This window comes from Enterobacter cloacae, from assembly GCF_011078175.1.
Taxonomy (GTDB): Bacteria; Pseudomonadota; Gammaproteobacteria; order Enterobacterales; family Enterobacteriaceae; genus Enterobacter; species Enterobacter cloacae_Q.
Genome location: NZ_JAALCJ010000001.1, coordinates 169,444 through 284,225, shown reverse-complemented (window position 1 = coordinate 284,225; position 114,782 = coordinate 169,444). Strand labels below are relative to the sequence as shown.

Below are 114,782 nucleotides of genomic sequence, written 5' to 3'. Positions count from 1 at the left end.
GTCTGGTGCAGCAGGCGCTGACGCTGTGGCCTGAAGAGGCCAAACCCCTGGCGCAACAGTGGTACAAGCAGATTAGCGTTGCCGGACTTGCAGAGTCAGAACTGAATGGCTGGCATCAGGGGATGACGCAGTTACAGCAGTTGACGAACAGGCTAAATGCGCTGGATGAACAGAAGGGGAAGTACATGACGGTAAGTGAACTGAAATCAGCCGTGTTTGCCATGTCGCAGTCCTTCAGCCATACCGTTCCGCTTGAGGAGCAGCTTCGTCTGCTTTCCATTTTACCTCCCGGGCAACCCCTGTCAGCAGCGCAGCTAAACCAGACCGAACAGCATCTTCAGCAGTTGATTGCCAGCTATGTCCTGCTGAAGCACCAAAAAGAATAATGAGACTGGCGAAAAATACGGAGTTGACATGTCAGCAAGAGAGCGTTTTTTTAAGAAAGTGCAGCAAAGTATCGGGGACAAACCGATCTATGTTAATACGGCTGAGGCCGAAGTCAGGGCGTTTTGTGAGCGGATGGAGGATCTTGCACAGCAAATCATCTCATGGTTTGAAGGTTCTGGTATTGAAATAATTTTATCTAAAAAAAATATCACCGATTTAAGTACGGTTGGCTACAGCCTCAGTAGCGGTATATGTCGCTATGCTATTACGACGATAATTTTGCAAAATGGGGATCGCAGCGTCACCATTATGCCAGAACAGGTGATTAGGGGGCCGGAGAAGGGGTGTGTGACGATGAGTGTTACTGTCCCCGATAGTCTATCGGGGGCGAGGATATTCCATTTAAGCATGGCGCCTGAAACAGGTTGGTATATTCGTCGCGGGCATCAAAGTGCAAAAGACAATATTATCCTGACTGAGGACTGTTTTTTCCAGGCTATCGACTGTCTGGCCTGAACGTAAGCCATCCTAACGGGAGGGACGCGCATTAACGTAGTTAATATATATTAACTACGTTAACTTATTAAGCATTACTAAACAATGATGCTCTAGAGTATCCCGCCTAAAATATGTAATTACCGTTGATGAAGGGGTATGGGTCACCAAACGACGAGTCAGATATTTCCCATAAAACATGATATTCATCCACCTTAAGTGAAACTGTAAAAATCAAACTGCAAAAAAACAAACCAGCGTCGAACGTGAGGACAAATTTCTATGGCAATGCTATAACCCTTAATGCCAACCAAAATATAATGCCCCAGGAAAACGTATGCTAAGAAATATTAGTGTCAGAACGTTCATTGTCTATTTCCTTTTATGTGTATTTTTGGTAAGTGATGGAGTTATAGCGCTATTTTCACGGAATTCTTCGCTTTTTATTGCAGTCATAATTGTACAGTTCATCGCCTTATTTTTACTCTGGGCGTACATGACAAAATATCTTGTGACGCCGATCAACACTGTGAAAAAAAGTATTGAAGAAGTGACGTCAGGAAAACTTGGCGTGTCGATTCCGGAATTTGGCAACAACTGTGCGGGACGACTGATCCCGGGTATTAATAGTCTTTCAAACAATATAGCAACGCTGGTTCGTGAAATCCGCGCCTCGTCGCAGACCGCAATGAGCCTTTCAGATCAGCTGTCTTCACGTAGCGCACAGCTTTCCGTCAAAACTGAACAGCAGTCCGCCTCACTAGTGCAGACGGCAGCCAGCATGGAACAGATGGCGGCAAGTACAAAAAATAATGCTGACAATACCCGTTTAGCCAGCGAGCAGGCGAATATCGCGACGTTGCAGGCGCGTAAAGGCGGAGAATTAATGGGGCAGGTCGCAAACAATATGCAGTCGATTACCGACTGCGCACAGCAAATGACAGAGATTATCTCGCTGATTGACGGTATCGCTTTTCAGACCAATATTCTGGCGCTTAACGCCGCCGTTGAAGCGGCAAGAGCGGGCGACCATGGTAAAGGGTTTTCTGTGGTCGCGGGTGAGGTGAGAAGCCTGGCGCATCGTAGCGCCGAAGCGGCAAAAAATATTAAGTCATTGATCGAAGTTACCAGCCATAACGTGACGCAGGGCGTTAACGTGGTCTCTGAAGCCGAAAAAAACATGCATGACATTGTTACCGGTTCGGGCAATGTAAGCAGACTGATGGATGAAATATCTGCCTCAACATCAGAACAGGAAAAAGGTATTTCACAAATTACGCAGGCATTGTCAGAGCTTGAACGCGTAACGCAGAGCAACGTGTCGATGGTTGAAGAACTTAATGGATCGTCAGATGTGCTGCGCAATCAGGTGATTGAGCTCCAGACACGAACACGTAATTTCCGTCTGGAAAATGAGTTCCAGGCTGACAATGCGTTAAGAAGCCGCGAATGGGCGGTGAATTCCTGAGCGTATTCAGGACGATGCCTTACATAATTATTGCTTAACCCTCGGCGAAAGCTAGACTGACACCGAAAGAGATTAAACGGTGGAGGCGCTGTGGAGAGCATTAAAGGGTCTGAGGTTAACGTACCTGACGCAGTTTTTGCATGGGTGTTTAATGGACGTGGCGGTGCAAGGCCGCTTGAAGATCAGGATCACATCGACAGCGAACATCCATGCTGGCTGCACCTCAACTACACGCACCCGGACAGCGCCGAGTGGCTCGCGTCCACGCCGCTGTTGCCCAACAACGTTCGGGATGCGCTGGCGGGAGAAAGTCTCAGACCCCGCGTGAGCCGGATGGGTGAGGGGACGTTAATTACGCTGCGTTGTATAAACGGCAGTACGGATGAGCGTCCGGATCAGCTGGTGGCCATGCGTGTTTATATGGACGAACGGCTGATTGTTTCCACCCGCCAGCGAAAAGTGCTGGCGCTGGATGACGTCATTAACGATCTGAAAGAGGGCACCGGACCTACGGATTGCGGCAGCTGGCTGGTGGATGTGTGTGATGCGCTGACCGATCATGCCAGCGAGTTTATAGAAGAGCTTCACGATAAAATCATCGATCTGGAAGATAACCTGCTCGATCAGCAAATCCCCCCGCGTGGTTTTCTGGCGCTGCTGCGTAAGCAGCTCATTGTGATGCGCCGCTATATGACCCCCCAGCGCGACGTTTATGCGCGACTGGCCAGCGAACGCATGAGCTGGATGAACGACGATCAGCGCCGCAGAATGCAGGATATCGCTGACCGGCTCGGACGTGGTCTGGACGAGATTGACTCATGTATTGCCAGAACGGCAGTCATGGCGGATGAGATAGCCCAGGTGATGCAGGAGTCGTTAGCCAGGAGAACGTACACCATGTCGCTGATGGCGATGGTCTTTTTACCGAGTACCTTCCTGACGGGGTTGTTTGGCGTAAACCTCGGAGGGATCCCCGGCGGTGAATATCACTATGGCTTCACCACCTTTTGCGTCATGTTAGTGGTTTTGATTGGGGGTGTTGCATGGTGGTTGCATCGCAGTAAATGGCTGTAAATTTACACTTTTCTGAGGCAGATCCGACTTCAAAACGACATTTTAATTGAGCAAAGTCAATAAACTCCGACCATGTTAGGTGCAATATTACTCCCGCAGGTGAATGCAACGTCAAGCGATGGGCGTTGCGCTCCATATTGTCTTACTTCCTTTTTTTGAATTACTGCATAGCACAATTGATTCGTACGACGCCGACTTCATAGTCGGCTTTTTTTTGCCTCCTGTTTATCTGCGTCTACCCTTTATGGGTCAGCACCCTAATCTGGAGGAAAAGATGAGTATGCTACTTGCCCTGCAACGCCTGACCACCTGGCAGTCCGATCCGGTGCCCACCGATCCGACGCCGATACCCGACCCTGTCCCTCGTCCGCAGCCGATGCCGGATCCGCCGCCGGATGAAGAACCGATTAAATTGTCGCATCGTTAGCGCAGATCTGCGAGGATACGCGCCATCTGACTGCAATCATTACCACGAGAGTATATTGTGACCGCTTTTTCCACGCTGAACGTTCTGCCTGAAGCCCAACTATCCAACCTGAATGAGTTGGGCTACCACACTATGACCCCTGTCCAGGCCGCCGCGCTGCCGGCTATCCTTGAAGGCCGTGACGTGCGCGTGCAGGCAAAAACCGGCACTGGAAAAACGGCTGCATTCGGGCTAGGTCTGTTACAACACATTGATGCAACCCTGTTTCAGACCCAGTCCCTTATACTCTGCCCGACGCGCGAGCTGGCCGACCAGGTCGCGGGTGAGCTGCGTCGTCTGGCGCGTTTTTTGCCAAACACTAAAATTTTAACGCTCTGTGGCGGGCAACCGTTCGGTGCGCAGCGCGATTCCCTTCAGCACGCGCCGCATATCATTGTGGCAACGCCGGGCCGTCTGCTCGATCACCTGCAAAAAGGCACTGTTTCACTTGATGCATTGCAGACGCTGGTGATGGATGAAGCTGACCGCATGCTGGATATGGGCTTCAGCGATGCGATTGACGAAGTGATCCGCTTTGCGCCAGCCACACGTCAGACGCTGCTCTTTTCTGCCACCTGGCCTGAGGCGATTGCGGCGATAAGCGGGCGCGTGCAGAAGAACCCGCTGACCATTGAAATCGATACCGTCGATGCGTTGCCGGCAATTGAGCAGCAGTTCTTCGAGACATCGCAGCAGGGCAAAATTCCACTGCTGCAAAAGTTGCTGAGCCAACACCAGCCAGCGTCCTGCGTGGTGTTCTGTAATACTAAAAAAGACTGTCAGGCGGTGTGCGATGCCCTGAATGATGCCGGACAGAGCGCATTATCGCTGCATGGCGATCTGGAACAGCGCGATCGCGATCAGACGCTGGTACGTTTCGCTAACGGCAGCGCTCGCGTGCTGGTTGCAACGGATGTCGCAGCCCGTGGCCTGGATATTAAATCGCTTGAACTGGTGGTGAATTTTGAACTGGCATGGGATCCGGAAGTGCATGTCCACCGCATCGGGCGTACCGCACGTGCGGGTAACAGTGGCCTCGCCATCAGCTTCTGTGCGCCTGAAGAGGCGCAGCGCGCCAATATTCTTGCGGAAATGCTGCAACTGAAACTCAACTGGGTGAATGCACCGGGTAATATCAGCATTGCTCCGCTGGCGGCGGAAATGGCCACCCTGTGCATCGACGGCGGTAAAAAGGCCAAAATGCGTCCCGGTGACGTTCTGGGGGCGTTAACAGGAGATATAGGTCTCGACGGGGCAGATATTGGCAAGATTACGGTTCATCCTGCGCATGTCTACGTAGCGGTTCGCCAGTCGGTTGCGCATAAGGCGTGGAAACAGTTGCAGGGCGGAAAGATTAAAGGGAAAACCTGCCGCGTTCGGCTGCTTAAGTAAGCCTGAAAGCGTCTCAGAAACGATATCTGAGACGCTGCCAGGTTATTTGACTTCTACCACGTTCAGGCGCAGTTCATCGAATTGTGCATCCTCTTCCTCTGGCTGCCAGCCAGCAGGCTGCATCGGGATCTCTTCGCGGTCAAACGCCAGATCCCCGCCGTTCACCACTTCTGAACCGTGGTTAATTCCTTTGAAATCGAACAGTTCAACGTCGGCGAGGTGCGAAGGCACCACGTTCTGCATGGCGCTGAACATGGTTTCGATGCGGCCCGGATAGCGTTTATCCCAGTCACGCAGCATGTCGCCAATGACCTGACGTTGCAGGTTCGGCTGTGAGCCGCAAAGATTGCACGGAATGATAGGGAACGCTTTGGCCTGAGAGAAACGCTCAATGTCTTTCTCACGGCAGTAGGCGAGTGGGCGGATCACGATGTGTTTCCCGTCGTCGCTCATCAGCTTCGGTGGCATTCCCTTCATTTTGCCGCCGTAGAACATATTCAGAAACAGCGTTTGCAGAATGTCGTCCCGGTGATGACCAAGCGCAATTTTGGTCGCTCCCAGTTCAGTTGCGGTGCGGTACAGAATGCCGCGACGCAAACGTGAGCAGAGTGAGCAGGTTGTTTTGCCCTCTGGGATCTTCTCTTTAACAATGCCGTAGGTATTCTCTTCTACGATTTTGTATTCAACGCCCAGGTTCTCAAGGTACTCCGGCAGGATATGCTCCGGGAAGCCCGGCTGTTTCTGATCGAGGTTAACCGCGACCAGGGAAAAGTTCACAGGTGCGCTTTGCTGTAGATTGCGCAGGATCTCCAGCATGGTGTAGCTGTCTTTACCACCCGACAGGCAGACCATGATGCGATCGCCTTCTTCAATCATGTTGAAGTCTGCAATGGCTTCGCCCACGTTACGGCGCAGACGCTTTTGCAGTTTATTCAGATTGTACTGTTCTTTCTTTGTATTTGATTGATTTTCTTGCATTTATTACTACCTTCGGAGCCAATAGGGGCATAATAGGGGCAAAAATTTTTCAGCGTGTCAGCTTATCGTTAAGCATCAGCACCTGTTCGCCATTCATTTCTTCAATCCACGCACCGTAGACTTCATAGACCATTTGCGCGTTTTCATGCCCCATCTGGCTGGCTATGAAAGACGGGTTAGCGCCAGCAGATAAAAGCCAGCAGGCAAAAGTATGCCGCGTATGGTACGGATTCCGGCGGCGAATACCAGCACGTTTTACAGCTGCGTTGAATCTCGCACCGATGCTCGATAAAGAGTAGTAGGCTTTCTGTTCCCCTTTGCGTATCCGGGGTATGAAAACGAATCGCAGGCTTTGATTCTCCACTGCGCCATACTCACGATGATTAAAGACAATTTCGGTTTTAGGCTGTAGTGCTGTCAGCTTGCGCTGTGCTTTCAAGGCTTCAAGTGCCGGCTCTAATAGTGTGATAACCCGTTTACCTGCTTCGGTTTTTGGTGGGCCGAACATGCCCAACGCATTAAGATTGCGCTTTATATGGGCTGTACCTTTTTCCCAGTCAATATCTTCCCAGGCAAGAGCTGCGAGCTCTCCATGACGGACGCCAGTATATACTGCGAATGTCCACATATTCAGGCTTTGGCCACGCTCGGATTCCGCAAGCAAGCTAAACTCCTGCTTCGTTAAAGGATCCGGTTTTACTTTCCCTTTGTGTAATTTCTTGATCCCTTCAAAGGCTTGCCACTGATAAAGTCTGGTTTGTGTGCAAACCGAAGAAGGAAGCAAAGTAGCGATATATAGTTATTCACGATATCAGCGGGGCGATGGGCTCCGTTGCACTGACGTACTTCTGGGAACGCCTGACGGGGATGAAGAATGCAAACCAGTGATAAAGGCATTGCCCTTATCAAGCAGTTCGAAGGCTGCAAGCTTACCGCCTACCAGGACAGCGTCGGCGTCTGGACGATCGGCTATGGCTGGACTCAGCCTGTCGACGGCAAACCAATCCGTGCCGGGATGACGATTAAGCAGGAAACGGCAGAACGCCTGCTGAAAACTGGACTGGTCAGCTACGAAAGTGACGTGTCCCGCCTGGTTAAAGTGGGGCTGAATCAGGGGCAATTCGACGCCCTGGTGTCTTTCACGTACAACCTCGGCGCACGGTCTTTATCGACATCGACTCTCCTGAGAAAGCTTAACGCCGGTGATTATGCTGGCGCCGCCGAAGAGTTCCTGCGCTGGAATAAAGCGGGCGGCAAGGTTCTGAATGGGCTCACCCGTCGTCGTGGGGCGGAGCGCGCTCTGTTCCTGTCGTGATTGGCGCACTGGTTAAGCGTTACTGGTTGCAGTTTGTGGTGATTGCGTTAATCGGCGGACTGGCGTTTTTCGTGAACCACTACCGCGACAACGCCATCACCTACAAAGACCAGCGCGACAAGGCAACTGAGAAGTTCAGCCTTGCGAACAATACCATCGATGACATGAAGGTGCGCCAGCGTGATGTGGCCGCACTGGATGCCAAATACACGAAGGAATTAGCAGATGCGAAAGCTGAAAATGATGCTCTGCAGCGCAAGCTTGATAATGGTGGTCGGGTGCTCGTCAAAGGCCGCTGTCCAGTGCCAGCCTCAACCGAAGCCGCCAGCGCCTCCAGCATGGGCCATGATGCAACCATCGAACTCTCTGATGCTGCTGGACGAAACGTTCTCGGTATCCGATCCGGAATCAGGCAAGACCAGTCAGCCCTGAGAGTGCTGCAGCAATACATCACCAGTCAATGTCAGTAACTACTTAAAGTATTTATCCATTGGGTCGTAGTGCTGGTATTTTCTGTAAAAAAAGAGCCAGTAGATAAATCCTATGGCAGCACCTAGCCCTGCCATCATGAGATAAAGATCCTCGCGATGGTTAAGCAATTCAGAGAAGGAATAAGCACCTTTCCATATATCAATAAGACTACCGCCAATCACCACATCAAATATAAATGACATCAATGGCAGAGCAATAGCATATGCCGCCATGAGGTAGAGCAGAGCTCCAAGTCTGTACTTGGTATTTATGTGCATAGCCGCCTCCTTACAAGTTGCTTTGAATCATAACATATCCAATCAAGAGCCAGACTTCGGTCGGGCTTTTTTATTGTCATGATCGTTGGCAGACCCATCGTAATGACAATACCCCTACAGCGGATAATCAACCAAATATCCCTTTAAGCGGATAAATAGGCTCTCAATATCCGACATCTATAAAATCACGCTAACCCCCCAAACAGGCGAAACCTTCACAGGTGAAGTGGTCAACTAAAACTGGCCATCGTTTTAGAGTTTTTCCAGTATCGGTTTTCCGATTCGTTTGGTGATAATCCACCGTTATATTCATGCGGCCTGAGTGAGCTGTAATGTCCGGGAGCTGCGCGGCGAGCCTTGTCTCGATCTTGAAGAGTTTGCACCGGCAAAGCAGGAAATCGTCTGCAGCCGGTCGTTCGGCGAACGCGTTACCGAGTACGAACAGATGCGCCAGGCTATCTGCAGCTATGCCGCCCGTGGTGCTGAAAAACTACGAGGCGAGCACCAATACTGCCGGTTTATCTCGGCCTTCGTTAAGACCTCTTCCTTTGCACTTAACGAGCCGTACTACGGCAGCAGCGCCTCAATGAAGTTGCTCACGCCAACGCAGGATAGCCGTGACATCCTCAACGCTGCGGTTAAGTGCCTGGACAAAATCTGGAAGAATGGGCACCGATACCAGAAGGCAGGAATAATGCTTGGGGACTTCTTCAGCCAGGGCGTGAGGGCGTGGCCCAACTCAATTTATTTGACGAGAATGCGCCACGGGCCGGTAGTGAAAGGTTAATGGAGGTGCTCGATCACTTGAACGCCAAAGATGGGAAAGGTACGCTTTACTTTGCTGGACAGGGCATTCAGCAGCAATGGCAGATGAAGCGAGAAATGCTTTCACCGCGGTATACTACAAGATACAGTGATCTACTAAAAGTAAGGTAAGTTAACATTAAAAAACATGTTCAAATGATTGTGAGTGTCTAAATTTGAATGTGTAGTTAATAAGAATCATTTTTTCAGTTTAAATGAGGGTTATTTGTTTGAGTAAAGTGACTCCTTGTGTCAGGGTTTAATTATGGGTTGATAAGGATGGGATGGTTTGTGACCTTTGTGTTTGCTTTTTAAATTTATCGAAAATGAAGGGTTGAAAACCCTTCTTGTTAATGAGGGTAAGATTGTGCTTACCTGTAATCGTTAAACTTGTTATTTCTCTTGGAAAAGCGATTAAATATGTTATGAATGATGTTTTTATATCTGGCGGTTAATTTTCTTTCACTAGGATCTTTGAATCTCTTAAGCATTTGTGACTTTGCTGCAGTATTTAAATGAGCACAAATGCAGCTGGATAATTGCCATAAAAAAAGTTTCTCCATAAATTTTTTTTTACCTTCAGTGATTGAGGCTTCTGCATCTATGTTTGGTAGCTTATACTCTCTTATAAATGTGAACTCACCAAAGCCAACTCCAAGATTTCTATCACCATATGTATTAACCTCAAATTCAGGGAACAACTCTTTAAGCGAATTAAAAGATATATTGGATGGGTATGAATTGCCTTTGTTGATATTTGTCTTAAGTACAAACTCCATTTTTAAAGTTTTAGATTTTAGATCTACAACATTTTTTGAAAAGATGTCGTCTTGTTGAGCAAGTAAATATTTTGATAAAACCACTGCAAGTTGGTTTGGATATTTTAATTGTTTATGCTCAGGAACTTCCATATGTTATCTCCAATTGGACTTAATGAGGGGGCGCTGAGTAATGCTAAAAGTTAATTTTTACCATATACTGGCTACATGTAAAATTTCGTCAGTGATAAGCTAGATTAGATAGTCTCACACTAAAGTCCATAGCTCTAGTCACTTCAAAGTTAACAGGTGGCCAAACGTACATCATAAAAAATAATTGCATAAATTAAAACCATAACGTAGGGGGTGTTGTCACATAGATTTCGTTTCTGGCTGGCCTACGAAATGAATTTTTATCTCACTCGAGCTTTTCGATCAACTTCGGTCCATGATTCCTAACATTCCCCACCGCACGCTTCACAGCGTGCCAGGTAAACTTGACGGCTGGCACTGCTCCGCCTATGGCTATCTCTTCAGCTTCATCGCCAGGTTCGAACGGTGTACTGCCTATCACCGCCATGAATATTGGCTGGCCATCTGCCCGGTGAATGAAGTAGGGCTGTTTCTTGTCGCCTTCCTTTTTCCATTCAAACCATCCATCAGCGAAGCAGATCGCCCGGCCATGCTGCCACAAAGGTTTAAACATTCGACTGGTAGCCGCAGTCTCGACGCGTGCGTTAATCAGTGGCGGCTTATCCCACCACCCGGGCGCGTAACCCCAAAGCACCGGATTGAGATGTAGTTGCTCGTCGCGTTCGCTCAGCAGCAACACCTTTGTGCCGGGTGCCACGTTGTAACGTCCGATTGGTTCAGGGTCGTATGCGATGTCGCGATCGGTTTCATCGGACAGGTAAGCCAGGTATTCTTCACGCGTTTGAGCTTGTGCAAAACGCCCACACATAGAAATCTCCAGCCAGATGTCAGACTTAAAGTATATGGCAGGGAGAAAAAGGAGGGCACACTGGCTAAAGTTAGGGGCAAATTTAGGGGCAAAACTGAGGAATAGGGGCAAAAAAAGGGCATTAAAAATGTATTACTGGGTAGCGTTAGGGAGAAACTGCTATGCTTTAACTAATTGAATAAATTGACAAAACGAAAGCAATCAATGAGTTAACAAAATCAGCGTAGCTTATTCAGATTGTACTGTTCTTTCTTGTTAATCTCTTGATTTTGTTGCATCTATTCGTTACTCAGATCTCAAATGGAGCACAGGGTAAGGAAAACGATTTCAAAGCGTCAGCTTCGTGTTCATCTCTTCTATCCATGTAGCATAGATTTCATACACCATCTGCGCATTTACGTGCCCCATCTGGTTAGCGATAAAAGACGGGTTTGCGGCTACCGGTAAAAACCAGCATGCGAAAGTGTGCCGTGTATGGTACGGATTGCAGCGACGAATACCAGCACGATTTACACATGATCCCCACAGGAGAAGTTTGGTTAAGCCGGATGGGTTGTCTACACTTACAAATTACGCAGTAAAAAAACGGAGGTGAAAATGACTGACCGTCCCGTTAATGGTGACCATCCTGATTATAACCCCAGCCCGGATGACCCGGAAAAGGATGGAAGAAAACCGAAAGACGATCCTGGCTCAGCGCCTGAATCAGGCGATAAAGATCCTGAGTGATGACCAGCCGCCTTTACGAAGGCGGTTTTCACGCCCATTACGGCCTCTCTCAGCGCAATGCTATTCACGTTACCCTCCTCAACGTTATCTGTAAGCCGCTCAGAACCCCTCCTGTTTCGCCTGGTGAACAGGTGAGATAAAGCACGGATCTCATTCCCGCGTACCAGTTCGTTTTACAGTTCTCCTGCTACGCTTTAGAGGGCGACAAGGGAGCGCTTTAATGAAGAATAAAGACGAACAAACAGGATTAGTTGGGCTGGCGATTGGCGCTGCCGTCATTGGGCTGGTTTCATCGCAGAAGCTCATTAACCGTGAAAGTATTGTCGATGAGCTGGTGAGGCTCGGCAGACAGAAGGGCGATGGCGTTGAAGATGAGGTCTTTTTAAAAGCGGCTGAGTTAGTGAGAAAAGGGGTATAAACGATGGCTGACATTCGTCTGGCACAGTGTCATTGTGGAGCGGTGAAATTTACCGTTGAGCTAACGGACGGCCTGAATACTGCACGTCGATGTAGCTGTTCATTTTGCAGGATGCGTGGGGCGGTAGTGGTATCCGCGCCCTTAACGGGCATTAAGGTGTCGCAGGGCGCGGACGCGCTCACGGAGTACCGTTTTAACACTGGCACCGCGCGCCATTTTTTCTGCTCTATCTGCGGTATTTATACGTTCCATCAACGGCGTTCCAATCCTAATGAATATGGTGTGAATGTCGCCTGTCTGGAAAATGTCACGCCTTTCGACTTCCCGGAGGTGGTGGTCATGGATGGGGTAAATCATCCTATGGATGGTGACAGCGGGGTTATTGGCTATCTCTCTTTCCGCAAAGAAGAGGCGAAACAGAGATGAAAAAATTAGCCCGCAGATCGCTGCGGGCTAACGGGATTAGAACTGGTAAACCAGACCTAACGCTACGATGTCATCGGTTCCGATGCCATTGTTTTTGTAGAAGGAGTCATCTTCATCCAGCAGGTTGATTTTATAATCAACATAGGTGGACATGTTTTTGTTGAAATAGTAAGTAGCACCTACATCAGCATATTTCACCAGGTCTTTATCATCCTGACCATTGCCCAACTCTTTACCTTTGGACTGTAAATACGAAATAGCCGGACGCAGGCCAAAGTCAAACTGATATTGTGCGGTCACTTCAAAGTTCTGGGTTTTATTTGCCACGGTATTCTCGTCACGAGCATCACCGTATGGCGTCATATTACGGGTTTCGGAGTACATTGCCGCCAGATAAATATTGTTAGCATCGTATTTCAAACCAGCAGTCCAGGCATCCGCTTTATCACCGCCCGCGGTGGTATGCATTTCCTGATCGTTGGTACGGTCAGATGACGCATATGCCGCGCCCGCGCTGATGCCCATTCCTAAGTCATAGGTCGCGGAGAGACCGTAACCGTCCCCATTCTCATGACGTACATCGCGGCCATTGTTGGTGCCTTCCTGATTGTTGCTGGCATCTTCGTTATTACCCTGATACTGCACCGCGAAGTTCAGACCCTGTACCAGACCAAAGAAGTCGGTATTACGATACGTCGCCACACCATTCGCACGACCGGTCATAAAGTTATCGGCGGAAGTATAAGAGTCGCCGCCAAATTCTGGCAGCATGTCTGTCCAGCCTTCCACGTCGTACAGCACGCCATAGTTACGGCCGTAATCGAATGAGCCGTAATCTCCAGCTTTCACACCCGCGAAGGCAAGACGCGTCCAGGACTGATTGTCAGCACCTTCGGTGTTGTTTGCCTGAACGTTGTATTCCCACTGTGCGTAGCCGGTCATCATGTCGTTGATTTGGGTTTCACCTTTGAAGCCCAGACGCACATAGGTTTGGTCACCATCTTTAGAAGCGTCGTCAGAGAAATAATGCAGACCGTCTACTTTGCCATACAGGTCCAGTTTATTGCCGTCTTTATTATAAATTTCAGCTGCGTGAGAGGCTCCAGCCATTAACAAAGCGGGGATCATCAGTGCCAGTACTTTTCTTTGCATTTTGATTATTCCTTTGCAGTTATTTTTTATTGCTTAGTGAACTTTCCGGGCAGGAAAGATGTCCCATGCTAAATCACTCTGGCGGCGGATGAATAAAATATAATTGTTACGGGTTAAGTAAAATCTAAACTAAATGATGCGGCTGAAATAATAATTTATGTGGTGAATGAATTGCTGAAAATAATACAAAACAAACATTATTAATTACGATGAAAATAAGGTAGGCTTCACAATGTTATATGCCTTTAAGATTCTTTCATCCATAATTCACGTGAATATTACTCAGAGTGCTGAAGCAATATTCACCGATCTTCTGGATTTGCCCGGTGCACGTGCATCGGGCTTTTTTTTGGCAAAAAAATGCCCGGACAAGCCGGGCATACAGGTTATTAACTGGTCGATTTTTCGGCTTTCCCTGCCAGTTGCGCCAGAAAGTCATAACGCTTCTGAAGATCCGCAGCCGCATCCTTCCATAGCTGATCCGCTACTTCTGGCTGTTGGGCATTCAGCCTGCGGAAACGCTGTTCCTGAAGTAAGGTTTCGGCAAGGGCGTCTGACGGCGGACGCGAATCCAGCGCCAGCGGTAATTTTCCTTCATCGGAACGGCGCGGATCAAAGCGGTACAGCGGCCAGAAGCCGGTTGCGGTGAGCTGACGCATCTGGTCGTGGCTAAGCGCCAGATCGTAGCCATGCTCCTCACACGGGCTGTAGGCGATGATCAGCGACGGGCCAGGATAGGCTTCCGCTTCCTGAATGGCTTTCACCGTCTGGTTGAGCTGCGCGCCCAGCGAAATCTGCGCGACGTAGACATGGCCATACATCATCATGCTGACGCCAAGATCTTTACGCGCCTTGCGCTTGCCGTGCTCACCAAACTTCGTGACCGCCCCCAATGGCGTTGCTTTTGAGGCCTGTCCGCCAGTGTTGGAATAGCACTGAGTGTCGAGCACCAGAATATTGACGTTTTCGGTCAGGCTCAGGACATGATCAAGACCACCGAATCCAATATCGTAGGCCCACCCGTCGCCGCCGATCAGCCAGACAGATTTTTCTACCAGCGCGTCCGCATCGGTTAGCAGTTGTTCAGCCCCATCAACACCCTGAAGCGCGTTGCGCAGTTCAGCAACCTGCGCGCGACGAACGTCAGGCGTGGCCTCCGCATGCAGGGCATCGTTCAGTTCTGTCGGGATCTTCTCGGCAAACTGTGCCAGCAGACGCATTACGCGGGCACGGTGCTGATCGACCGTCAGACGGAATCCCAGACCAAATTCTGCGTTGTCCTCGAATAGCGAGTTTGCCCACGCCGGGCCCCGACCGTTCGCGTCAGTGGTATACGGCGTGGACGGCAGGTTACCCCCGTAGATCGACGAGCAGCCTGTCGCGTTGGCAATCAGCATCCGGTCGCCGTAAAGCTGGGTAAGCAGTTTGATATACGGTGTTTCGCCGCAGCCGGAACATGCCCCGGAGTACTCGAAGAGCGGGGTGATAAGCTGCGAGGTACGAATGTCAATGCGTTCCAGCTTATTGCGATCGATTTCGGGCAGGTCGAGGAAGAAATCATAATTCACTTTCTCTTCTTCAACATGGTCAAGACGCGACATCATGTTGATGGCTTTGATTGACGGGTCCTGACGATCTTTCGCCGGGCACACCTCAACGCACAGGTTACAGCCGGTGCAGTCTTCTGGTGCCACCTGAAGAACATATTTCTGGCCACGCATATCGCGGGATTTTACATCCAGCGAGTGCAGACTTTCCGGTGCGTCAGCTAATGCTTCTGGCGACACCACTTTGGCGCGAATGGCCGAGTGCGGGCAGGCTGCCACGCAGTGATTGCACTGCGTGCATAGCTCTTCCTTCCAGATGGGAATTGCTTCGGCAATATTGCGTTTTTCCCAGCGGGTCGTGCCCATCGGCCAGGTGCCGTCAGGCGGAAGCGCAGAGACGGGAAGGGTGTCCCCTAAACCTGCGAGCATCGCGGCCGTGACGGTTTTGACGAAATCCGGGGCGGCGTCAGAGACCACTGGCGGCCGGTTCGGACTGCTGGCATTGACAGGCTGCAACGACACCTCGAACACCGACTCACGGGCCAGCGCCAGCGCCTGCCAGTTGCGCTCAACAAGCTCCTGACCTTTGCTGCTGTAGCTTTTGGCGATCGCCCCCTGGAGTTCCATCAGCGCGCTGTCGCCCGGCAGAATATTGGTCAGGTGGAAGAACGCCATCTGCATGACCGTATTGATACGCGCGGCCAGACCGCATTCGCGGGCGATCTTCGCGGCGTTAATGACGTACAGGCGCGCCTGTTTCTGGTTAAGCACTGCCTGCACTTCCTGGGGCAGGCGCGCCCAGACCTCATCGGCGCTATAGGGAGTGTTGATCAGAAAAATACCGCCGGGCTTCAGGCGCTCGGCCATCTGGTATTTATCAATGAACTGGAGCTGGTGACAGCCAACAAAATCCGCCTGAGAAATCAGGTATGCAGAGCGGATGGGGTGTTCGCTAACGCGCAGGTGGGAGACGGTCAGCCCGCCTGCTTTTTTGGAATCATAGACGAAATACCCTTGCGCATACCACGGCGTGGAGTTACCGATAATTTTGATGTTGTTCTTGGTCGCCGAGACGCTGCCGTCGCTGCCCAGACCGTAGAAAAGCGCCTCCAGTTTTGCATTCGAGGGCAGAGTGTTTTCCGGCAAAGGGAGAGAAAGGTTAGTCACGTCATCATAAATGCCGACCGTAAAGCGCGGCTTCGGTTTTGCCTCGCGCAGTTCAGCAAATACCGCCAGGACGCACTCCGGCCCGAACTCTTTGGAAGACAATCCATAACGCCCGCCAATGACGCGCGGCAGCGTTTCGCGCTCACCGCGGTTAAACGCCTCAGCCAGAGCGGTCATCACATCCAGATAAAGTGGCTCAGCCTGTGCGCCAGGCTCTTTGGTGCGGTCCAGAACCGCCACGGCACGCGCGCTGTCCGGCAGGGCTGCGAGCAGGTGTTTCGCTGAGAAGGGACGGTAGAGGCGAACTTTGAGGACGCCAACTTTTTCGCCCCGCGTCAATAGCTCATCGACTACCTCTTCACAGGTGCCGATGGCTGAGCCCATCAGGACAATTACGCGCTCGGCCTGCGGATGACCGTAATATTCAAACGGCTTATATTCGCGGCCCGTCGCAGCGGCAAAATCGTCCATCGCCTGTTCAACGTGCTCATATACCGCGTTGTACCACGGGTTTGTCGCCTCACGGGACTGGAAATAGGTATCCGGGTTCGCAGAGGTACCCCGGATCACCGGATGTTCCGGATTGAGGGCGCGAGCGCGATGCGCATCGATGTCAGCCTGCGGCAGCAGATTCAGAATGGTGTCGTCCGGCAGCGGAACGATTTTATTGATCTCGTGGGACGTGCGAAAACCATCAAAGAAATGAATAAATGGCACACGGCTTTTCAGCGTGGCGATATGCGAAATCAGCGCGAAGTCCTGCGCTTCCTGCACGCTGCTGGCGCAAAGCATAGCGCAGCCGGTCTGACGCACGGCCATCACGTCTGAGTGATCGCCAAAAATAGAGAGCGCGTGAGTGGCTACGGTGCGTGCGGCAACGTGCAACACAAACGGCGTTAATTGCCCTGCCAGCTTGTAAAGCGTGGGGATCATCAACAGCAGCCCTTGAGACGACGTGAACGAGGTCGACAGGGCACCGGTCTGCAACGCACCATGCACGGTGGCAATGGCACCGGCTTCGGACTGCATCTCTACAACCCGCGGGACATCGCCCCAGACGTTTTTTATCCCGTTACCAGCCCAGGCGTCAGCCTGTTCAGCCATCGTGGAGCTGGGCGTGATGGGATAAATGGCGATCACTTCGCTGGTACGAAACGCAACAGACGCGACTGCACCATTGCCGTCAATAGTTTGCATAGGACAAAACCCTTACATTGCGCAAAAAAGGAGGGTCTGTAATAGGGCGACAGACCCTGAATATTATCTGTGTATTTTAGCAAAGCTCAGGTTTTACGATTTTCGCTTTTGTGTCCTTGGTATGCGCTGTATCAATGACTGGATGGCATATTGCGTTAAAAATTGCGATAAATTGTTACCAGAGCGCATAAATACGCACATCCGCTCTCGACGATGCGGCGCGTGATGCCTATTATGCATAGGTTTCGCTATAACTACGGGGAGGAAGGTATGCGTTCAGCATTTTGGGTAGGATGTGCCGCGTTACTGTTGTCGGCATGCAGCAATGAACCTGTACAGCAGGCGACAGCGGCACACGTGACGCCGGGTATGCGCGCGGCTATGTCCAGTTCAGGTCAGGCTAACTGCGCAATGATCGGAGGTTCACTTTCCGTTGCCCGACAGCTTGACGGCTCCGCCATCGGCATGTGCGCATTGCCAAATGGCAAACGCTGTAGTGAGCAGTCGCTTGCCGTAGGTTCGTGCGGAAGTTACTGAATTATTCAACTCGCTTAAACATCAATGTCTTATTGGCTGTCGCCAGGGTTAACTGGTCTTCGGTCAGGTCTACCTGTGCGCCTGTGCGTAGCATATCGGCGATGGTCTGATCCAGTTCATTTAGCTGCGGCTCGGTGCAGAGTTTCCGCGTCATTGCCAGCGTTTTGACCGTCAACTCGCCTTCGGACAGTTTCCCCTGGCCGTTGAAGCCGTTGCACATTGTGCCGGAGACGACAATGTTGTTAATCAGGCTGATATTGGGCTGCGCACTGAATCGCAGTTCGGGCTGCGTTTTACCGCCTTTAACTGCTTTTCCATCCACGTTTTCCAGAACGAAACGGTGATTCTCTAACCGATCTGTCTGAACGGAGGCTTTACCAGGATTAACGCATCCAGCCAATGCGAGGCTGATTAAACTTACTGCCGCGAGCTTTTTCATTTTTCTTCTCAAACTATTAATGCTGTAAATATTTTTCAGTGTAACCATACCCTCCAGAGTGTTAATGGGGTTTATCTGAAAGTGCGGGAAGAGACCGGGCGGCGGCGTACCCGGTCAGTGAGTTAGTGAGATTTAAATCCGGCTGCGGCCATCAGCATTTTAAAGATCATACTTACGCAGGCCAGCGCCAGGACGCTGCCGCCCCAAATGATGGCAAGCCACATCAAGCGTTTCCATACAGGTTGTTGCATCAGTGATAACCCTCCCCATGCTGTACTTTTCCGCGAAAAACGTAATAACTCCAGAAGGTGTAGACCAGAATGACGGGAATGATCAACAGTGCACCCACTAACATAAAGCCCTGGCTTTGGGCTGGCGCGGCTGCCTGCCAGAGAGTGATGTCCGGCGGGATGATATGCGGCCAGATACTGATCCCAAGCCCGCTAAACCCAAGGAAAATCAGCCCTAACGTCATGATAAACGGCAGGGTATGGCTCGCAGGATCGTTCAGGCCGCGCCACTGGCACAGACTAAGGATGACAACCAGCGCAGGAACGGGCAGCAGGTAAAACAGATTCGGCAGCGTAAACCAGCGCGTAGCAATAGCTGGTTGGGCGAGAGGGGTCCAAATACTGATTACTGCAATGAATACCAGAAGCAGGAGCAGAAGCACTTTCGATACCTGACGCATCCGCTGTTGCAGGGCATTTTCGCTTTTCATTACCAGCCACGTTGATCCTAACAGAGCGTAAGCGACCACAAGACCCACGCCGCAGAAAAGGTTAAACGCGGTAAACCAGTCAAACGGACCACCACTGAATGTACGACCGGTGACGCTGAACCCATGGATGACTGCGCCGACGGTCATACCCTGGCTGAAAGTCGCCACAATCGACCCGCTAATAAACGCCTTATCCCAGAACGGGCGGTGTGCAGGCGTCGCTTTGAAGCGAAATTCAAAGGCGACGCCGCGAAATATAAGCCCGATCAGCATTATTGTCAGTGGAATGGTTAGCGCGTCGATGATGACCGCATAGGCGAGAGGAAAGGCGCCAAACAGGGCCGCACCGCCAAGCACCAGCCAGGTTTCGTTGCCGTCCCAGACGGGAGCCACGCTGTTGACCATCACGTCGCGATCGTCGGCATTTGGCGTTGCCGGAAACAGAATCCCTATGCCCAGGTCAAAACCATCCATCACGATATACATCAACGTGGCGAAAATGATAATTACGAACCAGATAATGGAAAGATCGATACCCATTACGGTTACTCCTTAAATTCAGTGGTAACGGCGGAAAGCGGACGAGCAGGGCGTCCATCGGATTCGCTCGCAAAGGACTCGTGGCGCTGTGGCCCCTTTTTAATCAGACGCACCATATAGCTGTAACCCACGCCGAACACCGCGGTATAAACCACGAAGAAGGCCAGCAAACTGACGCTCATGTGCAAATCGCCATGCGCGGAAACCGCATCCTTCGTACGCTGTAACCCATAGACGACCCAGGGCTGGCGGCCGACCTCCGTTGTTACCCATCCGGCAAGGATCGCGATCAGCCCGGAGGGCCCCATCAGCAGGGCAAACCACAGGAAGGAACGTGAGGTATAGAGGCGCTGTTTGTAACGCAGCCAGAGTGCCGTCACGCCCAAGAGCAGCATCAACATCCCCAGGCCAGCCATGATGCGGAAAGACCAGAAGACAATGGTGGCGTTCGGGCGATCTTCTTTCGGGAACTCTTTCAATGCCGGAACCTGTTTATCGAGACTGTGGGTCAGGATCAGGCTCCCGAGAGCGGGAATTTCAAGGCCAAAACGGGTCCGTTCCTGCTCCATATCCGGCCAGCCAAACAGCAGCAGCGGTGTAGGCTCACCCGGCGGATTCTCCCAGTGACCTTCAATGGCGGCTATTTTCGCTGGCTGGTGTTTTAAGGTATTAAGCCCATGCATATCTCCCACCAGTGCCTGGACTGGCGCCACGATCAACGTCATCCACAACGCCATGGAGAACATGGTGCGAATGGCGGGCGAGTTGTTTCCGCGCAGCAAATGCCAGGCCGCGGAAGCACCGACAAACAGCGCGCTGCTGAGGAAAGCCGCTATAGACATGTGCAGAAGGCGATAAGGGAAGGAGGGGTTAAACACCACGGCAAACCAGTCCACAGGAACCACCTGACCGTTGACGATTTCATACCCTTGCGGTGTCTGCATCCAGCTGTTTGACGAGAGGATCCAGAACGTAGAAATGATGGTTCCCAGTGCGACCATGCAGGTTGAAAAGAAGTGCAGCCCCGGCCCGACCTTATTCCAGCCAAATAACATCACCCCGAGGAAACCTGCCTCGAGGAAGAACGCGGTAAGCACTTCATAGGTCAGCAGGGGGCCGGTAATACTGCCCGCGAACTGCGAAAACCCGCTCCAGTTGGTGCCAAACTGATAGGCCATCACCAGGCCGGAGACCACGCCCATCCCAAAGTTGACGGCGAAGATCTTTGACCAGAAATGGTACAGCGAACGCCAGACGGGATTTTTGGTTTTTAGCCACAGCCCTTCCAGCACGGCGAGATAGCTCGCCAGGCCGATGGTGATCGCTGGAAAAATAATATGAAAGGATACGGTAAAGGCGAACTGTATTCGCGCAAGATGAAACGCATCTAGACCAAACATGCACTGCCTCAATGTTAAACGGTGTACTGTTATGATAGAGAGGCGGCAAGTGAGATATCAGAAGCAGAAAACGATAATTTATCTATAACAGTTGTGGGAAAAGCTGAACTTTATCCGGCTGATATAGGTAACAGGGAAGAATAAAAAATTTCTTTTTATGATTTTTACGCATTAAACAGCTTGCTTTGTCGCCAGCAACATGCGTTAATGAATTTCTGGTTTTGAATCCAAATAAATATCTGACGTAGTTTTATAAAGCAGTTCTCATCACGTTGTGCCTCTCCGCAGCCTCTCTTGGGTCTTTATCTACATTCCGATTCGTTTTGTATCGAACCAACTTTTGCCTGATCGGCTCATGAGTAATTTACGTTTTTACGTTTACAGGAGAATCCTATGACTTCTTATATCCATTTCCGCTGCCCATGCTGTCATGGCTCGCAGTACCGCACCTCAGCGTTTGATGTCTCTGACAAAAATCCGTTCGGCGCGAAATGCATTTTCTGCAAATCGCCGATGATCACGCTTGACTACCTGGCCGCAGCGCGTTCTGCTCAGAATCACATTACTGAATACCGCAAGTAATCTGCCGCGTTTCCTATAACAGTTAGCAAAATCTTCTCTTTTTCTCCTGCTGATATACACTGTCAGCAATAAGGAGAATCTGATGAAAAAATACCAGCGTCTGGCGCAACAAATTATCTCGCAGATTGAGCTTGGCGTATGGTTGCCGGGCGATAAGCTGCCTTCTCTGCGAGAGCAGGTGGCAAGCAGCGGCATGAGCTTCATGACCGTGGGCCACGCGTATCAGATGCTGGAAAGTCAGGGGCGCATTGTTGCCAGACCGCAGTCCGGCTATTACGTTGCCGCGCGCCCGACCACACACCAGCCTGCACCGCCCGCGCAGGTGATGCGCGATGAAGTGGTGGACATCAATACCTATATCTTCGACGTGCTACAGGCCAGCCGCGACCCCTTCGTTGTCCCTTTTGCCTCGGCGTTTCCCGATCCGCGCCTTTTCCCGCTTCAGCAACTCAACCGATCGCTGGCTAACGTCAGCAAAACGGCTACCGCCATGAGCGTGATCGAAAACCTGCCGCCGGGTAACGTTGACCTACGTCATGCCATAGCCCGTCGCTACGCTCAGCAGGGAATGAATATCTCTCCGGATGAAATTGTGATCACCGCGGGCGCGCTTGAGGCGCTCAACCTCAGTTTGCAGGCTGTGACTGAACCAGGTGACTGGGTTATCGTTGAAAACCCCTGTTTTTATGGCGCACTCCAGGCGCTTGAACGTCTGAAACTGAAAGCGCTGTCGGTTGCTACTGACGTGCGTGATGGCATCGATCTCAGTGCCCTTGAGCAGGCGTTAAATGATTATCCGGTGAAAGCCTGCTGGCTGATGACCAACAGTCAGAATCCGCTCGGCTTCACCCTGAGTGCAGAGAAGAAAGCTCAGCTGGTGGCCTTATTAACCCGGCATAACGTCACGCTAATTGAAGACGATGTTTACAGCGAACTCTATTTTGGCCGCGAAAAGCCGCTTCCGGCAAAGGCCTGGGATAAGCAGGATATGACATTGCACTGCTCTTCATTCTCCAAGTGTCTTGTGGCCGGTTTCCGTATTGGCTGGGTGGCGGCGGGAAAACATGCGCGCCGTATTCAACAGTTGCAGCTGATGAGTACGTTATCTACCAGCTCTCCCATGCAGCTGGCGCTGGTGGATTACCTGGCGACCAAACGTTACGACGCTCATCTTCGTCGCCTGCGGCGCACGCTTGCGGAACGCAAACAGCAGGCCTGGCAATCGCTTTTGCGCCATATGCCTGCCGGCGTCAAAATCCATCATAACGACAGCGGCTACTTTTTGTGGCTGGAACTGCCTGAACAGCTGGATGCGGGGCGGTTGAGTGAGAAGGCGTTAACCCATCAAATCAGCATTGCGCCCGGCAAGATGTTTTCCACCTCCAATATCTGGACACCGTTTTTTCGTTTCAATACCTCATGGGGCTGGGGCGAGCGAGAGGAGCAGGCGGTCGTCCAGCTGGCGGGGTTAATCCGCGAAATGATGCTGCACCCAGTCACACCTTGATGAAAATTCCTGAAGCGACATGACGCGCGGTCTACCTTTAAAAAGGGAGTGCGGATTGGAAACGTGACGTTGTCACGTTTATGTCCGCCAGAACGTGTGCTGACAGCGAAAACAATGTCGATTTCAACAGGACGATGCTATGCAAAATCAATTGCTGATTAATGGTGAACTGGTGGCTGGCGAAGGTGAGAAGCAGGCGGTTTACAATCCTGCCACGGGTGAAGTGCTACTGGAGATTGCTGAAGCGTCGGCAGCACAGGTGGACGCTGCCGTCCAGGCGGCCGATCGCGCGTTTAACGAGTGGGGGCAAACGACGCCGAAAACACGCGCCGAATGTCTGTTGAAACTGGCTGATGTAATAGAAGCCAACGCTGACGCGTTCGCAAAACTGGAATCCCTGAACTGCGGGAAACCGCTGCATTGTGTCCAGGGGGATGAGATCCCAGCCGTGATCGATGTGTTTCGCTTCTTTGCCGGGGCCGCTCGCTGCCTGAACGGGCTGGCTGCCGGAGAATATCTCGAAGGACATACCTCGATGATCCGCCGCGACCCGGTTGGCGTTGTCGCCTCTATTGCCCCCTGGAACTATCCTCTGATGATGGCGGCGTGGAAGCTTGCGCCCGCGCTGGCGGCGGGAAACTGTGTCGTCATCAAGCCGTCTGAAATCACCCCGTTGACGGCGCTGAAGCTGGCGGAACTGGCGAAAGATATCTTCCCGCCAGGCGTGCTGAACGTGCTGTTTGGTCGCGGCAAAACCGTAGGAGATCCGCTGACCGGTCACGAAAAAGTCCGTATGGTTTCTCTTACCGGCTCTATTGCTACCGGAGAACATATTATCGGGCATACCGCATCTTCAGTTAAACGTACCCATATGGAATTGGGCGGAAAAGCCCCGGTCATTGTCTTTGATGATGCAGATTTAGATGCCGTGGTTGAAGGGGTGCGTACGTTTGGCTTCTATAATGCCGGTCAGGATTGTACCGCAGCCTGTCGAATCTATGCCCAGGAAGGAATTTATCCCGCCCTGGTTGAAAAGCTGGGCGCAGCCGTTGCCAGCCTGAAAATGGGCTCACCGGACGATGCATCAACGGAGCTGGGTCCGCTCAGCTCCGCAGCGCATCTTTCCCGCGTAAGTGCTGCCGTGGATGAAGCCAAAGCCCTGGGACATATCCGTGTCGTCACCGGTGGCAGTAAAAGAGAAGGGGCGGGATATTACTTCCAGCCAACGCTGCTGGCCGGGGCGAAGCAGGACGATGCGATCGTCCAGCGCGAAGTGTTTGGCCCGGTAGTCAGCGTGACCGCGTTTGAAGATGAAGCGCAGGTATTGGCCTGGGCTAACGATTCGCAATACGGCCTGGCCTCGTCTGTCTGGACCAAAGACGTCGGACGCGCCCATCGACTCAGCGCGCGGTTGCAGTATGGCTGCACCTGGGTCAATACCCATTTTATGCTGGTGAGCGAAATGCCGCACGGTGGGATGAAGTTATCCGGTTATGGAAAAGATATGTCGATCTATGGACTTGAGGACTACACGGTTGTGCGGCATGTCATGTTTAAACACTAAAATCTCATGCCCGGCGCAGTGCCGGGCGATTCTGTTTACCAGCCGCACACCTCGTGTTCATTTTCCGTATCGTAGGCGCGAACGGTATTCACCAGGTCCTTCACGACGTCTGCCGCGACGTCCGGGATCAACAGCTCCATGGGTGCCTCTGTCTCGTAATCCACCGATACGCCGTTGCTGTTGTTGGTGACGGTCACGGTATAGGTAGCCTTACCCATGATTTACTCCTTATGCGTGTTAACCACTTTTCCGATACCCGCACCGCTGAGCGTGATGGCAGGATCCGCGAAAAAGTCGATATTAAAATAAGTGTCGTCGGTCAGTAGCTCAATGCGGTGCCATTTTTGAGGTGGGGAGATGCCAAAAGAACCGGCCTCAATGACCACTTCCAGATCGGGTTCAGTAGCATCGCCATCGGCAAAGCCAAAGTAACGTACCGCACCCTGCATGACGGACAAGCGCCCGTACACGCCAGCTTTGGTATTGTGATGGGTAAAAAGCGCTTTTGGAGCGGTCTCTTTATTCCAGAACGGGGTAGAGCGGGTATGAACAAAGTTTTCAGGAATACGTAACATAACAGTTTCCTTCATGTTGTCGGGGGCTTAAAGAGACTTAAGCACCTCAGGTTCAACAAAGAATTCAATATTGAACACGGTGTCATCGGTCATCAGCTCAATGTGATGCCACCTTTCTGGCGGGAAAACGCCAAAACGACCCGCTTCAATGACAAGCTCGCTGTCGGGCTCAGGCGTAAATTCATCAGCATAACCCAGATAACGCACTGCGCCACGCATCACCGAAAGGCGAGGGTAGACGCCCGGACGCGTGCCCGTATCCAGGTGACGTTTAAAAATGCCGGCAGGGGCCGTTTCTTTGTTCCAGAAAGGCGTGGAACGGGTGTGAATGCAACTCTGCGGAATGCGTAGCATGTTTCCTCCCTTGAAAGCCTGCTCTTATTAGACTGCTTTCTGCGGGAATGAATTTATCAAAAAGTGCATTTAATTTGCATCTTATCAATAATAACCGTTTTGCTTTATCCTGCGTTGTTACACAAGATACTCAGTTGTTATTATCCTTATTATTTAAGTGGTTATGATGTAACGAAAAAACTTGATCTGTGTCAACATATGACGCATATTGCGTGCGGTTATTTTTCGGCTCAGGTAAACAGAATGACGTTGTATCAGAAGATGTTGGTGTTCTACGCAATCATGGCCTCCATCTGCGCATTGATCACCTGGTTCCTGTCTAAAGACCGTAAACGTATTCGCCTGTTGAGCGCATTCCTGGTGGGATCTACCTGGCCGATGAGCTTCCCTGTTGCCCTGTTGATCTCTCTTTTCTGAAGCACGCTTCCAGAATCGTCATCCAGACATAGCATTCCATACATTGAATCTGTATAAATATACAGTCTTTCATGCATGGAGTGCTTATGAACAGTTTCTATTCGCAGCAAGCAGGCTGCACTGTGCGCTGGCAGGATCTTCCCGGTTCCGGTGACCCGGTTGTGTTTATTCACGGGTTGGGCTGCGCATCATCGTATGAATATCCTCGTATCGTCTGTGATATCCGTTTTGGGGGCCGCAGAGCCATTCTGATCGATCTTCCCGGTAGTGGTTACAGTGATAAACCTGACAACTATCGTTATCGCACGAGCGAACAGGCGCAGGTGGTAGTTGAACTGTTAAACCATCTCGGCCTGGAGAGTGTCTGGCTCTATGGTCATAGCATGGGGGGGAGTATCGCGATCGAAACGGCAACGCTGTTAACGTCGCGCGTTAAGGGCCTGATAGTGTCTGAACCCAATTTTCATTCGGGTGGCGGGATGTTCAGCCGAGGAATTGCGGCCCAAACGGAACAACATTTTCTGGAACAGGGCTATGATGACATGCTTCGGGCGGAAACGTCGCCGTGGGCTGGAAGCCTTCAAAGCAATGCCCCCTGGGCCGTCTGGCGCGGCGCAACAAGCCTGGTCGAGGGCGTTAAACCTGAATGGGAACATCTGTTCTTGTCATTGCGATGCCCGGTAATGCTCGTCTTTGGTGAGCGATCTCTGCCTGATGACGATTTTAATCGCCTGAAACAAAAAGGCGTTGCTGTAAAAATTATCCCTGATGCCGGCCATTCACTGTCCTGGGAAAACCCGTCAGCGTTGGCTCAGGCTTTGTCTGGCTTCGTAAACGGATCATGAATAGGCAGCCCGCATTCCTGCGGGCTGTTATGATTAAGGCAGCAAAGCAGACAAGGCCTTCCGCGCCGCAGGCTGAACGTCATACGGGCACTGATAGTCCACGTTCTCAATCGCGTGGGTGTAGAGCGCAACCAGCCAGTCATACACGTAGGCTGTCGCCGCATGAACAGGCTGCTCGCCAAGCTGGGTAAGGCGGGGTGAAGCGCTGCTCACAACCGGCGTCACAAAAATAGGCTGACCTTTGCGGATCCGGCTTGCAGGCCGTTCAGAAACGGGCGTCAGTTCATAGCCAAGCCAGCTGATGAAATTGCCTGTCGCGGCATGCAGCTGCGCGGCACTGCATTTATCTGTTTCTGCAATGCGTTGCAGTTGCAGCGGCAGATCCAGCCGGTAGCTGGTAACGATCAGCACATCCGCAATCTGCTGTAATACCTCTGCGTCCAGGCCCAGACGGGCAGCTGCTGCGTCGTTACGACTCCACTGACGTAGATGGTTAACCCACACGTTATGGGCCAGCCGCGCCTTGTCTTTGGTCTGCAACGCGCCTGAATTTTCCTGCGTATCTTCCGCAAACAGATCGATAACATCGTTAAACAGACCGTTGACCTGTTCCTCACGAGGCTGGTGAACGGTCAGCAGCGTCTCAAACGCCTTTAACGGCGGCAGAAGTCCCTCAAGCAGTTCACCATGACGAGCAGCGTTGCCTTGCAGCGTTCGGACCATTTTTTCGGCCTGTGCCCGCCCTGCGCCTGGCTCCTGACTGTGAGGCGCGACATATGGGCGCATCAGGGTCGACAGTGACTGCTGCAACAGCCTTTTCAGCGTGCGGAGACGCTTCTGACGCTGTGCTGGCAGGGTAGCCTGCGACAGCCACTCAATTACCCGCTGCATGCTGTGGGTATCAAGCGCCTGAAGCGTGCCCCAGCGCAGACCCGGCTGCCCCAGCAATTGTTGCACCGCTTCGTCCAGATTCTGCTTTGTGGTGAACCGCGCATCGTGAGGGGTAATTGCCCAGACCAGCCCCGGCAACGCGGACTCTTCAACCGGCTGCGTCTCTTTGACCCAGATTTGCAGGCGTCTGGCCGTTTTTGCGGTCTGCTGATGGTGCGCCGTCGCATTGCAGATAACCAGAACATCCGGCTGAATGTGCTGACGATAATGCTCCATCAACCACAGGCATTTTGCCTGCGTCATCAGCGGCGTGTTTTCCTCAGAAATAGCGGGAATATCAACGATGTCAACGTTGTCGAGCACGCAGTGCTCAACGGGCAGCACCACTTCGCGGGTCAGAGATGCCAGTACATCGACGGGCAGGCTAATGGCGTTAAGCAGCTCGCCGTTTTTTACCGGATGAAGCAGTGTTTCCTGTGCTTCCGGCACGGTAAACGCCCCGTGCGTAAGGAAGCCTTCGCAGGGCAGACCAAAGCTGTCCACCAGCAGACTCAACGGCGCCGCAAGCGCGCTGGCATGGCTGGTTTGATGCAGCACCTGGGCGAATTTAAGCCACTGCTGGGTTAACTCCTGCTGCTCACCCCACAGCAGAGACCAGACGCTGGCGCGGGTGCTGAGATCAAGCGACGGAACCAGCAGGGCAAACTGGTGCCACAGGGCATCATCAATATGCTGCTTAGCGCCGGGTACTACGCTCTGCCAGAACCGGGCAATAGTCGCGACTTCCCGCGCACTCATTCCCGGCACGCTCTGCGGTTGACGCAGCGCACGCCACTTCTCAAGGCGTGCTTCAATTACCGATTTTTCCACCGGGCGGATCGGTGGAGCCAACGTGGTGCGGGCGATGAACAGCTGCACCAGCTCGGCCTCCGTCACCAGATGCAGGCGCAGCGGAAACGCGTCGTCTGTGACCTCGCTGGAAGCTCTGCTGAAACGCACGGCCATGTTGGCAGGCGCATGCCCGGGATTAATATGCGAGAAATAATCAAACGTGCGCTGGCCCGGCGTAACGTTAAGTCGTTCGTCCCCGCTGCCGCACAGGGCGGCGAGCAGGTGCGCCTTCGCGGCCTGCGAGTGGCCATATAAGCCGATACTGCCCTGGCTGACAAGCGCGCGATCGAGCGCCTCTTCACGCGCGCTTACTGCATTAAGGCGGGCGAGCAGGGCGTCGGCTTCGTTATCCAGCATCGGAGCGTGCAGTCGCGTCTCGTTGATCCACTCGATTAAGGCCTGAGTGGTGGCAGTCGTCGCAGTCATTTGAGGTATACGCTCCCGCTGTCGATCCAGTAGTGGCTGCCGCTGTGTCGGCGATCGGCCAGAGTATTCAGTTTAAAAGTCAGGGCATCCGGCGGCACAGGCGTGCCGTCCTGTAGCCAGGCGTCGCTCAGCTCGAAAGATTCCGGGCCTTCCTGCTTGTTGCCGCCGCACAGCTTCAGGCGCACGTTCAGTACGCCATCTCCCGCAATGGCTTTCGCCAGCTCAGCAGAGTTAATGCTCAGGGTATAGAGTGGCGTCGCGGGCCAGCGGGCATTGGCCAGCTGCCGGAAGCCGAGTGTGACGTTGCCGCGCAGCGGGAAGTGCAGACGGGCGTCCAGTTTCGCGCCCGGTTTATCGAGATCGATATCGTGATACCAGACGTTCTCATCCCGCAGGGTATTGATCGTGTTATCCAGCACGCCAAGGTAACGCACCGTAGAGTACGCGCCGATATCCGCTGCTTTAAAGTTAAAGCGCGGCAGGCGGAGATCGAGCGCGAGACTACAGAGCATCGCGCCCACCGCGGCGGTGGATTTCGGGTTACCGATCCGCCCCTGCTGGCTGAACGGATACCATTCATGAACCTGATATTTATCCAGCCAGACGATGCGGTTGACGGGTACCGGTTGCAGATGGCGAATCAAGGCCTGCACGCCCGGCAGACAGCCCGGCCGTCCCGTGATAAGCAGAATATCGCAGCTGTAGTGAGAGATCGCTTCACATACCGCATGAAGTGGGGCGGCAAGCGTGAACTGACCCGCCAGCATCGCGTCCTGCATCTCGCGGAAATTGACATGCAGCGGCACGCTGAACAGATCTACGTTTTCTGAGCCGGCAGGCAACGCATGGTCGATCGCCTGCTGGAGATAATTCATTACGTTACGCGTCGGTTTTTGCGTAAGCAGTTCGCCAAAGGTGGCATGCAGCCCGGCCAGCGGATCGTCAATATCGCTCGCTTCCCACGCCGCCAGGATCGCGTGGCCGATCGGCATAAAGAGCTGAAGCGCCGTCTGCTGGCGCAGTATCGCCTGAGTATCGATCCGCCCGGAGTCGCCGAACAGTGAAGCCATTAACTGTGAGGCATCGGCTATGCCGGATTTCTGAAGCTGGGTTTGCAGCGCGGGCAGTACGTAGCGCTGGATCACGTCCAGAAGCGTATCATCGCCTGCTACCTTGAACCCTTCGCGGAACAGCAGCTGCGGGGTGATTTTGACGTTATTTCCGGAACCATCATCTAGCTGATAGTGCGTGATGGCCATATCCGTCGTGCCGCCGCCGATATCAATCGAGGCCACGCGCAGCGCGCGCCCAGGCTGGACGCCAGGCTCAGGCGCGCGATCCGGACGGGCGAGTGAGGCGAAAAAGGCCTCGGTCTGGCCGCCGAAATGGGAAATGGCTTCGTTATACAGCCACACCAGTTGGCCGCAGCTGGCCTCATCCCACTCCATCTGGATCTCAGGAACCGGCACCACGCTTTTTTCCTGCTGCTTGCGGCTGGCGAAATCTTCATCCTGCGGGTGCCAGCCCATCGCTTTCCAGACAATGGCGATGGCTTCAAACATGCGGCGACGGAAAATTTCGCGCTCCTGTTTCGGCATGGCCGAAGGCAGGGTGAGGATCAGCGTTCGCAGCTGGCGCGGAGAGGCCGGGAAGCCAAGCCGCAGGCGGGTGGCCACGCTGTTAATCTGGCCAAGCGCCTGAGCCAGCAGCTCGCAGAGCATGTGCGTCATCAGGGTGCTGCGGCTGTACTGCGGAGAGAACACCGGCAGGCGCTCATCCTGCGGCAGCGTATAGAGCGGTTCCCCGTCATCGTTCATCAGATTCATCAGCGGAAACGCGGTTGCCAATGGTTCGCGCTGGGTTTTGCTGTTCATCTGGCTAAAGCGCCAGTCCTGCACTACCGGCGTTTCATCCCACAGGTAGCGACGCGGGCTGGAGATCCCGCTGTTGCCTTCCGTGCCCAGACGCTGCATCGCCAGCTTTCGCGCTTCATCACCCACGCGGACAATAGATGGCCAGACGAACGCGTCTTCACGGCCGCTTTCCACCGAGAAGTGTTGCTTGCCAAAACGCGCTTCAGAAAACTCAAGACGGCTGGTAAACAGGGGCTCATTCAGGAACTGTGGCTCACTCAGAGAACGTACCTGGAGTTCGGCCGTCTGGCGCAGGCCGTCGTTGGCATCACCATGATCTTCAATAATCACGCCGCAGGTGTGGGTGTTGCCTACGTCAAGGATCAGATCGACAGGTATGGCAGGAGTGCTCAGGGTGTGGGTGACAAACTTCACTTCCGGTACGATGAGTTGCTCACCGAGCATGGAGAGCAGGTTGAGCCAGTGCGCCTGATATTCAAAGCTGCGCATGGCTTGTTGCAGCTCGCGCTCGGCGCGTTTTTCAACCCCGTCAGCAAACTGCGTGAAGGCCTCGCGCAGCCAGCCGTCAATCCAGGTCTGGTCGAGGAAACTTTCAATTTCACTGTCGCGCCAGGCGAGTGCGAAACGCGTGCCGTTCAGGATATCGTTTTCGACCGGCGACAGGGCGGACGTCGCATGCTCTGCAATTTGGCTGTCGAGTGCGATGGTGACACGGTGCGTATTGCCAGCCGTATCGGGGGTGGAAAGCTTTCGGACCTGGACGCGCGCCCAGTTATCCGGGCCATCAACAAACGTCCGCGGCGGGTTGAAACGCAGGAACGGAAGCGGCAGCCAGACGCCGTCCAGCACGGTCAGGGAGTCATGCAGTGGAAGGGTGCTTTCAGGCTTGACCACTTCCGGCTGCCCGCCATCGGTGGCAGGCAGCGTGTACCGGCCGTTAACCAGGTCAAAATCCAGGCGCAGCAGCGGGCCATTTGCCGTTTTACGCACGAAACGCCCGTTGCTGGCGGTGTCCTGCGGAGTCAGGCCAAAATCGAGAAACTGCACGCCGCTGTTAGCAATCAGCGTCACGCTCTGTTTATAGTCGCAAAGATTAACCAGCATAGGATCAGACACCTGCTTTCTTGAACGTCAGAGGAACGACGGTATTGGCATCGTAACGTGCGGTGCATTCCGCCACATCGCTGGCACCTGCCTTACAGCTCACTTCCGGCATCGGATAGCGTGAACCGTCGGTGCAACGCGCGTTTCCGCGCGTTTTGATCAACAGCTCGCCGTTGCTGTGTAATCCGGAAAAGACGTCTACCCGGCAGACGATGTTGTCGCCATGCACGACCCGGGCAAAACCTTTGTTGTTGTGGATCTGGTAGCGCAGCGACGGCGGTTTGCCGGTGAGCGGATCCTGCACATCGAGAAACGCACGCCAGGTACCGTTCAGGAAGCGCGTTAACCCCGCTTTAACCTGGTTCGCCTCCATCACCATCGCATCTTTCGGTATCGCGGTAATGACCACCGGTTCGGCTGCCGGGGCAGGTGTTTTCACCTTCGGCTCAACCACTTCGGCCTGGTGCAGCGGGAGTTTCAGCTCAAGCGGCTCAACCGTCTTTACGGGGGCCGGAGCAATGGCGACAGGGGCTGGCGCTGGGGTGGCAACAGGCGCTGCGATCGGAGCTTGTTTTGGCCACAGCAGCGGGGTGGCGATGGCTGCAATAATGACGGCGGCAACCGGCAGCAACCACAGGGGGGAGCGACGTTTTTTCTGTATGGCCGCTGGTGCGGGCTCTGGCGGCGCGGCGTTCATGCGCACCGGCTCTGGCGTGTACAGCTCATCTTCGGTGATACGGACGGTAGGCGCAGGCGTGATAAGCGGCGCGTCGGCCTGCTCAAAGGTCACCGCCGGGGACGGTTCTGGCTCCGGTTCAGGTTCAGGCTCGTTAATCACCACTGGCTCAGGTTCAGGGACCAACGATTTACGCAGGCAGTCCAGCACGTCGTCGCGCGCGTTCTCGTTAAGATTGACGAAACCCCAGAAGCAGATCACCGGTTTGCCATCCACCAGGAAAACAAAGTTTTCACCGGGAAACTGAAAGGCTTTTGAAAGCAGTGAGCCAAACAGTTGCTGCGCCGTTTTCGGTGACTGAAGGCATTTTTTACTCAGCGACTCCACGCTGGCGAGCGTGTTTTCCAGATAACGCAGGGCGCGATAACGATCATCTTCATCCGCAGCTTTCCAGCTGGAGACGGTTCCATCAACCGGGGAGTACCAGTCAACGCGATCGCCGCCGTCGTTGACCTGGGGGATGGCCAGGCAATCAACGATAGCCTGTTGTTTGCGCAACCGAAGCGCTTCGCGGATTTGCAGCGCTGATTCAAAAACGGCCTGTCCGCCGCCGCCAACGGCCTGAAAATCATCCAGATTACCGCTGCGTAAGAGTGTTTTTGCCACGATTTGGTCCTGTAGACTTCTTCACGCCATTACTTTAGCGAATCAGGTAAGCAAGCAAACGGCTGAGAAGACGACAAAAGGGACGATTTCTTGCGGCATTGATCGTGACGGTTGTGCTTGACGAATAATGGACCTTAAGGCAAATCGGTTTCTGCGGACTGATGCTAAAACCAGCGAAATGTACGGCTTTAGAATAACCTGATAGTGATTCGTTATTTGTCAGGCCAAAACGTCTGTGCTGTTATTACTGTTCACTATAATAAAACCGAAAGGGTAATAACCATGTCTAAAGGGAAAACCGTGCTCGCCCTCGCGTTGAGCGCGCTGCTGCCGGCAAGCGCCGCATGGGCGGCAAACAAAGACACCATTATCTACTGCTCCGAGGCGTCGCCGGAGTCGTTTAACCCGCAGATCGCCAGCTCTGGGCCCTCGTTTGTCGCAAGCTCGCAAACGCTGTATAACCGGTTGATAAACTTCGACCCGGTTAAAAACACGCCGGTGCCTTCTCTGGCCGAGTCGTGGACCATTTCGCCAGACGGCAAAACCTATACGTTTACCCTGCGTAAAGGGGTGAAATTCAACAGCAATAAATACTTCAAACCGACCCGTGATTTTAATGCTGATGACGTTATTTTCTCCGTTATGCGTCAGAAAGACCCTAAGCATCCGTACCACAATGTTTCCCAGGGCAATTACGAATACTTCAATGACGTGGGCCTCGACAAGCTCATTCAGGATGTGAAAAAGATCGACGATTATCACGTTCAGTTTACGCTGAGCGAACCCAACGCGGCTTTCCTGGCCGACTGGGGAATGGACTTCGCCTCGATCCTCTCTGCCGAGTACGCGGACGCGATGTTGAAAAAAGGTACGCCTGAAAATGTCGACACCTGGCCAATCGGTACCGGGCCGTATGTACTTCAGCAGTACAAGGTGGATTCGCTGATCCGCTACGTCGCCAACCCGAACTACTGGGACGGTGAGGTACCAACCAAACACCTGATCTTCTCCATTACGCCGAACGTTGAAACGCGACTGGCGAAGCTGCAAACGAACGAGTGCCAGATCATTCCTGCACCGTCGCCGGTTCAGTTTGACGTGATAAAGAAAAATAAAGATCTGACGCTACACTCGGTGGATGCGCTGAATGTCGGGTATCTGGCGTTCAACACGGCAAAAAAACCGTTTGATAACGTGCTGGTGCGCCAGGCGCTGAACTATGCGACTGACAAAAAGGCCATTGTGAACGCGGTCTTTATGGGCTCTGGTACGGTCGCTAAATCGCCGATCCCGCCGAATATGCTCGGCTTTAATAAAGACCTGAAGGATTACGACTACGATCCGGAAAAAGCAAAAGCCCTGCTGAAGCAGGCGGGTCTCGAGAAGGGCGCGGAGGTCACTCTCTGGTCGATGCCGGTTCAGCGTCCGTACAACCCGAACTCGCGACGCATCGCGGAGATGATTCAGGCTGACTGGGCGAAAGTGGGCGTGAAGGCGAAAATTGTCTCTTACGAGTGGGGTGAGTACCTCTCCGGCATGCGTAAAGGCGAGCATGATTCCGCGCTGTTCGGCTGGATGTCTGACAACGGCGATCCGGACAACTTCGCCGACGTGCTGCTGGGTTGTAACAGCATCAAAACCGGATCTAACGCCGCGCGCTGGTGTGATAAGGGGTATGATGAGCTGGTACAAAAGGCCAAACTGACCAGCAACCCGGACGAACGTACGAAGCTGTATGGCCAGGCACAGGAGATTTTCTACCAGCAGGCACCGTGGATTGCGTTAGCTAACGGCAAAACGTTTTACGCGACCCGCAGCAACGTAACCGGGTACAGCGTAAGCCTGATGGGCAGCGATTTCTCGAAAGCGAAGCTGAACTGATCGTATTAATGCCGGGTGGAGGCTACGCTTTACCCGGCCTACATTTAGCACCTATAGACCCGGTAAGTGTAGCGCCACCGGGTAACTGAAAAGGAGTGACAGTGTCACATTTAAACGAAGTGATCGCCCGTGTAGATGCCGCCATCGAAGAGAGCGTAATTTTCCACATGAATGAACTGCTGATCGAATTAAGTGATGATGCAGAAATCAGCCGTGAAGATCGCTATACCCAGCAGCAGCGCCTGCGTACTGCGATTGCGCATCATGGTAAGCAGCATAAAGACGAGGCGGAGGCGCGTCATGCCCACCTCACGCAGGGCGGGACTATCCTTTAGGGTTAAAACTGGCGTCGTGCCACCAGCCAGGCGCCGACCACCAGCATCACTGCGCCGCAGACCGGGCCAACCAGCGCCCGCAGGGGGACGCCATTGCTCTTAAGGATGTCCATCACCAGGCCACCAATCAGCTGGCTTGCCACCAGTACGGCAATAGTCGTAGCCGCGCCCACGGTCTGATACCCGCTAATACTGGCAAAGACAAAAAATGACCCCAGCAGGCCGGGGATCAACGTCCACCAGCGCACCGTTGACGCCAGTTCGCTAAGCCCTGCCAGGCCATTTTTCACCAGCAGAATGCTTACAAATAACACAATACCTACCAGCGAGTTCAGCAGCATGGCGATAAGAATGGTGGAGGAGGATTGCGTTATGCGCACCATAAGCGTGTTTTGCACCACCAGCCCAATTCCGGCAGCCACCAGAAACGCTAACGTCAACGACTGGTTCATGACAGAGCATCCGGTTCGCTGCGCTCATCGAGCTGGAGTTGCATAAAGGTGAGATCCAGCCAGCGACCGAATTTGGTTCCTACCTGCGGCATATTTCCGGTGGTAATAAAGCCCAGGGTTTCGTGCAGATGAATTGACGCCTGGTTCTGCGCCTCAATACCGGCAACCATCACATGTTTACCAATCTGGCGGGCTTCTTTAATTAATTCCGTCATTAGCAGTCGACCAATGCCTTTGCCCTGATGATCGGCATGAACGTATACCGAGTGCTCCACCGTGTGGCGAAAACCGTCAAACGCTCGCCAGTCGCCAAATGAGGCATATCCCGTTACAACACCCTCTTCTTCACTGACCAGCACCGGATATCCCGACAGCGTGCGCGCTTCAAACCATGCAATACGGTTATCGGTATCGACAGTTTTATCGTTCCAGATAGCGGCGGTGTACAGCACTGCATGGTTATAAATTTCACCGATAGCGGCACAATCTTCTTTGCATGCATGACGAACAATCATGATTAACCCTCTGGCTGTGATGTTTACTATAGTGGGACGATTCCATCACAATATTACACAGTTCTTATCATGCATCACTATGCAAACTCGTGTTTTATTGTCGTCAAATTGCCCCGAGTAACCATCTATACACTATAGTATTACGTCATGAATACGATGACAGACAATATGAATCAACGGATTAGCGCCCGCATACGCCTTGAGCGCGAATCGCGGGGCTGGTCTTTAAGCGAGCTGGCCGAGCGGGCTGGCATCTCCCGCGGCATGATCCATAAGATTGAACGGGGGGAAAGTAGCCCAACGGCGACGCTGCTTGCCCGGTTATCCGGTGCATTTGGTATCAGCATGTCTACGCTCATTGCGCGCGCGGAAATGCAGGAAGGCAAACTTTTACGTCTGGCGAACCAGCCCGTCTGGCGCGATCCGCAAACCCATTATTTGCGTCGCCATGTGTCGCCGCGCACCGATATGCCTGTCGATCTTGTCCAGATAGAACTGCCTGCGCGCAGCGATGTGCCCATGCCTGCATCCTCTTATGCACTGGCACGACAACTGATTTGGTTGCAGGCGGGTGAACTGGTCTTTCAGGAGGGGGAGACCCGCCATGAAATGAAGGCCGGAGATTGTCTGGAACTCGGGCCGCCGAACGATTGCCGGTTTATTAACGAAACGGATGAACCGTGCCGTTATCTGGTCGTGCGTCTTAATCAGTCCGCCTCATAATGTGAAGGCGATCCGCAGGATAACGTGCCAGACTTCAATGACATTTTCAGCAGTAAGGAGCGATGAATGAGTCAATCAACTACGCAAAACCGATGCTGGGTACTGGCTTCCCGTCCACACGGCGCACCGGTTACCGACAATTTCCGCCTGGAAGAGCAGCCGATCCCCACGCCATCAGAGGGGCAAGTATTGTTACGCACCGTATGGCTCTCGCTTGATCCGTACATGCGGGGTCGTATGAGCGATGCGCCATCCTATTCCCCTCCGGTCGAGATTGGCGCGGTAATGGTGGGCGGTACGGTAAGTCGCGTCGAGACCTCCCGACATCCGGATTATAAAGAGGGTGAGTGGGTTCTGGGCTATAGCGGCTGGCAAGAGTATGAACTGTCTGACGGGAAGGGGCTGGTAAAGCTGGGCAAAAACCCGTCGCGCCCTTCATGGGCGCTCGGCGTGCTTGGGATGCCGGGCTTCACCGCGTATATGGGACTGCTTGATATCGGCCAGCCGCAGGCGGGAGAAACACTTGTTGTGGCGGCAGCAACGGGACCGGTCGGCGCAACGGTGGGGCAGATCGGTAAAATTAAAGGGTGCCGGGTCATTGGCGTAGCCGGTGGTGAGGAGAAATGCCGCCATGCGGTTGACGTGCTCGGTTTCGACGCCTGTCTGGATCACCATGCGGATGATTTTGCCGAACAACTGGCGAAAGCCTGTCCGCAGGGCATTGATGTTTATTATGAAAACGTCGGCGGTAAAGTCTTTGACGCCGTGCTGCCGTGCTTGAATACCTCTGCACGCGTGCCGGTTTGCGGACTGGTCAGCGGCTACAACGCGACCAACCTGCCGGATGGGCCGGATCGGTTGCCGTTGCTGATGGGGACCATCCTGAAAAAACGCATCCGCATGCAGGGCTTTATTATCGCTCAGGACTATGGTCATCGTATCGACGAGTTCCAGCAGGAAATGGAGCGCTGGGTGCAGGAAGGAAAAATTCACTATCGCGAGCAGGTCATCGAAGGGCTGGACGCGGCGCCGGAGGCGCTGATTGGGCTACTTGAAGGGAAAAACTTCGGCAAAGTCGTGATCCGCGTGGCGGAAGACTAATCAGATCATCAGTTATGGCGGACGATGTTCGCCATAATTATTTGTGAAGATACGATATATTGTCTTTAATTAATCCATAAGCTTTGCACGCTCTCGGCCAGCTAAGCCAGAATTGAAAAATGCACAATTATTTGACCGATTTTATTTTTACGCGCGCCCCTTATACCAGGCATGACGATACAGGATATATCTCACCGGCGATGTTTTTTTAAACAGTCGTTGAAAATGGCATTTTGTTTGGCTACGGGAATTAAACATGCTTGATTTGGAACATTTGGAAAAAGCACAAAGAATCAGTCTGACTTTGCAAGTTGAGAACAGTTTAAAGGGAGCGTTAATTACGGGCTCATTAAAACCTGGCGCTCGACTCGTCACGAAAGAGATTGCGGATAAATTAGGCACCAGTATCACGCCGGTGCGCGAAGCTCTGCTACGCCTGGTCTCTGCGGGGGCTTTACAGGCCACGCCAGCTCAGGCGTTTTTAGTGCCAGAAGTTACGCTGGAGCGCTATAACGAAATTAACGCCATCAGAAAGCAGCTTGAGCCGATGGCCGTTGCGGCGGCGTGCCAGAATATGACCGAGACCAAACTGGATGCGTTACGTGCTCTGGCTGATAACTTCAGCACCGCCATGTATCAGGGCGACGTACAGAAAGCGATCTACGCTAACCGTGTATTTCGCTTTACGCTCTATCAATATGCCGAGATGCCGACCCTGAACTCGCTGATTGAGCAACTCTGGGTACGGATTGGTCCGTGTATCAACTACCTGCACGAAGAGATGCAAGATATCCCTGCAACGACTTATCATTATGGCGACCTGCTTTCTGCGCTTGAGCAAAGGGACGTGACGGCCAGTCGGGAAGCGATCGATCGAGCCATTGATGAAGCCAATATCCTCCTCCAACGGCAATACTACCGTTAAGGAACCCTCTACCTACATTTTTTGTATATTAGCATTAACTTTCCTGGTTATATTCCCGGCGCATCAGGCTACCGGGAATAGTATTATTTCGCTTAATTTTTACCGGCAACGTGCGCTGCCGGATGCTATTTTACTCAAAGCGATAAGAGACCGACAGACCAACGCCATAGTTACGACCCGGGGCGGGTTCGTAATAGCGGTTGTAGCCAGCGTTAACAATCTCTGAACCGGCATACTCTTTATCGAACAGGTTATCGACGCGGCCAAAGATGTCCATTCCCCATTTACCGTAATTAAGTTTATACCCGGTATTCAGGCCGACCACAGTATAAGAGGGCGCTTTGGCGGTATTGGTGTCGTTTGCCATCACGTCGCTCATGTAGCGGGCATCTGCCCCCGCGTACCAGCCTTCCTCAGGCTCCCAGCCAAACGACGCATACCCCATGTTACGGGCAATACCCGGCATTCGGTTGCCGCTACAATCTGCTTTATCGCAGACGTTGGTACGGTAGGTCGCGTCAAGGTAGGTCCACGCCATTTTCAGCTTCCAGTTCTCGGCAAACTGCTGATCGAGCGCAATTTCCACACCCTGACGTCGCGTTTTACCGGCATTTTTATAGCTGGTACGGCGTTCATTGTCTTTATCTACCACGATCTCATTATCGGTATCCGTGCGGAACAGCGCTGCCGTCAGGATGCCATTGCCGATGCGGGTTTTGCTGCCAATCTCATAGGTGTTGTTGGTTGACGGTTGCAGATTAATATTGAGGCCGCCTTTGCCATCAGAACGGTATGAGAGTTCGTTGATGGTCGGGGTCTCAAATCCCCGTCCCGCCGCGGCATACAGGTTCCAGGCGTCGGTCACGGCATATTTCACCGCGCCTGCCGGGAGCCATTTATGGTAGCTGGCGTCGCCGCTATCATCGCCGTTTTCCGGGGTAATGTAACGATCGTTGGAGTCAAACCAGACGGAGCTGTACCGCACGCCCGCCTCAACGGACAGCTTTTGCGTTAGCTGCCACTGGGTTTGCAGGTAGGGATCAACGTTCCACATCAGGTTGCGTTCGTCACGGCGTTTGTTACCTTTCACGCCAAAATCCGGCACGCCGTTGTTCATCACGAAGTTTTCATACCCGCGGCGATTTTCACTCATATTTTCGTAGTTCAGACCGGTGGTAAACGTTACCGGCACCAGCAGCTCACCGCGGTGGGTCCAGCGGGTATCAATACCCTGATAGTGGCGCTGCATATCAATTACACCGCCCGAATGCGCAGGATTTTTAGTCTGCGCGGTATCCGGAATGGACTGGTACTGGGTCATTTCACGCTCACCGGCGTACATCATCACGCTGAGGTCGTCCCGTTCGCTCAGCTGACGGTCGTAGCGGATCCCGGCCTGGGTCTGCTTAATGGTTTTACGCGTGTTGTACTGATCGCCACGGGGTGACTGGCGTGGGTTGTTCTGCCACTCCTGATAACTCAGTCCGCCCGGATCGTTGGCTTTCATGTCGATGCTGTTAAAAATCAGCGTTAGCTTGCTGACATCATCAATGCGCACGCCCAGTTTCGCGTTAGCGAGGTTTTTCCGTGCACCGCTGTGATCGCGATAGCCATGGGTGGTGAAACGGGTGGTGGATACGGCGTAATCCACATCTCCCGCCTGAGTCCCGTCGCCCACCGCACCGGTGGCCTTCATGCCGTAACGCCAGGTGCCGTAGCTGCCGTAATAGCTGCTGGCTTCAACGCTGTCCGGCTGTTGGCCGGTCTGGGTGTTAATGTTGATGACGCCGCCAGAGGCATTGCCGTACAGGGCGGAGAAGGGGCCGCGCAGCACGTCGACGCTCTCGATGCTGTTGAGGTCAATGTTTGACGTCTGCCCCTGGCCGTCGGGCATGGTTGCCGGAATGCCGTCCACGTACATGCGGATCCCGCGTACGCCGAAGGTTGAGCGCGCGCCGAATCCGCGAACGGAAAGTTGCAGATCCTGGGCATAGTTCTGGCGGTTCTGAATTTGCAGGCCAGGCACGCTCCCAAGGGATTCAGAAAGGTTGATGCGCGGTGTGGCATGTCGCATATCGTCGCCGTTCACCACGCTGACTGCGGCCGGGGTGTCCAGTTCGGAGACGGTTTGCGGCGTGGCGCTGACGATCAGGGTCTGTTCATCCGCGGCCATTGCACTCAGCGGGCTAAAAACGACGGGAACGAACAGCAGTGGTAGTGACGCCTTGCGGGCAGTAATAGTTTTCATGGAGTAAACCGGTTAGGAAAAATTCGAACCAAATCAACTGGAACCTGTGTATATATGTTAAATCCTTTGTAAATGTTATGAAAACTATAACCGCACATTTCGTGAATGTAATGGAATGAGGGAAAGAAATACTCCACTTTCAACTCATTAATGATTACTATTCTCATTAAAATAATGGCAAAGCGATGACTTTGCCCACCGGAAGTGATGTCAGCGGTAAATATCCTCATTTAAAAAGGAATTGTTATGTCTTTACGTCATCTGTGCTCGCCGCGTCTGCGTGGGTCTCTGCTGTTGGGCTCTTTACTGTTTGCCGGTACGTTCCAGGTTCACGCCGCTGAAGAGATGCTGCGCAAAGCGGTCGGCAAGGGCGCGTATGAAATGGCCGTCAGCCAGCAGGAAAACGCACTGTGGGTTGCGACGTCTCAAAGCCGCAAAACCGATAAGGGCGGCGTGGTTTATCGTCTGGATCCGGTCACGCTGGAAGTGACGCAGGCGATTCATAACGATCTCAAGCCGTTTGGCGCCACGATCGATAACGCCACCCAGATGCTGTGGTTCGGTAACACCGTCAACAGCGCCGTGACGGCGATTGACGCCAAAACGGGCGAGGTGAAAGGGCGTCTGGTGCTGGACGATCGCAAGCGTAGCGACACGGTGAAACCGCTTCAGCCGCGCCAGCTGGTGGCTGATGACACAACCAATACGGTGTACATTACCGGCATCGGCAAGGAGAGCGTGATCTGGGTTGTTGATGGCGCAACGCTGAAGCTGAAGGACACCATCACGAACACCGGCACGTTCAGCACCGGCCTTGCGCTGGATGCGAAGGCAAAACGTCTGTATACCACCAATGCGGACGGCGAGCTGGTGACCATTGATACGGCAACTCACAAAATCCTCAGCCGTAAGAAGGTGCTGGACGACGGAAAAGAGCACTTCTACCTGAACCTGAGCCTGGACACTGCCGGTCAGCGCGCGTTCCTGACTGATTCTAAACAGCCAGAAGTGCTGGTGGTGAGCCTGAAAGATGGCAGCGTGATGCAAAAAATCGCTGCGCCGGAATCGCTGGCCGTACTGTTCAACCCGGCGCGTAACGAAGCCTATGTGACGCACCGCGAGGCGGGCAAGGTGAGCGTGATTGACGCCAAAACCTATAAAGTGACCAAAACTTACGATACTCCGGTTTACCCGAACAGCCTGGCGCTGTCTGCGGACGGTAAAACGCTGTACGTGACGGTGAAACAGAAATCAACCCGTCAGCAGGAAGCGACCCAGCCTGACGACGTGATTCGTATCGCGCTCTGATGTGGGATTTGCCCGGTGGTGGTGCGCTTACCGGGCATGAAACACCATGAAATACAGGCCGGGTAAGGCGAAGTCGCCACCCGGCTTTTTTATTAACGCGACGTCTCTTCCACCAGCGGACCATCCTGTCTGTCATCTTCATGATGAACCGGTGCGGTACTGTGGATTTCATTCACGCGTTTACGCACGCCAAACCAGCCAGCAATCAACAGCACCGCCAGCAGCGGGATTGTGGCGATGGTGTAAGTACCGTTCGGGTAGTCGAAGGCCATCAGCACCAGCACGCTCAGCAGGAACAGCAGGGTAAGCCAGGAGGTCACCGGTGCGCCCGGCAGCCTGAAGCTGACCTCAGCCGCTTTTCCTTCTTTGATCGCTTTGCGCAGACGCATCTGACATACCACGATAAAGGCCCAGGAGGCGATGATGCCCAGTGCGGCGACGTTCAGCACGATCTCAAACACCTGAGACGGTACCAGATAGTTCAGGAACACGCCAAAAATGTACACCACCAGCGTCGCCAGGATACCCGCGTAAGGCACCTGCTGCTTACTCATCTTCGACATAAACTTCGGCGCAGAGCCCCCCATCGACATGGAGCGCAGGATACGGCCTGTCGAATAAAGCCCGGAGTTCAGGCTGGAGAGCGCGGCGGTCAATACCACGATGTTCATGATGCTGCCCACGTACGGCACGCCCAGCTTAGAGAAGAAGGTCACAAACGGGCTTTGACCTGCCTGGTATGCATTCCACGGCAGCAGCAGTACCAGCAGTACCACGGAACCTACATAGAACAGGCCGATACGCCAGATCACGCTGTTGATGGCTTTTGGCACCATCGTCTGCGGATCCTTACATTCACCTGCCGCCGTACCGACCAGTTCGATGGAGGCAAAGGCGAACACTACACCCTGCACCAGCACCAGCGCTGGCAGCAGGCCGTGCGGGAAGAAACCACCGTTATCGGTAATCAGGTGGAAGCCGGTTGCGTTACCGTCCAGTGGTTTACCGGTACCGAGGAATACGGTCCCGACCACCAGGAAGATCACAATGGCCAGCACCTTCACCAGTGCGAACCAGAACTCCATCTCGGCGAACCATTTCACGCCGATCATGTTCATGGTTCCGACGATTGCCAGCGCCCCAAGGGCGAACACCCACTGCGGCACATCGCCAAACGCGCCCCAGTAATGCATATACAGCGCAACGGCGGTGATATCGACGATACCGGTCATCGCCCAGTTAACGAAGTACATCCAGCCCGCGACATACGCGGCTTTTTCACCAAGAAACTCGCGGGCATAAGAGACAAAGCTGCCGCTGGAAGGGCGGTGGAGTACCAGTTCGCCGAGAGCGCGAAGGATGAAGAAAGAGAAGATCCCGCACACCAGATAGACCAGCGCGAGAGCGGGGCCAGCCATTTGCAGACGTGCACCAGCACCTAAAAACAGACCTGTACCGATAGCGCCGCCGATGGCGATCATCTGCACCTGACGGTTGCCCATCGCCTTGTGATAGCCCTCTTCATGAGAGTTCAACCAGCGACGTTTTGCAGCATGATGATCGGCTGCGCTTTTATTGCTTGTTTTCATTGAGTTACCTGTTTGCCTGTCTGAACCATTAACGTGATAGTCCTGTCTGGCAGTTGCCGAAACAAACGATTGCTTCTGCGCAGACACATGCCGCCTTTCCAGTCATTCTGTGTATGGATAAGGCAAAACATGGCGAGGCATCCTACCCGCAATTGTTAAGCGACGCAAAATATAACCGTGTCGAAAGTGATGCTCGTCGAAGGAAATCGTGTGGTCAGAGCAGACGGGGATCGCAATGCGCTGAACCGTGGCGTTTTTTTAGGCAAAAAGGTCAGAAAATGTGAATTATTCATCAGGTTTACTTGATAATTACCTATAGGTAGAGATTACTCATTGCCGCAGGGCGGCAATGAATAATCTCCAGGCGATAATGCCGATTACGACACTGGAAGACGGTAAGGAACGGTGAAAATCAATATCATAGGCACCAGCGGAAGTGGGAAAAGCACGTTTGGCAGGCGAATCGCGGAGGCGCTGGCTATCCCTTACATTGAGATGGACAGGCTTTACTGGCGAGCGAACTGGCAGGGGACACCGGATGATGAGTTTCTTGCAACCCTGGAAAAAGCGCTCGCCGCTTCGCCTGACTGGGTCCTGGACGGGAATTACAATCGCACACGCGACCTTAAGTGGCGCGACGTCGATCTGGTGGTGTGGATAGATCGTGGGTTTATCCGCACGCTCTGGCAGGCGGTGACGCGGGCCTCCGGACGCGCCTGGCACAAACAGGAGCTCTGGCCCGGCACGGGGAACCGCGAAAGCTTTCGTCGGTCGTTCCTTAGCAAGGACTCTATCATCATCTGGACGATCAAAACCTGGCGCAGCAACCGCAAACGCTATCAAGCGGATATGCAAAACCCGCAGTACGCACATATTCGTTTTCTCCGCATTACCCGACGGCAGGATGCGGAAAGACTGATTACATCGCTTAAATCACGCCGATGACAGACTTCCTATTGCCGTTTTCCGGCAATCCAAATGTAAATTAATTGTTTCTCAGAGGTGAAATCCACCTTTAATAATGACGACATGTTAAGTCAAACGAGAACGCAACATGTCATGGCGAATCAGCATTCTGGATAAAAGCCCCGTCGCAGAACACGAAACAGCCGCCGATGCGCTGGCGCGAACCTTAGCACTGGCGCAACAGGCAGAAACGCTGGGTTATCACCGCTTCTGGATTGCCGAACACCACAATACCCCGCAGCTTGCCAGCCCCTCGCCGGAGCTGCTGATTGCCTGGATCCTCGGGCAAACAAAGCGCATTCGCGTGGGCTCAGGCGGCGTCATGCTGCAACATTACAGCCCCTATAAAGTCGCCGAAAATTTTAACGTACTGGCCGCCATCGCGCCGGGGCGGGTCGATCTGGGCGTTGGCAAAGCGCCCGGCGGTCTGCCGCTCTCTACCCGCGCCTTGCAGCATGGCCTTAATCCTCAGGAAAAGGGCAGCTTTGCTGAACAACTGACGCAGCTCGATCGCTGGATCCGCCCTGAAAATCAGTCGGCGGAGGAGGACGTTCGCGCCACGCCGCTGCCGCCGGTGCCTGCCCGGGGGTTTCTGCTGGGCGCCAGTACCGAAAGCGCGCTGCTGGCGGCCTCCCTCGACTGGCATTTTGTCTTTGCCGCCCATCTGAACGGCGATCCTGAACTGCTGCGTGAGGTCGTCACAGCCTGGCGTCAACACAGCGTCCGTGAGGTGATTGTGGCCGTGCAGGTCATTGTTGCTCCAACCCAGGCTGAGGCCGATGCGCTGGCGCAGAAGGTTGAAGTATGGGGCGTGGAGCTGGCAAACGGACAGCGCGTCACCGTGGCCAGCGAAGAACAGGCCTACGCCTTTGCGCGGCAGGCGGGGAGTGAACCGGTGCGCATCGCGCGTCGGGCGCAGTCTCTGCTGGCCGGAACGGCGGAGCCGGTGCTTGAACAGCTCAACGCGCTGCATCAGCAGTGGGGGATTGACGAATTTATCATCGACACGCCGGTCGCTGATGGCGCAACGCGCGTGCAGTCCCTGCGGCTGCTGGCCGAGGCGCGTCTTAACAGGGAGGTGGCCGTATGAGCTTTAGCGAACAACTGATTGCCTGGCGCCGCGAGCTGCACCAGAACCCTGAACTCTCCGGTCAGGAGGTCGAAACAACGGCGCGCCTGCGCGAGTGGCTGACGGCCGCCGGGATTGCCCCGCAGCCTTACGATCTCCAGACCGGGCTGGTTGCGGAGATCGGCACGGGCAACGCACTGGTTGCGCTGCGCGCCGATATCGACGCGTTACCCATCGACGAGCGCAGCGGGGTGCCGTTTAGCTCCCGGCGTGCCGGGGTGATGCATGCCTGCGGGCACGACATCCACACCAGCGTGATCCTCGGCGCCGCGTTAAAGCTGAAAGAGCGGGAAGCCTCGCTTAACGGTCGCGTGCGGATCCTGTTCCAGCCTGCGGAAGAAAATTTCGGCGGAGCGAAAAGCATGGTGCGGGCCGGGGCGTTACGCGACGTACGCGCGATTTTCGGAATGCATAATGAGCCTTCACTGCCGGTCGGCGAGTTTGCCACGCGCGGCGGCCCGTTCTATGCCAACGTCGATCGCTTCGTTATTCACGTGACCGGCAAAGGCGCGCATGCCGCACGTCCCCATGAAGGCAACGACGCCATCGTGCTGGCAAGCCAGTTGGTAACCGCGCTGCAAAGCGTAGCCAGCCGTAACGTCAATACGCTGGATTCGGTTGTTCTGAGCGTGACGCGCATCGCCGGGGGGAATACCTGGAATGTGCTGCCGGAAAGCGTTGAGCTGGAGGGCACGCTGCGCACGCACCGCACGGAAGTGCAGCAGAACGTGAAAGCGCGCGTCGGTGAAATCGCCGCCGGATTTGCCAGCGCCTTTAGCGCGCAGATCAACATCACCTGGTACGCCGGGCCCACCGCGCTGGTGAACGATGAGCGCTGGGCCAGCTTTGCCACCTCGGTCGCGCGCGAAGCGGGATATGAGACCCGGCATGCGGAACTGCACATGGGCGGGGAGGATTTCGCGGTCTATCTGCAAAACATACCCGGCGCGTTTGTCAGCATTGGCAGCAACAGTCCGTTTGGGTTACATCACCCGGCATTTAACCCGGATGAAGCCTTAATCGAACCCGCTGCCCGCTATTTTGCACAGCTCGCGGAAAAAGCCCTGCAACACGTTTAATTAATTTGAGGTGAATATGTCTGCACATCGTCAATTGCGGCTGGGGACCATTTTGCATGGTGCATCCGGAAATATGTCCGCCTGGCGCCATCCGGCGGCGGTCGCGGATGCCAGCATTAATTTTGATTTCGTCAAAGAAACGGCTTTAAAAGCGGAAGAGGGCAAGCTCGACTTTATATTTGTGGCTGACGGTCTTTATATTAACGAGAAATCCATTCCGCATTTTTTAAACCGCTTTGAGCCGCTGACGGTGTTGTCCGCTCTGGCAAGCGTCACCGCGCGCCTGGGGCTGGTCGGCACGTTATCCACCTCGTACAGCGAGCCTTTCACCGTTGCACGCCAGTTCGCCAGCCTCGATCATCTGAGCAACGGACGCGCGGGCTGGAACGTGGTGACGTCGCCGCTGGAAGGGTCAGCGAAGAACTTCTCCCGCGAAAAACACCCGGAACATGCGCTGCGCTACCGCATTGCCGATGAGTATCTCGACGTGGTGAAAGGGCTGTGGGATTCCTGGGAAGGGGATGCCTTTATTCGCAATAAAGAGAGCGGACAGTTCTTTGATGCGTCGAAACTGCATACTCTGGATCACCACGGCGATTTCTTCCAGGTTTCCGGCCCGCTGAATATTGGCCGCACGCCGCAGGGACGTCCGATTGTTTTTCAGGCTGGCGCGTCCGACGACGGTAAAAAGCTGGCGGCAAAACACGCTGACGCCATCTTTACCCACCATGACGCGCTGGAAGAAGCCCAGGCCTTTTACCGCGATGTTAAACAGCAGCTGGAAAGTCACGGCCGCCGCGCAGGGGATTTACATATATTCCAGGGCGTCAGCGTGATTGTCGGGAACGACGCCGATGACGTCGAAAACCAGTATCAAACCACGGCGGCGCTGGTCTCCGTTAATGATGCGCTGAACTATCTCGGACGTTATTTCGAGCATCACGACTTCAGCCAGTATCCCCTCGACGCGCCGTTCCCGGATGTTGGCGATTTGGGCAAAAACAGCTTCCGCAGCACCACCGATGAAATCAAGCGTAACGCCCGTGAGCGCAACTTAACTCTGCGTCAGGTCGCGCTGGAAGCCGCATCGCCGCGCCCGCGTTTTTCCGGCACACCGGAGCAGGTGGCCGATGGTTTACAGGCCTGGTTCGAAGAGAAGGCGGCGGACGGCTTCATCATTCAGGGCGGCACGCCGGACACCTTACCGCGCTTTGTCGACCAGGTGGTGCCCGTTTTACAGGCGCGCGGCCTGTTCCGCACTGACTATCCCGGCACCACGCTGCGCGAAACTCTGGGCTTAGACGAGCCCAAAAATCAGTTCACACAACAATAAAAGAGAAAAACGCTATGCAGAAATCATCGCTTATTCTGGCGCTTGCGCTGGCCTTTACCCCTGCCGTCTGGGCAGGAAACGTCAATATTAACGGCACCGGCGTGAGCATTGAGGCCAATAAAACGCCTATCAATACCGCCAAAAACAGCGATGCGATCGCGCAACTGCCGAAAGACTATCGCTTTGCCGTGCCGGGGAAATTTACCGTGGCGGTGGCGGGGCTGAATCAACCGCCGCTGACGGTCTTTTCCGACGACAACAAAACCCTGCTGGGAAGTGAGGTCGACATTGCGCGTCTGGTAGCGGACAGCCTTGGACTGGAGCTGAACGTGGTGCCGACCTCCTGGGAGGACTGGCCTTTGGGGGTTGCCTCCGGGAAATACGACGCGGCTATCAGCAACATCACCGTCACCAAAGCGCGCAAAGAGAAGTTCGACTTCGCCACCTACCGCAAGGATTCACTTGGCTTCTACGTTAAATCTACCAGTCCGATCAACTCGCTTGTGAAGGCCGAGGATATCGCCGGGCTGCGCATCATCGTGGGTTCCGGCACCAACCAGGAGGCCATTCTGCTGGCATGGAACGAAGAGAACCGCAAAAAAGGGCTTAAACCCTTTACGCCGATCTACACCAAAGACGACGCGGCCCAAACGCTGGCGCTTCAGTCCGGACGCGCGGACGCCTACTTTGGCCCGAACGTGATCGGCGCCTGGAAAGCGGCGCTTAACGGTAAAACCAAACTGGTCGGCAGCGTCGACGGCGGCTGGCCGAAGGCGGCGCATATTGCGGTGACGCTGAAAAAAGGCAGCGGCCTGGTCGAACCGGTTCAAACCGCGCTGAATGGCGCGATCAAGAACGGAGATTACGACAAGGTGCTGAACCGCTGGGGGGAAGGCGTGGAGCGTATCCCTCATTCCGACGTTAACCCGGCAGGTCTGGGCGATTAAGGAGGCGCTATGCGCGAACAATTTCGGGACGTTTCGCCAGAAGATGCCGATCTTCAGCCCATTATCGCGGGGCTTTTCGGTGAGTACGCCGCGCGTTACGGCGACTACTTTTCAAAGGATGCGGAAGTCGAGCTGACGGAATGGTACCTGGCGCCGCAGGGGCTGTTTATCGTCCTGGAGCGCGATGGCGAGATCATCGCTACCGGTGCGTACAAACCCTTCGACGAACATACCGCAGAGATCAAACGTATCTGGACGAATAAAACGCTGCGCCAGCAGGGGCTGGCCGCGCGCGTGGTGCAGGAGCTGGAGCGCCGGGCGGTGCTGGCGGGCTACAGCCACATTTACCTGACCACGGGGTTTCGTCAGCCGGAGGCGGTGCGGCTCTATCTTAGTCAGGGGTATCAGCCGCAGTTCGATCTCAACCGCGATCCGGAAGAGTACAGCCAGCCGCCGTTCGACGGTCGGCTGCGTTTCACCAAGACGCTGATCCGCGAAGCGCTCAGCAAAACCGCATAAGGAGCGACGATGAGCAACGTTGAAACCATAAAAGTGGTCCCGGCACGTTATCCGCTGCGCGCTGCTGGCGCCGTGGTGGCGCTGTTTGTGCTGGCGGTCGTGATCCAGTCCGTGGCCTTTAATCCGCGCTGGGAGTGGGCGGTATTTGCCCGCTGGTTTTTTGATCCGGTGATCCTCGCAGGCGTGAGCCAGACGCTGTTGCTGACGTTGATTGCTACCGTACTGAGCGTGGTGATTGGCGGCATGCTGGCGCTGGCGAGGCTCTCGTCATCATGGCTGTTGAGCAGCCTGGCATGGGGTTACAACTGGCTGTTCCGATCGCTGCCGCTGATCGTGGTGCTGATTATCCTCTATAACTTCTCCTATCTCTACGACACGCTCTCCCTCGGCGTACCTTTTACCGGCATTACCTGGGGCCGCTTTGATACCATAAACGTGCTCGGGCAGTTTTCTACCGCCATCGTGGGGCTGACGCTGGTGCAGAGCGCTTATACCGCGGAGATCATTCGCGGGGGATTTCTTGGGGTCGACCACGGTCAGTATGAGGCGGCCGCTGCGCTGGGTCTGCCGGCATGGCGTCGCACCGTGCGCATTATTCTCCCGCAGGCGCTGCGCGCCATCCTGCCGTCCGGGTTTAACGAAATCATCAGCCTCGCCAAAGGGACGGCGATGGTTTACGTGCTGGCGATGCCGGAACTGTTCTACACAATCCAGATGATCTACAACCGCACTCAGGAGGTGATCCCGCTGTTGATGGTGGGGGCCGTCTGGTATCTGGCGATCACCACCGTACTGTCAGCCATCCAGCATGTTATTGAGCGTGGACTCGCCCGCAGCGAGCGCCGCTCCGCCGTAAACCACAACCGGGCGACCAGTCGCGCGCGTTCCGTCACCACTTCGCCAGCACAGGAGCCTGTTCATGCAAGCCTCTCCTGAAGGACACATTTCCATTACCGGCGTCAGTAAGTTTTTTGGCCGACATAAAGCGCTTGATAACGTCACGCTTGAGATCCCACCGGGCTCCGTGACGGTGATCCTCGGCCCCTCAGGGTCGGGAAAATCGACGCTGCTGCGCACCATTAACCATCTGGAGCGCGTAGACGAAGGCTTTATTCAGATTGACGGGGATTACATCGGCTATCGCCGTCAGGGTGACAAACTCTACGAGCTCAAAGAGAAAGAGATCCTCAAGCAGCGCGTCAACGTTGGGTACGTGTTTCAGAACTTCAATCTTTTTCCGCATCTCACGGTGCTGGAAAACCTGATTGAAGCACCCATCGCGCATAAAAAGTTCAGTAAAAAAGAGGCTGTTGAAAACGCCTACAGCCTGCTGGATGTGGTAGGCCTGCGCGATAAAGCCAATGCCTGGTCACGTCACCTCTCCGGCGGCCAACAGCAGCGAATCGCCATTGCCCGCGCGCTGGCGCTGCGCCCGCGCGTGATGCTGTTCGATGAACCCACCTCGGCGCTGGATCCGGAACTGGTTGGCGAAGTGCTGGACGTGATTAAAAAGCTCGCCCGTTCCGGCACTACGCTGGTGGTGGTCACCCATGAGATCGGCTTTGCCCGGGAAGTGGCGGACCAGGTGGTATTTATGGTCGACGGTAAAATTGTGGAGCAGGGCAGCAGCGACGACGTGTTAAACCGACCGTCACATCCGCGAACGCGCCAGTTTTTGTCGAAAGTATTGTAGTTTTCCCGCCTGGGATAACATGGTCATGCTGCTCTACACTTAGGGTTTTCATCCCTGAGGGGGCAACATGATCAAACTCTATGGCGTACCCGGCTGGGGGTCGGCAATCAGTGAAGTGATGCTGACTTTGGCAGACATCCCGTATCAGTTCGTCAACGTGGACGGGTTTGACCAGCCCGGCCCGCAGCGCGAATTGCTGTTGAAACTGAACCCGCTGTGCCAGGTGCCGACGCTGGAGCTGGAAAACGGGGCGATCGTGACGGAAAGCGCGGCGATCGCCCTTATGGTGCTCGACAGACGTCCCGATCTCGCGCCGCCCGTCGGGCAGGCCGAGCGCCAGCAGTTTCAGCGTCTGCTCATCTGGTTTGTGGCAAACGTCTATCCCACGTTTACGTATGCAGACTACCCCGAACGCTGGGTGCCTGATGCCCCGGAACAGCTGAAGAAAAACTGCATTGAGTACCGAAAATCGCTCTATCTGTGGTTCGACAGCCAGCTCATCGCCTCGCCTTTTGCGTTTGGCCAACAGCTGACGCTGCTTGACGTCTATATCGCCGTCGCACGTACCTGGGGGCCACGTCATGAGTGGTTTGCCACCAACACGCCAAACATTACCGCCGTCGCGGATGCCGTCTGCGCGCTGCCGGAACTGCACAAGGTGCTAAAAGCTAACGATATAATCTGATAACGTGGAACGCTCACCTGTAAATGGAGGCCTGTACATGCCACACGTTGATATTAAATGTTTTCCGCGCGATCTTACTGACGAACAAAAAACGGCTCTGGCGGCGGATATCGCCGAAGCGATCGCCCGTCACCTGAACAGCAAAGATCGCTCAATCTCCGTGGCGCTTCAGGAGGTTCAGGAAGCTGACTGGAAGGCGCAGGTCTGGGATACCGAGATCGGCCCGAAACTGGATGAACTGATTAAGAAGCCAGGCTATTCGATGTAACTTGCCTGCCGGGTGGTGCAATATCACCCGGCGCTCTCCGCTTTTATTCCCTTTCGCAAAAATCGATAATAAAAACCATCACTATTCCGCTACAATTCATCCTTCCGAGCAATATTCGTTAAATCAGCAGGTAAGCACTGCAACTGCACCAGATTAAGTACAAATTAGTAAAAGGATAATTTTTTCCATGACAAAATTACCTCAGTTTTCACTCGCCTTTATTCATCCCCGTTACTGGCTCAGCTGGGCAGGCATTGCCGCGCTCTGGTGCACGGTTCAGCTTCCGTACCCGCTGCTGTTGAAAACAGGTCACGGGCTTGGGCGTCTGGCCATGCGTCTGCTTCTACGCCGCGTGGACATTGCCAGACGTAACCTTGAACTTTGTTTTCCGGAGATGAACGAGGATGAGCGCGAGCGACTGCTTGAGCGTAATTTTGAATCGGTTGGAATGGGCGTCATCGAAACGGGGATTGCGTGGTTCTGGCCCGACTGGCGCGTGCGGAAACACTTTAGCGTGACCGGCTACGAACATATGGAACAGGCGCGGGCGCAAGGAAGGGGCGTGGTGCTCATTGGCATGCATTTTCTCACGCTGGAATTAGGCGCACGCATCTTTGGCATGCTCAACGCGGGTATTGGTGTGTATCGTCCCAACAATAATGCGTTGCTCGACTGGCTGCAAACGCGCGGTCGTCTGCGTTCCAATAAAACCATGCTTGACCGCTATGACCTGAAGGGCATGATCCGCGCGCTGAAGCAAAACGAGATCCTGTGGTATGCCCCGGACCACGACTATGGCAAAACGAATAGCGTGTTTGTGCCGTTTTTTGCCGTCCCGGACGCCGCGACAACCGCCGGGAGCTACATGCTGGTAAAAAGTGCCAGACCGGCCGTGATCCCGTTTGTACCGCGCAGAAAAGCAGACGGCACAGGGTATGAGCTGATTATTCTGGAAGATATTAGCGATACCTTGCAGGGGGGCGACAAAGCGTCGGTGGCCACGCAAATGAACAGAGCGATTGAGCGCGCCGTGATGATGGCGCCCGAGCAATATATGTGGCTGCATCGCCGGTTCAAAACCCGCCCCGAAGGCCAGCCGGACCGGTATAAACGCAAAAAACAGGTCGCGTCTACTGCAAGAACCTTATCTGCCAGCGATATGTCGGACCGGTCGAGTATCCAGCAGTAGTCCGTCAGGGCGGATGCCGGTGCGCTCCGCCCTTTATAAATCCGCCCGCGCTGGATAGAATTACCGCATCCATATTGACGGGATGCCCCACATGACCGGAAGAGTCGATTATCATCTGGAAAAATACCTTCTCACCGAAGCCGGCGAGCCGGAACGTCTGACGCGCCAGTGGGCCGAAGTGATGAGTGAGTGTCATGATCAGAAATCCGGGGCAGAAGAGCGGCTGCGTCTCGCGCTGCTGAACGTGGATTATGTGACCAGCTTTGAGCTTCCCTTCCGGTTACTTCTAACCCGTGCACCGCAGCTGATTGATGGCATCAGAAATGAGTTTCAGCTCAGTCAAAAAAATGTTCTGTTCAACGGCAAGCGGTTTGGCTGCGTCTACAGCCTGAAACGGGATTTGAACGGCATTCCCGATGCGTTTTCCTATCACCTGAAGACCCGTATTCAGCGAATCGATGCGTCAGGCGGATCGGAAGTGCCTTACCGGCAAATCGCTCAGCAGGTGAAAGCCCCCCGCGAGCGCCTCCAGCTGGCGCTGGAACAGGGGCTTGCGGTCACCGCGCTTGACGGGCTTTTCTGGTTTGGCCTCCAGCGCATAGCCGCCGACGTGCAGCGGTTGAGGAAGACCGGGATGAGAATAGTGACGTCCGATACGGAGGTGTTCGACACCCTTACCGGAACAACACGGCGCATTCCGGTTTATCGTCTTGAGGACGCTGCCGCTACTTAGCCTGGAGCAAGATCGCCAGCAGCCCCGGAAAGCGGGCGTCCAAATCCTCTCTTCTCAGTGAGATCATATTCTCTCGCCCCTGCGGGCGCTGCCAGATCACGCCGCTGTCGCGCAGCACGCGCCAGTGGTGAGTCATAGTTGATTTCACCACCTCTTCCGGGCGCAGCGCGTTACAGCTCAGTTCGCTGCCGTCGGCCAGCCTGCGAATAATCGCTAATCGAAGCGGATTACCGAGGGCGAACAGCACATTTTCCAGCACTATTTGTTCAGGTTCCGGGTGGTTTGGGATCATCGTTTTCCTGCGTCTCGCGTGAGATTGAGCTATATCAACAATAGGTCAACCGTTAAAAAATAGTTCGATAATACTCGTACAATGGGACTATTATAACAAACGAACGAACACGCGACCATCCCGGTCGTCACACACCAGTCATGAAGACTTAAGGAAATATCATGCCCCGACCCATTCCACTCGAACGTTATCGCAACATCGGTATCTCCGCGCATATCGATGCGGGCAAAACAACCACCACTGAGCGAATCCTGTTTTACACCGGGATGAGCCACAAGCTGGGTGAAGTACACGATGGCGCGGCAACCACCGACTGGATGGCGCAGGAGCAGGAGCGCGGGATCACCATTACGTCGGCGGCGGTAAGCTGTTTCTGGCCCGGTATGGACAGAGGCTTTGAACCGCATCGCATTAATATTATCGACACCCCCGGGCACGTGGATTTTACCATTGAGGTGGAACGTTCCATGCGTGTGCTCGACGGCGCGGTGATGGTCTATGACTCCGTCGGTGGCGTGCAGCCGCAGTCGGAAACCGTCTGGCGTCAGGCGAATAAATATCACGTCCCGCGGCTGGCATTCGTCAACAAAATGGACCGCCCGGGCGCGGATTTCTTCCGCGTGGTGCGGATGATGCAGGAGCGGCTGAAAGCCAATCCGGTCCCGATTGTGATCCCCGTGGGGGCAGAAGAACACTTCACCGGCGTGGTGGATCTCATCAGGATGCGCACCATTGTGTGGGATGATGCGACGCAGGGCATGGCGTTTAGCTATGCGCCAGTGCCTGACGATCTGCTGAGCACCGCCCGTACGTGGCGAGAAAAAATGGTCTCGTCTGCGGCAGAGGCCAGCGATGAGCTTATGGATAAGTACCTTGAGACGGGCGAACTGGATGAAGCGGAAATCATCCAGGGGCTGCGGATCCGGACTATCTCCGGTGAAATACAGCCCATGCTGTGCGGCAGCGCTTTCAAGAACAAGGGCGTGCAGCGCATGCTCGACGCGGTAATTGAATTGATGCCGTCTCCGCTAGACGTGCCCGCTATTGATGGGGTTGACGAAGACGGGCAGCACGCTGAACGCCACCCAAGCGATGATGAACCGTTCTCGGCGCTGGCCTTCAAGCTGATGAGCGATCCGTACGTCGGCCAGCTGACCTTTATCCGCGTCTATTCCGGCATACTGCGCAAAGGCGACGCGGTGTACAACCCGGTGAAGGGCAAGAAAGAGCGTATCGGGCGCATCGTGCTGATGCATGCCAACGATCGCCATGAGGTGGACGAGCTGCGCGCAGGGGATATCGCAGCCTGTGTCGGGCTGAAAGACGTCACCACTGGTGACACGCTGACTGACCCGAATGCGGTGATCACCCTTGAACGGATGGAGTTCCCGGACCCGGTTATTTCACTGGCGATTGAGCCGAAAACCAAGGCCGATCAGGAGAAAATGGGGATCGCCCTACAGCGCCTGGCGGCGGAGGATCCGTCGTTCCGCCTGCACACGGACGAAGAGTCCGGTCAGACGATTATCTCCGGGATGGGAGAGCTGCATCTGGAAATTATCGTCGACCGCATGAAGCGCGAGTTTGGCGTTGAGGCGAACATTGGTCGTCCGCAGGTCACCTACCGTGAAACCCTGCGTAAAGCGGTGAAGGATATTGAAGGTAAATTTGTCCGACAGTCCGGCGGGAAAGGGCAGTACGGTCATGTGGTCCTGAGCCTTGAGCCGTTAGCCGCCGGAAGTGGTTTCGTATTTGAAGATGCCACGAAAGGCGGGGTAGTGCCGCGGGAGTACATCCCGTCGGTGGAAAAAGGCTTGCGAGAAGCCATGAATACGGGGGTGCTGGCGGGCTATCCGGTTGTCGATGTGAAAGCGACCCTGACGTTTGGTTCCTACCATGACGTTGACTCCTCGGAGATGGCCTTCCGCATGGCGGCGATCCTCGGCTTCAAAGAGGGCGCACGGCGGGCGGACCCGGTGATTCTCGAGCCGGTCATGCACGTTGAGGTGGAAACGCCGGAAGAGTATGCCGGGAACATTATGGGCGATCTCTCCTCCCGTCGCGGCCTGGTGCAGGGGATGGCAGAGCAGTACGGCAGCCAGATTATTCGCGCTGACGTCCCGCTGGCTGAGATGTTTGGCTACGCCACCACGCTGCGCTCGATGTCCCAGGGACGCGCGACGTATACGATGGAATTCAATCATTTTGCGGAAGCGCCGCGGAATGTGGCGGATGAGATCATTGCGAAGCGTGTGAAGTAATAAAAAGCCCTCTTCCTGAGGAAGAGGGCTTTTCTTATTTGAGGTGCGTTAATCCAGCGCCTTCACCATTTTCCCGCTCGCGACAAACGTGCCCGCCCCCAGATGATGCAGCGTATTCAGCTTATCCCCGTCAAACTGCCAGCGTCCGGCGACAAATGCGCGCTCATCTGCCGCGGCGGAAACGACCTCCCCAAACAGGGTGTCATATTTTTCTGCCGCAGAAGTGACAGGTAATAACCGACACTCCATCCACGCCAGACATTTATCTTCTATAACCGGCAGGCCAAGTTCAGGACCATAAATGACCGGGATACCGTAGCAGTTAAATTTATCCTCGTCGCGCCCGCTGACGCTTCCGACCGCCCAGGTCCAGTTGGCTGCCGTCACCCCGGGGATCACAATGCCGAATTTCCCGCTGCGCTCGATCAGCTCCCGTGACCACGCGCTTTTGTCTACCACAATCGCGATACGCGGGGGTTCAAATTCCACCGGCATAGACCATGCGGCGGCCATGACGTTGCGGCGATCGATGGTCTCATCCCGGCTGGTGATGAGCACGGTTGGACCGTGATTCAGAAGACGACTGGCATGACGTAATTCAACAGGGCGAAAGTGGTTCATAGGATCTCCTCATGTACACGATGAGTATGACGAAAAAGCACTTTTGCGCATATGCATAAGGGAAAATAGTTTATAAACAGGGGATATCACATTCTGGAGCAAATCATGTCCCCATTTCTGAGTGCTTATTTCGCCCGCACGGGCTGGCAGCGGCCCGTACAGGTTGATATCGATACCCTGCGGGAGCTGCATTTACACCATAACTGCGCGATCCCTTTCGAAAATATCGACGTCGTTTTGCCGCGGGAAATCCATCTGGACGACGGGTGTCTGGTGGATAAACTGGTCACCGCGCGGCGGGGGGGATATTGCTTCGAGCAAAACGGCCTGTTTGAGCGGGTGTTGCGCGAAGTCGGGTTTACGGTGCGCAGCGTGCTGGGGCGGGTCGTGCTGGCTAATCCGTCGCAGATGCCGCCACGCACGCACCGGTTGCTGCTGGTTGAGCTGTACGGCGAGCGCTGGATCGCCGATGTGGGATTTGGTGGACAAACGCTGACGGCGCCGATTCGTTTGCTCGCCAACGAGGAGCAGGAAACCCCGCACGGGAGTTATCGTTTGCTGAGCGAGGGTAACGACTGGGTGCTGCAATTCCGCCATCACGAGCACTGGCAGTCGATGTACCATTTCGACCTGACGACCCAGTACTTTAACGATTACGTGATGGGAAATTTCTGGTCGGCGCACTGGCCGCAGTCCCATTTTCGTCATCATCTCCTGATGTGCCGCCATCTGCCTGAAGGGGGCAAGCTGACGCTGACCAACTTTAATTTCACCCACTGGCAGAATGGTCATGTGGAGGAGCAGATCCATTTGCCGGATGCGGAGGCGCTATATCAACTGATGCAGGAGCGATTTGGCCTGGGCGTTGACGACCCGAAGCACGGCTTCACCCTGGCCGAGCTGTCGGCCGTGATGGCAGGGTTTGATACGCATCCGCAGGCAGGGAAATAGCCCGGCGGCGGTTTCGCCTCACCGGGCCTATGGAGGTGTGAACACAGGCCGGGTAAGGCGTAGCCGCCACCCGACAAAATCAACGGCGCGATCTCACTACCTGATACCGACGGGTGAAGTACTCAAACGGCGCGCTCCACACGTGCACCAGTCGGGTGAACGGGAAGATAAGGAAGATCGTCATCCCCAGCACCAGATGTACGCGGAAGATTGGCGCGACGCCGCTCAGCATCTCCGACGAGCCGCCCCTGAACGTCACGATCCCCTGCGCCCAGCCGACCAGCTTCATCATCTCGCTTCCGTCAGGATACTGGGCGGAGAAAGGAATGGTCGACAGCCCAAGGATGCACTGAAGCAGCAGGATACTCATGATGATAATATCCGGCGTGGTGGATGTGGCACGCACCCGCTGGTTGAACAGGCGGCGGATCAGCAGCATCGAGCCGCCAATCAGCGTCAGCACCCCGCAAATGCCCCCCGCAATCATGGCTAACTGCTGTTTAACCGCGATGGGTAAAAACCAGGCGTACATCCAGTGCGGGGTTAACATGCCGAACAGGTGCCCGAAGAAGATCCCCAGAATGCCGATATGAAACAGGTTTGAGGCCCAGTTCATCCCGCGTTTGCTGAGCATCTGGCTCGACGAGGCGCGCCACGTGTACTGCCCGTAGTCGTAGCGCAACCAGCTGCCGAGGAAAAATACGGTGGCGCAGATGTAGGGATAAATGTCGTAGAAAAACACGTTCAGGTAATGTGTCATTTTGGGCCTCCGGCGCTGACGTCCACGTACTGGGGCGCGACGTCCTGGCTAAAGCGTCGTTGATATTGCTGCATCGGCGAGCTGTCGCACGATGTGGCGTTGTCTTCGATAAATTTCACCTGTTCCTCTTCCCACACGGCGTCCAGCGCCTGACGGGTATCATCCCGTTTTTCACCGGATACCTGCTTCGCCACGCTGTCGCTGGAAAGGCGCGTTCCGGCCAGCGTCAGCAGGGCGTCAAACAGCTGGTAATGCGCTACCTCACGCTGTTTCAGCCGGCCGCCAATCAGCGCCAGGATCGGCGCGACGTTTTGCAGCCCTTCACGCGCCTCGTCGTCGCTGACAATACTGAGATATTCCAGATAGAGCGGCAGATAGTCTGGTAGCTCGCGGCAGTCAAGCTGGAGGCCCGCTTTCTCATACTGACTCATGAGATCGACCATCGCCTGACCGCGATCGCGGGACTCTGCGTGAACGTGCTCGAACAGCAATAGCGACGTTGCGCGCCCCCGCTCGAAGACTTCACACCATTCGGCCTGCTTATCCAGCAGCGGGGCGCTCAGGTGCTGCTGCGCAAACGGCAGCAGCATGGGCGCGCCCTGTTCCACCAGGGAAAGCGCTTCTTCACGGTTTTCCCACAGCAGCTCATCGGGATACTCAATCAGCAGTGCGATGATTTTGAGGATTTGCATTACTCTCCCTCCCCATGATCGCGCACTTCGGTGATGTTGATCGCGTCGATGCGGCTGCTGTTGAAGAGGTTGAATTTGGTGTCGGAGCCGTGGCAGCCGTCGCCAAAGGTGAAGCCGCAGCCGTTTTTCTCCGGGAAGGCGTCGCGCGCCATTTCGCGGTGGCTGGTCGGGATCACGAAGCGATCTTCGTAATTGGCAATGGCCAGATAACGATACATCTCTTCAACCTGCGCTTCGGTCAGGCCCACTTCTTCAATGGCGCGGGTATCGGTCACGCCTTCCACGGTCTGGGAACGTTTGTAATGGCGCATCGCCATCATGCGCTTAAGGGCGCGCAGCACCGGCCCGGTATCGCCCGCGCTGAGCATGTTGGCCAGATACTGCACTGGAATACGCAGGCTTTCCACGGCAGGCAGAACGCCGTCGCTCTGCGGGAGACCACCCGCGTCCGCGTAGGACTGAATCGGTGACAGCGGCGGCACGTACCACACCATTGGCAGGGTGCGGTATTCCGGGTGTAGCGGCAGGGCGAGCTTCCAGTCCATCGCCATTTTGTAAACCGGGGAACGCTGCGCCGCGTCGATGACGTTCTGTGGAATACCTTGCTTCAGCGCTTCCTCAATCACCGCCGGATCGTTCGGGTTGAGGAATACGTCGCACTGGCGCTCGTACAGGTCGGTCTCATGCTCGGTGCTGGCTGCCTCCTCGATACGGTCCGCATCGTACAGCAGCACCCCGAGATAGCGGATGCGTCCGACGCAGGTTTCCGAGCAGACGGTCGGCTGACCGGACTCGATACGCGGGTAGCAGAAGATGCATTTTTCTGATTTGCCGCTTTTCCAGTTGAAATAGATTTTCTTGTACGGGCAGCCGCTGATGCACAGACGCCAGCCGCGGCATTTGTCCTGGTCGATCAGCACAATGCCGTCCTCTTCACGCTTATAAATTGCACCGCTCGGGCAGGTGGCGACGCAGCTCGGGTTCAGGCAGTGTTCGCACAGGCGCGGCAGATACATCATGAAGGTGTTTTCGAACTGGCCGTACATCTCTTTCTGGATCTTCTGGAAGTTGCGGTCGCGGGCGCGTTTTTCGAACTCGCCGCCCAGCAGCTCCTCCCAGTTTGGTCCCCAGACGATTTTGTCCATTCGCTTACCGTCAATCAGCGAGCGGGGGCGGGCGGTAGGAAGATGATCCCCCTCCGGCGCGCGGTGCAGATCCTGATAGTCAAAGGTGAAGGGTTCATAGTAATCGTCAATCTGCGGCAAAACAGGGTTGGCGAAAATCTTCGACAGGACGCCCATTTTGCCGCCGAGGCGCGGGGTCAACTTGCCGTGAATACCGCGGATCCAGCCGCCTTGCCACTCATCCTGATCTTCCCAGTTTTTCGGATAGCCGATGCCCGGTTTGGTTTCGACGTTATTAAACCACGCGTACTCCATCCCTTCGCGCCCGGTCCAGACGTTTTTACAGGTGACCGAGCAGGTGTGGCAGCCAATGCATTTATCGAGATTCAGAACCATGCCAACCTGTGAGCGTATTTTCATTTTTTCGCCTCCTGTACCTGATCCCGACCTTCGCCGTCCAGCCAGTTAATGTTTTTCATTTTACGGATCATGATGAACTCATCGCGGTTCGAGCCGACGGTGCCGTAATAGTTGAAACTGTACGCCAGCTGCGCGTAGCCGCCGATCATGTGGGTCGGTTTCGGGCAGACGCGGGTGACCGAGTTGTGGATCCCGCCGCGCCGTCCGGTCACTTCTGACCCCGGAATGTTCAGAATGCGCTCCTGAGCGTGGTACATCATGGTCATGCCCGGCGGAACGCGCTGGCTGACCACCGCGCGGGCGGTGAGGGCGCCGTTGGCGTTAAAGGCTTCTATCCAGTCGTTGTCCTCAATGCCCAGTTCGCGCGCGTCTGTTTCGCTGATCCAGACGATTGGCCCCCCGCGCGACAGGGTTTGCATCAGCAGGTTTTCGCTGTAGGTGGAGTGAATGCCCCATTTCTGGTGCGGCGTCAGGAAGTTAAGCGCTTTTTCCGGGAAGCCGTTCGGCGGGATTTCGCGCATATGGGTGACGCTGCGGGTGTCAATCGGTGGACGATAGGCCACCAGACTCTCCCCAAAGGCGCGCATCCAGGCATGATCCTGATACAGCTGCTGGCGGCCCGAAATCGTGCGCCACGGGATCAGCTCGTGAACGTTGGTATAGCCTGCGTTATAGGAGACGTGCTCGCTCTCAAGGCCGGACCACGTCGGGCTGGAGATAATTTTTCGCGGCTGCGCCTGAATATCGCGGAAGCGGATTTTCTCGTCTTCTTTATTCAGCGCCAGATGAGTGTGATCGCGCCCGGTCAGTTCGCCGAGGGCTTCCCAGGCTTTGACCGCGACCTGACCGTTAGTTTCCGGCGCAAGAGCGAGGATCACCTCTGAAGCGTCAATGGCGGTCTCGATGCGCGGACGGCCTTTCGCCGGGCCGTCAGGCTTGACGTAGTTGAGCTTGCCGAGGAAATCGACCTCATTCTGGGTGTTCCACGATATGCCTTTTCCGCCGTTGCCGAGCTTGTCCAGCAGCGGCCCAAGGGCCGTAAAACGCTCGTAGGTTTCCGGATAGTTACGCTCGACCACGGCGATGTTCGGTGCCGTTTTGCCGGGGATCAGATCGCACTCGCCTTTGCGCCAGTCCAGAATATCAAAAGGCTGCGACAGCTCCCCCGGGGAGTCATGCTGTAGCGGCTGTAGCACCACGTCAGTTTCGGTGCCGAGATGCCCGACGCACACTTCAGAGAACACTTTGGCGATGCCCTTGTAGATCTCCCAGTCGCTGCGGGACTCCCATGCCGGGTCAACGGCAGCGGAAAGTGGGTGAATAAACGGATGCATGTCCGAGGTATTCATATCGTCTTTTTCATACCAGGTTGCGGTCGGGAGAACGATATCGGAGAACAGGCAGGTGCTGGACATGCGGAAATCAAGCGTCACCAGCAGATCCAGCTTGCCCTCAATGGCGGCGGTTTGCCATTCGACCTCTTCAGGCTTCACGTCGTCCGTTGAACCCAAATCTTCACCCTGAATGCCGCTCTCGGTGCCGAGCAGGTATTTCAGCATGTACTCATGGCCTTTCCCGGATGAGCCAAGCAGGTTAGAACGCCAGACAAACAGGTTGCGCGGGTGGTTCTTGCCGTTGTCCGGCTGTTCGCAGGCGAAGCGAATATCACCCGATTTTAACGCCTGAACGGTATAGTCCTGCGGCGACATCCCGGCGGCGTCGGCGCGGGCTTTCACGTGCAGCGGATTCAGGTTGAGCTGTGGGGCCGAGGGGAGCCAGCCCATGCGCTCGGCGCGCACGTTGAAATCAATCAGGTGTCCGGTGAATTTCGTCGCGTCTGCAAGGGGAGAAAGCAATTCCTGCGCGGTCAGCTTCTCATAGCGCCACTGGCTGGCGTGATTGTAGAAGTATGACGTGCTGTTCATCTGGCGCGGCGGGCGGTTCCAGTCCAGCGCGAAGGCCAGCGGCAGCCAGCCAGTTTGCGGCCGCAGCTTCTCCTGGCCCACATAGTGGGACCAGCCGCCACCGCTCTGCCCGACGCAGCCGCAGAAGACCAGCATGTTGATCATCCCGCGGTAGTTCATGTCCATGTGGTACCAGTGGTTCACACCCGCACCGAGGATAATCATCGAGCGACCGTGGGTTTTATGCGCCGTGTCGGCAAACTCGCGGGCGATTTTTTCAATCAGGTACGCGGGCACGCCGGTAATTTGTTCGCCCCAGGCCGGAGTATAGGCTTTTATCTCGGCGTAATTTAACGCAGCGTTGCTGTCTTCAAGCCCGCGATCGAGGCCGTAGTTCGCCAGCACCAGATCATACACGCTGACCACTCGTCTCTGGCTGCCGTCAGCCAGCGTCAGGGTTTTACTCGGTACGCGGCGCGTCAGCACCGGCTCCTGCTTCACGCTGCGGAAATGCGGGTTCTCGTTACCGCCGAAGTACGGGAAGGCGACGTCCGCCACGCTGTCGTGGGTGATGAGCAGAGACAGCGTAAGCTCGGTTTGCTGACCCGCAGCCAGCGGCTCCAGGTTCCATTTGCCTTTTTCACCCCAGCGGAAGCCGATGGAACCGTTCGGCGCCACAAGATTCCCGGCGACGTCGAAGGCGATGGTTTTCCACTCCGGATTGTTAGTTTCACCCAGTCCGTCGGCCAGATCCGATGCGCGCAACATGCGACCCGGCACCACGCGACCGTCAGCCTGTTCATCCAGCAGGACCAGCATCGGCATGTCGGTGTAGCGGCGGCAATAGTTGAGGAAGTAATCGCTCGGGTTATCAAGGTGGAACTCTTTAAGGATCACGTGGCCCATCGCCATGGCAAGGGCGCTGTCGGTACCCTGTTTGGGGGCCAGCCACTGGTCGCTGAGCTTCGCCACCTCCGAGAAGTCCGGCGTAATGGCAACGGTCTTGGTGCCCTTGTAACGCACTTCGGTAAAGAAGTGGGCGTCCGGGGTGCGCGTTTGCGGCACGTTCGAGCCCCAGGCAATGATATAGCTGGAGTTGTACCAGTCGGCGGACTCGGGCACGTCGGTCTGCTCGCCCCAGGTCATCGGCGATGCAGGAGGCAGATCGCAGTACCAGTCATAGAAGCTCAGGCAGGTGCCGCCGAGCAGGGAGAGATAGCGTGTACCGGCGGCATAAGAGACCATCGACATGGCCGGAATGGGCGAAAAACCGGCCACGCGATCCGGACCGTAATGTTTAATGGTCCAGACGTTGGCGGCGGCAATCAGCTGGTTTAGCTCTTTCCAGCTTGAGCGGATAAATCCGCCTTTACCGCGCGCCTTTCTGTAGCTCTGTGCTTTTTGAGGATCGTTCTGAATGGCGTCCCATGCCAGCACCGGATCGGTATGCTGCGCCAGCGCCTCGCGCCAGAGTTCAATTAGCCTGCGGCGCACCAGCGGGTACTTGAGACGGTTGGCGCTGTAAAGATACCAGGAGTAGCTCGCGCCACGCGGGCAGCCGCGCGGTTCGTGGTTGGGCAGGTCAGGGCGGGTGCGTGGGTAGTCGGTCTGTTGGGTTTCCCAGGTCACCAGACCATTTTTGACATAAATCTTCCAGCTACAGGAACCGGTGCAGTTAACGCCGTGGGTAGATCGTACAATTTTGTCGAATTGCCAGCGCTGACGGTAGCTGTCCTCCCAGTCGCGGTTGGTGTGATACACCTGCCCGTGCCCCTCGGCGAAACTGTCGCCTTTTGTTTTGAAATAACGGAAGCGGTCCAACAGTTTGCTCATGACATTTCTCCTGCTTCGATAGCATGGCCAGAGGGTGAGTCATCACGCGCTGGCGAAAATGTAGTTATTATTTTTGTGAGGATTTGCGGCCGTACACCAGTCAGGTGACGAGCACGCAGACGATGTAAAAAACGAGAAAGACTTTCATGGCGCCCACCGGAGAACCGGTCATCGCCAGTGAGGTGCCAAAGGCTTTGGGAATAAAGAATCCGCCCACTGCACCGATGGCAGAGATAAAGCCCAGCGCGGCAGCCGTTTCGGTCACTGCTTCATGCTGCGCCTGTTCGTCGCTCCCGCCCTGTTTTTTCACGCGGTCGAGGGTGATTTGACGGAAGATGATCGCGATCATCTGAAAGGTCGAGCCGCTGCCCAGGCCTGCGGTCAGAAACAGGCCCATAAAGACCAGATAGAAGGCGATAAAGCTGCCTGAACCTGACCCGGGGAGCGTCAGGAATATCAGGGCGCTAAAGATGGCCATAAAAACGAAGTTGATCAGCGTGACGCGCACGCCGCCCAGCCGGTCAGAAATCATCCCGCCAGCTGAACGCGCCAGGGCGCCAATTAGCGGACCGAAAAAGGCGAGGTGAAGGATGTTAACGTCCGGAAACTGGGTTTTCGACAGCATGGCAAAGCCTGCCGAGAAACCGATAAACGAGCCGAAGGTTGCTAGATAAAGCAGGCTCAGCAGCCAGAGATGAAAGCGCTTAAGCACCGGAAGCTGGCTGGCAATGGATGCTTTCGAGCTGGCGATGTCGTTCATGCCAAAAAACGCCGCAATGGTGGCCAGAATCAGCAGCGGCGCCCAGATCCATGCCGCGTTCGCCAGCCACATCGTCGAGCCATCTTCCTGCGGTACGCCATGTACGCCAAGGAAGGTAAACATCGGCAGGAAAATCACCAGCGGCGCAACCAGCTGCATCACGCTCACGCCCAGGTTACCCAGCCCGCCGTTAATGCCCAGCGCGCTGCCCTGTCTGGCTTTCGGGAAGAAGAAGCTGATGTTGCCCATGCTGGAAGCAAAGTTGGCGCCGGCAAAACCGCACAGCAGCGCGATGATGATGAAGATCCAGTAAGGCGTGGCGGTATTCTGGATGGCGATCCCAAGCCAGACACAGGGTACGACCAGGATAACGGTGCTTAACACGGTCCAGTAACGTCCGCCAAATATCGGCACCATAAAAGAGTAGGGGACGCGCAATATCGCACCGGAGAGAGAAGGTAATGCCGTTAGCATAAAAAGCTGATCGGTGCTGAAATTAAATCCGACCTTATTAAGATTTACCGCAATAGCGCTAAACAACATCCAGACACAAAACGCGAGAAGCAAACACGCCACGGAAATCCACAGGTTTCTTCGTGCGATATGTTTTCCTTTATTCTCCCAAAATTGCGCGTTTTCCGGTTTCCAGTTACTCAACAGATGCTGATTACTCTTCTCGCTTTGATGTGACATATCACCCTCTTGCTTACCAAAATGGAGAGAAAAAAGAAGTAAAAACAGAAAGATACCTGTCGGTGGTTTGTAGAAATTTTTGGATATTATGGGATACATCTGAAAGGATAGATAAAAAAGCGAATCCCTGAGTTTGGAATGGGAATCAGGGTTCGCTTTATGTGTTACTAATTGTAACGATTCGCGGAAATTAATACCCCGAGGGGAGTATTAATTCAATTCGAGGGAGATAAGTTTATCCAGATGCTTATTAAATGCCGCGTCGTCCATTTCAGGCATATTTAAGACGTATATGCCGTCCAGCCCGCATACCAGGCCGATCAATCGCCAGGCGATATTTTCAGGCTGGTCAGAAAGCGTAAAAGCGTTGGCCTCTGCCCCGGCACGGATAATCGCGACCGTCTCCTGGTGCCACATCTCCATTGTCAAAATGTAAGCGCCTTTGATGTCGCTATCACGGCTGGCAAGAATTTGCGCCTCCCGCCACAGTCGAATGTAGGGTTCAAACCCGCCGTCATCGCTACCGAGCATAGCATGCAGGCGCTCGCGCCATCCGGCGTTTTCGCCCACGATTTCAGCATCAAGCAAATCGCGGATCAGCCGCACAAACGCCAGGGATTTAAGCTCGCCCGCAGACGCAAAGTGATGGTGAACCTGCCCGGTAGCGACCCCCGCTTCGGTGGCGATACGGCGCACGGTCATCGCTGTTAATCCTTCCGTCAGCGCCACGCGCATCGCGGCCTGTAAAATTTCTTCCCGCCGTTCGTCCTTGCTCAGATAACGCATATTCTCTCACTCTCAATGGCAACGAAACGAGTGTAACAAAGAGCTGGACAAGTGTTCAACTTTAAGTAGGATCGCAATCTGGACATGTGTCCAGTTTTTAAGTAATAAGGAAATTTATGTTTCGTCAGTGGTTAGCGTTAGTGATTATCGTACTGGTGTATATCCCGGTGGCGATTGACGCGACGGTGCTGCACGTGGCGGCGCCAACATTGAGCATGACGCTGGGTGCCAGCGGCAACCAATTGCTGTGGATTATTGATATCTACTCTCTGGTGATGGCGGGGATGGTGCTGCCGATGGGCGCGCTGGGCGATCGCATTGGTTTCAAGCGCCTGCTGACGATCGGCAGCGTGCTGTTTGGCCTGTCATCGTTAGCGGCGGCTTTTGCGCCGTCCGCTGGCTGGCTGATAGTTGCCCGCGCATCGCTGGCAATTGGTGCAGCGATGATCATCCCTGCTACGCTTGCAGGGATCCGCACCCTGTTTATTGACGCGCGGCGACGTAATATCGCCCTTGGCGTCTGGGCGGCTGTTGGTTCGGGCGGTGCGGCGTTTGGCCCGCTGATTGGCGGCATGTTGCTGGAACACTTTTACTGGGGATCGGTATTCCTGATTAACGTGCCGATCGTGCTAGTCGTGGTTTTGCTTGCTGCGCGCTTTGTGCCTGCTCAGCAGGGGCGTCCGGAGCAGCCACTCAATATCAGCCATGCCATCATGCTGATTGTCGCCATTTTACTGCTGGTTTATAGCGCTAAAACTGCCCTGAAAGGGACGCTGTCGCCGTGGATGGTAGCCTGTACGCTACTTACCGGTGCGGTGATGTTGTTTATCTTCGTTCGAATCCAACTGCGTGCAAACGTACCAATGATCGACATGCGTCTGTTTTGTCATCGCATCATTTTAAGCGGCGTGGTAATGGCCATGACCGCCATGATTGCGCTGGTGGGATTTGAACTGCTGATGGCGCAGGAATTGCAGTTCGTGCATGGTTTTACGCCGTTTGAAGCAGGGATATTTATGCTGCCGGTGATGGTGGCGAGCGGATTTAGCGGGCCGATCGCTGGCGTACTGGTCGGACGTCTTGGGCTGCGCATTGTCGCAGCCGGAGGCATGGGGTTAAGCGCGCTCAGCTTTATCGGCCTGTCGACGCTCGATTTCAGCACCCAACAGTGGCAGGCGTGGAGCCTGATGGTGCTGCTGGGCTTCAGTGCCGCCAGCGCACTGCTGGCATCGACGTCAGCGATCATGGCCGCCGCACCGAAAGAGAAAGCGGCCGCCGCAGGCGCGATCGAAACTATGTCCTATGAGCTGGGTGCCGGTCTGGGGATCGCCATTTTCGGTTTGTTGCTAACACGCAGCTTTTCGGCGTCGATTGTACTGCCGCAGGGGATGAGCGCGTCGCTTGCCGATAAAGCCTCATCGTCAATCGGTGAGGCGATGAAGGTTGCGCAAGAGTTGACGCCGACGCTGGCCGAGTCATTGATAACGGCGGCGAAAACCGCGTTCATCACCTCGCACAGCGTGGCCCTGAGCAGCGCGGGAGGCATGCTGCTGATCCTGGCTGTGGGTATCTGGTTTAGTCTGGCGAAGGTGGGAGGGCAGCAGTAAAAAAAAGGCCAGCCGCGAGGGCTGGCCTTTTAAATTAACAAATCTTAGAACTGGTAGGTCAGACCCACTGCCACGATGTTGTCGGTAGCCACTTTGGCATCTTTAGTGAACTGGCTGTCGTCAACCAGGTTGATTTTGTAATCAACGTAGGTGGACATGTTTTTGTTGAAGTAGTAGCTTGCGCCAACGTCAACGTATTCCACCAGGTCCTGGTCGCCATAAGAACCGATGTCTTTACCTTTGGATTTCAGGTAAGCGATGGATGGACGCAGACCGAAGTCGAACTGGTACTGAGCCACAACTTCGAAGTTCTGCGCTTTGTTCGCAACGTGACCGTTACCGAACGCCGTCATATTGCGGGTTTCAGAGTAGGTGGTTGCCAGGTAGATGTTGTTCGCATCGTACTTCAGGCCAGCAGCCCAGACTTCTGCGTTTTCGCCACCGGCGTTCAGGTTGCTTGCTGCACGAACCTGGCGGTCGGTACGGTCAGATTTCGCGTAGGTCGCACCCACACCGAAGCCGTCGAATTCATAGGTAGAAGAGAGACCCCAGCCGTCACCGTTGGATTCGGTGATGTCGTTACGGTCGTTTTTACCCTGGTACTGAGCAGCCACGTTCAGGCCGTCAACCAGACCAAAGAAGTCGGTGTTACGGTAGGTTGCAACGCCAGTGGTGCGGCCGGTCATGAAGCCGTCAGTCTGCGTCCAGGTATCGCCACCGAACTCTGGCAGAACGTCAGTCCATGCGCCGATGTCATAAGCAACACCGTAGTTACGACCGTAGTCGAAAGAACCGAACTCATCGAATTTCAGACCAGCGTAGGCCAGACGCGTTTTGTTGCCGTCAGAACCTTCGGCTTCAGAGCGGTTGCCCTTGAACTCATATTCCCACTGGCCGTAGCCGGTCAGCCGATCGTTGATCTGCGTTTCACCTTTAAAGCCCAGACGAACATACGTTTTGTCGCCGTCGCTACCAGCGTCATCAGAAAAATAGTGCAGACCCGTAACTTTGCCGTACAGATCCAGTTTGTTACCGTCTTTGTTAAAAACTTCAGCCGCGTTAACTACGCCAGCCGCCATCAGGGAAGTCACTGCCACTGCAACTAATTTAAGTTTCATCTTAATTAATCCTTATAATTTTATTTAGGTATTTCCTAAGCCACCTGAACGATTTTTAAACGAGGCTTATCGTCAATGGCAGACTATTTTTAGAATTCCATAGTCTGCTTTCAATAATAAGTTTCAAAATATTTAAAAAAATTTCAATTAATGTGACCTTGATCCGAAAAATTGCCCGTACAGGGCCCAGCCAGATTAATATATATACATATAATGATTATTAAATAGTCGGAATAATATGGCTGTATATAGTTTTATGGGGTTTTAGTTTTTCAACGAAATTAACACGTGTTGGCGCAGAACGGGAAAGGGAAGTGCGCAATAATCTCTTTCAAAACAGTTTGTTAGTTGTTTGGCGGCCAGAAAAGGTCTTACTTTGGACAGAAATAATCAGAAATAAACTATTGCATATCGTGCTATATAGTTCGGAAGTATTGCGGGTGAATTAATTACCTTGGTTGTCAGTTTGTGTCAATTTTCGCAACGAGCTGGCTTTTCAATTGCACTCTATACGGAAACATAAACCCAAACGAATGTTATAAGTTTTATTCTTGAATGTGATCACGCATTAAAATACTGTTAAATTCCTGACGGCATATTCCGTGCCGGCAGGAATAACGCGATTATTTGCGGGTGGCGTACCAGCACAACAACGATCCGGCACAGACCATTATCGCCCCTTGCCAGAATGAAAATGAAAGCGGGGAGTTGAGTAAAAATGCGGCCAGTGCGGCGGAAAGAACGGGAGTGAAATAGGAGACAGCCGCAAGCACCGTCACGTTACCGTGGAGAATACCAATATTCCATGCGGCGTAGCCAAAGCCAAGGGCAACACCGCACATTAATAGTTTCAACACGACCGGCACGCTGAACATCATGTCGGGCTGATCGCTCACGGCATATTTAATCCACAGGCTCAGGGCAGTCAGCAGCACGAACAGGGTAATGCCATTTTGCCCTTGGGCATACTTGCTGGTGACGGTGCAGTAGGCGGCCCAGATAAAAGCGCCAGCAAACGCCAGCCCATAACTTAGCGGACTGGAAACGACGTTCTGCATGATATCATTCAGTTGCAGACCGTTTTCGCCACCTAAAACCCAGCACACCCCCAACAGCGAGATGAGAAGCCCGGGGATCACCCACAGGGTGGTTTTTTGCCCGTTAAACAAAATCGCGAACGCAATCGTCAGGCTTGGCCACAGATAATTGACCATACCCACTTCAATCGCCTGTGAGCGCGTTGCGGCATATCCCAGCGACAGGGCCAGGCACATTTCATAGCTGACGAACAGGATGCTGCCCGCAATGAGATAGCGCGTGGAAAAACGCCGAAGATCCGGAAAACCTACCGTCACCAGACACAATAGCCCGCTGACGGTGTAAATCATCGTCGCGCCGCCCACCGGGCCCAGTCCTTCACTGACGCTGCGGATAAGACCCACCATGGTGCTCCACAGCATTATGGCCGCCAGGCCTGTCAGCGTTGCTCTTTTTCTGTCCATTACCCTGCCAGTCTTCTAAAAATCAAAGGGAAAACTTATAGCATCTATTTACTTCACCTGGCGAATTTTCAGAGAGCCTATTAACCCGAAAGGATTAACAAATCGTACGGGCAGTGACTATTAAGGGGGCGAAGTCTGGCGACCTTGATTTGACGCAAAAAAAACAGGGGCTTTGCTGTTAGTTTGCGGCGCGAAGTCTTATCAGATAACGAGGACAGCAATGGACGTCAGCCGCAGACAATTTTTTAAAATCTGCGCGGGCGGTATGGCCGGAACAACAGCCGCAATGCTGGGATTCGCTCCCAAAATGGCGCTGGCTCAGGCACGCAACTATAAACTGCTGCGCGCGAAAGAGATCCGTAACACCTGCACATACTGCTCCGTGGGTTGTGGGCTATTAATGTATAGCCTGGGGGATGGCGCAAAGAACGCCAAAGAAGCGATTTATCATATTGAAGGGGATCCGGATCATCCGGTGAGCCGCGGGGCGCTTTGCCCGAAAGGGGCGGGGCTGCTGGACTACGTTCACAGTGAAAACCGCCTGCGCTATCCGGAATATCGTGCGCCGGGTTCCGACAAATGGCAGCGCATCTCCTGGGACGAGGCGTTCTCCCGAATCGCAAAACTGATGAAAGCGGATCGCGACGCCAATTTTATTGAGAAGAACGAGCAGGGCATCACGGTAAACCGCTGGACCTCCACCGGGATGCTGTGCGCGTCCGCGGCAAGTAATGAAACCGGCATGCTGACGCAGAAGTTTGTGCGCTCCCTCGGCATGCTGGCAGTTGATAACCAGGCGCGCGTCTGACACGGACCAACGGTAGCAAGTCTTGCTCCAACATTTGGTCGCGGTGCGATGACCAACCACTGGGTTGATATCAAAAACGCTAACGTCGTGGTAGTGATGGGCGGTAACGCCGCTGAAGCCCATCCGGTGGGATTCCGCTGGGCGATGGAAGCGAAAAACAACAACGATGCGACGCTCATCGTCGTCGATCCGCGCTTTACGCGTACGGCATCGGTGGCTGATATTTATGCGCCGATCCGCTCCGGTACGGACATTACGTTCCTTTCCGGCGTACTGTTGTACCTGATCGAAAACAATAAGATCAACGCGGAATATGTTAAGCACTACACCAACGCCAGCCTGCTGGTGCGGGAAGATTTCGCCTTTGAAGATGGCCTGTTCAGCGGCTATGACGCGGAAAAACGTCAGTACGATAAATCGTCCTGGAACTATCAGTTCGACGAAAACGGCTACGCAAAACGCGATGAGACCCTGAGCGATCCCCGCTGCGTGTGGAACTTGCTGAAGCAGCACGTTTCCCGCTATACGCCGGACGTGGTGGAAAACATCTGCGGTACGCCAAAAGCGGACTTCCTGAAAGTGTGTGACGTGCTGGCCTCCACCAGCGCCGCCGACAGAACCACTACATTCCTGTACGCGCTGGGCTGGACGCAGCATACTGTGGGCGCACAGAACATTCGCACCATGGCGATGATCCAGCTGCTGCTCGGCAACATGGGGATGGCCGGTGGCGGCGTGAACGCCCTGCGCGGACACTCTAACATTCAGGGCTTAACCGACCTCGGCCTGTTGTCGACGAGCCTGCCGGGTTACCTGACCCTGCCGTCCGAGAAGCAGACCGACTGGCAAAGCTGGCTTGACGCTAACACGCCAAAGGCGACGCGTCCGGACCAGGTGAACTACTGGAGTAACTATCCGAAGTTTGCCGTCAGCCTGATGAAATCGTTCTACGGCGACGCGGCGCAGAAAGAGAATGACTGGGGCTTTGAGTGGTTGCCGAAATGGGACCAGGCTTACGATGTCATCAAGTATTTCAACATGATGGATAAGGGCGACGTCACGGGGTATATCTGCCAGGGCTTTAACCCGGTGGCATCATTCCCGGATAAAAACAAGGTCGTTCGCAGCCTGAGCAAGCTGAAGTACATGGTGGTTATCGATCCGCTGGTCACCGAAACGTCTACGTTCTGGCAGAACCACGGTGAATCGAACGATGTCGATCCGGCAGCGATCCAGACCGAGGTGTTCCGCCTGCCATCGACCTGCTTTGCGGAAGAGGACGGTTCTATTGCCAACTCTGGCCGCTGGCTACAGTGGCACTGGAAAGGTCAGGATGCGCCGGGCGAAGCGCGTAATGACGGCGAAATTCTGGCGGGCATTTACCATCGTCTGCGCGAGATGTACCGCACAGAAGGCGGCAAAGGCGCTGAGCCGCTGCTGAAGATGAGCTGGAACTACAAGCAGCCGGATCGTCCAGAGTCCGAAGAGGTGGCAAAAGAGAACAACGGCGTGGCGCTGGCCGACCTGTACGATGCCAACGGCAATCTGGTGGCGAAGAAGGGCCAGCTGCTGAACAGCTTTGCGCTGCTGCGTGACGACGGAACCACGGCCTCTTCCTGCTGGATCTACGCCGGCAGCTGGACGGAGCAGGGTAACCAGATGGCCAACCGCGATAACGCCGATCCGTCAGGCCTGGGTAACACCCTGGGCTGGGCATGGGCGTGGCCGTTGAACCGCCGCGTACTGTACAACCGTGCCTCCGCAGACGTAAACGGTAAGCCGTGGGATCCAAAACGCATGCTGATCGAGTGGAACGGCTCGAAGTGGACGGGGAACGATATCCCGGACTTCAACACCGCCGCGCCGGGCAGCAACACCGGGCCGTTTATCATGCAGCCGGAAGGGCTGGGACGTCTGTTTGCCATCGATAAACTGGCGGAAGGGCCGTTCCCGGAACACTACGAGCCGATGGAAACGCCGCTGGGGACCAACCCGCTGCACCCGAACGTGGTGTCCAGCCCGGTGGTGCGCATTTATGAAGACGACGTGCTGCGTTTAGGTAAAAAGGACAAATTCCCTTATGTGGGAACCACCTACCGCCTGACCGAGCATTTCCATACCTGGACCAAGCACGCGCGGCTTAACGCCATCGCGCAGCCTGAACAGTTTGTGGAGATAAGCGAAACGCTGGCGAAGGCGAAGGGCATTGCCAATGGCGATCGCGTGAAGGTCAGCAGCAAGCGCGGCTTTATTCGCGCGGTAGCGGTGGTTACCCGTCGTCTGCAAACGCTGAATGTGCATGGCCAGCAGGTGGAAACCGTCGGCATACCGCTGCACTGGGGGTTTGAAGGGGTGGCGCAGAAAGGCTACATCGCTAATACCCTGACGCCAAACGTCGGCGATTCCAACTCGCAAACGCCGGAGTACAAAGCGTTTCTGGTCAACATCGAGAAAGCGTAAGGAGCGATTAAATGGCGATGGAAACACAAGACATTATTAAACGCTCCGCGACCAACCCGATAACGCCCGCGCCCCGCGCGCGGGATTACAAGGCAGAAGTCGCCAAGCTGATCGATGTCTCCTCCTGTGTGGGCTGTAAGGCCTGCCAGGTAGCCTGTTCAGAGTGGAATGATATCCGCGACGAGGTGGGGCACTGCGTAGGCGTTTACGATAATCCGGCTGACCTGAGCGCTAAATCCTGGACGGTGATGCGCTTTAGCGAAACCGATCAGAACGGCAAACTGGAGTGGCTGATCCGAAAAGATGGCTGTATGCACTGTGAAGATCCGGGCTGCCTGAAAGCGTGCCCGTCCGCTGGCGCAATCATTCAGTACGCCAATGGGATTGTCGACTTCCAGCAGGATAATTGCATCGGCTGCGGTTACTGCATTGCAGGCTGTCCGTTTAATATTCCGCGTCTCAATAAAGAGGATAACCGGGTCTATAAATGCACGCTGTGCGTCGATCGCGTCAGCGTCGGACAGGAGCCTGCCTGCGTGAAGACATGTCCTACCGGGGCGATCCACTTCGGCACCAAAAAAGAGATGCTGGAGGTGGCGCAGCAGCGGGTGGATAAGCTCAAAGCACGCGGCTATGACAAGGCAGGGATTTATAACCCGCAGGGCGTGGGCGGTACGCACGTCATGTATGTTCTGCACCACAATGACCAGCCGGAGCTGTATCACAATCTGCCGAAAGATCCGGCGATCGATACCTCAATCAACCTGTGGAAAGGGGCGCTTAAGCCGCTCTCAGCGGCGGGCTTTATCGCCACCTTTGCCGGGCTGATTTATCACTACATCGGTATCGGGCCGAATAAAGAGGTGGATGACGACGAGGAGGAGCATCATGAGTAAGTCGAAAATGATAGTGCGCACAAAATTTGTCGATCGCGCCTGTCACTGGACGGTGGTCATCTGTTTCTTCCTGGTGGCGGTATCCGGCATTTCGTTCTTCTTCCCGACGCTACAGTGGCTCACGGAAACATTCGGTACACCGCAGATGGGGCGCATTCTGCATCCGTTCTTCGGCGTGCTGATTTTCGTGGTGCTGATGTTTATGTTCGTGCGTTTTGTTCATCACAACATCCCTGACAGGCAGGATATTCCGTGGCTAAAAGGGATTGTTGAGGTTCTGAAAGGCAACGAGCATAAAGTCGCGAAGGTGGGTAAATACAACGCCGGGCAGAAGATGATGTTCTGGACCATCATGAGCATGATTTTCGTGCTGCTGGTGACCGGAGTGATTATCTGGCGTCCGTATTTTGCCCAATATTTCCCGATCCAGGTGGTGCGCTACGCGCTGCTGATCCACGCGACCTCGGCCATTATTCTGATCCACGCCATCCTGATCCATATGTATATGGCCTTCTGGGTGAAAGGATCGATTAAAGGCATGATTGAAGGGAAGGTGAGCCGCCGCTGGGCGCAAAAACACCATCCGCGCTGGTATCGGGACGTTGAGCGTCTTGAAGCGCAAAAAGAGAGTTCGGAAGGATTGAAGTAAACCTTGCGCCGTCGGCATTGTCCGGCGGCGCTGCGCTTGCGCGGGCAGGAATAACTGCCTGGCAGGCTGGGGTCATGTGTTAGTCAGTAAGCGATCAATTGTTGCTATAACATCCTGACGAGCGTTACGTAAATGACAAACAAAGTGTTTTGGATGAATTTTCTGATTATTGATATTAGTTATCATTGGCGAATAAATCAGAAAGGTTTCAAATTCGATATTAACGCCTGTAGCCAGCTGGCTCTGCCATAGCGGTAGCCTGTTATTTCTCGCGAGGGTTACAATGACGCGAGTGGGGTGATCGTCATAATAATCATCCTGGATAAGCATATACTAAGGAAGCTGGTCCCGCGTTGCCGCAGATGTATTACGATAAACATTAAATTGTCTCAACATTGAAGCACCCTGAAAAACTCATCATCAGTGATAGTTCCATGTTTCTCCACAAACTCATTCATTGCTCGTATAAATGCACGATCCGCTTCTGATAGCGGATGTGATGGTGTCGAGCCTGGCATAGCATGGGTTGTAGGCTTTATTGCTGCTTCAGGTCTGGTAGGGGGGGATTCTGCCGTGCGTTTCATCGGTTTCTCCTTTGTTGGTGCGGTCATTATCAACCGCAGCCAACAAAAAACAATACTGTTTCTCCTGGCAGTCTACATTATGCGAGCCGTCTTCCAGTAATATCAAAACCGCTCTGCAATATAGCGGAAGGGATATTTTGTAGGCTTCACTTTGCCGATCTTACGTTTCGGTAAATCCACTTTGTCTACGTGAATTTCTTTATAGGGGATCTGGGAAAGCAGATGCGAAATAATATTCAGCCGCACCCGTTTTTTATCTTCTGAGCGCGCCACAAACCACGGCGCCCAGGCGGTGTCGGTCGCTTTAAACATCGCGTCGCGGGCGAGGGTATATTCATCCCAAAGATTGAAAGATTTAATGTCCATTGGAGACAGCTTCCAGATCTTGCGACCATCATTAATGCGATCGCGCAGGCGGCGCTCCTGCTCTTTTGGCGTTACTTCAAGCCAGTATTTCAACAGGATGATCCCGGCATCGACCATCGCTTTTTCCATCACCGGCGTTCCATCAAGAAATTTTTCGGCCTGCTCCTCGGTACAGAAACCCATGACCCTTTCCACGCCCGCGCGGTTGTACCAGCTGCGGTCGAAAATAACGATTTCCCCGGCAGAGGGCAGATGGGGAACGTAACGCTGAAAATAGAGCTGACTTTTCTCTTTATCGGTGGGGGCCGGCAGCGCAACAACGCGAAATACCCGGGGGCTGACGCGTTCAGTGATGGCCTTGATAGTGCCTCCCTTACCGGCGCCGTCTCGCCCTTCAAAAACAATACAGACTTTTAGCCCTTTGGCGACCACCCACTGCTGGAGCTTAACCAGTTCAACATGGAGGCGGCGAAGCTCTTGTTCGTACGCTTTGGTTTTGAGTGGCGCATTTTTAGCGACATCAACAACAACTCGGGTTTTCTTCTTATTGACCATGGTGGGTCTCCCTGTGTGTACGGTCGCGGGATCGAGGCCGTACTAAGAGTGTAATCGACCTGAATGAATGGATTAATGTGTCAGAAAGCTGATTTGAACTGGTTCACCATACAAGTTTAATCAATAATGCACGCTGCATAATTTTCAACATTGGTCGCGGTATGAAAAAGACAATTTTTTCGTTAGCACTGGGTACCTTTGGCCTGGGGATGGCTGAGTTTGGCATCATGGGCGTACTGACAGATCTGGCTCACGATACGGGAATTTCGATTCCCTCCGCCGGAAATATGATTTCGTTTTACGCTTTTGGTGTGGTGATCGGCGCGCCGATTGTGGCGCTGTTCTCCAGCAAATTCTCGCTGAAAACAACCCTGCTGTTTTTGATGGCGATGTGCGTCGTCGGCAATGCGCTCTTCACTTTCTCTCACACCTACGTAGGACTGGCGGCCGGGCGCTTAATCTCTGGTTTCCCGCATGGTGCGATTTTCGGTGTGGGGGCGATAATCCTGTCAAAAATCGCACCACCCGGTAAAGTGACGGTCGCTGTGGCCGGAATGATCGCCGGGATGACCGTTGCCAACCTGCTTGGCGTGCCGCTCGGAACGTGGCTCGGACACGAATTAAACTGGCGTTATACCTTCTTCTTAATAGCGGTCTTCGATGCGCTGGTGATCCTGTCTGTTCTGCTGTGGGTGCCAGACATTCGCGACACTCCATCCACGCGGTTGGCAGAACAATTCCATTTCCTGAAGAAACCGGAACCGTGGCTAATTTTTGCCGCTACGATGTTTGGCAATGCCGGGGTGTTTGCCTGGTTTAGCTTCGTGAAGCCGTTTATGGTCAACGTGTCAGGATTCTCCGAGGGGGTTATGACCGCGATCATGATGCTGATGGGGCTGGGCATGGTGCTCGGTAATGTGTTCAGCGGCAAGCTGTCGTCGCGCTTTAGCCCGCTGCGTATTGCTGCTACCACCGACCTGGTGATTGTGGCTACGCTGCTGGCGTTGTTTGCCTTTGGCGAGCTTAAAACTGCTTCACTGGTAATGGGATTCGTCTGCTGCGCCGGGCTGTTTGCGCTCTCTGCGCCGCTGCAAATTCTGCTGCTGCAAAATGCGAAAGGCGGCGAGATGCTGGGAGCCGCAGGCGGACAAATGGCGTTTAACCTCGGCAGCGCCATTGGCGCGTATTTCGGTGGAATGATGATTACGCTCGGCTTTAGCTGGAGCTATGTCACGCTGCCGGCAGCGATCTTATCCTTCTCAGCGATGACCTCTCTGCTGGTGTATGGTTACTTATATGCCAAAAAGCGTCAGGCCCACGCAGGTGCGCTGGCCTGATTCCACACTTTGCCGGCTGGTCGCCGGCGCAGGAGTGAACTAAACGAATTTCGCCAGCGGGTCAGCGGCGGCAAAAGCAACCGCTTTGTCTGCTGCTGGCGGGTAAATCAGTTCGTTGGTAATGGCGACTTTGATCTTCTTGCCTTCTTCGCGTACGGATTTCACGCGCTGTTCCCAGCCCTCGGTGTATACCGCGCCCCAGCCCCCCAAATCCAGACAGGTGACGTAGTTCACCTGACGGTAAGGATACGGCTTCAGGTTTAGCAGGCTGGCCGCCGCGTTGTGTCCGGCGAATTTCCCCAGCTGGATCGCGTGCTGGCAGGTCATCAGCGCCGTGTTGCCCGCATCGTCCGTTTTGGCATGCGCCATATCACCCGTCGCGTAAACCTCAGGATGCGCAGGAACCTGCAACGTGTTGGTGACGATCAGCCGTCCCTGAGTATCGCGTTCCCCGTCAATTTGCAGACTGAGGGGGTTAGCTTCTACCCCTGCCGTCCACACTACAGTGGCGCTGGCAATGCGCTCTCCGTTTTTTAGCGTTACGCCGCTGGCATCGATGGCTTCAATTTCACTGTTTAAACGCCATTCAACGCCCAGCGCGTTGCTTGCTTCTTCAATTGTGTGACGCAGCGCCTCGCTGTAGCGCCCGCCAATGGCTGCACCCCTTTCAACTACGATTACTTTAGTCTTTGTATCGGCGCCGAAACGCGTGCGGAGTCGGTCAGGGAGTTCCGTTGCCAGCTCAATGCCGGTAAAGCCGCCGCCACACACGACCACGGTATTGCGCTCTGGGGTGGAGGGGCGTGAAACCAGCGAATCAAGATGTTGCTCAAACAACCTGGCAGAGTCGAGTTGGTCGATATCAAAGGCGTATTCAGCCAGACCGGCAACAGGAGGGCGTTTAGTCTGGCTACCGGTTGCGAGGATCAGACGTTCATAGCTTACCCGTGCTGCGGTGCCGTTTGAATCGCGATAGAAAACCGTTTTAGATGTGGTTTCAATACGCTGTGCTTCGCCCATGATAAAGGTAATGCCCAGCTCAGCAAACAGTTCGGTCAGCGGCGCGACCATCGTCGACACGTTCTCTTCATAAAAGCGTGGGCGAACGCGCAGTTCCGCAACAGGGGCCAGCACGGCAATGCTGAGGCTATTGTTGCCCTCCAGAGCTGAAAGGCGCGCGGCGCTGACCGCAGCCCACATACCGGAAAACCCACTACCCACAATTAAAATCTGCTTTTTCATACTCGATCCTTTAGTGCGTCAGGCTGTATGTCTGACATAACTGCCACTATACTTGTCGGAGTTAACTGCGACAACTTCTTTCTGAGTTAAAAATCGTTATAATGCAGCGAACAATGACCCGGAGTGAGCCATGGCGTTTTACAGTTCTGGTGTGGAATATGGCATTCATAGCCTGATGTGTATGGTGGATGCAAAAGGCAATGAGCGTGAGATGAGCGTCCGGGAGATGGCGGCCTTGCAGGGCGTGCCGTACGACTATCTTGGAAAAATCTTCACCCGTTTATCACGCGCGGGGCTGGTCATCAGCACCGAAGGCAAAGGGGGCGGGTTCCGGCTGGCGCGTCCGGCGGAGCTGATCACCGTGCTGGACGTGGCGCACGCCATTGACGGCGAGAAGAATATGTTTGAGTGTCGGGAAGTGCGTCAGCGCCTGGCGGTGTTTGATGAAACACCACCTGCCTGGGTCTGTGACGGCCCTTGTGGGGTGCGCTCGGTCATGGACAGCGCGCAGCAGCGGATGGAAGAGGAGTTAGGGCGCCATACCATCCTGGATCTTGCGCGGAAGATGTATCGAAAAGCGCCGGACACGTTCCAGATCGAGGTTCAGGAATGGATTTCCGATCGCCGTTCGTCCACGTGAAAAGCCGGGCAGGGCAGAGCCGCTACCCGGCCACTGCGATTAAGAACGTAAATCAATCACCATACGGCCACGGATCTGGCCCTGTTCCATCTCTTTGAAGATGGCGTTGATATCTTCCAGTGGGCGCATCGTAACTTTCGGTTTCACCTTACCTTCAGCCGCAAACTGGAAGGCTTCGAGCAGATCCTGGCGGGTACCCACCAGGGAACCCACTACCTGAATCCCATCCAGGACCAGACGTGGAATATCCAGGCTCATCGCTTCCGGCGGCAGGCCAACAGCCACCACGCGGCCTCCGGCGCGAACTGCGTCAACGGCAGAGTTGAAGGCCGCTTTCGCCACCGCCGTCACCACCGCCGCATGTGCTCCGCCGGTTTTCTCCTGAATCACTTTTGCCGCATCTTCACTGCGGGAGTTCACCGTTAAGTCTGCGCCCATGCTGGCAGCGAGCTTAAGCTGCTCATCGTTCACGTCAATGGCGATTACTTTCGCATTGAAGACATTTTTTGCGTATTGCAGCGCGAGGTTGCCCAGACCGCCCAGACCGTAGATCGCAATCCACTGGCCGGGTTTGATGTCAGAAACTTTTACCGCTTTATAGGTGGTGACACCGGCGCAGGTGATGCTGCTGGCCGCCGCAGAGTCCAGCCCGTCCGGGACTTTAACCGCGTAATCTGCGGTCACGATGCACTCTTCCGCCATGCCGCCGTCAACGGAGTAACCGGCGTTTTTCACGTCACGGCACAGGGTTTCGTTGCCGGTATTACAATATTCACAGTGGCCGCAGCCTTCGAAGAACCACGCCACGCTTGCACGATCGCCCACTTTTAGCGACGTGACGCCCGGACCAATTTCTTTGACGATCCCAATCCCTTCGTGGCCGAGGATCACCCCCGTCTTGTCGCCAAAATCGCCATTCTTAACATGGAGGTCGGTATGGCAAACGCCACAGCACTCCATCTTCAGCAGCGCTTCACCATGTTTGAGCGCGCGCAAGGTTTTTTCTGTGACATTAACCTGATGATCCTGAGTGACAACAGCAGCCTTCATGTGTTTCTCCTTTCATGATGAGTATCTGCATAGCAGGTCTGATTACCCATTAAGGATTAATACTTTGGCGCTGTAATGCAAGGCAACCGCAACATAATGTCATTATTTGATGCATTTTCGGATTAAGAAAAGGCTGTACCCCTAATTAATTGGGGTGAAAAACACTGGCCCGGCGACATCACCGCCGGGCTCAGATTTACAGTTGCGCTTCTATCACCTCAATCTCTTTTCGCCATTGCGCCTGTAACTGCGGTTTTTGATGTTTTGGCTTGCGCGCCAAATCTTCTTCCAGCAGCGTTTCCAGGGCAATCAGGCGTTCGAGCAGATCGTCAGACGCTGAAGAGGGTGCCTTCGATGCGGCCTTCGACGCCGCAGGTACAACCGGACCGGTGTCCTCACGCAGGCGCTCAAACACCGCCTCCGCATCGTGCCATTCGCTTAGCCTGCCGTCCTCAATCAGCCAGAAGCGGTTACAGCTCTGGCTAATTAACTGACGATCGTGGCTCACCAGCAGCACTCCGCCTTCAAACTGTTGCAGCGTTTCTGCCAGCGCCTCTTTGCCTTCCATGTCCAGGTGGTTGGTCGGCTCGTCCAGCATCAGCAGACTATAGCGTGCAAGCGTCAGGCCGACGAACAGCAGGCGCGAACGTTCCCCGCCGCTCAGCGTACTGACCTTTTGCCCGTGACGCGCCCACGGGAACCCTGCACTGATGAGCGCCATTTTACGGGTCTGCGGATCTGGCACGAAAGGCTCCAGCGCATCAAGCAGCGCCGCATCGTCCGGCAACTGGTGCAGCGTCTGGTCGTAGTAGCCGACCGAGACGCGCGGATGACGTTTAAGCCGATCGTCTGCGATTTCGTCGCGAAAATGTCGCCAGATAAGCTTCAGCAGCGACGATTTCCCGCAGCCGTTACGACCCACAATCGCCACGCGATCGCCGCTCTTCAGCCGCGCGCTGTCGAGGGTAAACAGGTCTGGCAGACCTGGCGCCGGGGGCACGCCGAGGTCGGTCATTTCCAGCAGGCGATCGGCCCGAAGCGCGTCCCCGCGCAGGGTTAAGGTCCACGGGCTTCCCGCCGTCAGTTCCGTCTGGTTCTCTTTCAGGCGTTCGACCTGTTTTTCCATCTGCTTAGCCTTGCGGGCGAGATCTTCATTGTCATAGACCTTGCCCCAGGTCGCGAGGCGCCTGGCGCTGGCCGTAACGCGGTCGATCTCTTTTTGCTCTGCCTTATGGCGCTGCGCATCACTTTCGTCTTTCGCATCCAGCGCCTGACGGGCGGCAGTGCAGGGAAGGGCAAAGGTGTGCAGCGTTTTATCACGCAGGATCCAGCTGCCGTTGGTTACCGCGTCCAGCAGCTGCCTGTCGTGTGAGACCAGCACAAAGCTGCCGGACCAGTTTTGTAAAAATTGCTCCAGCCACAGCAGGGTCGGCAAATCGAGGTGGTTGCTCGGTTCGTCCAGCAGCAGCAGATCCGGATCGTTTATCAACGCCCGCGCCAGCAGCAAACGCGTATGCTGACCGCCACTCAGCGTAGCGGATTGCAACAAGGTTTCCTGCACCGTGAAGCCCATTCCGGCCAGCAGCGACTCGGCTTTCCAACGTAAGCTGTCGCGCTCACCCATCGGCAGCTGCGCCAGCACCGCATCCAGCATGGTCAGAGGATAAAGCGTCTCCGGCAGATGTTGTTCCACGCGCGCCAGCAGGCAATGTCCCGCCAGCGAAACGGTTCCGGCAGCAGGGGGCTGCGTCCCGTCGAGGATTTTCAGCAGCGAACTTTTTCCGCAGCCGTTATCACCCAGCAGACCAATGCGATCGCCTTTTATTAACGTAAAGGAGAGAGAGTCGAAGAGCGTACCGAACGCCGTATCAACGCGTAAAGAATGTGCAGTAAGTAGAGTGCTCATTGTTGCTTACCCAGGAGTTACAGGCATGTTTATGCCTCGTCAAACATCGCTGACGATAACTCAGTAAGCCCGAGAGAAGGGATTTCAGGGGTTGGTGTCTTCGCTCAAGCGGAAGTTATCGCAGCACGATACCGATAACGCTTGAGCTGGTGCGATCACCAAATGTATGTGAAACATTGAAAATTTCACAGTACAGCATAATTGGCCTCCTTATATATTCAGTAGGTTAATGGATGAAGGGAGTGTAGCGGGGGAAAATGGGTTTGGCTAGTGGGAACTGCCGTATATTCCCCTCACCCTAACCTCTCCCCAAAGGGGCGAGGGGATTGTCCGGTGCGGCTTTCACCCTCTCCCTTTTGGGGAGAGGGCTGGGTGAGGGGCAATGCTTAAATCGATGTACGACGATAGCTACGGTATTCCGGCATCCAGAAGTTATCGTCAATCGCCTGCTGCAACGCGTCAGCAGAGGTTTTTACCGCGACGCCTTGCTGCTGCGCCATTTTTCCCACCGCGAAGGCAATTGCGCGGGATACTTTGTGAATGTCCTTCAGCTCCGGCAGTACCAGGCCTTCACCGTTATTCACCAGCGGAGAGTGGCCTGCCAGCGTTTCGCTCGCGGACATCAGCATTTCATCCGTGATACGTGACGCGCCTGAGGCGATAACCCCCAGACCTATACCCGGGAAGATATAGGAGTTATTGCACTGTGCAATGGGATAGAGCTTGTCCTTCCACACCACCGGATCGAACGGACTGCCGGTCGCGACCAAGGCCTTACCTTCGGTCCAGGCGATAATGTCCTGCGGCGTTGCCTCCACGCGTGAAGTCGGGTTAGACAGCGGCATCACGATAGGGCGTTCGCAGTGCTTGTGCATCTCGCGAATAATCTCTTCCGTGAAGAGGCCGGTCTGCCCGGATACGCCGATCAGAATGTCCGGCTTCACGTTGCGCACCACGTCAAGAAGCGAGAGCACTTCGTTATCCGTATCCCAGTTTTTCAGGTTTTCGCGCTTCTGCACCAGTTTGGTCTGGAACGGAAGCAGGTTTGGCATACCGTCGGTCAGCAGACCAAAACGGTCCACCATAAAGACGCGGGAGCGGGCCAGCTCTTCGCTTAAGCCTTCACGCTGGGTTTGGGCAATAATTTGCTCGGCGATGCCGCAGCCCGCGGAGCCTGCACCCAGGAAGACAATTTTCTGATAGCTGAGCTGGCTACCTGCCGCACGGCTCGCGGCAATCAGCGTGCCCACGGTTACTGCCGCAGTACCCTGAATGTCGTCGTTGAACGAGCAGATCTCATCGCGGTAGCGGTTCAGCAGCGGCATGGCGTTTTTCTGCGCGAAGTCTTCGAACTGCAACAGCACGTCCGGCCAGCGGTGCTTCACGGCCTGGATGAAATCATCAACAAACTGATAGTACTCGTCGTCGGTAATGCGCGGGTGACGCCAGCCCATGTACAGCGGATCGTTCAACAGCTGCTGGTTGTTGGTCCCCACGTCCAGTACCACCGGCAGGGTGTAAGCCGGGCTGATCCCGCCGCAGGCGGTATACAGCGAAAGCTTGCCGATAGGGATCCCCATCCCGCCAATGCCCTGATCGCCGAGGCCCAGAATACGTTCGCCATCGGTCACCACGATCACCTTGATGTTGTGGTTAGGCACGTTTTGCAGAATGTCGTCCATGTTGTGACGGTTCTGATAGGAGATGAACACACCGCGGGAACGACGGTAGATCTCTGAGAAGCGTTCACACGCCGCGCCCACGGTGGGGGTGTAAATAACGGGCATCATCTCTTCGAGATGGTTCTGCACCAGGCGGTAGAAGAGGGTTTCGTTGGTGTCCTGAATATTACGCAGGTAGATGTGCTTATCGATTTCGGTTTTAAAGCCCTGATACTGGATCCAGGCACGTTCCGCCTGTTCTTCAATGGTTTCAACCACTTCAGGCAGCAGGCCCAGCAGGTTAAAGCTGCTGCGCTCTTCCATGCTAAAGGCGCTGCCTTTGTTCAGAAGGGGAAACTCCAGTAAAACCGGACCGGCGTAAGGAATATAAAGGGAACGATGTTTTTTCAGTTTGTTGTCCATGTCACTCACTCTTTTTAAGAAGATCCGTCCCTGACACTGCTGTTTGTCATCTTTCTGGCCTGTGCTACGGGGTGCGGTCGGGCGGTATTATAAAGGAGCTAAATATTAATTACCGCAACACATAAACAAAAACACCACCGGGGTAACCGATGGTGTTGTGGATTTCGTACTGGAACTTACTTGCCTGCCTGACGTTTCCTGCCGGTGGCGTGGGTCACTTGCGTTTCGCTCCCCTCTTCAATAACCACTTTGCGCTGGTTAGAGAGCTTGTAGTTCAGTCCCAGAATGTGGCGTGCCTGACGGTTCGATTTCATATTAACTCCTCAATCCCGTTGATAGTTTTAAGGACAAGTTTGCTCACGCAAACGAAATGTAACCCCTTAGGTTGCAGATCCAGCTTAGCAGGTTTTTACAAAGGTGCATTTTGCCCGCTGACCACATAGTTGATGGTTTGCTGGTAGATGTCACTGAGGATGTCATTGTCTGTGGCTTCCACCCACCTGGTCAGTTCCATCAAAATGTCATCTTCGGTAACAACACCGTGCTCTGCCTGAAGACCCTGCGCAATCGCGTTAACGAGTTCGGGTTGTGCTGCTGTGGTATGTGCCGGGTAATAAGTAAACATGCTGCCTCCGTGTCGTTGTCTGTTTAATGTTACGGCGTGCAAATCGTAATTCATATTCAGATTGGCAAATATTTTTGCCGTTGTGGTTCAGATTCGTCCTGGAAATAAAAATATCAAGTTCTGAAGCACGGAAATAAAATTCAGGGTTTCCAGCGGCGTAAATTTGTCGTTTTTTCATAAGGCATGGGCGTCGGCCAGGAGATCAATTCCACAATACTGCCCCAGGGAGTTTGACCGTAACAGAAAGCATTACCTTCACCTTGCTCATCCGGAAACGTGAGCGGCTTTGGCTCGGTAAACATCTCTCCGCCGGCTGCGGTGAAAGCGGCTATCGCCTTGTCAAAATCATCAACATAAACAGCAAAATGCTGTAGGCCAAAGTCGCTGGCGCGGGCGGGCATACCCTGTTCAGGGCCATGCATTTCGAACAGTTCTATGCCGGGTCCATGGGGCATGACAAGCATGCGAATGGCGTGAATTTTTGTGCCGGGAAATAATTTTAAGGTGTGCTGCTGGGCGGGCTGATCAATATTATCGGTTTGCGCATCGACAGAATGATATAAAACCCGGGCGTCGAAAGCGCGTTCAAAAAATAGGGTGGCTTTTTCAATGTCGGGCACCGTAATACCGATATGGTCGATGCCCCTTACTGACGATGGCATAGTTAACTCCTGCTATAAAAAATTTAAATATAGCAGGAGATAATCAGGCTATTACCACTTCATTTCGCCGGTATTCACTTTGGCACTCAGCTCCAGCGAACTGGCTTCCGCCAGGCTCGGCCACTGTTTTTTCATCGTACTGATGACGCCGGTTGACGCTTTATGTGTCGTGAGGGCCTGTTCAAACTGCTGAAGATAGTGACGGGTAAAGTCGATAGCGCCGGCACCCGCTGGCGGTGTCCCAAGGTAGTGGCCTGGAATAACCCGTTCGGGCTTAAGGGCTGCCATGCTATCCAGCGTCTGCTGCCACTGTTTGCGGCTTTCCGGCGTTTGGGTATCCGCCGTCCAGACGTGAATGCCCCACGAGACGCCCGTGCCGCCGAGGATGGTTTTTGCGGATGGGATCCAGACATACGCCGCATAGCTCTCAGGCTCTTCAATATTCACTCTTTCACCGTCAATCATAAAGGTGGTTGAGGCAAGCACTTGCGGCACGTAGAGCTGCGTCGGCGCGCCGTCTTTCATCTGTGGCCCCCAGAAGGCGAGCTTCGCGTCTTTTGTGGCCCTGATATGGTCCACCACCTGTTGCGTGGCGACAACTTTGGCGTCAGGGAAGGCTTTCACCAGCGGTTGCAGGCCGAAATAGAAATCCGGATCGCCGGAAGTGATCACGATTTTGCTCAGCGTTCTACCGCTGTGGCGAATTTTATTTACCAGCGCTTCGCCATCTTTCACGCTGAACTGGGCGTCAAACAGTACCGCGTCTTTCGGGCCAGATACCAGCGTGGAGGAAACGGCAAAAATGCCTTTTTCCTGCGGGTTGTACGTATCAACGGTCAACGGCGCGGCAAAGACGGCCGGAGTGAAAAGGGTTGTCAGCAAAGCAAGGCGGGCGATGGTCATGATCATGTCTCTGTTATTCAGGAAAGTCTCTATTGTACGGATCTCTGCATTTGCCAGAATTCCTGAAACAGGAGATGCTTAGTTTCATAAATCGAGCAAATGGAGGTCAAAATGGATCGCGTGATTGCCGCCCAGGTGTACAACCGCATCTGCGAGCTGGGGAGTTTAAGCGCGGCGGCGCGGGCGCTGGGGATCTCCCGTCCGATGGTGAGCCGCTATCTGGAGCAGATGGAGAAGTGGGCCGGGGCGCGTCTGGTAAATCGCTCCACCCGCAAGCTGACGCTGACGGCGGCGGGGGAGAAGGTCCTGCAAAAGACCCGCACGCTCTCGCAAATTTCTCAGGAAATTGAAGATCAGTCAGTGAAGGACTTACCCTCAGGCACGCTTCGCATCGCCTGCGCGCACTTTACCGCGATGCAGATTATCGCTCCGGTGCTGCCCGATCTTTTGCAGCGTTACCCTCAGCTGCGCATTGAGCTGGATGTTAACAACCATCCGGTAAGCCTGGTGGGCGAGCGAATTGACGTGGCGATCCGCATCACCGATAACCCCGAACCGGGCATGATCGCCCGTCGACTGGGAGAGTGTCGGTCCGTACTTTGCGCCTCGCCGCACTACCTTGCCAGCAGGGGCGTTCCAGAGCAGCTGGAGGATTTAGCCCGGCACAACTGTCTGCATTACAGCTTTTTTGCCGGTCAGTCGTGGCGTTTTTTGACGCCCGAAGGGGAGCCGATCGCGACGGCGGTCAGCGGCAATCTCAGCGCCAGCATATCGTCACTGCTGATGGAGGCGGCGATAAATCACTGTGGTATTGCCATGCTGCCCGAGCGCGAGGCCGAGGCGGCGCTAAGCCAGGGAAGTCTGGTGCCGGTGCTCAGCGCCTTTACGCCAAAACCGATCGGTATTTTTGGTATTTATCAGTCACGAGACTATCAGCCTGCGGCGCAGCGTGTGTTCCTCGACGCGCTGGCAAATCACCTTGCCACGCGCTCGGACTAGTCTGTCTTCCCTGCAAAATGGATTATGCGTCCTATACTTATCCCTTTGTAAGCCAAAAGGAGAGCAAGAATGACGATTCATAAGCACGGTTCAGCACACTGGTCTGGCGACATCAAACGCGGTAAAGGGACGGTTTCAACAGAGAGTGGCGTCCTTAACCAGCAACCTTACGGCTTTAACACTCGCTTCGAGGGCGAAAAAGGGACCAACCCGGAAGAGCTGATTGGCGCAGCGCACGCGGCCTGTTTCTCTATGGCCCTGTCGCTAATGCTGGGCGAAGCGGGTTATACCGCCGATTCCATCGATACCACGGCGGATGTCTCGCTCGATAAAACCGACAGCGGTTTTGCCATCAGCAAAGTCGCACTGCAAAGCAAGGTGACGGTACCCGGTATCGATCCGCAGCAGTTCGACGGCATTATCCAGAAAGCGAAGGCGGGTTGTCCGGTGTCGCAGCTGTTGAAAGCCGAAATCACGCTGGATTACAAACTCAACTGATATCAGGCCGGGCAAATGCCCGGCTAACCTTTCACCGCAGCAGGGAAAACCTCGGCAAGCCACGCAATAAACACTCTCAGGCGATGCGTTAAGTGCCGACTCTGGGGATAGACCACGTGAAAAGGATACGCCTCAGGACGCCAGTCGCTCAGGATCTCTACCAGCGCACCCGTTTCCAGATGCGCTCTCGCAGCATAGCCAAACGTCTGAATAATCCCTAAACCCGCCAGCGCCGCGGCCAGATGTGCGTTGCTTTCATTGACGCCAAGATGGTGCGAAATGCCGATCTCCAGCGGCTCACCCCGGTCGAGAAAGCGAAACGGGAATGCGCGTCCGGTAACGGGGGAGAGGTAGCTAATCAGCTTATGGCCGTTACGCAGTTCCTGCGGATAGGCGGGAATGCCGTGAGTCTTGAGATAGCCAGGCGTCGCGCAGGCTATCATCCTGGCGTCGCCGATATGCCGGGCAATCAGGGAAGAGTCGTCCAGCGGGCCGCCGCGGATCACGCAGTCCACGTTTCCACTGATTAAATCTACCGGACGATCGGCTACCCCAAGGTCGAGACGCAGGTCCGGGTAGCGCTGAAAAAAATCCGGCAGCAGGGGGATCAGCACGTCCCGGGCGGTTGAGCCCCCCACGTCAATACGCAAATGGCCTTTGGGCGTGCAGCACGAGGCGCGAAAGGCGGTATCAATGTCCTCTATATCAATTAATACCCGTAGCGCTTTCTCGTAGTATTCCATGCCTTCTGCCGTCGTGACCACCCGGCGCGTAGTGCGATGCAGCAGCCGTGTTTCAAGGTGCGATTCAAGTGATTTTACCAGCTTGCTAAGCGTGGCTATCGGCATGTTGAGGGAGTCTGCCGCTCGGGTAAAGCTTCCGGATTCAACCACCCGCGTAAAGGCGCGCATTGCCATTAGCTGATCCACGTAAATCTCCTGTGATTATTTCCTGCTGTGAAAAGTCATTTTCATTTTTTCCCATTTATCGCTAATCCCGCAAGGACTAAAGTCAGTCTGACGCGAGCAAACGCTCCTCTTTCACATCACAACAGAAGGTTAACAGTATGAATACCACGCTTGCAGGAAAAATCGCCCTGGTAACCGGCGGAAGCACCGGTATCGGTCTCGCAACCGCGCAGGAGCTGGCGGCGCAGGGAGCGAAGGTCTATATCACCGGACGCCGTCAGGCCGAACTGGATGCCGCCCGGGCAGACATTGGCGCCGCGGCGGTAGCCATTCGTGCGGACGTCTCCAGAATGGCCGATCTGGATGCAGTTTACGCGCAGATAGCTAAAGAAGAGGGACGACTCGATATTCTGTTCGCCAACGCCGGGGGCGGCGACATGCTGCCGCTGGGCGCCATCACCGAAGAGCAGTTTGACCGGATTTTTGCCACCAACGTGCGCGGCGTGCTGTTCACCGTCCAGAAAGCGCTGCCGCTGCTCTCCTCTGGTTCATCCATTATTCTCACCGGATCGACGGTTTCAATTAAGGGGACGGCGAATTTTAGCGTCTACAGCGCCAGTAAAGCCGCCGTGCGTAACTTTGCCCGCTCCTGGGCGCTGGACTTACAGGGTCGCGGGATACGCGTCAACGTCGTCAGCCCTGGCCCCGTGAAAACGCCCGGTCTTGGCGATCTGGTTCCCGAAGAACAGCGTCAGGGATTATACGACGCGCTGGCGGCCCAGGTGCCGCTGGGTCGCCTGGGCGCGCCGGGCGAAGTCGGGAAAGCCGTGGCGTTTCTGGCGTCCGATGCCGCCAGCTTTATTAACGCCACGGAGCTGTTTGTCGATGGCGGGATGGCGCAAATCTAGCGGTTACGCCAGCAGCGTACGCTTCGGCCTTCGGCTGCTGGCTGAAGCGGCTGCGGCCGTTCACATCCCTCTGCTGCCAGCGGGCAGCGGTCGCGGAAGTAGCAGCCTTCGGGCAGGCGGCGATTACCGGGGAGATCGGTTTTGCGTAATGCCAGATCTTCGTCCAGCGGTTCTCCGGTACGGGGAACGGAGTCAAGCAGCAGTTGCGTATACGGATGCCGCGGCTGACCCAGTACCTTGACCGTAGGACCCAGCTCCACGATCTGCCCCAGATACATCACCGCCACCCGGTCGCTCATGTGCCGGACCACCGAGACGTTATGCGAGATCAGCACGTAGGTCAGATTTCGCTGCTGTTGCAGGGCAACCAGCAAATTGAGGATCTGCGCCTGGACGGAAATATCCAGCGCGCTGGTAGGTTCATCCAGCACGATGATGTCCGGATCCGAAGAGAGCGCCCGGGCAATAGCGATGCGCTGGCGCTGTCCGCCTGAAAACGCATGCGGCAGGCGGTCAAGATATTCCGCTCGAATGCCCACCTGCTGCGCCAGCGTCTCAGCCAGCTGACGACGCTCCCGTTCGCTGCGGCGTTGCTGTATCCATACCGGCTCGGTGATGATGCGCCAGACGGGTAAACGCGGATCGAGGGACGAGAGCGGGTCCTGAAATACCATCTGCATACCGCTTGCCGCATTCGCGCGCTGACAGGCACCGGTACTCGGTTTGAGCATGCCCATCAGCAGCTGCGCCAGCGTGCTCTTTCCACAGCCGGATTCCCCCACAACGCCCAGCGTTTCGCCGCGATGGATCCGGAGATCCATACCGTTGAGGGCGTGTACCTGTTCCGTCACGCGACCCAGCCAGTTTTTGCGTGCAGGAAAATTCACATGCACGCTATCCAGTTCCAGCAGTACCTCAGACATGGCGTGTCTCCTGTTGTGGGTACCAGCAGGCTGCCTGCTGGCCTTCTGCGCCCGTGGAAATTAAGCGCGGCGTTTCGCTGCATTTCGCCCCGGCAGCAAAACAGCGTTCGCGAAAGGCGCATCCGCGCGGGAGGTGGCTGAGGTTAGGTACCGTGCCTGGAATGGCCGGAAGGATCTCGCGCGGTTCGCCATTTTCCGGGGCACACCGCAGCAGGCCAATCGAATAGGGGTGCACAGGATGGTGGATCAAGGTCTGCGTGGTGCCGCTTTCGATCACGCTGCCCGCGTACATCACGTACATCCGGTCACAAAGCTGCGATACCACCGCCATATCGTGACTGATAAACAGCACCGAGGTTCCGCTGGCGCGCGCTTTGTGTTTCAGCAGTCGCAGTACCTGGCGCTGAACGGTCACGTCCAGCGCGGTGGTCGGCTCATCGGCAATGATCAGCTCCGGCTCGCAGGAGAAGGCAAGGGCGATCATCACCCGCTGGCGCATGCCGCCAGAAAGCTCAAACGGATAGCGATCCATCACCTGCGCCGCATCCGGGATTTGCATCTCGCCCAGCAGGGCGATCGCCTTCTTCTGCGCGTCGCGACGGGAAAGTGACTGATGCTGGCGGATCACCTCCACCATCTGCCTGCCAATCCGGCGCGTAGGGTTAAGCGCCGTCATCGGCTCCTGAAAAATCATCGCCACCCTGGCGCCGCGCCACTCACGAAGCTCTTTTTCCGACGCGTTCAGTATATCTTCCCCGAGCAGCGTCACCCGGCCATGGTGAATATGGTAACTGCCTTCCGGCAGCAGGCGCATCGCCAGCATTGCGGTGACCGATTTTCCCGAGCCGGATTCGCCCACCACGCCGACAATTTCACCCCGGCCAATCTCCAGCGAGACGTGGTTGAGCGCGTGGACTTCACCGCGAAAAATAGGGAAGCTCAGATGCAAATCTTCAATCGATAATACGGAATCACTCATGACTGCTTCCCTCCTGATTTGGGATCCAGCAGGTCGCGAAGACCATCGCCAAACAGATTAAACCCAACCGCCGTGATCAGAATTGCCGCCCCCGGAAACGCGCAGTACCACCACTGATCAAGCACGTAATTACGCCCCACGGCCACCATCGCGCCCCATTCGGCGGTGGGCTGCTGCGCACCTAATCCAATAAAGCCCAGCGTGGCGGCCATCAGGATGGCGCTGCCGATATCCAGCGACGCCTGAACGATCAGCGGCGGCAGGGCGTTACGCAGGATATGCCAGCTGATCAGGTGCCAGCGCGATGCGCCAAAGGTGCGGGCGGCCTGCACGTAGGTGAACTGGCGCACGACCAGCGTTTGCCCGCGTGCCAGCCGCACGTAAAACGGAATGCGCACGATCGCAATCGCCAGCATCGCGTTAAACAGGCTTGGGCCGAGCGCGGCGGCCAGCGCCATCGTCAGCACCAGCGAGGGGATGGAGAGCATTATGTCCATGACGCGCATAATGATGGCGTCGCCGCGCCCGCCGAGCACGCCGGATAAACAGCCGAGCAGCGAACCGATGCCGCCCGCAATTACCACTACCGCCAGCCCTGCCGTGATGGACTGCTGGCTGCCCACCAGCACGCGACTGAACAGATCCCGGCCCACCTCATCGGTGCCAAACCAGTGCTGGGCTGAAGGCGCCTGCAATCGCGCGGTCAGATCCAGCGCGTTCGGATCGTGCGGGACTATCCACGGCGAGACCACCATCATCAGCAGCATCACGATCATAATCACTCCGCCGATCAGCGTGAGCGGGCTTTTGCGTAACATCCAGAACAGCTTTGCCCAGTTGATGCGCTGTTTAGCGGTGCTGACAGGCACGGGCGTTTCCTGAGTTAACATCATTCGGCACCTCCGCGCCCGATTCGCGGGTCGATCCACAGATACAGCAGATCCACCACCAGATTGACGAAGACATAGGCCAGCGATACCACGACCGCAAAGCCCATGACGGCAGGGAAGTCCAGCGCCTGGATGGAGGTCACCACCCAGGCCCCCATTCCCGGCCAGGCAAACACGGTCTCGGTAAGGACTGCACCGTACAGCAGATCGCCCAGCGCCAGCCCGAGCACGGTGATGGAGGGGATCATGGCGTTGGGTAAGGCGTAGCGCAGCACGATGTACCACCCCGGTAACCCGCTCGCGCGGGCGGTGCGAATGTAATCTTCGCTCAGCTGCTCCAGCATCGCGGAACGCACCTGACGCGCCACAATACCCAGATGCACAAAGGCCAGGGTCAGGGAGGGTAAAATCAGGTGCTGTAGGGCGTTGAAAAACACCTCGCCATTGCCTTCCAGCAGGGCGTCCAGCAGATAAAAGCCGGTAACATGGGCAGGCGGATCGAGCCAGTCGTCCAGCCTGCCGCCGCCGGGCAGAATTTGCAATTGCCCGTAGAACAGCACGATAACCCCCAGTCCCAGCCAGAAGGCAGGCGTCGAGATGCCCGTCATCGCCATCAGTCGCACCAGGTGATCCAGCCAGCGGTTGCGGTACACCGCCGATAAAATGCCCAGCGGTACGCCAATCACCAGCGCCAGCAGCAAAGAGCAGAAGGCCAGCTCCAGCGTGGCGGGGAAAAAGGCTTTCAAATCTTCCGCTACGGGGCGACCGGTGCGAATGGACGTGCCCAGATCGCCGTGCGCCAGCGCCTCTACATAGCGGCCAAACTGAATATAGAGCGGTTGATCCAGCCCCAGCTGCTGGCGGATGCCCTGCACGATTTCATCGCTGGCGCGGTCACCGGCCAGCAGGCGTGCCGGATCGCCGGGGATCAGGTGTGAAATAATAAAAGTAATAATACAGACACCGGCCACCACCAGGATTAACCCCCAGCAGCGCTGGCGCACAATGCTCCAGAACGTCATACACTTCCCCCCGGCGTGGGCCGTTACTTACTCATGGTGGCGATGTTAAAGACCTGCTCAAGCATCGGATTAAAGGTGAAGCCTTTGACCTCTTTGTTCATCGCCAGCTGGTAGTTCTTCTGGAACAGATAAACGTAAGCCGCCTCGTCAATCACCACTTTTTGCGCCTGCTGGTAATCGTTGGTGCGTTCCGCCTGATCGGTGGTTTTCAGTGCCGCCTGCAACAGCGCATCGACCTCTTTGTTCTCATAGAATGAGCGGTTGCCCGGCAGCCCTTTTTTGTCCGATTCGAACCAGTAGTTCATGAACATATACGGATCGGCGAAGTCCGGGCTCCAGTTACCAATCGCAATGTCATAATCACCTTTGCCGACGCGGTCGCGCATGGTGGCATTCGCCAGTTTCTCGAGCTTGACGGTGATTCCGAGCTTGCCCAGGCTCGCCTGGGTGGAGAGGGCGATAGGCTCCCAGTTCGGGTCGTTATCAGAGTAGAGGAACGTCAGGCTGGCGGGTTTATCTTTGACTTTCTCCAGCGCCGCTTTGGCTTTCGCCTCATCAAAGCTGTACTGCATCGCGTTCGCATCGAAGCCCCACATGCCTTCCGGGATCGGGCCGCGCATCTGCTTGCCGTTCCCGCTGAGAATGCCTTTCACCATCCCCTGATAGTCGGTCGCCCAGGAGACCGCGCGGCGCAAATCCACCTGATTCATCGGAGGCTTACTGTTGTTCAGATAGAGGTAGGTCACCCGCAGGGACGGGTATTCCGCCACGGCCACTTTGCCTTCCTGCTTCAGGGCAGCAAGCTGATCTACCGGCAGGGCGTCAGCGATATCCAGATCGCCACGGGAAAGTTGCAGGCGACGCGAGGCGCTTTCACCGATAATCTTTACCGAGACGCGCCTGAAGTGCGGCTTTTCACCCGGCCAGTGTGGGTTGGGCACCATCACCAGCTGCTGACCTTTCCGCCAGCTTTTCAGCATAAACGGTCCGGATCCCGCGGTGTTTTGCGCCAGGAAACCGCGCGCGTCGTCGGCGGCATTGGCTTTCAGCACCGCCGGGTTGACGATCGACGCGCCGTCATTGGCCAGCGTGTAGAGGAACGGGGCGAACGGCTGGCTGAGGGTGAATTTCACCGTATGCTCATCCACCGCGTCCACTTTCAAATCTTTCGGGAACGCTTCGGAAGGTCCCTGATTAATTTTCAGCAGACGTTCAAACGACAGCTTGACCGCTTCGGCGGTCACCGGCGTGCCGTCAGAGAATTTTGCATTATCTGCCAGGGTGAACGTCCACTCTTTCTGGTCGTCTGACGCCTTCCAGCCCGTCGACAGATCGCCTTCCACCTCCGTGGTGCCAGGCTTGTATTTCACCAGACGCTGGTACGAGGGGTAGGTCACCGTCCAGTCGTTGTTATCGATAGTGACCGCCGGATCCAGCGTTTGCGGATCGGCAGCTTTCCCAATCACCAGCATATCTTTTGGCACCGCCGCCAGCGCGAGAGGGGCGCTCAGGGCGAGCGTAGCGGCAATCAGGGTAGTAAGCAGCGTGGTTTTCATAGCCGGGCTCCAGGATTACAGTGAGTGTGTGGTCGTAAAACAGGCGAACTGGTCATCTAACAGCGGGTAGCTGGCGGCGTTCGGCAGCTCGAAATGCCACCACTCGCTGCTAATGCCCACAAAACCGCCGCCGTACATCACGGCGTTCAGTAGCAGACGATTACGCTGCGCCTCGGGCGGAACGGAAGGGTGCCAGGCATGAGAACGGTCGTGCATTTCGTCAAACCCGGCGCCCATATCCAGCACGTTGTCGTGTTCATCCATCAGCGTGACGTCAATGGCGGTGCCCCGGCTGTGGTTGGAGCCAATCGCGACATCCACCACATATTCCGGATTGGGGCAGGCATCCCAGAGTTGCGACTGCGCCTGCTGGGGGCGGTAGGCGTCGTAAACCACAAGCTTCAGACCGGCCAGCGTGGCGATGCCGATCGCTTTCGCCAGCGCGGTGGCGGCATCCGTATGCAACAGGCACGCGGCGTGCTGGTAGATCGGGCGGCCGGTGATGTTATCGGCGGTCGCGTATTTCAGATCGATATGCAGCGTGGGAAAGGTTTTCGCCACATCAATCAGTTGACTCTCTTCAGGCATAGCTCCGCTCCTTTAGCGTTCAAATTGACCAAACTCTTGCTGTAGTTGTCGGTTAATTGCCAGACGTTCCGGCAGCGCATCCCCCAGCGCCTCCACAACGCCCGACAGCAGCAGGTTGAACAGACAGCTCACCGGCGCCAGTGAATCCCAGAAATGGCCGGTATCGGTCTTCACCTGGAGTAAATCAATGGGGTAATCCCGCGCCCACGGGCACCAGATATCGGTGATCAGCGCCATCGCCAGGCCTTTTTCGCTCGCCACGCGGCAGTACTGACGGGCAATGGCGGAGTAGGCGCGGGTATCCGTCAGCACGATATACGGGTTCGCAAAGCCGGAGTTCAGCGACTCCACCCAGCTACCGGAGAGCCCTTCGGAATAGCTCACCCGCGGACGCAGGTACTCCAGATGGCTGAAGAACGCATTGGCGATCCCGCGCGTGGACTGGATCCCCAGCACGAAGATGGCGTCGGCATGGGTGAGTTGCTGGACCACCTGCCTGAACGTTTCGCTTTGCGCCAGCTGATAAACATGGGCAATGGCGTCCACCTCCAGCGACAGGGAGTGCTGAAGGCGATCCGACAGCGGCTGTTGCTGTTTCCAGGAGTCCAGACGCTCGTTAATGCCCCAGGGCTGATGGGGATCGCGCAGGCTTTTTTTTGCGTCATCAAGGTTGCGATAGCCCAGCTTGCGCAGAAAGCGTCCGACGGTGATCCCGCTGGTGGCGGTGGCCAGCGCCACGCTCTCTGCCGTTTCAAAGGGGATCTGCCCGACGTGCGCCAGCATCCAGCTTGCCACCCGCTTTTCGCTCGGGGTGAGCTGGCTAAAGGTCGCTTCGATACGGCTCAGCACCTCAGGTTTGGTCGTCATACCGCCTCGCTGTTAAGTGGCTGTCAAAGGCCGGATTTCTGTTACCGGATTAACAATGCAGGACGCGTGCCATGTTCACATTGCGGCGAAATCGCGCTGTGCAGCAAAGTTAATGCAATATTTGTTTAACAGATGATCAACATTTGTGCAGCGTAGTTCACTTTTGGTGCAGTGTGCAGGCTGAGGGGTATCTATTTGGTGAATACGTCAGCCTCTTCACATTTTTTGGTAAGATGAAAGCTCTGGGAATAAGAGAGGGAGCCTTACATGGCGAATTTGCCCTGGCGGGTCAGCGTGCGCCTGATGGCTCTCGCAAAAAAAATAGCGATGGTTATCGGGATCATTGTGCTCGTTCTGCTTGCGGTGCGGGTTTATCTTTCGCAGCAGGGGCCGGCCCTGCATCACTGGCACACCTGGCGGGCTGACGAAATGTCCGTGCAGGAGATGGATAACGCGACCTTCGCAGCGTATGTCGCACGGGAAAACGCCATCTTCACCGCTCTCGACGCTGAGGTGACGGCGAAAGTCACCCCCGCAGAGCGCACGGCGCTGAACCGTTATTATCGCCAGAGCCTGGTGTGGCCAGGACAATTTTCCCCGGATGCAAACCGGTCGTTCGTGCTGATGCCTGACGGAAAGCCGCGCGGGGCGGTGGTATTGCTGCACGGTCTGACGGACTCGCCCTACAGCGTCAGGCATCTGGCAATGAATTATCAAAAGCACGGCTTTGTGGCCGTAGTGCCTCGTTTGCCCGGACACGGCACGGCGCCGGGCGCGCTGACAGACGTTGACTGGGAGGCGTGGCTGGCGGCAACACGCCTTGCGGTTCGTGAAGCGACACGCCTGACGGGGAACGATCTCCCCCTGCATCTGGTGGGCTACTCCAACGGCGCGGCGCTGGCGATGAAATACGCCCTCGACGCTCTTGATGCGCCTGAACTGCGTAAACCTCAGCAGATCGTGTTGCTCTCACCGATGATTGGCGTCACGGCGTTTGCGCGCTTTGCCGGATTCGCCGGGCTACCGGCCATGTTACCAGCGTTTGCCAAAGCCGCGTGGCTCAATATTTCGCCGGAATATAATCCTTATAAATACAATTCGTTCCCGGTGAATGCGGCACGTCAGTCCTGGCTGCTTACCCGGGCGCTTCATGAGCAGATAAACCGCGATGTTCACGATCGCAAACTGGCGCAGCTTCCGCCGGTGCTGGCGTTTCAGTCGGTCATGGATTCAACGGTCAGTACCCGCGCCGTGGTCAGCGGGCTGTTTGACCAGCTTCCGGCAAACGGCAGCGAACTGGTAGTTTTTGATATCAACCAGGCCGGGAGTTTCCGTCCACTGTTCAGGCCGTCATCCTGGACGGCGGTGGCTGACCTGCTGCCCGAGGCGGAAAGACGTTACAGTGTCACGATTGTGACCAATGCCAGCCCCGACAGGTTTGATATGGTGGCAAAGACAACGCCTGCGGGCAGCACCCGGGAAACGGTGATGCCGCTTTCGGCCGCGTATCCGCAGGAGGTTTATTCCCTGTCGCATGTTGCTATTCCGTTCCCGCCTGATGACGATCTGTATGGCCGCCATCCTGCGGTGAAAAACCACTACGGTATCAGCCTCGGGACGATAGCCCTGTGGGGAGAAACATCGGTTCTGAGCGTCGGCAAAGATGCGCTGATGCGCGTGACGTCGAATCCGTTCTACGACTACATGCAGACGCGGATCGACAGCCGTATCGGGGAGAATCAAGCCCAACAATAGATTAGGTCACACCGGGGAACTGTGTTAAACAGTACCGTTCAGGCGTATACCCCATACCGGACCCCGTTTCTGTGCTGACAACTCTCATTTATCGAAGCCAGCTGAGCTTAACCTGCACCTCCGTAGCGTTAAGTGCGCTGGTTGAACAGGCCAGGATCCGTAACACGGAGCAGGGCATCTCAGGCATTCTTCTCTCCCGTGGACGTGACGTTCTGCAAATTCTCGAAGGGACGGAACAGGGCGTCGTCGCGCTTTTTAACACCATCCGTACGGATGACCGGCATACCGGCGTGGTGGAACTGATGCGCGATTACGGCCCGCGCAGACGTTTCGAAGACGTGGGAATGCTGCTGTTTGACCTGGACGTTCAGACCCCGAAAGCGGTTCTGGCCTCGGTTCTGCATTACAGCAAGCTGGAAAGCTATCTGACGTCTGAGGATCGGGTCTTCAAATTCATTCAGACCTTTATTACCGGTAAAACCACTGTCCCACCCGCTTCGGACTATGAGCCGGATAAATGGATGCTTTCGCGAGAGCGCGCGCCGTTTGGAAAAGGCTTAGGTCTGCTGGCGGGACAGCCCTGCCAGTTTGCGCTGCAACCCATTGTCGAACCGTCCGAAGGCAAAATCAGTTCTCTCGAAGCGCTTATACGCGGAAACGACGGCGGCAGCCCGGAGCATTTTTTCCGTAGTCTCGATCGTGAACGGATTTACGAAGTCGACCTGCAAACCAAAGCCTGGACCTTTGCGCTGGCGCAAAAGCTGGGCATCGGCAGCCACAAACTGGCGGTGAACCTTCTGCCAATGTCGCTGGTTAACGTGCCGGACGCGGTAGAGTTCCTGGTAACGCAGATCAAAAAGCACGGACTACAGCCAGAGCAGGTGGTCATTGAAGTCACTGAGAACGAGATGATTTCCGGCTTCAACCAGTTTAACAGCGCCATCAAACAGCTTCGGGCGGAAGGGGTTGGGCTGGCGATAGATGATTTTGGTTCCGGCTATGCCGGGCTGTCGCTGCTCACCCGGTTCCAGCCGGATAAGCTTAAAATCGACAGGGAGATCGTTAGTGATATCCACCTGAGCGGGCCCAAGCAGGCGATTATGAAGTCAATAATCAGCTGCTGCACCGATCTGGAGATTACGCTGGTGGCAGAAGGCATAGAGAAAATAGAAGAGTGGTGCTGGCTTGAATCCGCCGGTATTCGCCGCTTCCAGGGCTTTTTGTTCGCCCGCCCGCAGCTCAACGGCGTGGGGGATATCCACTGGCCCCAGCGGGTGCGTTAAGCTTATTTTCCCTCGCCATATTTCCCCGACAACCTGCCTGTGCTTAAATAGCTAAACCGGTTTAACATTATTTAGCTAAGAAGGTGATATGGAGACGATCTGGGTACTTGGCGATGCCGTGGTGGATCTGTTGCCCGACGGAGAGGGCAAACTTCTGCAATGTCCGGGCGGCGCACCGGCCAACGTCGCGGTAGGGATTGCGCGCCTGGGCGGCAGAAGCGCGTTTATAGGCCGGGTGGGCGACGACCCCTTCGGGCGCTTTATGCAAAAAACGCTAGCAGATGAACAGGTTAATACAGAATGGCTGCGGCTGGACGCGCAGCATCGCACCTCTACGGTAATGGTGGATCTCGATGACGCCGGTGAACGTTCTTTTACCTTTATGGTTCGTCCGAGCGCTGACTTGTTCCTCGACGCCGCCGACCTCCCGCCATTCCGCGCCGGAGAGTGGCTGCACGTCTGCTCAATCGCGCTCAGCGCCGAACCCAGCCGTTCCGCGACGTTTCAGGCGATGGCCGCGATCGGGCAGGCGGGTGGTTTCGTCAGCTTTGACCCCAATATTCGCGCCGATCTCTGGCACGATGACGTCGAGCTGCGCCAGTGTCTTGAGCGGGCATTAGCCTGCGCAGATGTGGTGAAAATCTCGGTCGAAGAGCTGGCGTTCTTAACCGGAAATGCGCAGGTCCATGAGGGGCTGGCGGCGCTGATGCGCACCTGTCCGGCCAGGCTGGTGCTCGTGACGCAGGGAAAAGAGGGCGTAACCGCCTGGCAGGAAGGCGCGTTGACGCACTATCCTGCATCACCCGTGGAATGCATTGATACCACTGGCGCGGGGGATGCTTTCGTCGCCGGGCTGCTGTTCGGTCTGGCTCGTGATGGCCAGGCCCGTCTCTCAGAGGTCATCACGCTGGCGCAGCGCTGCGGGGCGCTGGCGACAACCGCAAAAGGGGCAATGACCGCGCTGCCATATCGTCACGAACTGTAATTTACCTCTCCAGGCCACCGGTCGGCGGCCTGAATTGTCGCCTCGATCACACTTACTAAAACGGTTTAGCAAAAAACGTTGCCGATCCAAAATTCAACGGTTTAGTATCACCAGCCTAAACCGGTTTAGCAATTTAGCACTTTCACCGATAGTTATTAGGGATGCGACAAAATGTATAAAAAACGCAGACTTGCCGTGATGATAGGCATGCTGGCCGGCAGTACCTCTGTTTTTGCCCAGACGGATATGACCCGTATCGAAGCGCGCCTGGCGGCGCTGGAGCAGCGTTTGCAGGAGGCGGAAACCCGCGCGCAGGTTGCTGAAAAGCGCGCCACGGCAGCGGAACAGAAAACGCAGAAGCTGGTGGCTGCGCAGCAGGAAGCGCAAACCTCCACACAGGCGGTGGCGCAACGTACCACGGCGCTGGAAGAGAAAGCCGACCGGACAGGTGGTTTCGAGTTTCACGGTTACGCCCGTTCCGGCCTGCTGATGAACGACGCGGCCTCCAGCAGCAAAAGCGGTCCTTATCTGACCCCCGCCGGGGAAACGGGTGGGGCCATCGGCCGTCTGGGGAACGAAGCGGACACCTACGTTGAGCTGAACGTTGAGCACAAACAGACGCTGGAGAGCGGCGCGACGACGCGCTTTAAGGCGATGCTGGCCGACGGCCAGAAAACCTATAACGACTGGTCGGCGGACAGCAGCGACCTGAACATTCGTCAGGCCTTTGCCGAGCTGGGCAATTTGCCGGACTTTACCGGCGCGCTGAAGGGCAGCACCTTCTGGGCGGGTAAGCGTTTCGACCGCGACAACTTCGACATTCACTGGCTGGATTCCGACGTGGTGTTTCTCGCCGGGACCGGCGGCGGCGTCTACGACGTGAAGTGGAACGATACGCTGCGCAGTAACTTCTCCCTTTATGGCCGTAACTTCGGCAGCGAAGAGGAGATCGATAACAACGTTCAGAACTACATCCTCAGCATGAACCACTTCGCCGGGCCGGTGCAGATGATGGTCAGCGGCTTACGGGCCAAAGATAATGACGACCGTAAGGACAGCAACGGCGATCTGATTAAAACCGATGCGGCAAATAACGGGGTGCACGCGCTGGTTGGTCTGCATAACGAGAGCTTCTACGGCCTGCGGGAAGGTTCCGCCAAAACGGCGCTGCTTTACGGCCACGGTCTGGGCGCCGAGGTGAAAAGCATTGGTTCAGACGGCGCGCTGCTGTCAGAAGCCGATACGTGGCGTTTTGCAAGTTACGGTGTCACGCCCCTCGGCGGTGGCTGGCATATTGCGCCCGCCGTGCTGGCGCAAAGCAGTAAGGACCGCTACGTGAAGGGCGACAGCTATGAGTGGGTCACGCTCAACACGCGTCTGATCAAAGAGGTGACCCAGAATTTCGCCCTCGCGTTCGAGGGCAGCTATCAGTACATGGATTTAAATCCGGAAGGCTACAAGGATCGCAATGCGGTTAACGGTAGCTTCTACAAGCTGACCTTCGCCCCGACGTTAAAGGCGGGCAAAATTGGCGATTTCTTCAGCCGTCCGGAGCTGCGTCTGTTCGCCACCTGGATGGACTGGAGCAGCAAGCTGGATAACTACGCCAGCGATGACGCCTTTGGCAGCAGCGGCTTCAACGCGGGCGGGGAGTGGAACTTTGGGGTGCAGATGGAAACCTGGTTTTAACCCTTCACGCTCCCGCATCGCGGGGGCGTTTCTAACATCATAAAAAGAGGTCAGGAAGAGGTATCTATGGATTTTAATCATATTGCGCGCGAGCTGATTCCGCTGCTCGGTGGCAAAGAGAACATTGCCAGCGCGGCACATTGCGCCACGCGCCTTCGTCTGGTGCTGGTCGATGATGCGCTTGCCGACCAGCAGGCCATCGGCAAGGTTGAAGGCGTGAAAGGCTGTTTTCGAAACGCCGGACAGATGCAGGTGATCTTCGGCACCGGGGTGGTGAATAAGGTTTACGCCGCGTTTATTCAGGCGGCAGGGATTAGCGAGTCCAGTAAATCGGAAGCGGCGGATATTGCAGCCCGCAAGCTGAACCCGTTCCAGCGAATCGCGCGTCTGCTCTCCAACATCTTCGTGCCGATTATCCCGGCGATCGTGGCTTCGGGTCTGCTGATGGGCCTGCTCGGGATGGTTAAAACCTACGGCTGGGTTAATCCGGATAACGCACTCTATATTATGCTGGATATGTGCAGCTCGGCGGCGTTTATCATACTGCCGATCCTGATTGGCTTCACCGCCGCACGGGAATTTGGTGGTAATCCCTATCTGGGGGCAACGCTCGGCGGTATTCTGACGCATCCGGCCCTGACCAACGCCTGGGGCGTGGCGTCCGGCTTCCACACCATGAACTTCTTCGGTATTGAAATCGCCATGATTGGCTATCAGGGAACCGTATTCCCGGTACTGCTGGCGGTGTGGTTTATGAGCATTGTGGAAAAACAGCTGCGCCGGGCGATACCGGATGCATTAGATCTTATCCTGACGCCGTTCCTGACCGTCATTATCTCCGGCTTTATCGCGCTGTTGATTATTGGCCCCGCGGGGCGCGCGCTGGGCGACGGGATCTCCTTTATTCTCAGCACCCTGATTGCCCACGCAGGCTGGCTGGCCGGGCTGTTGTTTGGTGGGCTCTATTCAGTGATTGTCATTACCGGTATACACCACAGCTTTCACGCCATCGAAGCCGGGCTGCTGGGTAACCCGTCAATTGGCGTTAATTTCCTGCTGCCGATCTGGGCGATGGCGAACGTGGCGCAGGGTGGGGCGTGTCTGGCGGTGTGGTTCAAAACCCGCGATGCCAAAATCAAAGCCATTACCTTACCGTCGGCGTTTTCCGCGATGCTGGGCATCACCGAAGCGGCGATTTTTGGCATCAACCTGCGTTTTGTAAAGCCGTTTATCGCGGCGCTGATCGGTGGCGCAGCGGGCGGTGCCTGGGTGGTGTCGGTGCATGTCTACATGACCGCCGTTGGGCTGACGGCGCTTCCCGGCATGGCGATTGTCCAGGCCAGCTCGCTGCTCAACTATATTATCGGCATGGTGATTGCCTTTGGCGTGGCGTTCACCGTCTCTCTGCTGCTGAAATATAAGACGGACTCTGAATAATGACCTTATCTTCCCGCTGGCCTGCCGTGTTGCAGGCCGTGATGCAAGGCCAGCCGCGTGCGCTGGCGGACCGCCACTACCCGCAGTGGCATCCCGCGCCGGTGACGGGGCTAATGAACGATCCGAACGGATTTATCTGGTTCGCCGGTCGCTACCATCTGTTCTATCAGTGGAACCCGCTGGGCTGCGACCATCGCTATAAGTGCTGGGGGCACTGGAGTTCAGCTGATCTGGTGCACTGGCAGCACGAACCCATTGCGCTGATGCCCGATGAAGAGTACGACCGCAACGGCTGTTACTCCGGCAGCGCCGTGGATAACAACGGCGCGCTTACCCTGTGCTATACCGGAAACGTTAAGTTTGACGACGGCAGCCGCACCGCCTGGCAGTGTCTGGCGGTGCAAAATGACGATGGCACGTTTGCCAAACTGGGACCGGTATTGCCCCTGCCGGACGGGTACACCGGGCACGTCCGCGATCCGAAAGTGTGGCGCCATGACGGGCAGTGGTACATGGTGCTAGGGGCGCAGGATCAGCATAAGCGCGGCAAGGTGCTGCTGTTTACGTCAGCCGATTTACACACCTGGGTGCCCTGCGGCGAAATCGCCGGTCACGGCGTCAACGGACTCACGGATGCGGGCTATATGTGGGAGTGCCCGGATCTGTTTGCGCTTGATGGTACACACGTCTTGATCTGCTGCCCACAGGGGCTGGCGCGCGAACCGCATCGCTATCTCAACACCTATCCGGCAGTCTGGATGAGTGGGGCATTTGATTATCAAACGGCTGCATATGCGCACGACGCGCTGCATGAGCTTGACGCCGGTTTCGAATTTTACGCGCCACAAACCGCGGTGGCAGAAGATGGCCGCCGCATCCTCATCGGCTGGATGGGCGTGCCAGACGGCGAAGAGATGCTTCAGCCTACGCGGGCCCACGGCTGGATCCACCAGATGACCTGTCCTCGCGAGCTGCGCTACCGCGACGGTAAGCTCTGGCAAACCCCGGTACGTGAGCTGGAAACGCTGCGCGAGGATGAACTTCACTGGCAGGGACGCGCAAGCGATGCCCCGGTGCTGGCGGGAGCGCGTCTTGAGTTCGAACTGAGCGCCTCGCGCGTGAACGTGGATTTTGCCGGCGCGTTGCGGCTATTTGTGGATGATGAGGGGATCCGTCTGGAACGCGTTAGCCTGGAAACCGGAGAGACGTTGACCCGCTACTGGCAGGGCCATATTCATCATTTACGCGTGTTGTGTGACCGTTCCAGCGTTGAAATTTTCATCAATCATGGTGAAGGCGTCATGAGCAGCCGCTATTTTCCTGACCATCCGGCGCAGGTGCGCTTCGAAGGTGCGTCCGACATCACATTACGCTACTGGTCGCTGCGCAGCTGCATGATAGAATAGCGGTTTTGGCAGCCGGAACTAAGTTGTTGTGAGAAAAACAAAACGCGTCACCATTAAAGATATCGCGGCGCTGGCGGGGGTATCAAAAGCCACCGCCAGTCTGGTTCTGAACGGCCGCAGCAAAGAGCTTCGGGTGGCGGAGGAGACGCGCGAGCGCGTGCTGGCGATTGCCAAAGAACATCATTATCAGCCCAGTATTCACGCCCGTTCACTGCGGGATAACCGTAGCCATACCATTGGTCTGGTGGTGCCGGAAATCACCAACTACGGTTTCGCCGTTTTTTCCCATGAGCTGGAGACCCTCTGCCGCGAGGCGGGTGTTCAGCTATTGATCTCCTGTAGCGATGAAAATCCGGGACAGGAAACGGTCGTGGTCAACAACATGGTGGCCCGTCAGGTGGACGGTCTGATTGTCGCCTCCAGCATGCTCAACGACGCGGACTATCAAAAGTTGAGCGAACAGTTGCCCGTTGTGCTCTTTGACCGTCATATGAACGACAGTTCTCTGCCGCTGGTCCTCACCGATTCGATTACCCCAACCGCCGCACTGGTGGCCGATATAGCGCGCCAGCATCCGGATGAGTTCTATTTCCTCGGCGGGCAGCCGCGGCTTTCCCCGACGCGTGACCGTCTGGAGGGGTTTAAGCAGGGGCTGCGCGATGCTAACGTCGAGTTACGTCCGGAGTGGATCATTCATGGTAATTACCATCCGAGCTCCGGCTACGAAATGTTTGCCGAGCTTTGCGCGCGCCTGGGCCGTCCGCCAAAAGCGCTGTTTACCGCCGCCTGCGGTCTGCTGGAAGGGGTGTTGCGCTATATGGGGCAACATAAACTGCTGCAAAGCGATATCCGTTTGGCCAGTTTCGACGATCACTATCTCTATGATTCTCTGACCATTCCTGTCGATACCGTTCGTCAGGATAACCGACAGCTCGCCTGGCACTGCTTTGATCTGATTGGCAAACTGATTGAAGGGGAAACGCCTGAGCCGATCCAGCGTAAGCTGGATGCCACCCTGCAACGGCGATATAAGGTCATGACGTGACGCTGTCACGTTTTCGGATATATCAATAACTTTAATTAATTAATGATCGAATTCAGCCGATAACCGAAGGGAAATTATATCCCTGAGGTGTGTTATGTCGTTGAAAAAATCATCCCTGATTATCCTGTTTTCCCTGCTTTTTTTCTTTGTAGTCAGCATCGTGACCAGCGTTGGGCTCATCATTAAAAGTAATAATTCGCTGGATAATGTGAACAAAGAAATTCAGGTTGTTCTGTCTATTATTGACCCCATTAACCACAGCCGGACCCTGCGCGTAAGGGTAATGGAGTATGTGAAAATGGTGGAAGCGGGGGACGCCACCGACTCGTCTGCCAAACTGGCCTCGGTTAAAGAGGCGCTGACTAAAGCCGATAATGCGTTTTCGGCGTTTATGGCCTCGCCGCGTTTGCCGGATGAAGCTCCGCTGGTCACTGCCTACCACGAAGCCTGGCAAAACTACCGTAATCAGGGACTCTCGCCTCTGATCGCCGCTGCCGCCGCGCATGATGTATCGCGCTTCAACACTCTTATTCCCGAGGTGTCACAACTCGATCGCCAATATGAAATCGTGCTCGACCAGGTTCTCTCCGTTCACCAGAAATACGCCAAAACGCTGAACGAGGATGCGAGCCGGAATTTCGTTTCGGGTCTGGTGATTATCGCCTGCATTGCGGTGCTGTTTGTGGTGGTGATTTTCGCCGTCAGCCTGCTGATGAAACGCGTAGTGTTCGCACCGGTGGACCTGGCGCGTGAGCACTGTCGCCAGATTGCGGACGGGAAGCTGGATGTACCGGTACCGGTCAAGCGTGATTCGGGGAATGAAATCGATCACCTGATGTCCTCAATGGAGCAGATGCGCCAGGCGCTGCTCTCCACTATTTCTCAGGTGCGCGATGCCAGCCACACCGTGACGCATGCGGCGCAGGAAATTGCCTCCGGCAATATTGATCTGGCCTCCCGTACCGAGCAACAGGCTTCGGCCCTGACCCAAACGGCCGCCAGCATGGAGGAGCTGAGCGCGACGGTGGCGAATAACACCGATAACGTTTTCCAGGCCGGTAAGCTGGTGCAGGATGCCGTGAAAAATGCCCATACCGGTGAAGCGGTAACCCGTGAAGTCATCGAAACGATGAATACGATCGCGTCCAATTCGAAGCGTATTGAGGACATTACCAGCGTCATCAACAGCATTGCTTTCCAGACTAACATACTGGCGCTAAACGCGGCCGTTGAAGCGGCGCGTGCCGGTACGCAGGGTCGAGGATTTGCCGTGGTGGCGAGTGAAGTTCGCACGCTGGCACAGAAAAGCGCAGTGGCTGCGAAGGATATCGAAAGCCTCATCGCCCAGTCAGTTTCGAGCGTGAAAAACGGTGCGGAACTGGTGAATCGTTCGGGAGAGGTGATTGATTCTATTATAAGCTCTGTGAATAAAGTGCATACGCTGATGGAACAGATTTCGGTTGCCTCAGAAGAGCAGAGCCGTGGGATTGGTCAGGTTGGGCAGGCCGTAACGGAGATGGATGGCGTGACCCAGCAGAACGCGGCGCTGGTGCAGCAATCCGCCGCCGCGGCAGCTTCGCTGGAAGAGCAGGCGCAGCAGCTGTCGCAGAGTATCTCAAGCTTTATTTTGCCTGCTACGGCGTGATAAGCAAGCGTTGACAGGGCAATAAACTTCGACCACTCTGAAAAACAATATCTTAGAGGGGTCGTTATGCTTCAACGTTTAGCAAAGAAAAAGGTGCTGTTACTCTCTGCTCTGATGGCTTCAGGGCTGGTCAGGGCAGAGGAAACGCTTCCGGATGTGGTGAAGCACTTCAGCGAACAGCAGGACATCAAAATCATTAAGAAAATTGATGCCCCCGGCGGCGCGCCAGCGTGGCTGGGGCAATATCAGGACATGGGCGTGACGCTCTTTCTGACCCCTGACGGAAAGCACGTCGTATCTGGCTATCTGTATGATGAGAAGGGAACCAACCTCAGCGAAGCCTTTTTCCAGAAAGAGATCTACGCCCCGATGGGCCGCGAGATGTGGAAAAAGCTCAATGCCGCACACCCCCTGAAAGAAGGCGCAGAGACTGCCCCGCGTAAAGTTTTTGTGTTTGCCGACCCGTTCTGCCCGTACTGCAAACAGTTCTGGGCTGAAGCGCAGCCGTGGGTGAAGGCCGGGAAGGTGCAGCTCAATACGCTACTGGTCGCGTTTCTCAACCCGAACAGCGGACGTAACGCCGCCGCGATCCTGAATGCGAAAGATCCGGTGTCGGCCTGGAGAGCGTACGAGCTGTCCGGCGGCAAAAAGCTGCCTAAGCCTGAAGGAGCGGCTTCCCGGGAAACCGTTGAGATCCTGCAAAATCACCAGACGCTAATGGACAGTCTCGGCGCGAATGCCACACCGGCGATTTATTACATGAATGAGCAAAACGAACTGCAACAGGTTGTGGGCATGCCAGACGCCAAACAGCTTGAGGCGATGTTCGGGCCGAAGCCGTAAAAAAAAGGCAGAAACAGGGCGTTTCTGCCTTTTCTCAGTCAACCACCCCAGCGTCCCCGGAGGTAATTTACGGCTTCCTGCGTCTGCGGCTGGTTGAGATAGTCTTCACGGAACAGGATGGTGCCCTTAACGTCTGGCAGTGAATCGTTGAGGTCGAGCTGTTTTTTCAGCTCCGGTACGCCGCCGTTCACCGTCCAGTCCGGTTCGTTTCTGGAAGGCGCGCCCACTTTGTAAAACGCGATCCCGATATACAGGCGGGTGTGGGTCGGCTTCACCACGTCAGCCCACCATTTTGTCAGCACATCGTAACGTGCCGCGTCGCGGGCGAAGGGCCAGTAGATCTGCGGCGCAATGTAATCCAGTAAACCCTGCTGTACCCATTTGCGCGTGTCAGCGTAGGATTCATCATAGGCTGCGGCACCGCGCGTGTCCGAGCCTGCCGGGTCGAAGGAGCGATTGCGCCAGACCCCCGCCGGGCTAACGCCAAATTCGACCTCAGGTTTAGCCTGCTTGATCGCCCTTGAGACCTGCACAATCAACTCCTGCGTATTGTGTCGACGCCAGTCCGCTTTTGACGCAAATCCTTCGCCATAGCGCCTGAAGGTCCAGGCATCATTCAGAGTAGACCCCGGCGTCTCGGTGTAAAAATAGTCATCGAACTGAACGCCGTCGACTGGGTAGCGATCCACCACTTCCATCACCACCTGGGTAATCCAGTCCCGTACGTCGGGAATGCCAGGGTCGAGAACAAAACGATCTCCCGACGTGCGGATCCACTCCGGGTGCTGGACGTACACGCTGGAAGGATGCAGTGATGAGGTGCGGTTAAGCGCGGCGATGGTCGACGGCTTCGTATTGGTGGAAACGCGGTACGGGTTAAACCAGGCGTGAACCTTCATCCCGCGCTTGTGCGCTTCATCCAGCATAAACTGGAGCGGATCGTAACCGGGATCTTCCCCGATAGTCCCCGTCAGGGTATCTGACCACGGCAGTATTTTAGAGGCCCACAGCGCCGTACTGTCCGGTTTTACCTGAAAGAAGACGGTGTTGATCCCAAGATTTTTCAGCTTATCGAGCTTGTCCGTCAGCGCCCGCTGTTGCTGGGCGATACGCTGGTCGGCTCTACGGCCATTCACCGATGATACGGGAGGCCAGTCGAGACGGGAGACGGTCGCCAGCCAGATCCCGCGCATGGGTTCGTTGGTCTGCTGTGAAGGTTTCGCCTGCGGCAGCGGGGTAACGAGTGATTTGGGTGGTTTCGAAGTGCAACTTACCAGTAAAAGCGCGCAGCCAAAGAGCGCACCGGTCCGTTTTACGTGTCGCATCATTTGCGTGTTAGCTCCTGGGTGTCCGGCTGTCCGTCCAGGGATTAAAGGCCGGTTCGTCCTGTTCCCCTTCACCGTCAACGTGAAGGGAGTCCAGGTAAAGGGCTTCAACTTCCGCCCGCGCCCATGGGGTGCGGCGCAGGAACTTCAGACTCGATTTAACGCTCGGGTCTTTGCGAAAACAGTTGATTTTGATTCGGTTGCCCAGCTCATTCCAGCCATATCGCGCAACCAGCGCGTTTACCTGCATTTCGAGCGTTACGCCATGCAAAGGATCGTTGGAAATATGTGCTGTCATAGGCGTCCGGTAGTCTCATTTTTTATGGGGATGTGATAAACGCTCAAAGGTTACAAGAAAGCAGGGGACGCGGCAATTTCAGCGTGAGGTTCTTCATCAGCACAGTGACGCTTGCGTCGGTGAAAGAGGAGAAGTGGATCGCTCTGCGCGATCGTTCGCTCTGAGGTGCTGAAAAAATTGATGAGTATTCTCGATCATACCTGACGTCCGGCGGCCTGAAGAAGCTGTTCACGTAGCCAGCGGTTAGCCGGATCCTGACTGTTTTTCGGGTGCCAGTACATACCGATGACGATTGGCGGGAGCTCCAGCGGCGGCGGAAAAATATCAAGCGTTTGCGTAAAACGTAGCAACATGCGTCTGGGTAGGGTGCAGAGCAAATCGGTACCGGCAACAATCGCAGGCGCCATCGCATAGCTTTGCGTCGACATCACCACGTTACGCTGGTGGCCAAGCCCCGCCAGATGCTGATCGACAAAGCCCGCGAACGGGTCGCCTTCGGATGAAACCACCAGGTGGGAAAGGCTACAATAGCTTTCCAGATCTACCGGCCCCGTACCGCGCGGATGGCCTTTTCGCTGGGCTGTGGCATATACATCGTCAAACAGCTTGCGTCTGACCCATGCATCGTGCGCCCCCGCGTTAACGCCGACATAAATATCCACATCGCCATTTTCCATCTGCGCTGGCAGCAGCTGGGTTTCCGGGAGCGCAAAACGCAGGCGGATGCCTGGTGCCGCACTGCTAATCTGATTCAGCAACTCTGCCCCCAGCATCAGCGCCGGGTTCTCGTGCAGGGCAATAACAAAGGTGCGGCTGCTGTTCTGCGCGTTGAACGTGGTGGGTTCAAGCATCGCCGATATGCCCTGCAAAACCGTCGCAACCTGCGGCCTTAACGCCTCGGCGCGCGGCGTAGGTAACACCCCACGTCCATGTGGGGAAGGGACAAACAGCGGCTCACCGAACAGGACGCGCAGGCGCGCAAGCCGGGCAGACATCGCCGGCTGGCTGATGCCCAGCCGCGCGGCCGCATGGGTGATATTCTGGTCGCTGAGTAACGCATCCAGCGTCAGGAGCAGGTCTATATCCATATCCGAGGGGGACATCTTATTTTGCGTCACGGTTGGTATAGGTCACCGGAACCCACGCGTAGCCGTCCCGCTCACCTTTCGTCACATACCCGATCCCGGGGAAAGGCAGATGCGGAGCCGCAATGAGATCTTTGTTTTTCACAAACTCAGCGAAAGCCGCGTTGCGTACCCGGGCGGCGCCGTCCTGATCCTCATCGTAAGCAATCGTCACGTTGGGCTGCGGGAACTGAACCGCGGCAACGTGAATGATGTCGCCGACAAAAGTCATTTTTTCACCTTTGCTCTCCAGCGTGTAGAACGCGGAACCTGGAGTGTGGCCCGGGTGAACCGTACCGCTGATGCCCGGCAGAAGCTGTTCCGTGCCGGAGAAGGTCTTCACCTTTCCGGCATCCAGATAGGGCTTTAAGGTCTTGTGCGCGACGTCGAAGTAGTTCTGGTCATAGCCAGATTTTTTCTGGTTCTCGTCGTTAAAGAAAAAATCGATATCCGGTTTGCCGACGTACACCTGTGCATGGGTGAATACCCGCTGGCCGTCTTTCACCAGGCCGCCTGCGTGATCGGAGTGAGCATGGGTGATGAGAATATCGGTAATATCTTCGGGTTTGATGCCTTGCGTCGCCAGGCTTTCAATCAGCCGCCCGCCT

106 protein-coding genes and 5 pseudogenes (2 of these 111 only partly in view) are annotated in these 114,782 nt (G+C 55.2%); 56 read left to right on the top strand and 55 right to left on the bottom strand.

Annotated elements, in window-relative coordinates:
* The 6 genes from G6Q29_RS01390 to dbpA form a co-directional block, all read left to right on the top strand.
* Positions 1-386, top strand: the 3' portion of a protein-coding gene (locus G6Q29_RS01390) for a VasL domain-containing protein (RefSeq protein ID WP_165464246.1). It extends 931 nt beyond the left edge of the window; only the last 386 of its 1,317 coding nucleotides appear in the window; its start codon lies beyond the left edge, outside the window; its stop codon occupies positions 384-386.
* 28 nt (positions 387-414) lie between these two features.
* Positions 415-903 carry a hypothetical protein gene (locus tag G6Q29_RS01385; RefSeq protein WP_165464245.1) on the top strand — a complete coding sequence of 163 codons (489 nt, stop codon included), beginning with the start codon at positions 415-417 and terminating at the stop codon, positions 901-903.
* A 316-nt stretch (positions 904-1,219) separates the two neighbouring features.
* The gene (locus G6Q29_RS01380; RefSeq protein WP_165464244.1) at positions 1,220-2,350 is read left to right on the top strand and encodes a methyl-accepting chemotaxis protein; all 1,131 of its coding nucleotides are present in this window, start codon (positions 1,220-1,222) and stop codon (positions 2,348-2,350) included.
* Positions 2,351-2,440: 90 nt separating this feature from the next.
* Positions 2,441-3,424, top strand: coding sequence for a zinc transporter ZntB (gene zntB / locus G6Q29_RS01375; protein WP_165464243.1), 984 nt, complete (start codon positions 2,441-2,443; stop codon positions 3,422-3,424).
* 280 nt (positions 3,425-3,704) lie between these two features.
* A complete protein-coding gene (locus G6Q29_RS01370) occupies positions 3,705-3,851 on the top strand; it encodes a hypothetical protein (RefSeq protein WP_373418637.1) in 147 nt (48 codons plus the stop codon).
* Positions 3,852-3,908: 57 nt separating this feature from the next.
* The gene (gene dbpA, locus G6Q29_RS01365; RefSeq protein WP_165464242.1) at positions 3,909-5,282 is read left to right on the top strand and encodes an ATP-dependent RNA helicase DbpA; all 1,374 of its coding nucleotides are present in this window, start codon (positions 3,909-3,911) and stop codon (positions 5,280-5,282) included.
* A gap of 42 nt (positions 5,283-5,324) precedes the next feature.
* On the opposite strand, the gene ttcA is transcribed toward dbpA, so the two are convergent.
* Both ttcA and G6Q29_RS01355 read right to left on the bottom strand, forming a co-directional pair.
* On the bottom strand, positions 5,325-6,260 hold the full coding sequence (ttcA, locus tag G6Q29_RS01360) for a tRNA 2-thiocytidine(32) synthetase TtcA (protein WP_032609308.1): 936 nt from the start codon (positions 6,258-6,260) through the stop codon (positions 5,325-5,327).
* A 49-nt stretch (positions 6,261-6,309) separates the two neighbouring features.
* Positions 6,310-7,067: pseudogene (locus tag G6Q29_RS01355) on the bottom strand (site-specific integrase); the annotation flags it as partial.
* 3 nt (positions 7,068-7,070) lie between these two features.
* Here G6Q29_RS01355 and G6Q29_RS01350 point away from each other — a divergent pair.
* The 3 genes and pseudogenes from G6Q29_RS01350 to G6Q29_RS01340 all read left to right on the top strand — a co-directional run.
* Positions 7,071-7,148 (top strand): annotated as a pseudogene (locus G6Q29_RS01350) (phage holin family protein); the annotation flags it as partial.
* Positions 7,135-7,575, top strand: coding sequence for a lysozyme (locus G6Q29_RS01345; RefSeq protein ID WP_165464241.1), 441 nt, complete (start codon positions 7,135-7,137; stop codon positions 7,573-7,575). The pseudogene G6Q29_RS01350 and the gene G6Q29_RS01345, both read left to right, overlap by 14 nt.
* 8 nt (positions 7,576-7,583) lie before the next feature.
* Positions 7,584-8,045, top strand: a complete 462-nt coding sequence (locus G6Q29_RS01340; protein ID WP_165464631.1) for a lysis protein — start codon at positions 7,584-7,586, stop codon at positions 8,043-8,045.
* Here the strand turns inward: G6Q29_RS01340 and G6Q29_RS01335 are convergent, their stop codons facing one another.
* Positions 8,046-8,324, bottom strand: coding sequence for a hypothetical protein (locus G6Q29_RS01335; protein WP_165464240.1), 279 nt, complete (start codon positions 8,322-8,324; stop codon positions 8,046-8,048).
* A 334-nt stretch (positions 8,325-8,658) separates the two neighbouring features.
* On the opposite strand from G6Q29_RS01335, the pseudogene G6Q29_RS01330 reads away from it, so the two are divergent.
* Positions 8,659-9,260: pseudogene (locus tag G6Q29_RS01330) on the top strand (DUF4113 domain-containing protein); the annotation flags it as partial.
* A 239-nt stretch (positions 9,261-9,499) separates the two neighbouring features.
* Here G6Q29_RS01330 and G6Q29_RS01325 read toward each other — a convergent pair.
* The 3 genes and pseudogenes from G6Q29_RS01325 to G6Q29_RS01315 form a co-directional block, all read right to left on the bottom strand.
* On the bottom strand, positions 9,500-10,039 hold the full coding sequence (locus G6Q29_RS01325; RefSeq protein WP_165464239.1) for a hypothetical protein: 540 nt from the start codon (positions 10,037-10,039) through the stop codon (positions 9,500-9,502).
* Positions 10,040-10,304: 265 nt separating this feature from the next.
* On the bottom strand, positions 10,305-10,847 hold the full coding sequence (locus G6Q29_RS01320) for an SOS response-associated peptidase family protein (protein ID WP_165464238.1): 543 nt from the start codon (positions 10,845-10,847) through the stop codon (positions 10,305-10,307).
* A gap of 327 nt (positions 10,848-11,174) precedes the next feature.
* Positions 11,175-11,372, bottom strand: a pseudogene (locus tag G6Q29_RS01315) (tyrosine-type recombinase/integrase); the annotation flags it as partial.
* Between the two features lie 72 nt (positions 11,373-11,444).
* Between G6Q29_RS01315 and G6Q29_RS21810 the strand changes: the two are divergent.
* From G6Q29_RS21810 to G6Q29_RS01305, 3 genes are all read left to right on the top strand, one after another.
* Entirely contained in the window at positions 11,445-11,576 is a 132-nt protein-coding gene (locus tag G6Q29_RS21810) for a hypothetical protein (RefSeq protein WP_278186960.1), read from the top strand.
* Positions 11,577-11,796: 220 nt separating this feature from the next.
* The gene (locus G6Q29_RS01310; protein ID WP_165464237.1) at positions 11,797-11,994 is read left to right on the top strand and encodes a hypothetical protein; all 198 of its coding nucleotides are present in this window, start codon (positions 11,797-11,799) and stop codon (positions 11,992-11,994) included.
* A gap of 3 nt (positions 11,995-11,997) precedes the next feature.
* Complete coding sequence (locus tag G6Q29_RS01305) at positions 11,998-12,420, top strand: GFA family protein (protein ID WP_165464236.1); 423 nt, start codon at positions 11,998-12,000, stop codon at positions 12,418-12,420.
* A 36-nt stretch (positions 12,421-12,456) separates the two neighbouring features.
* Here the strand turns inward: G6Q29_RS01305 and ompC (G6Q29_RS01300) are convergent, their stop codons facing one another.
* Both ompC (G6Q29_RS01300) and nifJ read right to left on the bottom strand, forming a co-directional pair.
* Positions 12,457-13,572 carry a porin OmpC gene (gene ompC / locus G6Q29_RS01300; protein WP_165464235.1) on the bottom strand — a complete coding sequence of 372 codons (1,116 nt, stop codon included), beginning with the start codon at positions 13,570-13,572 and terminating at the stop codon, positions 12,457-12,459.
* A gap of 389 nt (positions 13,573-13,961) precedes the next feature.
* Positions 13,962-17,483 (bottom strand): pyruvate:ferredoxin (flavodoxin) oxidoreductase, encoded by a 3,522-nt coding sequence (nifJ, locus tag G6Q29_RS01295; RefSeq protein ID WP_165464234.1) that lies wholly within the window; start codon positions 17,481-17,483, stop codon positions 13,962-13,964.
* Between the two features lie 270 nt (positions 17,484-17,753).
* Here nifJ and G6Q29_RS01290 point away from each other — a divergent pair, with 270 nt between their 5' ends.
* A complete protein-coding gene (locus tag G6Q29_RS01290; RefSeq protein ID WP_003856935.1) occupies positions 17,754-18,020 on the top strand; it encodes a putative hemolysin in 267 nt (88 codons plus the stop codon).
* Between the two features lies 1 nt (position 18,021).
* Here G6Q29_RS01290 and hslJ read toward each other — a convergent pair whose 3' ends face one another.
* From hslJ to G6Q29_RS01270, 4 genes are all read right to left on the bottom strand, one after another.
* The gene (hslJ, locus tag G6Q29_RS01285) at positions 18,022-18,459 is read right to left on the bottom strand and encodes a heat shock protein HslJ (protein WP_165464629.1); all 438 of its coding nucleotides are present in this window, start codon (positions 18,457-18,459) and stop codon (positions 18,022-18,024) included.
* Positions 18,460-18,581: 122 nt separating this feature from the next.
* Positions 18,582-18,710: a DUF2474 domain-containing protein gene (locus G6Q29_RS01280; RefSeq protein WP_165464233.1), complete on the bottom strand. Its 129-nt coding sequence runs from the start codon at positions 18,708-18,710 to the stop codon at positions 18,582-18,584.
* On the bottom strand, positions 18,710-19,720 hold the full coding sequence (gene cydB / locus G6Q29_RS01275) for a cytochrome d ubiquinol oxidase subunit II (RefSeq protein ID WP_165464232.1): 1,011 nt from the start codon (positions 19,718-19,720) through the stop codon (positions 18,710-18,712). The genes G6Q29_RS01280 and cydB overlap by 1 nt, the downstream gene beginning before the upstream one ends.
* 5 nt (positions 19,721-19,725) lie before the next feature.
* Entirely contained in the window at positions 19,726-21,120 is a 1,395-nt protein-coding gene (locus tag G6Q29_RS01270; protein ID WP_165464231.1) for a cytochrome ubiquinol oxidase subunit I, read from the bottom strand.
* A gap of 393 nt (positions 21,121-21,513) precedes the next feature.
* On the opposite strand from G6Q29_RS01270, the gene G6Q29_RS01265 reads away from it, so the two are divergent.
* The 3 genes from G6Q29_RS01265 to patD all read left to right on the top strand — a co-directional run bounded on the left by G6Q29_RS01265 (position 21,514) and on the right by patD (position 24,773).
* The gene (locus G6Q29_RS01265) at positions 21,514-21,702 is read left to right on the top strand and encodes a cold-shock protein (RefSeq protein ID WP_165464230.1); all 189 of its coding nucleotides are present in this window, start codon (positions 21,514-21,516) and stop codon (positions 21,700-21,702) included.
* An 82-nt stretch (positions 21,703-21,784) separates the two neighbouring features.
* Positions 21,785-23,209, top strand: a complete 1,425-nt coding sequence (locus G6Q29_RS01260; RefSeq protein WP_165464229.1) for a PLP-dependent aminotransferase family protein — start codon at positions 21,785-21,787, stop codon at positions 23,207-23,209.
* 139 nt (positions 23,210-23,348) lie between these two features.
* Positions 23,349-24,773: an aminobutyraldehyde dehydrogenase gene (gene patD / locus G6Q29_RS01255; protein ID WP_165464228.1), complete on the top strand. Its 1,425-nt coding sequence runs from the start codon at positions 23,349-23,351 to the stop codon at positions 24,771-24,773.
* Positions 24,774-24,808: 35 nt separating this feature from the next.
* On the opposite strand, the gene G6Q29_RS01250 is transcribed toward patD, so the two are convergent.
* The 3 genes from G6Q29_RS01250 to G6Q29_RS01240 are packed head-to-tail and all read right to left on the bottom strand — an operon-like array spanning position 24,809 to position 25,702.
* Entirely contained in the window at positions 24,809-24,991 is a 183-nt protein-coding gene (locus tag G6Q29_RS01250; protein WP_003856955.1) for a DUF1869 domain-containing protein, read from the bottom strand.
* 3 nt (positions 24,992-24,994) lie between these two features.
* The gene (locus G6Q29_RS01245) at positions 24,995-25,348 is read right to left on the bottom strand and encodes a DUF1971 domain-containing protein (RefSeq protein ID WP_165464227.1); all 354 of its coding nucleotides are present in this window, start codon (positions 25,346-25,348) and stop codon (positions 24,995-24,997) included.
* Positions 25,349-25,375: 27 nt separating this feature from the next.
* A complete protein-coding gene (locus G6Q29_RS01240) occupies positions 25,376-25,702 on the bottom strand; it encodes a DUF1971 domain-containing protein (protein WP_165464226.1) in 327 nt (108 codons plus the stop codon).
* A 243-nt stretch (positions 25,703-25,945) separates the two neighbouring features.
* Here G6Q29_RS01240 and G6Q29_RS01235 point away from each other — a divergent pair, with 243 nt between their 5' ends.
* Positions 25,946-26,119, top strand: coding sequence for a GhoT/OrtT family toxin (locus G6Q29_RS01235; protein WP_003856960.1), 174 nt, complete (start codon positions 25,946-25,948; stop codon positions 26,117-26,119).
* An 86-nt stretch (positions 26,120-26,205) separates the two neighbouring features.
* Complete coding sequence (locus G6Q29_RS01230) at positions 26,206-26,964, top strand: alpha/beta fold hydrolase (protein WP_165464225.1); 759 nt, start codon at positions 26,206-26,208, stop codon at positions 26,962-26,964.
* A 33-nt stretch (positions 26,965-26,997) separates the two neighbouring features.
* Here the strand turns inward: G6Q29_RS01230 and G6Q29_RS01225 are convergent, their stop codons facing one another.
* Genes G6Q29_RS01225 through G6Q29_RS01215 form a run of 3 tightly spaced genes read right to left on the bottom strand, consistent with a single transcriptional unit; the run spans position 26,998 to position 33,492 of the window.
* Positions 26,998-29,172 carry a virulence factor SrfC family protein gene (locus tag G6Q29_RS01225; protein WP_165464224.1) on the bottom strand — a complete coding sequence of 725 codons (2,175 nt, stop codon included), beginning with the start codon at positions 29,170-29,172 and terminating at the stop codon, positions 26,998-27,000.
* Entirely contained in the window at positions 29,169-32,150 is a 2,982-nt protein-coding gene (locus G6Q29_RS01220; protein WP_165464223.1) for a virulence factor SrfB, read from the bottom strand. Before G6Q29_RS01220 ends, G6Q29_RS01225 begins: the two co-directional genes overlap by 4 nt.
* 4 nt (positions 32,151-32,154) lie before the next feature.
* Positions 32,155-33,492 carry an SrfA family protein gene (locus G6Q29_RS01215; RefSeq protein ID WP_165464222.1) on the bottom strand — a complete coding sequence of 446 codons (1,338 nt, stop codon included), beginning with the start codon at positions 33,490-33,492 and terminating at the stop codon, positions 32,155-32,157.
* 282 nt (positions 33,493-33,774) lie between these two features.
* Here G6Q29_RS01215 and G6Q29_RS01210 point away from each other — a divergent pair, with 282 nt between their 5' ends.
* Together G6Q29_RS01210 and G6Q29_RS01205 are read left to right on the top strand one after the other, a co-directional pair.
* Positions 33,775-35,373, top strand: a complete 1,599-nt coding sequence (locus G6Q29_RS01210) for an ABC transporter substrate-binding protein (RefSeq protein ID WP_165464221.1) — start codon at positions 33,775-33,777, stop codon at positions 35,371-35,373.
* Positions 35,374-35,474: 101 nt separating this feature from the next.
* Positions 35,475-35,708 carry a YdcY family protein gene (locus G6Q29_RS01205; protein ID WP_165464220.1) on the top strand — a complete coding sequence of 78 codons (234 nt, stop codon included), beginning with the start codon at positions 35,475-35,477 and terminating at the stop codon, positions 35,706-35,708.
* Positions 35,709-35,710: 2 nt separating this feature from the next.
* Here G6Q29_RS01205 and G6Q29_RS01200 read toward each other — a convergent pair whose 3' ends face one another.
* Positions 35,711-36,160, bottom strand: coding sequence for a DMT family transporter (locus G6Q29_RS01200; protein ID WP_165464219.1), 450 nt, complete (start codon positions 36,158-36,160; stop codon positions 35,711-35,713).
* Complete coding sequence (locus G6Q29_RS01195) at positions 36,157-36,675, bottom strand: GNAT family N-acetyltransferase (protein ID WP_165464218.1); 519 nt, start codon at positions 36,673-36,675, stop codon at positions 36,157-36,159. Before G6Q29_RS01195 ends, G6Q29_RS01200 begins: the two co-directional genes overlap by 4 nt.
* Before the next feature lie 147 nt (positions 36,676-36,822).
* On the opposite strand from G6Q29_RS01195, the gene G6Q29_RS01190 reads away from it, so the two are divergent.
* The 3 genes from G6Q29_RS01190 (at position 36,823) to G6Q29_RS01180 (ending at position 39,424) form a co-directional block, all read left to right on the top strand.
* Positions 36,823-37,398 carry a helix-turn-helix domain-containing protein gene (locus tag G6Q29_RS01190; protein WP_165464217.1) on the top strand — a complete coding sequence of 192 codons (576 nt, stop codon included), beginning with the start codon at positions 36,823-36,825 and terminating at the stop codon, positions 37,396-37,398.
* 66 nt (positions 37,399-37,464) lie between these two features.
* On the top strand, positions 37,465-38,499 hold the full coding sequence (locus tag G6Q29_RS01185) for an NADP-dependent oxidoreductase (protein ID WP_165464216.1): 1,035 nt from the start codon (positions 37,465-37,467) through the stop codon (positions 38,497-38,499).
* Positions 38,500-38,755: 256 nt separating this feature from the next.
* On the top strand, positions 38,756-39,424 hold the full coding sequence (locus G6Q29_RS01180; RefSeq protein WP_165464215.1) for a GntR family transcriptional regulator: 669 nt from the start codon (positions 38,756-38,758) through the stop codon (positions 39,422-39,424).
* A gap of 130 nt (positions 39,425-39,554) precedes the next feature.
* On the opposite strand, the gene pqqU is transcribed toward G6Q29_RS01180, so the two are convergent.
* Complete coding sequence (gene pqqU, locus G6Q29_RS01175; protein WP_165464214.1) at positions 39,555-41,672, bottom strand: TonB-dependent receptor PqqU; 2,118 nt, start codon at positions 41,670-41,672, stop codon at positions 39,555-39,557.
* 246 nt (positions 41,673-41,918) lie between these two features.
* Here pqqU and G6Q29_RS01170 point away from each other — a divergent pair, with 246 nt between their 5' ends.
* Positions 41,919-42,980 carry a YncE family protein gene (locus G6Q29_RS01170; protein WP_165464213.1) on the top strand — a complete coding sequence of 354 codons (1,062 nt, stop codon included), beginning with the start codon at positions 41,919-41,921 and terminating at the stop codon, positions 42,978-42,980.
* 92 nt (positions 42,981-43,072) lie between these two features.
* On the opposite strand, the gene ansP is transcribed toward G6Q29_RS01170, so the two are convergent.
* On the bottom strand, positions 43,073-44,569 hold the full coding sequence (gene ansP / locus G6Q29_RS01165) for an L-asparagine permease (RefSeq protein WP_165464212.1): 1,497 nt from the start codon (positions 44,567-44,569) through the stop codon (positions 43,073-43,075).
* A 405-nt stretch (positions 44,570-44,974) separates the two neighbouring features.
* On the opposite strand from ansP, the gene G6Q29_RS01160 reads away from it, so the two are divergent.
* The 11 genes and pseudogenes from G6Q29_RS01160 to G6Q29_RS01105 all read left to right on the top strand — a co-directional run bounded on the left by G6Q29_RS01160 (position 44,975) and on the right by G6Q29_RS01105 (position 55,110).
* The gene (locus G6Q29_RS01160) at positions 44,975-45,514 is read left to right on the top strand and encodes a shikimate kinase (protein ID WP_165464211.1); all 540 of its coding nucleotides are present in this window, start codon (positions 44,975-44,977) and stop codon (positions 45,512-45,514) included.
* A 109-nt stretch (positions 45,515-45,623) separates the two neighbouring features.
* Complete coding sequence (locus G6Q29_RS01155; RefSeq protein ID WP_165464210.1) at positions 45,624-46,625, top strand: MsnO8 family LLM class oxidoreductase; 1,002 nt, start codon at positions 45,624-45,626, stop codon at positions 46,623-46,625.
* Positions 46,622-47,743 (top strand): amidohydrolase, encoded by a 1,122-nt coding sequence (locus G6Q29_RS01150; RefSeq protein WP_165464209.1) that lies wholly within the window; start codon positions 46,622-46,624, stop codon positions 47,741-47,743. The genes G6Q29_RS01155 and G6Q29_RS01150 overlap by 4 nt, the downstream gene beginning before the upstream one ends.
* 16 nt (positions 47,744-47,759) lie before the next feature.
* Positions 47,760-50,023, top strand: a pseudogene (locus G6Q29_RS21625) (NtaA/DmoA family FMN-dependent monooxygenase).
* Positions 50,024-50,032: 9 nt separating this feature from the next.
* Positions 50,033-50,542 carry a GNAT family N-acetyltransferase gene (locus G6Q29_RS01135; protein ID WP_022648228.1) on the top strand — a complete coding sequence of 170 codons (510 nt, stop codon included), beginning with the start codon at positions 50,033-50,035 and terminating at the stop codon, positions 50,540-50,542.
* A 9-nt stretch (positions 50,543-50,551) separates the two neighbouring features.
* On the top strand, positions 50,552-51,478 hold the full coding sequence (locus G6Q29_RS01130) for an amino acid ABC transporter permease (protein WP_165464206.1): 927 nt from the start codon (positions 50,552-50,554) through the stop codon (positions 51,476-51,478).
* On the top strand, positions 51,462-52,235 hold the full coding sequence (locus G6Q29_RS01125) for an amino acid ABC transporter ATP-binding protein (RefSeq protein ID WP_165464205.1): 774 nt from the start codon (positions 51,462-51,464) through the stop codon (positions 52,233-52,235). The genes G6Q29_RS01130 and G6Q29_RS01125 overlap by 17 nt, the downstream gene beginning before the upstream one ends.
* Before the next feature lie 67 nt (positions 52,236-52,302).
* Positions 52,303-52,920: a glutathione S-transferase family protein gene (locus G6Q29_RS01120; RefSeq protein ID WP_165464204.1), complete on the top strand. Its 618-nt coding sequence runs from the start codon at positions 52,303-52,305 to the stop codon at positions 52,918-52,920.
* Positions 52,921-52,957: 37 nt separating this feature from the next.
* On the top strand, positions 52,958-53,188 hold the full coding sequence (gene pptA / locus G6Q29_RS01115; protein WP_003857012.1) for a tautomerase PptA: 231 nt from the start codon (positions 52,958-52,960) through the stop codon (positions 53,186-53,188).
* A 187-nt stretch (positions 53,189-53,375) separates the two neighbouring features.
* A complete protein-coding gene (locus G6Q29_RS01110; protein WP_165464203.1) occupies positions 53,376-54,377 on the top strand; it encodes a Kdo(2)-lipid IV(A) acyltransferase in 1,002 nt (333 codons plus the stop codon).
* 91 nt (positions 54,378-54,468) lie between these two features.
* The gene (locus tag G6Q29_RS01105; RefSeq protein WP_165464202.1) at positions 54,469-55,110 is read left to right on the top strand and encodes a DNA-binding protein; all 642 of its coding nucleotides are present in this window, start codon (positions 54,469-54,471) and stop codon (positions 55,108-55,110) included.
* Here the strand turns inward: G6Q29_RS01105 and G6Q29_RS01100 are convergent.
* Positions 55,103-55,402 (bottom strand): ArsR/SmtB family transcription factor, encoded by a 300-nt coding sequence (locus tag G6Q29_RS01100; RefSeq protein WP_000612740.1) that lies wholly within the window; start codon positions 55,400-55,402, stop codon positions 55,103-55,105. The genes G6Q29_RS01105 and G6Q29_RS01100 overlap by 8 nt on opposite strands.
* A gap of 161 nt (positions 55,403-55,563) precedes the next feature.
* On the opposite strand from G6Q29_RS01100, the gene fusA reads away from it, so the two are divergent.
* Complete coding sequence (gene fusA, locus G6Q29_RS01095) at positions 55,564-57,663, top strand: elongation factor G (RefSeq protein ID WP_165464201.1); 2,100 nt, start codon at positions 55,564-55,566, stop codon at positions 57,661-57,663.
* 48 nt (positions 57,664-57,711) lie between these two features.
* On the opposite strand, the gene G6Q29_RS01090 is transcribed toward fusA, so the two are convergent.
* Positions 57,712-58,284, bottom strand: coding sequence for a flavin reductase family protein (locus G6Q29_RS01090; protein ID WP_165464200.1), 573 nt, complete (start codon positions 58,282-58,284; stop codon positions 57,712-57,714).
* Positions 58,285-58,389: 105 nt separating this feature from the next.
* Between G6Q29_RS01090 and nhoA the strand changes: the two genes are divergently transcribed.
* On the top strand, positions 58,390-59,235 hold the full coding sequence (gene nhoA, locus G6Q29_RS01085; RefSeq protein WP_165464199.1) for an N-hydroxyarylamine O-acetyltransferase: 846 nt from the start codon (positions 58,390-58,392) through the stop codon (positions 59,233-59,235).
* Between the two features lie 79 nt (positions 59,236-59,314).
* On the opposite strand, the gene narI is transcribed toward nhoA, so the two are convergent.
* From narI to G6Q29_RS01055, 6 genes are all read right to left on the bottom strand, one after another.
* Positions 59,315-59,995, bottom strand: a complete 681-nt coding sequence (gene narI, locus G6Q29_RS01080) for a respiratory nitrate reductase subunit gamma (RefSeq protein ID WP_165464198.1) — start codon at positions 59,993-59,995, stop codon at positions 59,315-59,317.
* Positions 59,992-60,687 (bottom strand): nitrate reductase molybdenum cofactor assembly chaperone, encoded by a 696-nt coding sequence (narW, locus tag G6Q29_RS01075; RefSeq protein WP_165464197.1) that lies wholly within the window; start codon positions 60,685-60,687, stop codon positions 59,992-59,994. The genes narI and narW overlap by 4 nt, the downstream gene beginning before the upstream one ends.
* On the bottom strand, positions 60,687-62,231 hold the full coding sequence (gene narH, locus G6Q29_RS01070; protein ID WP_003857031.1) for a nitrate reductase subunit beta: 1,545 nt from the start codon (positions 62,229-62,231) through the stop codon (positions 60,687-60,689). Before narH ends, narW begins: the two co-directional genes overlap by 1 nt.
* A complete protein-coding gene (locus tag G6Q29_RS01065) occupies positions 62,228-65,968 on the bottom strand; it encodes a nitrate reductase subunit alpha (RefSeq protein ID WP_165464196.1) in 3,741 nt (1,246 codons plus the stop codon). The genes narH and G6Q29_RS01065 overlap by 4 nt, the downstream gene beginning before the upstream one ends.
* Before the next feature lie 100 nt (positions 65,969-66,068).
* Positions 66,069-67,421 carry a NarK family nitrate/nitrite MFS transporter gene (locus G6Q29_RS01060; protein ID WP_165464195.1) on the bottom strand — a complete coding sequence of 451 codons (1,353 nt, stop codon included), beginning with the start codon at positions 67,419-67,421 and terminating at the stop codon, positions 66,069-66,071.
* Between the two features lie 210 nt (positions 67,422-67,631).
* Positions 67,632-68,207, bottom strand: coding sequence for a TetR family transcriptional regulator (locus G6Q29_RS01055; RefSeq protein WP_165464194.1), 576 nt, complete (start codon positions 68,205-68,207; stop codon positions 67,632-67,634).
* 116 nt (positions 68,208-68,323) lie between these two features.
* On the opposite strand from G6Q29_RS01055, the gene G6Q29_RS01050 reads away from it, so the two are divergent.
* Positions 68,324-69,814 (top strand): MFS transporter, encoded by a 1,491-nt coding sequence (locus G6Q29_RS01050; protein WP_165464193.1) that lies wholly within the window; start codon positions 68,324-68,326, stop codon positions 69,812-69,814.
* A 44-nt stretch (positions 69,815-69,858) separates the two neighbouring features.
* Here the strand turns inward: G6Q29_RS01050 and ompC (G6Q29_RS01045) are convergent, their stop codons facing one another.
* Together ompC (G6Q29_RS01045) and yddG are read right to left on the bottom strand one after the other, a co-directional pair.
* Positions 69,859-70,932, bottom strand: coding sequence for a porin OmpC (gene ompC, locus G6Q29_RS01045; RefSeq protein ID WP_165464192.1), 1,074 nt, complete (start codon positions 70,930-70,932; stop codon positions 69,859-69,861).
* Between the two features lie 623 nt (positions 70,933-71,555).
* A complete protein-coding gene (gene yddG, locus G6Q29_RS01040; RefSeq protein WP_165464191.1) occupies positions 71,556-72,434 on the bottom strand; it encodes an aromatic amino acid DMT transporter YddG in 879 nt (292 codons plus the stop codon).
* A 220-nt stretch (positions 72,435-72,654) separates the two neighbouring features.
* Here yddG and fdnG point away from each other — a divergent pair, with 220 nt between their 5' ends.
* Genes fdnG through fdnI form a run of 3 tightly spaced genes read left to right on the top strand, consistent with a single transcriptional unit; the run spans position 72,655 to position 77,247 of the window.
* Positions 72,655-75,702 carry a formate dehydrogenase-N subunit alpha gene (gene fdnG / locus G6Q29_RS01035; RefSeq protein WP_165464190.1) on the top strand — a complete coding sequence of 1,016 codons (3,048 nt, stop codon included), beginning with the start codon at positions 72,655-72,657 and terminating at the stop codon, positions 75,700-75,702.
* An 11-nt stretch (positions 75,703-75,713) separates the two neighbouring features.
* The gene (gene fdxH, locus G6Q29_RS01030) at positions 75,714-76,598 is read left to right on the top strand and encodes a formate dehydrogenase subunit beta (protein ID WP_003857048.1); all 885 of its coding nucleotides are present in this window, start codon (positions 75,714-75,716) and stop codon (positions 76,596-76,598) included.
* Positions 76,591-77,247 (top strand): formate dehydrogenase-N subunit gamma, encoded by a 657-nt coding sequence (gene fdnI / locus G6Q29_RS01025; protein ID WP_148387176.1) that lies wholly within the window; start codon positions 76,591-76,593, stop codon positions 77,245-77,247. Before fdxH ends, fdnI begins: the two co-directional genes overlap by 8 nt.
* Positions 77,248-77,319: 72 nt before the next feature.
* Here fdnI and G6Q29_RS01020 read toward each other — a convergent pair whose 3' ends face one another.
* The 3 genes from G6Q29_RS01020 to ppk2 form a co-directional block, all read right to left on the bottom strand.
* Positions 77,320-77,577, bottom strand: coding sequence for a CcdB family protein (locus G6Q29_RS01020; protein WP_165464189.1), 258 nt, complete (start codon positions 77,575-77,577; stop codon positions 77,320-77,322).
* A gap of 59 nt (positions 77,578-77,636) precedes the next feature.
* The gene (locus tag G6Q29_RS01015) at positions 77,637-77,831 is read right to left on the bottom strand and encodes a hypothetical protein (protein ID WP_242637175.1); all 195 of its coding nucleotides are present in this window, start codon (positions 77,829-77,831) and stop codon (positions 77,637-77,639) included.
* Positions 77,832-77,933: 102 nt separating this feature from the next.
* Positions 77,934-78,752, bottom strand: a complete 819-nt coding sequence (ppk2, locus tag G6Q29_RS01010) for a polyphosphate kinase 2 (RefSeq protein ID WP_165464187.1) — start codon at positions 78,750-78,752, stop codon at positions 77,934-77,936.
* A gap of 161 nt (positions 78,753-78,913) precedes the next feature.
* On the opposite strand from ppk2, the gene araJ reads away from it, so the two are divergent.
* Positions 78,914-80,089 (top strand): MFS transporter AraJ, encoded by a 1,176-nt coding sequence (araJ, locus tag G6Q29_RS01005; protein WP_165464186.1) that lies wholly within the window; start codon positions 78,914-78,916, stop codon positions 80,087-80,089.
* 39 nt (positions 80,090-80,128) lie between these two features.
* Here the strand turns inward: araJ and G6Q29_RS01000 are convergent, their stop codons facing one another.
* The gene (locus tag G6Q29_RS01000) at positions 80,129-81,331 is read right to left on the bottom strand and encodes an NAD(P)/FAD-dependent oxidoreductase (RefSeq protein WP_165464185.1); all 1,203 of its coding nucleotides are present in this window, start codon (positions 81,329-81,331) and stop codon (positions 80,129-80,131) included.
* Positions 81,332-81,461: 130 nt separating this feature from the next.
* Here G6Q29_RS01000 and G6Q29_RS00995 point away from each other — a divergent pair, with 130 nt between their 5' ends.
* Complete coding sequence (locus G6Q29_RS00995) at positions 81,462-81,971, top strand: RrF2 family transcriptional regulator (protein WP_063451263.1); 510 nt, start codon at positions 81,462-81,464, stop codon at positions 81,969-81,971.
* Positions 81,972-82,010: 39 nt separating this feature from the next.
* Here G6Q29_RS00995 and adhP read toward each other — a convergent pair whose 3' ends face one another.
* The 7 genes from adhP to G6Q29_RS00960 all read right to left on the bottom strand — a co-directional run bounded on the left by adhP (position 82,011) and on the right by G6Q29_RS00960 (position 89,201).
* A complete protein-coding gene (adhP, locus tag G6Q29_RS00990; protein WP_006810706.1) occupies positions 82,011-83,021 on the bottom strand; it encodes an alcohol dehydrogenase AdhP in 1,011 nt (336 codons plus the stop codon).
* Between the two features lie 196 nt (positions 83,022-83,217).
* Positions 83,218-84,927: an ABC-F family ATP-binding cassette domain-containing protein gene (locus G6Q29_RS00985; protein ID WP_165464184.1), complete on the bottom strand. Its 1,710-nt coding sequence runs from the start codon at positions 84,925-84,927 to the stop codon at positions 83,218-83,220.
* 386 nt (positions 84,928-85,313) lie between these two features.
* Positions 85,314-87,011, bottom strand: a complete 1,698-nt coding sequence (locus G6Q29_RS00980) for an NAD-dependent malic enzyme (RefSeq protein ID WP_022648194.1) — start codon at positions 87,009-87,011, stop codon at positions 85,314-85,316.
* Between the two features lie 176 nt (positions 87,012-87,187).
* Complete coding sequence (gene sra / locus G6Q29_RS00975) at positions 87,188-87,325, bottom strand: stationary-phase-induced ribosome-associated protein (protein WP_000841561.1); 138 nt, start codon at positions 87,323-87,325, stop codon at positions 87,188-87,190.
* A gap of 95 nt (positions 87,326-87,420) precedes the next feature.
* Positions 87,421-87,636, bottom strand: a complete 216-nt coding sequence (bdm, locus tag G6Q29_RS00970) for a biofilm-dependent modulation protein (protein WP_015570485.1) — start codon at positions 87,634-87,636, stop codon at positions 87,421-87,423.
* A gap of 140 nt (positions 87,637-87,776) precedes the next feature.
* On the bottom strand, positions 87,777-88,298 hold the full coding sequence (locus G6Q29_RS00965) for a VOC family protein (protein WP_165464183.1): 522 nt from the start codon (positions 88,296-88,298) through the stop codon (positions 87,777-87,779).
* A 51-nt stretch (positions 88,299-88,349) separates the two neighbouring features.
* Positions 88,350-89,201, bottom strand: a complete 852-nt coding sequence (locus tag G6Q29_RS00960; RefSeq protein WP_165464182.1) for a Vmh family MBL fold metallo-hydrolase — start codon at positions 89,199-89,201, stop codon at positions 88,350-88,352.
* Positions 89,202-89,312: 111 nt separating this feature from the next.
* Between G6Q29_RS00960 and G6Q29_RS00955 the strand changes: the two genes are divergently transcribed.
* Together G6Q29_RS00955 and G6Q29_RS00950 are read left to right on the top strand one after the other, a co-directional pair.
* Entirely contained in the window at positions 89,313-90,200 is an 888-nt protein-coding gene (locus G6Q29_RS00955) for a LysR family transcriptional regulator (protein ID WP_242637174.1), read from the top strand.
* A gap of 69 nt (positions 90,201-90,269) precedes the next feature.
* Positions 90,270-90,698 (top strand): OsmC family protein, encoded by a 429-nt coding sequence (locus tag G6Q29_RS00950; protein ID WP_003857069.1) that lies wholly within the window; start codon positions 90,270-90,272, stop codon positions 90,696-90,698.
* A gap of 23 nt (positions 90,699-90,721) precedes the next feature.
* On the opposite strand, the gene G6Q29_RS00945 is transcribed toward G6Q29_RS00950, so the two are convergent.
* Positions 90,722-91,627, bottom strand: a complete 906-nt coding sequence (locus G6Q29_RS00945) for a LysR substrate-binding domain-containing protein (protein ID WP_165464180.1) — start codon at positions 91,625-91,627, stop codon at positions 90,722-90,724.
* Between the two features lie 137 nt (positions 91,628-91,764).
* Between G6Q29_RS00945 and G6Q29_RS00940 the strand changes: the two genes are divergently transcribed.
* Entirely contained in the window at positions 91,765-92,514 is a 750-nt protein-coding gene (locus G6Q29_RS00940) for an SDR family oxidoreductase (RefSeq protein ID WP_003857073.1), read from the top strand.
* Here the strand turns inward: G6Q29_RS00940 and G6Q29_RS00935 are convergent.
* Genes G6Q29_RS00935 through G6Q29_RS00905 form a run of 7 tightly spaced genes read right to left on the bottom strand, consistent with a single transcriptional unit; the run spans position 92,511 to position 99,339 of the window.
* On the bottom strand, positions 92,511-93,437 hold the full coding sequence (locus G6Q29_RS00935; protein ID WP_165464179.1) for an oligopeptide/dipeptide ABC transporter ATP-binding protein: 927 nt from the start codon (positions 93,435-93,437) through the stop codon (positions 92,511-92,513). The genes G6Q29_RS00940 and G6Q29_RS00935 overlap by 4 nt on opposite strands.
* A complete protein-coding gene (locus tag G6Q29_RS00930) occupies positions 93,430-94,416 on the bottom strand; it encodes an ABC transporter ATP-binding protein (protein ID WP_165464178.1) in 987 nt (328 codons plus the stop codon). Before G6Q29_RS00930 ends, G6Q29_RS00935 begins: the two co-directional genes overlap by 8 nt.
* Complete coding sequence (ddpC, locus tag G6Q29_RS00925) at positions 94,413-95,309, bottom strand: D,D-dipeptide ABC transporter permease (RefSeq protein ID WP_045906673.1); 897 nt, start codon at positions 95,307-95,309, stop codon at positions 94,413-94,415. The genes G6Q29_RS00930 and ddpC overlap by 4 nt, the downstream gene beginning before the upstream one ends.
* Positions 95,306-96,328 carry an ABC transporter permease gene (locus G6Q29_RS00920; RefSeq protein ID WP_003857077.1) on the bottom strand — a complete coding sequence of 341 codons (1,023 nt, stop codon included), beginning with the start codon at positions 96,326-96,328 and terminating at the stop codon, positions 95,306-95,308. Before G6Q29_RS00920 ends, ddpC begins: the two co-directional genes overlap by 4 nt.
* A 23-nt stretch (positions 96,329-96,351) precedes the next feature.
* A complete protein-coding gene (locus G6Q29_RS00915; protein WP_165464177.1) occupies positions 96,352-97,884 on the bottom strand; it encodes an ABC transporter substrate-binding protein in 1,533 nt (510 codons plus the stop codon).
* Between the two features lie 15 nt (positions 97,885-97,899).
* Entirely contained in the window at positions 97,900-98,472 is a 573-nt protein-coding gene (gene ddpX / locus G6Q29_RS00910; protein ID WP_165464176.1) for a D-alanyl-D-alanine dipeptidase, read from the bottom strand.
* 12 nt (positions 98,473-98,484) lie between these two features.
* Positions 98,485-99,339 carry a MurR/RpiR family transcriptional regulator gene (locus tag G6Q29_RS00905; protein WP_062933020.1) on the bottom strand — a complete coding sequence of 285 codons (855 nt, stop codon included), beginning with the start codon at positions 99,337-99,339 and terminating at the stop codon, positions 98,485-98,487.
* Positions 99,340-99,606: 267 nt separating this feature from the next.
* Here G6Q29_RS00905 and G6Q29_RS00900 point away from each other — a divergent pair, with 267 nt between their 5' ends.
* The 9 genes from G6Q29_RS00900 (at position 99,607) to dsbG (ending at position 111,427) form a co-directional block, all read left to right on the top strand.
* Positions 99,607-101,094 carry an alpha/beta hydrolase gene (locus G6Q29_RS00900; RefSeq protein ID WP_165464175.1) on the top strand — a complete coding sequence of 496 codons (1,488 nt, stop codon included), beginning with the start codon at positions 99,607-99,609 and terminating at the stop codon, positions 101,092-101,094.
* Between the two features lie 71 nt (positions 101,095-101,165).
* Positions 101,166-102,377 (top strand): diguanylate phosphodiesterase, encoded by a 1,212-nt coding sequence (locus G6Q29_RS00895; protein WP_165464174.1) that lies wholly within the window; start codon positions 101,166-101,168, stop codon positions 102,375-102,377.
* 88 nt (positions 102,378-102,465) lie between these two features.
* A complete protein-coding gene (locus G6Q29_RS00890) occupies positions 102,466-103,362 on the top strand; it encodes an aminoimidazole riboside kinase (RefSeq protein WP_165464173.1) in 897 nt (298 codons plus the stop codon).
* Positions 103,363-103,533: 171 nt separating this feature from the next.
* On the top strand, positions 103,534-105,051 hold the full coding sequence (locus G6Q29_RS00885; RefSeq protein ID WP_165464172.1) for a carbohydrate porin: 1,518 nt from the start codon (positions 103,534-103,536) through the stop codon (positions 105,049-105,051).
* A gap of 66 nt (positions 105,052-105,117) precedes the next feature.
* Entirely contained in the window at positions 105,118-106,488 is a 1,371-nt protein-coding gene (locus tag G6Q29_RS00880; RefSeq protein WP_165464171.1) for a sucrose-specific PTS transporter subunit IIBC, read from the top strand.
* A complete protein-coding gene (locus G6Q29_RS00875; RefSeq protein ID WP_165464170.1) occupies positions 106,488-107,894 on the top strand; it encodes a sucrose-6-phosphate hydrolase in 1,407 nt (468 codons plus the stop codon). The genes G6Q29_RS00880 and G6Q29_RS00875 overlap by 1 nt, the downstream gene beginning before the upstream one ends.
* 28 nt (positions 107,895-107,922) lie before the next feature.
* Positions 107,923-108,939 (top strand): LacI family DNA-binding transcriptional regulator, encoded by a 1,017-nt coding sequence (locus tag G6Q29_RS00870; RefSeq protein ID WP_165464169.1) that lies wholly within the window; start codon positions 107,923-107,925, stop codon positions 108,937-108,939.
* A gap of 94 nt (positions 108,940-109,033) precedes the next feature.
* On the top strand, positions 109,034-110,584 hold the full coding sequence (locus G6Q29_RS00865) for a methyl-accepting chemotaxis protein (protein ID WP_165464168.1): 1,551 nt from the start codon (positions 109,034-109,036) through the stop codon (positions 110,582-110,584).
* A 66-nt stretch (positions 110,585-110,650) separates the two neighbouring features.
* A complete protein-coding gene (dsbG, locus tag G6Q29_RS00860; RefSeq protein ID WP_165464167.1) occupies positions 110,651-111,427 on the top strand; it encodes a thiol:disulfide interchange protein DsbG in 777 nt (258 codons plus the stop codon).
* A gap of 38 nt (positions 111,428-111,465) precedes the next feature.
* Here dsbG and G6Q29_RS00855 read toward each other — a convergent pair whose 3' ends face one another.
* From G6Q29_RS00855 to G6Q29_RS00840, 4 genes are all read right to left on the bottom strand, one after another.
* Complete coding sequence (locus tag G6Q29_RS00855) at positions 111,466-112,755, bottom strand: glycoside hydrolase family 10 protein (RefSeq protein ID WP_165464166.1); 1,290 nt, start codon at positions 112,753-112,755, stop codon at positions 111,466-111,468.
* 7 nt (positions 112,756-112,762) lie between these two features.
* The gene (locus G6Q29_RS00850) at positions 112,763-113,050 is read right to left on the bottom strand and encodes a VF530 family DNA-binding protein (RefSeq protein ID WP_165464165.1); all 288 of its coding nucleotides are present in this window, start codon (positions 113,048-113,050) and stop codon (positions 112,763-112,765) included.
* Positions 113,051-113,244: 194 nt separating this feature from the next.
* Positions 113,245-114,153 (bottom strand): LysR family transcriptional regulator, encoded by a 909-nt coding sequence (locus tag G6Q29_RS00845; protein ID WP_165464164.1) that lies wholly within the window; start codon positions 114,151-114,153, stop codon positions 113,245-113,247.
* 1 nt (position 114,154) lies between these two features.
* Positions 114,155-114,782: the 3' portion of an MBL fold metallo-hydrolase gene (locus G6Q29_RS00840; protein ID WP_165464163.1), read on the bottom strand. 350 nt of this gene lie beyond the right edge of the window; 628 of the gene's 978 nt are visible here — the last part of the coding sequence; its start codon lies off the right edge, out of view; the stop codon is at positions 114,155-114,157.

Bases quoted from the DNA above. Each gene is read 5' to 3' on its own strand.
- G6Q29_RS01385 (WP_165464245.1), top strand. From the start codon at position 415: ATGTCAGCAAGAGAGCGTTTTTTTAAGAAAGTGCAGCAAAGTATCGGG.
- G6Q29_RS01380 (WP_165464244.1), top strand. From the start codon at position 1,220: ATGCTAAGAAATATTAGTGTCAGAACGTTCATTGTCTATTTCCTTTTA.
- G6Q29_RS01370 (WP_373418637.1), top strand. From the start codon at position 3,705: ATGCTACTTGCCCTGCAACGCCTGACCACCTGGCAGTCCGATCCGGTG.
- ttcA (WP_032609308.1), bottom strand. From the start codon at position 6,260: ATGCAAGAAAATCAATCAAATACAAAGAAAGAACAGTACAATCTGAAT.
- G6Q29_RS01345 (WP_165464241.1), top strand. From the start codon at position 7,135: ATGCAAACCAGTGATAAAGGCATTGCCCTTATCAAGCAGTTCGAAGGC.
- G6Q29_RS01335 (WP_165464240.1), bottom strand. From the start codon at position 8,324: ATGCACATAAATACCAAGTACAGACTTGGAGCTCTGCTCTACCTCATG.
- G6Q29_RS01325 (WP_165464239.1), bottom strand. From the start codon at position 10,039: ATGGAAGTTCCTGAGCATAAACAATTAAAATATCCAAACCAACTTGCA.
- G6Q29_RS01320 (WP_165464238.1), bottom strand. From the start codon at position 10,847: ATGTGTGGGCGTTTTGCACAAGCTCAAACGCGTGAAGAATACCTGGCT.
- G6Q29_RS21810 (WP_278186960.1), top strand. From the start codon at position 11,445: ATGACTGACCGTCCCGTTAATGGTGACCATCCTGATTATAACCCCAGC.
- G6Q29_RS01310 (WP_165464237.1), top strand. From the start codon at position 11,797: ATGAAGAATAAAGACGAACAAACAGGATTAGTTGGGCTGGCGATTGGC.
- G6Q29_RS01305 (WP_165464236.1), top strand. From the start codon at position 11,998: ATGGCTGACATTCGTCTGGCACAGTGTCATTGTGGAGCGGTGAAATTT.
- ompC (WP_165464235.1), bottom strand. From the start codon at position 13,572: ATGCAAAGAAAAGTACTGGCACTGATGATCCCCGCTTTGTTAATGGCT.
- nifJ (WP_165464234.1), bottom strand. From the start codon at position 17,483: ATGCAAACTATTGACGGCAATGGTGCAGTCGCGTCTGTTGCGTTTCGT.
- G6Q29_RS01290 (WP_003856935.1), top strand. From the start codon at position 17,754: ATGCGTTCAGCATTTTGGGTAGGATGTGCCGCGTTACTGTTGTCGGCA.
- hslJ (WP_165464629.1), bottom strand. From the start codon at position 18,459: ATGAAAAAGCTCGCGGCAGTAAGTTTAATCAGCCTCGCATTGGCTGGA.
- G6Q29_RS01280 (WP_165464233.1), bottom strand. From the start codon at position 18,710: ATGCAACAACCTGTATGGAAACGCTTGATGTGGCTTGCCATCATTTGG.
- cydB (WP_165464232.1), bottom strand. From the start codon at position 19,720: ATGGGTATCGATCTTTCCATTATCTGGTTCGTAATTATCATTTTCGCC.
- G6Q29_RS01270 (WP_165464231.1), bottom strand. From the start codon at position 21,120: ATGTTTGGTCTAGATGCGTTTCATCTTGCGCGAATACAGTTCGCCTTT.
- G6Q29_RS01265 (WP_165464230.1), top strand. From the start codon at position 21,514: ATGACTTCTTATATCCATTTCCGCTGCCCATGCTGTCATGGCTCGCAG.
- G6Q29_RS01260 (WP_165464229.1), top strand. From the start codon at position 21,785: ATGAAAAAATACCAGCGTCTGGCGCAACAAATTATCTCGCAGATTGAG.
- patD (WP_165464228.1), top strand. From the start codon at position 23,349: ATGCAAAATCAATTGCTGATTAATGGTGAACTGGTGGCTGGCGAAGGT.
- G6Q29_RS01250 (WP_003856955.1), bottom strand. From the start codon at position 24,991: ATGGGTAAGGCTACCTATACCGTGACCGTCACCAACAACAGCAACGGC.
- G6Q29_RS01245 (WP_165464227.1), bottom strand. From the start codon at position 25,348: ATGTTACGTATTCCTGAAAACTTTGTTCATACCCGCTCTACCCCGTTC.
- G6Q29_RS01240 (WP_165464226.1), bottom strand. From the start codon at position 25,702: ATGCTACGCATTCCGCAGAGTTGCATTCACACCCGTTCCACGCCTTTC.
- G6Q29_RS01235 (WP_003856960.1), top strand. From the start codon at position 25,946: ATGACGTTGTATCAGAAGATGTTGGTGTTCTACGCAATCATGGCCTCC.
- G6Q29_RS01230 (WP_165464225.1), top strand. From the start codon at position 26,206: ATGAACAGTTTCTATTCGCAGCAAGCAGGCTGCACTGTGCGCTGGCAG.
- G6Q29_RS01225 (WP_165464224.1), bottom strand. From the start codon at position 29,172: ATGACTGCGACGACTGCCACCACTCAGGCCTTAATCGAGTGGATCAAC.
- G6Q29_RS01220 (WP_165464223.1), bottom strand. From the start codon at position 32,150: ATGCTGGTTAATCTTTGCGACTATAAACAGAGCGTGACGCTGATTGCT.
- G6Q29_RS01210 (WP_165464221.1), top strand. From the start codon at position 33,775: ATGTCTAAAGGGAAAACCGTGCTCGCCCTCGCGTTGAGCGCGCTGCTG.
- G6Q29_RS01200 (WP_165464219.1), bottom strand. From the start codon at position 36,160: ATGAACCAGTCGTTGACGTTAGCGTTTCTGGTGGCTGCCGGAATTGGG.
- G6Q29_RS01195 (WP_165464218.1), bottom strand. From the start codon at position 36,675: ATGATTGTTCGTCATGCATGCAAAGAAGATTGTGCCGCTATCGGTGAA.
- G6Q29_RS01190 (WP_165464217.1), top strand. From the start codon at position 36,823: ATGAATACGATGACAGACAATATGAATCAACGGATTAGCGCCCGCATA.
- G6Q29_RS01185 (WP_165464216.1), top strand. From the start codon at position 37,465: ATGAGTCAATCAACTACGCAAAACCGATGCTGGGTACTGGCTTCCCGT.
- G6Q29_RS01180 (WP_165464215.1), top strand. From the start codon at position 38,756: ATGCTTGATTTGGAACATTTGGAAAAAGCACAAAGAATCAGTCTGACT.
- pqqU (WP_165464214.1), bottom strand. From the start codon at position 41,672: ATGAAAACTATTACTGCCCGCAAGGCGTCACTACCACTGCTGTTCGTT.
- G6Q29_RS01170 (WP_165464213.1), top strand. From the start codon at position 41,919: ATGTCTTTACGTCATCTGTGCTCGCCGCGTCTGCGTGGGTCTCTGCTG.
- ansP (WP_165464212.1), bottom strand. From the start codon at position 44,569: ATGAAAACAAGCAATAAAAGCGCAGCCGATCATCATGCTGCAAAACGT.
- G6Q29_RS01155 (WP_165464210.1), top strand. From the start codon at position 45,624: ATGTCATGGCGAATCAGCATTCTGGATAAAAGCCCCGTCGCAGAACAC.
- G6Q29_RS01150 (WP_165464209.1), top strand. From the start codon at position 46,622: ATGAGCTTTAGCGAACAACTGATTGCCTGGCGCCGCGAGCTGCACCAG.
- G6Q29_RS01135 (WP_022648228.1), top strand. From the start codon at position 50,033: ATGCGCGAACAATTTCGGGACGTTTCGCCAGAAGATGCCGATCTTCAG.
- G6Q29_RS01130 (WP_165464206.1), top strand. From the start codon at position 50,552: ATGAGCAACGTTGAAACCATAAAAGTGGTCCCGGCACGTTATCCGCTG.
- G6Q29_RS01125 (WP_165464205.1), top strand. From the start codon at position 51,462: ATGCAAGCCTCTCCTGAAGGACACATTTCCATTACCGGCGTCAGTAAG.
- G6Q29_RS01120 (WP_165464204.1), top strand. From the start codon at position 52,303: ATGATCAAACTCTATGGCGTACCCGGCTGGGGGTCGGCAATCAGTGAA.
- pptA (WP_003857012.1), top strand. From the start codon at position 52,958: ATGCCACACGTTGATATTAAATGTTTTCCGCGCGATCTTACTGACGAA.
- G6Q29_RS01110 (WP_165464203.1), top strand. From the start codon at position 53,376: ATGACAAAATTACCTCAGTTTTCACTCGCCTTTATTCATCCCCGTTAC.
- G6Q29_RS01105 (WP_165464202.1), top strand. From the start codon at position 54,469: ATGACCGGAAGAGTCGATTATCATCTGGAAAAATACCTTCTCACCGAA.
- G6Q29_RS01100 (WP_000612740.1), bottom strand. From the start codon at position 55,402: ATGATCCCAAACCACCCGGAACCTGAACAAATAGTGCTGGAAAATGTG.
- fusA (WP_165464201.1), top strand. From the start codon at position 55,564: ATGCCCCGACCCATTCCACTCGAACGTTATCGCAACATCGGTATCTCC.
- G6Q29_RS01090 (WP_165464200.1), bottom strand. From the start codon at position 58,284: ATGAACCACTTTCGCCCTGTTGAATTACGTCATGCCAGTCGTCTTCTG.
- nhoA (WP_165464199.1), top strand. From the start codon at position 58,390: ATGTCCCCATTTCTGAGTGCTTATTTCGCCCGCACGGGCTGGCAGCGG.
- narI (WP_165464198.1), bottom strand. From the start codon at position 59,995: ATGACACATTACCTGAACGTGTTTTTCTACGACATTTATCCCTACATC.
- narW (WP_165464197.1), bottom strand. From the start codon at position 60,687: ATGCAAATCCTCAAAATCATCGCACTGCTGATTGAGTATCCCGATGAG.
- narH (WP_003857031.1), bottom strand. From the start codon at position 62,231: ATGAAAATACGCTCACAGGTTGGCATGGTTCTGAATCTCGATAAATGC.
- G6Q29_RS01065 (WP_165464196.1), bottom strand. From the start codon at position 65,968: ATGAGCAAACTGTTGGACCGCTTCCGTTATTTCAAAACAAAAGGCGAC.
- G6Q29_RS01060 (WP_165464195.1), bottom strand. From the start codon at position 67,421: ATGTCACATCAAAGCGAGAAGAGTAATCAGCATCTGTTGAGTAACTGG.
- G6Q29_RS01055 (WP_165464194.1), bottom strand. From the start codon at position 68,207: ATGCGTTATCTGAGCAAGGACGAACGGCGGGAAGAAATTTTACAGGCC.
- G6Q29_RS01050 (WP_165464193.1), top strand. From the start codon at position 68,324: ATGTTTCGTCAGTGGTTAGCGTTAGTGATTATCGTACTGGTGTATATC.
- ompC (WP_165464192.1), bottom strand. From the start codon at position 70,932: ATGAAACTTAAATTAGTTGCAGTGGCAGTGACTTCCCTGATGGCGGCT.
- yddG (WP_165464191.1), bottom strand. From the start codon at position 72,434: ATGGACAGAAAAAGAGCAACGCTGACAGGCCTGGCGGCCATAATGCTG.
- fdxH (WP_003857048.1), top strand. From the start codon at position 75,714: ATGGCGATGGAAACACAAGACATTATTAAACGCTCCGCGACCAACCCG.
- fdnI (WP_148387176.1), top strand. From the start codon at position 76,591: ATGAGTAAGTCGAAAATGATAGTGCGCACAAAATTTGTCGATCGCGCC.
- G6Q29_RS01020 (WP_165464189.1), bottom strand. From the start codon at position 77,577: ATGCTTATCCAGGATGATTATTATGACGATCACCCCACTCGCGTCATT.
- G6Q29_RS01015 (WP_242637175.1), bottom strand. From the start codon at position 77,831: ATGAAACGCACGGCAGAATCCCCCCCTACCAGACCTGAAGCAGCAATA.
- ppk2 (WP_165464187.1), bottom strand. From the start codon at position 78,752: ATGGTCAATAAGAAGAAAACCCGAGTTGTTGTTGATGTCGCTAAAAAT.
- araJ (WP_165464186.1), top strand. From the start codon at position 78,914: ATGAAAAAGACAATTTTTTCGTTAGCACTGGGTACCTTTGGCCTGGGG.
- G6Q29_RS01000 (WP_165464185.1), bottom strand. From the start codon at position 81,331: ATGAAAAAGCAGATTTTAATTGTGGGTAGTGGGTTTTCCGGTATGTGG.
- G6Q29_RS00995 (WP_063451263.1), top strand. From the start codon at position 81,462: ATGGCGTTTTACAGTTCTGGTGTGGAATATGGCATTCATAGCCTGATG.
- adhP (WP_006810706.1), bottom strand. From the start codon at position 83,021: ATGAAGGCTGCTGTTGTCACTCAGGATCATCAGGTTAATGTCACAGAA.
- G6Q29_RS00985 (WP_165464184.1), bottom strand. From the start codon at position 84,927: ATGAGCACTCTACTTACTGCACATTCTTTACGCGTTGATACGGCGTTC.
- G6Q29_RS00980 (WP_022648194.1), bottom strand. From the start codon at position 87,011: ATGGACAACAAACTGAAAAAACATCGTTCCCTTTATATTCCTTACGCC.
- sra (WP_000841561.1), bottom strand. From the start codon at position 87,325: ATGAAATCGAACCGTCAGGCACGCCACATTCTGGGACTGAACTACAAG.
- bdm (WP_015570485.1), bottom strand. From the start codon at position 87,636: ATGTTTACTTATTACCCGGCACATACCACAGCAGCACAACCCGAACTC.
- G6Q29_RS00965 (WP_165464183.1), bottom strand. From the start codon at position 88,298: ATGCCATCGTCAGTAAGGGGCATCGACCATATCGGTATTACGGTGCCC.
- G6Q29_RS00960 (WP_165464182.1), bottom strand. From the start codon at position 89,201: ATGACCATCGCCCGCCTTGCTTTGCTGACAACCCTTTTCACTCCGGCC.
- G6Q29_RS00955 (WP_242637174.1), top strand. From the start codon at position 89,313: ATGGATCGCGTGATTGCCGCCCAGGTGTACAACCGCATCTGCGAGCTG.
- G6Q29_RS00950 (WP_003857069.1), top strand. From the start codon at position 90,270: ATGACGATTCATAAGCACGGTTCAGCACACTGGTCTGGCGACATCAAA.
- G6Q29_RS00940 (WP_003857073.1), top strand. From the start codon at position 91,765: ATGAATACCACGCTTGCAGGAAAAATCGCCCTGGTAACCGGCGGAAGC.
- G6Q29_RS00935 (WP_165464179.1), bottom strand. From the start codon at position 93,437: ATGTCTGAGGTACTGCTGGAACTGGATAGCGTGCATGTGAATTTTCCT.
- G6Q29_RS00930 (WP_165464178.1), bottom strand. From the start codon at position 94,416: ATGAGTGATTCCGTATTATCGATTGAAGATTTGCATCTGAGCTTCCCT.
- ddpC (WP_045906673.1), bottom strand. From the start codon at position 95,309: ATGATGTTAACTCAGGAAACGCCCGTGCCTGTCAGCACCGCTAAACAG.
- G6Q29_RS00920 (WP_003857077.1), bottom strand. From the start codon at position 96,328: ATGACGTTCTGGAGCATTGTGCGCCAGCGCTGCTGGGGGTTAATCCTG.
- G6Q29_RS00915 (WP_165464177.1), bottom strand. From the start codon at position 97,884: ATGAAAACCACGCTGCTTACTACCCTGATTGCCGCTACGCTCGCCCTG.
- ddpX (WP_165464176.1), bottom strand. From the start codon at position 98,472: ATGCCTGAAGAGAGTCAACTGATTGATGTGGCGAAAACCTTTCCCACG.
- G6Q29_RS00905 (WP_062933020.1), bottom strand. From the start codon at position 99,339: ATGACGACCAAACCTGAGGTGCTGAGCCGTATCGAAGCGACCTTTAGC.
- G6Q29_RS00900 (WP_165464175.1), top strand. From the start codon at position 99,607: ATGGCGAATTTGCCCTGGCGGGTCAGCGTGCGCCTGATGGCTCTCGCA.
- G6Q29_RS00890 (WP_165464173.1), top strand. From the start codon at position 102,466: ATGGAGACGATCTGGGTACTTGGCGATGCCGTGGTGGATCTGTTGCCC.
- G6Q29_RS00885 (WP_165464172.1), top strand. From the start codon at position 103,534: ATGTATAAAAAACGCAGACTTGCCGTGATGATAGGCATGCTGGCCGGC.
- G6Q29_RS00880 (WP_165464171.1), top strand. From the start codon at position 105,118: ATGGATTTTAATCATATTGCGCGCGAGCTGATTCCGCTGCTCGGTGGC.
- G6Q29_RS00875 (WP_165464170.1), top strand. From the start codon at position 106,488: ATGACCTTATCTTCCCGCTGGCCTGCCGTGTTGCAGGCCGTGATGCAA.
- G6Q29_RS00865 (WP_165464168.1), top strand. From the start codon at position 109,034: ATGTCGTTGAAAAAATCATCCCTGATTATCCTGTTTTCCCTGCTTTTT.
- dsbG (WP_165464167.1), top strand. From the start codon at position 110,651: ATGCTTCAACGTTTAGCAAAGAAAAAGGTGCTGTTACTCTCTGCTCTG.
- G6Q29_RS00855 (WP_165464166.1), bottom strand. From the start codon at position 112,755: ATGATGCGACACGTAAAACGGACCGGTGCGCTCTTTGGCTGCGCGCTT.
- G6Q29_RS00850 (WP_165464165.1), bottom strand. From the start codon at position 113,050: ATGACAGCACATATTTCCAACGATCCTTTGCATGGCGTAACGCTCGAA.
- G6Q29_RS00845 (WP_165464164.1), bottom strand. From the start codon at position 114,153: ATGTCCCCCTCGGATATGGATATAGACCTGCTCCTGACGCTGGATGCG.